Origin of the sequence: Nocardioides luti (assembly GCF_014212315.1) — a bacterium.
GTDB classification, from domain to species: domain Bacteria; phylum Actinomycetota; class Actinomycetes; order Propionibacteriales; family Nocardioidaceae; genus Nocardioides; species Nocardioides luti.
Genome location: NZ_JACKXE010000001.1, coordinates 3608964 through 3719856 on the forward strand (window position 1 = coordinate 3608964; position 110893 = coordinate 3719856).

The following is a 110893-nucleotide window of genomic DNA, read 5'->3' on the forward strand; positions in this document are numbered from 1 at the left end:
ACGCCGGCCGCGCCGCGGTCCCCTTGCGCTTGACCAGGGGCAGCGACTCGGCGTAGCGACCGACCTCGTCCGGGGTCATCCGGGCATCGTAGGCCAGCCGGGCGCGCGGGTGCGGCCTCCCGCTCAGCCGCCGTCGCGGACCGCGACCAGGCCGCCCAGCGTGCCGACGTACGCCGTGCCGTCGGGGCCGAGCGTGATCGGCGCGTAGTTGTTGTTGTAGCCCAGGCCCACGCCGGTGAAGACCGACCACACGCGGCGGCCGGTGCGGGCGTCGAGCGCGGTGAGGTACCACGGGTCCTCGGGGCCACCCTCGGGCTCGCCGGCGGAGGTGTAGCGGACCTCGTCGGCCGCCGGGTGGTCGTAGACGTAGACCAGGCCGGTGCGGGTCGAGCCCTTGCTGACGCTGGAGGGCACCCGGATCCTCTTGTTGGCCCACGCGACGTGGCAGCCGCCGTGGGCGTAGTCGACCTGGACCCGGGTCACGCCCGGCACCGTGGTGGGCGTGTTGCGGCCCGGGTCGCCGGACGGCGGGTTCTGCTCGGGGCCGGTGTAGCCGTAGTTGTTCTCCACGACGATGGCGCCCTTGAAGGCGATCAGCGAGTTGTCGGTGGCGCCGCGGTTCTTCGGGAAGACGGCCTGCTTGCAGATCGGCCGGCGTCCCGGCCCGCTGCGGTCGGCGCGGTAGACGAGCACGTGCATGCGCGGGTCGGCGTTGTCGGTGATGGCGACGTAGTGGTGCCCGCCCCGGCGTACGACGGTCGGCGTGGTGCCCGAGCCGAGCTGGCTCTGGCCGGGCTTCTGCCGGTCGCCGCCGTCGTACTTCTTGCGCCAGGAGATGCCGGGCCTGCCGTGGCGCACGCCCTGGAAGCGGTAGAGCGCCTTGTTCGTGACGACGAAGACCCCGTCGGTCTCGTCCACCGCGATCGAGTTGCCGATGCCCTCGCCGAGGTCGCGGGCGTGGACCTTCCCGGACCGCGGTTCGACCGTGCCGACCACGCCGGCCTTGGTGACGAACCAGATCCGGCCGCTCCAGTCGGGCAGCGCGGACAGGATGATCGAGCTGCCGACCTGCTCGGAGACGTCGTACTGCCGCTTCAGGGTGAGCGCCGGTGCGTCGGCGGTGCCGGTCTCGGCGATCACGTCGATCGTGCCGTTCGAGGTCGGGACGACGACGCGGTCGCGGTCGCCGAGGTAGAAGTAGCCGCCGCCGCCGAAGTTCGTGAACGGCGAGGACGACGGCTGGCGCGGGGGCAGTGCGTGCTCGGCCAGCACGTCGAGCGTGTCGGGGTCGAGCAGCCGCAGCGTGACGTTGGCGGCGCCGACGCAGACGGTGAGGAGGCGCCCGCGGCGGTCGAAGGTCACCGAGGCGCACTCCTGGCTGAACAGCGTCGAGACGACCTCGGGGGAGCGGCCGAGCGGACCTCTCGTGGGACCGGCGTCGGACTGGTAGGCGTCGTCGTGGATGTTGCTGCGCCCGTTGGCCGCCATGTGCGGGTGCCGCGGCGCGAAATGCGCCCCGGGGATCGGCCGGGCCGCCCGGGCGTGGCCCAGGGACGGGTCGACGTTGCTCGCGCCGGGGTCCTGCGGGATCGGCGCGGCGTCGGCGGCGCCGAGCGAGGTCACGAGGAGCGGGGCGGCCAGGACGAGGGCGGTGCCGGCGACCGCGGCGAGGCGGGCGCGGGCGGTCACTTGCGGCCCAGGGTCTGCAGCCGCTGCAGGACGCGGTTGGGGACCACCCGGGCGACGGTCGTGATCGCCTTGTAGCGGGCGCTCGGGATCGAGATCGCTGCGCCCCTGTCGTAGTCGCGCAGCGCGGTGGCGACGAGCTCGTCGGCGTCCAGCCACAGGAAGCCGGGGGAGGAGTCCTGGCTGACGTCCATCCGCTGGTGGAACTCGGTGCGGGTGAAGCCCGGGCACAGCGCCATCACGGTGACGCCCTGGGGGCGGTACTCGTTGGCGGCCCACTCGCTGAAGCTGTTCACCCACGCCTTCGCGGCGGCGTAGGTCCCGCGCGGCAGGAACGCCGCGACGCTGGAGACGTTGATGACGCCGCCGTGGCCGCGCTCGGTCATGGCGCCGAGGGCGGCGTGGCTCAGGCGCAGCACCGAGGTGACCAGCACGTCGAGCATCGCGTTCTCGGCGTCGACCGGGTTGGCGAGGAAGCGCTCCTTCATCCCGAAGCCGGCGTTGTTGACGAGCAGCTCGATCGGCCGCTCGCGGTCGGCGACGCGCGCCTCCACCGTCGCGAGCGAGGCACGGTCGACGAGGTCGGCCGGCAGCACCTCGACGTCCACGCCGTACGCCGTGCGCAGCTCGGCCGCGACCTCCTCGAGCCGGGTCCGGTCGCGAGCGACGAGCACGAGGTCGTGGCCCCGCTGGGCCAGCTGGACGGCGAAGGAGTGGCCGATGCCGGCGGTCGGGCCGGTGACCAGGGCGGTGCCGGGGGAGGTGCGGGCAGGTGACGCGTTTTCAGACATGCTGGTCAGCAAACAGGTGTCGCCGCGATCTGGGCAACCCGGTCCGGCATGATATGGACCAATGAGCCACCCCAACGAGCCGCTCGCTGCGCTCACGCCTCGCCAGGGACCCCGACGATGACCACGACACTCGCGATCGCCAACCAGAAGGGCGGCGTCGCCAAGACCACGACGGTGGCCTCCCTCGGGGCGGCGCTGGCGGAGCTCGGCCACAAGGTCCTGCTCGTCGACCTCGACCCGCAGGCCTGCCTGACCTTCTCCCTCGGCATCGACCCCGAGGACCTCGAGCTGAGCGTCCACCACGTCCTGACCAAGGGCCTGGACCCGCTCGAGGCCGTCATCGAGACCGACGACGGTGTCGACCTGCTGCCCGCCACGATCGAGCTGGCGCGCGCCGAGGCCGACCTGCTCACCCGCACCGGTCGCGAGCACGTCATCAAGTCCGCGATCGAGAGCCTCGCCGAGGACCTCGGCGACGAGGGCTACGACTGGGTGCTGCTCGACTGCCCGCCCTCGCTCGGTGTGCTGACGGTCGCCGCGCTCACCGCGGCCGACGGCGTGCTGATCCCGCTGCAGTGCGAGACGCTCTCGCACCGCGGGGTCGGCCAGCTCCTCGACACCGTCCACGACGTCCGCCGGTTCACCAACCGCAAGCTCGAGGTCTGGGGCGTCCTGCCGACGTTGTACGACGGCCGCACCAACCACGCGCGCACGGTGCTCGAGACGATCTCGGAGACCTACGACCTCGAGGTCGTCGAGCCCCCGATCCCGAAGACCATCAAGTTCGCCGAGGCCCCGGCCGCCGGTCGCTCGATCCTCGCCACGGCCGCCCGGTCGAACAAGGGCGCGCTGGCCTACCGCGAGGTGGCCGCGAACCTGGTCACCCGCTCGCAGCGCCCGAAGGCCAAGCGCAAGCCAACCGCCAAGGCCACCGCGAAGAAGGCCCCGGCGAAGAAGGCCGCGAAGACCGCGAAGAAGGCCGGGAGCTGATCTCGTGAGCCGACACCGCCAGCAGCAGGTGCGTCCCCGGTACGGCCGGATCGCCGCGCTGGCAGGTGCGGTGGTCGTCACCGCGGTCGCCGTGCTCGGCGGCACCGGCCTGCTGCCGACGGCCGGACAGCCGGCGGTCGCCACCACCGCGGCGTACGACCGGAGCCCGACGGGCAGCCGGGCCCCGGCGCAGCAGCAGGCCCCGGCCCCCGTGTCCGGCACCGGCAGTGCCGACGCCGCCGAGTCGCGGGTCTCGCCGGCGCGCGACGTCTCGCTCCCGGCGCACTCCGGCACCGGCAAGCGCGTGGTCTTCAGCCAGAGCCGCCAGCGCGTCTGGCTGGTCACGGGCGGCCACCGGGTCGCGCGGACCTACCTCGTCTCGGGCAGCGTCTACGACAACCTCGACCCCGGCACCTTCGAGGTGTACTCCCGCTCCGAGCAGGCCTACGGCATCGACGACTCCGGCACGATGAAGTACTTCGTCCGCTTCACGCAGGGCGACAGCGCCGCGATCGGCTTCCACGACATCCCGATCGACGACGGCCACCTGGTGCAGACCGTCGCCCAGCTCGGCACCCCGCAGTCCCACGGCTGCATCCGCCAGGAGCGCCCGGACGCCATCGCGCTGTGGAAGTTCGCCCCGCTCGGCACCACGGTCGTCGTCACCGCCTGACCCGGCAGCAGAACACCCCGCCCGAGGAGCTCGGACGGGGTGCTGTGCTGTGCGATGCGGGTGCGGTCGATCAGGCCTGGGCGGGTGCCCCGGCCGAGTCGCCGGCGCCTGAGCCGCCGGAGCGGCGACGACGGCGACGGGCGCGCGGCGCACCCTCGGTGCCGGCGTCGGAGCCGGTGCTCGCGCCCTCGGCGGGGCCGGCGGACGTGACGGCGGCGGGAGCGGCGGTGGAGCCGCCCTCGGCCACCGGCTCGCCGCTGCGCGAGCGGGTCCGGTTGCGGTTGTTGCGGCTGCGGGCCGGACGGTCGCCACCGCCGGAGCGGTCACCACCCCGGCCGCCGCGTTCCCCGCGGTCACCGCCACGGTCCTCGCGGGGCTTGCGCTCCACGGGGGCGGCGTCGACGATGCGGCCCTTGGTGCCGGGGGCGATGCCCTGGTCGTGGTACAGGTGCTCGGACGTGGAGTAGGTCTCCTGCGGCTCGTCGAACGGCAGGTCCAGCGTCTTGTTGATCATCTTCCAGCGGTGCAGGTCCGCCCAGTCCACGAAGGTGATCGCGGTGCCGGTCGCGCCGGCGCGACCGGTGCGGCCGATCCGGTGCACGTAGGTCTTGTCGTCCTCGGGGCACGTGTAGTTGATGACGTGCGAGACGCCGGCGACGTCGATGCCGCGGGCGGCGACGTCGGTGGCGACCAGGACCCGGATCTTGTCCTCGCGGAACTTCGCGAGCGCCTTCTCGCGGGCCACCTGCGCCATGTCCCCGTGCAGGGGGCTGGCGGAGAAGCCGCGCTCGGACAGGTCGTCGGCCACGCGCTGCGACTGCCGCTTGGTGCGCGTGAAGACGATGATCTTGCCGGCGTCCTCGGCCTGCAGGACCCGGCCGATGATCTCGGGCTTGTCGAGGTCGTGGGCCAGGTAGATGAACTGCGCGGTCGCCGGCACCATCGTGGTGTCGTACGACGACTCCGCGCGGATGTTCATCGGGTGGCGCATGTGGGTGCGGGCCAGCGAGACGATCGCGGACGGCATCGTCGCGGAGAACAGCATCGTCTGGCGGGTCTCGGGCGTCATCGAGAGCAGCTTCTGGACGTCGGGCAGGAAGCCGAGGTCGAGCATCTCGTCGGCCTCGTCGAGGACCAGCGCGTGCACGTGGGACAGGTCCAGCGCGCGGCGGTTGGCCAGGTCGATGAGGCGGCCCGGGGTGCCGACGACGATGTCGACGCCGGAGGCCAGGGTGTCGAGCTGGGTGTCGTAGCCGACCCCGCCGTACACCGTCAGCACGCGCAGGCCGAGGTCGGCGCTGGCGAGGTGGAGGTCGTTGGAGACCTGGAGCGCGAGCTCGCGGGTCGGGGCGACGATGAGCGCCTGCGGCTTGCCCTGCGGCAGGTCGGCGTACGCCGGGTCGGTCATCGGGACGCTGCGCTGCAGCACCGGGATGCCGAAGGCGAGGGTCTTGCCGGTGCCGGTGCGGGCCTGACCGATGAGGTCGGTGCCCATCAGGGCGACAGAGAGGGTCATCTCCTGGATGGCGAAGGGAGTGGTGATGCCGGCGCGCTCGAGCGCGTCGCAGATGCCGGGGAGGACCCCGAGCTCGCGGAACGTGGTCAGTGTCTTGGTCGCTTTCGTGAGTCAGCCGGCAATTCGACAGAGCCTGGCCGAAGGAAGTGTTCGGTTGCGGCGGACTCGACGGCAGTTCAAAGACAGCGGGCCTGCCGCGCACATGCGGCGTACATCGGGCGCTGCGCGGCTCCGGTGAGGGAGTGCGGTAGCGACATCGATCACGTCGAGTCTATCGGTAGGGTGCGCGCATGACTGAATCGACCGGCGAGGCGGCGGCCGACATCCCGGTCGCCTTCCAGGACCCGCAGTACCACGAGGCGGTGGTCGACCTGCTCGGCGCGATCGCGTACGGCGAGATCTCGGCCTTCGAGCGGCTGGCCGAGGACGCCAAACTGGCGCCGACCCTGGAGGACAAGGTCGCGATCGCGACGATGGCGACGGCCGAGTTCGGCCACGTCGGCCGGATCCTGGAGCGGCTCACCGCGATCGGCGCCGACCCGTTCGCGGCGATGGCGCCGTTCCGCGCCGCGATCGACCTGTTCCACCAGCACACCGCGCCGGCCGACTGGTTCGAGGGCCTGATCAAGGCCTACGTCGGCGACGGCATGGCCAACGACTTCTACCGCGAGATCGCGGCCTACCTCGACGTCGAGACCCGGGACCTGATCATCGACGCCCTCGAGGACGGCGGGCACTCCCGCTTCGTCGTCGACCGGGTGCGCGCCGCCATCGACGCCGACCACCGGCTCGGCGGACGCCTGGCCCTGTGGGGTCGCCGGCTGATGGGGGAGGCGCTGACCCAGGCGCAGCGGGTGGCCGCCGAGCGCGACGCGCTCTCGGCGCTGCTGGCCGGGGGCGTGGACCGGCCCGGGCTCGACCTGGCCGCGATCGGGCGGATGTTCACCCGGATCACCGAGCGGCACGCCGAGCGGATGGCCGAGCTCGGGCTGGCCTCCTAGCGAACGCCTAGCTGCGGAAGCCGACCTGGCCGGCGACGCCGCCGCCGATCTCGACGTAGGCGATCTTCGCCGCGGGGACGATGACCTTGCGGTTCTTGCTGTCGGTGAGCGTGAGCACGCCGGTCTCGGAGCCGACCGCCTCGCTGACGAGCTTCTCGACGTTCTCGGGGGTCTCGTCCGTCTCGACGACGAGCTCACGCTGGGCGTACTGGACGCCGATCTTGACCTCCATGAGGTCCTCCTTCAGTCAGGGGGGGTGGTGCAGGGACGTTCAGTGGTCGAGCGGGTAGCCCCGGATGCCGCGCCACGCGAGCCCGGCCACCAGGGCGGCGGCGTCGGACTTGCGGATGCCGCCCGCGTCCGTCAGCCAGAACCGCGCGCTGACCTGGGCCATTCCCACGAGCGAGACGGCGAGCAGGCGCGACGCCTCGTCGGGCAGGCCGGTGTCGTCGTGGATGACGTGGGCGATCATGTCGGCGCACTCGCTGGTGACCCGCTCGACCTGCTCGCGCACGGCGGGCTCGTTGGTGAGGTCGGACTCGAAGACCAGGCGGAAGGCGCCGGTGTCGCCGGCGACGTACTCGAAGAAGGCGTCCATGGTCGCGGCGACGCGCATCTTGTTGTCGGCGGTCGAGGCCAGGGCGACCCGGCAGTTGTCGATGATCTGGTCGCACGACGCGTCGAGCAGCGCGAGGTAGAGGTCGAGCTTGCCGGGGAAGTGCTGGTAGAGCACCGGCTTCGAGACGCCCGCGCGCTCGGCGATGTCGTCCATCGCGGCGGCGTGGAAGCCCTGGGCCACGAAGACCTCGAGGGCGGACTCGAGGAGCTGGGCGCGTCGCTCGCGACGCGGCATCCGCGCTCCGCGGGGGCGGTTCCCGCCCGCGGTGGAGGCACCGGTGGCCCCGAGGGCATCGTGCTGGCCAGCGCTCAACTCAGGCTCCTCGACTCCGGACGCGTCACTCCTGCGGGTCGGACCCGCAGCGGCGAGCCTACCCGTCCGTAGCCCCGGTCCGGATGACGGGACGCGCGGGCCGCCGCCGTCGGGCGCGGGGAACATGGCCGGGGTCGGCGACGTTGTCCCGTCGACGACCGACGAACTGCTGTGAGGAGCACCCGTGACCTTTCCCGCCCTGGTGGAGCCGGCCACCGAGCTGACCATCGACGAGGTACGCCGCTACAGCCGCCACCTGATCATCCCCGACGTGGGCATGACCGGGCAGAAGCGCCTGAAGAACGCCAAAGTGCTGGTCATCGGCGCCGGCGGCCTCGGCAGCCCCGCCCTGCTCTACCTGGCCGCGGCCGGCGTCGGCACGCTCGGCATCGCGGAGTTCGACGAGGTCGACGAGTCGAACCTCCAGCGCCAGATCATCCACCGGCAGTCCGACATCGGCCGGCCCAAGGCCGAGTCCGCGCGCGACGCCATCCACGAGGCCAACCCGTACGTCGAGGTCGTGCTGCACCCCGAGCGCCTCGACAACGACAACGTGATGCAGGTCTTCGAGGGCTACGACCTGATCGTCGACGGCACCGACAACTTCGCCACCCGCTACATGGTCAACGACGCGGCGTACTTCCTGAAGATCCCCTACGTCTGGGGCTCGATCTACCGCTTCGACGGCCAGGCGTCGGTCTTCTGGCCGCACGCCGAGGACACGGACGGCCAGAGCGTCGAGGCGCCCTGCTACCGCTGCCTCTACCCCGAGCCCCCGCCGCCGGGCATGGTCCCGAGCTGCGCCGAGGGCGGCGTGCTGGGCGTGCTGTGCGCGAGCATCGGCTCGATCCAGGTCAACGAGGCCATCAAGGTGCTGACCGGCATCGGCGACCCCGCCGTCGGCAAGCTCGTGATCTACGACGCCCTCGAGCTCGAGTGGCGCAAGCTCAAGGTCCGCAAGGACCCGAACTGCGCGCTGTGCGGCGAGAACCCGACCGTCACCGGGCTGATCGACTACGACACCTTCTGCGGTGCGATCTCCGAGGACGCCGCCGACGCCGCGGCCGGCTCGACGATCTCGGTCACCCAGCTCGAGCACCTGCTCAAGGAGCGCGAGGAGGGCACCCGCGACTTCGTCCTCGTCGACGTGCGCGAGCCGAACGAGTACGAGATCAACAGGATCCCGGGCTCGGTGCTGATCCCCAAGGGCGAGTTCCTCAACGGCAACGCGCTCGGGGAGCTGCCCAGCGACAAGCAGATCGTGCTGCACTGCAAGAGCGGCGTGCGCTCCGCCGAGGCCCTCGCGGTCCTCAAGGGCGCTGGCTACGCCGACGCCGTGCACGTCGGTGGCGGCGTGGTCGCCTGGGTCAACCAGATCGACCCCAGCCAGCCGTCGTACTGACGCGCGGCCCCCAGCGTCCGGCCACTCCCGGTCCACCCCAGCCGGGACCGGGAGTGGCCCGGACCCGACGTAGTTCGCATGGCCCGAAATGACTAGGAGGGCGTAACCCGGACGGGCCATGTGTCGTTCAACACCCGACATGACAGGTCGTCGCTGCCGGCGGCGACCGCTCGATCGGGAGGAACACCCATGACGAACTGGTCCACGAAGGCCCGTCGCGCCACCGGCGCACTCGCCGTGCTCAGCAGCGCCGCCCTCGCCACCGCGATGGCCACCGCCGGCCCCGCCGAGGCCAAGGTCGGCCTCAACGCCGCCGGCTACGCGCCCGCCGCGACCGCGCTGATCCACCCCGGCACGATGATGTACACCAACGGCGCCCAGTGCACCGCGAACTTCGTCTTCACCGACGCCTCGGCGAACACCTACGTCGGGTACGCCGCGCACTGCGCCGGCCTCGGCGAGGCGACCGACACCAACGGCTGCCTCAACGACTCGGTCCCGCTGGGCACCAAGGTCGACTTCAGCAACGACGGCAGCCTCGTCGACGAGGGCACCATCGTGGGCCACGGCACGCTCGTCTACTCCTCGTGGATCACCGAGCACCAGATCGGCACCACGGACCCGAACACCTGCGCCTACAACGACTTCGCGCTGGTCAAGGTCGACGCCGCCGACGTCTCCAAGGTCAACCCGTCGGTGCCCTTCTGGGGCGGCCCGACCGGGATCGACACCGACGGCACCGCCGCCGGCGACGACCTGTGGACCTACGGCAACTCCAGCCTGCGCGCCGGCCTCTCGCCGCTCTCCCCGCACCGCGGCGTGAGCCTCGGCGACGACCCGGCCGACGGCGGCTGGACGCACCCGCTCTACACCGTCACCCCGGGCATCCCCGGCGACTCGGGCTCGGGCTTCCTGAGCGAGGGCGGCAAGGCGGTCGGCACCCTGTCGACCATCGGCCTGGCCCCGCTGCCCGCGTCGAACAACATCGGCGACCTGGCCAAGGAGCTGGCCTTCGCCCAGCAGCACTCGGGCATCTCCGGCCTCACGCTGGTCAACGGCACCGAGCCGTTCGCCCCGATCCTCTGACCTCGTCCCACCGTCTGGGGAGCACCAGGTCCGGCTGACCGGACCGCACCACCCGACGACCCCGTCCGCGTAGCCGGACGGGGTCGTCGCTCGTTGGAGGGACATGCGACCCTCCACCCCGGCGGCGCTCCTCGCCGCCCTCGTCCTGGCCGTTCCCGTCGCCGCGTCGGCCGCCCCCGCCACGGCGGCCGCGGCCTCGGCGCCCGCCGCGCCGGTCGCGCACCGCGACGTCCGCTGGGCGCCCGCGGACTCCGCGACGATCCACCCCGGCGTGCAGATGTTCACCAAGGGCGCCCAGTGCACCGCCAACTTCGTCTTCACCGACGCGGCGTCGCGGGTCTACGTCGGGTACGCCGCCCACTGCGCCGGCACGGGCACCCAGAGCGACACCAACGGCTGCCGCACCGGCTCGCGCCCGCTCGGCACGCCGGTCCGCTTCGCCACCGGGGCCACGGCCGCCGGCGGCGGGACGACGGTCGGCCGCGGCACCCTGGTCTACAGCTCCTGGACCGCGATGCGCCGGGCCGGCACGACCAACGCGAACGCCTGCGACTTCAACGACCTGGCCCTGGTCCGCGTGGACGCCGACGACGTCGCGAAGGTCAACCCGTCGGTGCCCTTCTGGGGCGGGCCGGTCGCGCTCGCGAAGAGCGACCCCGAGGCCGGCGCCCAGGTCTTCTCCTGGGGCCAGTCGAGCCTGCGTCCCACCACGGTCCTCTCCCCGCGCACCGGTGTCGTCCTGGCCCGCGGGGGCGGCGGCTGGAGCCACGAGGTCTACACCGCGACGCCAGGCATCCCCGGGGACTCCGGCAGCGGCTTCCTCGACGCCGACGGCCGGGCGCTCGGCACGCTCTCGACGATCGCGATCGCCCCGGTGGCGGGCGCGAACGGCGTCGGCGACCTGGCCCGCGAGCTCGCCTTCGCCCGGGACCGGTCGGGCCTCGACGGGCTGCGCCTGGTGCCCGGCACGGAGGCGTTCTCACCGGTCCCGTGACAGTGACCGGTGGCGGGATCGGTGACGGGATCCGTGGCGGGATCTGTGACCGCAGCGTGATCCACCGGGCCGCCCGGCGGGGGTAGGTTCCTCGCTGTGACAGCCGCCGCGCGAACCTCGATCACGGCGGTCGTCGCCGTGGTCGGCGCGGCGCTGGTGGTCATCTTGCTGGTCACCTGGGCGGCCTCGATCGGTCCCGACGCGGTGCTCACCGGCGACGGCCCGGCGACGAACCGGGTCGCGATGCCGACGACCACCCCGCCCACGCTGGTGGGGTCGCCGACCAGCGACATCGACCGGATCCGCGCCACGGCCCAGCCCCGGCACGACCCGGTCCTGACGGTGCTCGCCTACGCGCTCGAGGTCGTCGTCGCGCTGATCGGCCTCGTGCTGCTCTGGCGCCTTCAGCGCTGGGCCCGCGAGACGTTCGACGCCCGGCGGCGCCGGGACCCGCGCCCGGACGAGGTCGACTTCGACGTGCTCGAGGCGCCCGGGGTGATCACCGAGGAGATCCTGCGGGACGCCGACGACCAGCGGGCGCTGCTCGAGGGCGGTCCGGCCGACGACGCCATCATCGAGTGCTGGCACCGCTTCGAGGTCCAGGCCGCCGCGGCCGGCACCTCCCGGCGTACGTGGGAGACGTCCTCGGAGTTCACGCTCCGCATCCTCGAGCTGGTCTCGGCGGACGACCGCGCCGTGACCCGGCTGGCCGGCCTCTACCGCGAGGCCCGCTTCTCCGGCCACCTGATGGGCGAGGACGACCGGGCCGAGGCGCTCGCCGCCCTGGACACCATCCACCGCGGCCTGCGGTCCCTCGCCCGGGGTGGCACGCGGTGATCGGGCGGGTGCCGGCACGCTGGCGGGTCCGCATCGTCGTGGCCGTCGCGCTGTACGCCGTGCTCGAGGTCGTCTTCACGAAGGTCGACTTCGACCCCGACGCGCTGCGCCTGGCCCTCGTCGTGGCGGTCGGCATCGCGCTGTTCGGCGTCGTGCAGGACGCGCTCGGCGACTCCGGCCCCGGCTGGGACGTCGAGCGCGTCAGCACCCCCCTCGCCGAGGGGCTCGACCGGCCGACCGCCCGCTACGTCGGGCTGCTCGAGAGCCACCTGACCTCACGGACGCCGGACGGCGTCCTCGCGGACCGGCTGCGCACGCTCGCCGACACCGTGCTGCGGCAGCGCCACGGCCTCGGCGTCGCCGACCCCGCCGCCCGGGACCTCCTCGGCCCCGAGCTGGGCCGGGTCCTCGACGAACCACCCCGGCGGCTCAGCCGCGACGAGATCGACCGATGCATGACCAGGATCGAGGGACTGTGAGCGACGAGACGACTGTCCGGCTGTCGACGGCGGAGGCGTCCGCGCTGGCCGCGCGGGTGCTGGACGAGGTGGAGCGCGCCGTGGTCGGCAAGCGCGAGGCGCTGATGCTGGTGCTCGCCGCCCTGCTGGCCAAGGGGCACGTGCTCCTCGAGGACTTCCCGGGCCTGGGCAAGACGCTGGCCGCCCGCTCGTTCGCCCAGGCGCTGGGCCTGGACTTCGCGCGGGCCCAGTTCACCCCCGACCTGCTCCCGGCCGACCTCACCGGGTCCTTCCTCTACGACCAGCGGCGCGGCGAGTTCGAGTTCCGCCGCGGCCCGCTCTTCGCCGGGCTGCTGCTCGCCGACGAGATCAACCGGACGCCCCCCAAGACCCAGTCGGCGCTGCTCGAGGCGATGCAGGAGGGGCAGGTGACGGTCGAGGGCGAGACCTTCGCGCTGCCGCGCCCCTTCCACGTGCTCGCGACCGCGAACCCGATCGAGTACGAAGGCACCTACCCCCTGCCCGAGGCGCAGCTCGACCGCTTCCTGCTCCGGGTCAGCTTCGGCTACCCCTCGCGCGACGAGGAGTACACCGTGCTCACCCGCCGGATGGAGCGCCGCCGCGAGGAGGTCACGCTCGACGCGGTCACCGACGGTGCCGGGCTGCTCGCGATCCAGGACGCGGTCGAGGACGTGCGGGTGGACGAGAGCGTCGGGAGGTACGCCGTGGACCTGGTCACCGCGACCCGGACCCACCAGGACGTGCTGACCGGCGCCTCGCCGCGCGGGTCGCTCGGGCTGGTGCTGGCCGCGCGGGCCTTCGCCCTGCTGCGGGGCCGCGACTACGTGATCCCCGAGGACGTGAAGGCGGTCGCCCGCTCCGTCCTCGCCCACCGGATCACCGTGAAGCCGGAGCTCTGGATGACCCAGGTCAGCGGCACCCGCGTGGTCGACGCCGTGCTCGCGCAGGTGGCGACGCCGGCGACCGTCGAGCCCGGTCGGCGCTGACCGTGCAGGACGGGCGGGGCTCGCGGGACGGGCGGACGCGGTGAGGGCGACGGGCTGGCGGGCGACGGCGTCGCACTCCCGGGCGCTGGTCGTCGGCGCGGTGGGGGTGGCCTTCGCCGTGCTCGGCGGCGACCCGGTGCTGATGGTGCTCGCCGGACCGTTCGTGCTGCTCGGCACGCTGGGCCTGCTGCACCGGCCCCGGGTCGAGCCGGTGGCGAGCGTCCGCCTCGACCACACCTCGCTGCACGAGGGACAGGGCACGGTGTCCCGGCTCGTCCTCGAGGACGCCGACGACGTCGAGCAGGTGACCCGGGTGGCCGCCCACGCGGCGTACGTCGCCGTCCACCCGTCCGACGGCAACGTGGCCGGTCTGCTCGCCCACGGGGTGCCGGACCTCGAGATCAGCCCGCGGCGCTGGGGGCGCCGGATGCTCGGTGCCCAGAAGGTCGGCGCGCACACGGCCTGGGCGGGCTACCGCTGGGGGCCGGTCCAGCTGGGCGGGCTCGAGATGCGGGTGCTGCCGCAGTCGTCACCCTTCGACTCGCGCGCCGAGGCGCCGCAGCCGCTCGGCCTGGTGGGCGCGAACCGGTCCTCCCGGATCGGCGGCGGCACGGAGTTCGCCGGGATCCGGCCCTTCATGGCCGGCGACCGGCTGCGCCGGATCAACTGGCGCGTCTCGCTGCGCACGGACTCCCTGCACGTGCAGACCGCCCGGGCCGAGGAGGACAGCGGCGTGCTGCTCGTCGTCGACGCCGGTGGTGACCACGGGGCGTCGGGCGGCGTCGACGGCGCGGCCAGCAGCCTCGACCTGACCCTGCGCGCGGCCGCGGCGATCGCGGAGCACCACGTCCGCCACGGGGACCGGGTGGCGCTGCGGGTGGTCGGCCGCGGGCACGAGCAGGTGGGGTACGGCGCCGGGCGCCGGCACCTGCGCCGGCTGCTCGGGACCCTCGGCGGACTGCGGGTCGGCGAGCCGCACGAGGACGACGAGGCGCTCCAGCTCGGGGTCACGGGCGGGACCGTCGTCATCGTGCTGTCGCCGATGCTCGCGCGCACGATCGGGACCGCGACCGCCGCGCTCGTCCAGCGCGGCCTGCCCGTCCTCGTCATCGACACCCTGCCCGCCGAGGCCACTCCCGTCGTCGCCGCCGGCACCGACCCGCGGCTCGTGCAGCTGGCCTGGCGGATGCGGCGCCTGGAGCGCGAGCAGGTGCTCGCCCGCCTGGCGGCGCTCGGCTGCCCGGTGGTGCCCTGGCGCGGCCCGGGCACGCTCGACGACGTGCTGCGGCGCCTGGCCCGTCGCGCCCAGCTGCCCCGGGTGCGGGTCCGGTGAGGCCGATGGCGCCCGGCCAGTGGTGGCTGCGGGCCGTGATCGCGCTCGGCCCGCCCGCCGCGCTGCTCTGCACGTCCTTCGTCGGGGCGGTCCCGGCCTGGTGGCTGGTGATCCTCGTCGTCGCCCTGTCCCTCGTCTTCGCGGCCGTCCCCGAGGGGCCGGTCGGCACGGTGGCCTTCGTGGTCGTCATCGCCTGGTGGGGGGTCTCGCTGCGCGACGGGCTGCACCCGCAGGCCATCGCGGCCGCCTGCGCGCTCGTCGCCGCGCACGTGGCGGCCGTGCTGGCGTCGTACGGCCCGGCGCTGCTGCAGCCCGACCGCCCCACCGTGCTGCTCTGGGTGCGGCGCGGCTGCCTGGTGGCGCTGGTCGCGCCGCTGGTCTGGGCGCTCGCCGCACTGGTGCGCGACCAGCCGGAGCCGCCCGGGATCTGGGTGGCCGGCCTCGTGGGTGCGCTCGGCGCGGCCGTCGCGGCGAGTGCCGCCCGCGCGGCCGGGGCGGACGACTGATGGCCCGGATCGACCCCGAGGAGTACGCCGAGCACGTGCTGTCCTGCGTCGAGCGGGTGCCCCGCGGAAGGGTCACGACGTACGGCGCGATCGCGGAGGCGGTCGGGGCCGTCCTCGGTGGGGGCGGCCCGCGGCAGGTGGGCTCGGTGATGGCGTCGTACGGCGGCCCGGTGCCCTGGTGGCGCGTCGTCCGCGCCGACGGGTCGCTGCCGCCGAGCCACAGCGACGAGGCACGCCAGGCCTACCTCGAGGAGGGCACGCCGCTGCGGCCGTCCGGCAGCGTCGACATCAAGCGAGCCCTCTGGCGGCCGTGACGTCCCGGCGGTCGCTCAGCTGCGCGCGAGCTCGGCCAACCGCGCCAGCGCCTTCGGGAAGATCTCGGCGGGCGGGGTGACCAGGCCGGCGCCGACCTGGCCGGTGCCGGCGACGCGGCCGGCCATGCCGGTGTTGATCTGGGGCAGGATGCCGGTCCGGCAGACCCGGGTCACGTCGATGCCCGACGGGACGCCCTGGAACTCCAGCACCGGCACCGTCCAGCGGGGGTTCTCGCCGAGGGTGATCTCGTGCATCCGCCGGGTGGTGGCGAGCGCGTCCGGGACGGAGCCGCCGACCAGGCGGACGATCGCGGGGGCGGTCGCCATCGCGAAGCCGCCGATGCCGGCGGTCTCGGTGATCGCCGAGTCGCCGATGTCGGGGTTGGCGTCGTCGGGGCCGTAGGAGCCGAGGTACAGCCCGTCGGCGACCTGGGCCGGCCCGGTGAACCACTCGTCGCCGGTCCCGGCGACCTGGATGCCGAAGTCGGTGCCGTTGCGGGCCATCGCGACGACCATCGTCGAGCCAGGAGTCCCGCGCGCGGCGTCGAGCGCGAGCTTGCAGGCCGGCATGGCGAGGTTGAGGAAGAAGTGGTCGTTGCCGCCGACGAAGCGCAGCACCTCCGCGACGTCGGTCGCGTCCCCGCCCGAGGTGACCAGGGCCGGCGCGAGGTCGCGGAGCAGCATCAGGGTGCCGGCGCGGTTGCGGTTGTGGGCCTCGTCGCCCATCTGCAGCATCTGCGTGAGGATCCCGGTCACGTCGACCGGTCCGGTGCTGTCGCGCACCGTGCGGACGGCGCGCTGCAGCAGCGGGCCCAGCACGTCGCGCATCCAGCCGAGCCGGGTGAGCACCTCGGGGGAGTAGGCGCCGTACCGCAGCACCTTGCCGAGCCCCTCGTTGAGCGAGCAGTGGGTGCGGGCGCCGGTGGCCGGGTCCTCCAGCACGAACATCCACATGCTCGGGGTGACGACGCCGGCCATCGGCCCGACCGTACGGCGCCCGTGGCACGGCTCGAGGGAGACCGACGAGCCGGACTCGAACAGCGCGACGGCGTCCTCGGGGTCCTCGACCAGCCCCTCCAGCGCCGCGCCCGCCATCAGCGCGCCGCGGAGCGGGCCGGACGTGCGGGCCCAGTCGATCGGCGGGCCGGCGTGCAGGAACTCGCCGCGCCCGAGGCCCAGCACCTCGCTCGCAGGGGCCACGTCCACGAGGGTCGCGGTCACGCCGAGCATCGCGGCCAGGGCGCGCTCGTTGGCGTCGCGACGACGGGGGTCGGCGGCCACGGTCGCGAGGTCGGCCTCCGTGCCGGCCATCGGGGGGCGCCAGTCGACGCGGGTGACGTCGACGGCCTGGGCGGCCACGGCGTCGGCGAACAGGTCGGCGCCGGTGGACACCACGTGGGTCGGGGTCGTCATCGCGCGGCCTCCAGGAGCTCGATCGCGCGCCGGGTGGCGTGCGCGTTGGACAGGTGGACCTCGGCGCCCGCGGCCACGAGGGCGCGCACCTGACGCTCGAGGCCCTGCGGGTCGGCGTCGGTGCCGACGACGGCCACGACGACCGGCTGCGGCACGGCCGCGATCGCGGGCGCCAGGAGCGCTGCCGGGTCCGGCTCGGAGCCGTGGCCGAGGACCACGTCGAGCAGCAGGACCCCGGTCGTGGGGTCCGCCCCGGCCCGGGTCAGGTGCTCGAGGCGGAGGGTGGGGTCGATCATCGGGTGGGCGCGACCGGCGGTGTAGGCGTCGTCCCCGAAGTCGACGAACGTGTGGCCGGCGTCCTCGCCGAGCGCCTCCCGGGCGAGGAGCGCGGCCTCGCTGGCGAGGGTGCCGCCGACGAACAGCCCGCGCAGGACCCCGCCCGGCGTCGCGGTGCGCTCCTCCGACGGGGCGCACACCGGCCAGGTCGGGACCTCGCGGCCGAGCCGGGCGAGCACCGCCTCCGCGGCGGCGGTCAGGTCGGGGCGACCCGCGCCGAGCAGCGCCAGCTCGACCGGCGTGCCCAGCGTGGCGGCGTACGACGTCAGCTCGTCGGCCACGTCGTCCGCAGGCGGCTTCGAGACGACCACGACGAGCTCGACGGCCGGATCGGCGTCGAGGCGGCGCAGCGCCTCGCGGGTCGAGGCCCCGCGCACCTCGGCGGACAGGTCGCGACCGCCCACCCCGAGCGCGGAGGAGACGCCGACCCCCGCGTGGTCGAGGAGCGCCAGCAGCTGCTGGGCGCCGGTGCCGGAGGCGGCGACGAGGCCGACCGGCCCGGGGGAGACGGTGTTGGCGAAGCCCAGCCCGAGCCCGCCGACCACGGCGGTGCCGCAGTCCGGGCCCATCACGAGCAGGCCGCGCTCGGCGGCGGTGCGCTTGAGCACCAGCTCCTGCTCGAGCGGGACGTTGTCGCTGAAGACCATCACGTCGCAGCCGGCGTCGAGGGCGTCCATGGCCTCGACGAACGCGCTGGCGCCGGGCACCGACACCAGGACCAGCCCCTCGGGCGCGCCGCGCAGGGCGGTCGCTGTGGTGCGGGGCGGCGCCAGCTCGCCCGACCCGCCGGTGCCGGTCGTGCGCCGGTTGGCGTCGACCAGTGCCCGGTCGACGCCGGCCAGCGCGGCCTCGAGCGCGTCGCCGTCGGCGAGACGGAGGGCGACGACCAGGTCGTTGGTCGTGGCGTGCGCCGGCACCTCGAAGCCCATCTCCGTGAGCACCTCGACGTTGAGGCCGGTGGCCATCGCGACCTGGGCGGCGAGCACCCCGTCGAGCCCCTGCACGGCGCGGCTGACCTGCAGCAGCGTCACCGAGTCGGCGTAGGCGCCCGGGCGCAGCTCGACGTGGGAGAGGGGAGTGGTCATGCGGCGGCTCCGGACGGGTCGGGGGAGGGTGCGGGGACGTGGGCGGCGTCGGTGCGGGCGAGGTCGGCCAGGGCGAGGTGGGCGCCGTGCAGCAGCCCGGCGCCGGACGTGTGCCCGACGGCGAGCAGGGCGGCCGCGGCCGCCGCCTCGCGCGGGGTGCCCAGTGCGACGACGTACGCCGACAGCTCGGGCAGCGCCTCGCCGAGCAGGGCGCACTCCAGCAGGGTCGCGGAGAGCAGCGTGGTGCGCGGCAGGGCCGCGGTGACGGCGGCGTCGACGGCCGGCGTGGCGACGCCCGCGGCGCGGTGCAGGGCGAGCCAGCCGCAGAGGAGGTCGTCCCCGAGCGGGGTGAGGCCCCCGCCGAGGCCGACCAGGCGTGCCGCGCTCGCGGCGTCGATGCGCAGGGCCGGCCCGCCACCGACGAGCTCGGCCACCGGGGCCGGGGGGGTGGCCTGACGGAAGACCGAGCCCGCCGTGTTGCGGAAGGCTCCCTCCGAGTCGGGTCGCGCGACGCGCACGTCGTGGACCCGGCCCACCACCAGCGGCGTCCCGTCGAGGTGGAGAACCCCTCCTCGAAGGTACGCCGATCCGCCGGGGACGTCGACGAGGTCTGGAGTGCTCGACCGGAGCGCGCAGGGGACCTGGGTCGCGCTCGCCGCGACCAGGCCGACGCAGCGGCCGTCGAGGTCGACGTACACCGCGTGCCGGCCCCGGTGCAGCACCCGCCGGGGACCGTCCGGTGCGGCCGCGAGGCGTCGACGGACCCGGTCCGGTGCGCTGACGGCGAGGACCGACGGCGAAGGCATGTGGTCGACGCTAGCGGGAGGGCACTACGGTGCCGATGTGAGGTTGTGCCAACGATGACGCGGACGGAGCGCACATGTTGATAAGCGGGAACGACGCCAGCGCGGCGCTGGCCCGGGTCGACGCGCTGCACACCGGGCTCACCCAGATCGTGCTCGAGGGCGGCAACCTCGACGGGATCGCCGCCGAGGTGGCCCGGGTGCTCGACGTCGGCGTGGTCTTCACCTCCAGCGACGGCCGGCAGCGCGCCGCCGCCGTTTCCGACGACCTGCGCGAGCTGCTCGGCACCGCCGACCTGGTCGACCCCACGGGCCGGCTGCGCGTCGAGCGGATCGGCCAGGACGCGATCCCGATCGGCCCCGGCGAGGTGCGCTGCCTGCGGGTCGCGGCCGGCGGCGTCGACCTGGCCCGGCTGGTCTGCCTGCGGCCCGCCTCGCCGATCTCCTCCGACGACGTGCACGCGCTCGAGCGGGCCGCCGCGGTCGCGGCGCTGCTGATCACCCGCGAGGAGGCCGTCACGGCCGTCGAGAACAAGTACCAGGGCGACTTCCTGCGCGACCTGTTCCTGCGCCGGGCCGGCGGCCTGGCCAACGACCCCGACTACGTCGCCGAGCACGCCGACACCTTCGGCTGGGACCTGCGCCGCCCCGTCGTCGTGGTGGCCGCCGAGATCGACCCGCCGGGCCCCGACGAGGAGCCGGCGACCCGGCTCCAGCGCCGGCACTGGCAGGAGCGCTTCTCCGCGGCCTGGCGCCAGGTCAGCCGGAGCTTCGGCGAGGACATCCCGAGCGTCGACTTCTCCTCCGAGGTGGTCACGCTGCTGCCCCTCGTCGAGGGCGACGACGAGCCGGTGGCCGGCCACGGCGCCGTACGACGGGCCGTCACCGCGGTCTCCGGCGACAAGGGCGGCGGGCGCCGCCCCTTCTCGGTGGGTGTCAGCCGGGTGGCCCACGCCACCGAGGACCTGCCCGAGGCCTACGCGCAGGCCCGCCGCGCGGTCGAGGTCGGCCGCCGGGTGCACGGCGGCGGCTCGACGACGTTCTTCGACCAGCTCGGGCTGCACCGGCTGATCGCGCTGGTGCCCGACGGGGGAGAGCTGCGCTCGTTCACCCGCGACGTGCTCGGCCCGCTCGCCGAGACCACGGCCGAGGCGGCCGACCTGCGCGAGACCCTGCAGGTGCTGCTGGACACGAACTTCAACGTCGCGGAGGCCGCGCGGCTGCAGTTCTTCCACTACAACACGATGCGCTACCGGGTCAGCAAGCTCGAGCGGCTGCTCGGTCCGCTCAGCAGCGACCCGCACCTGCGCCTCGACGTCGCGGTGGCGCTCCGGGTCCTCGAGATCACCGGCTGATCACCGTCCGGTCACCGGCGCGTGACGGCGCGGTGACAGGTCCTGCCTCGCACCGCGGGCCCTCCGCCGCGCGCACAACAGGTGCCAGCCGATCCGGCGTTCCTTCGGCATGTGTCGCCGTCGTGGGTGTGTCATGGAGGTCACTACCTTGTGGATCCTCGGGGCCGCCGCGCTGCACAGAGAAGGGGCTCGTCATGTCGATGTTCAAGTGGGACCTGGTTGATCCGGCTCCCGGTGAGGCCGTCGCGCCGCACCAACGCCTCGCCTGGGGCAAGACCGCCGGACTCGGCGCCCAGCACGTCGTCGCCATGTTCGGCGCGACCTTCGTCTTCCCGCTGGTCATGGGGCTCGACCCCAACCTGGCCATCATGTTCTCCGGGATCTGCACGATCCTGTTCCTGGTCGTCTGCAACAACAAGGTGCCGAGCTACCTCGGCACCAGCGCGTCGTTCGTGGGCGCCGTGGCCGCGATCCGCACCCAGGGCGGCGACTCGGCCGACGTCACCGGCGCGATCATGGTCGCCGGCGTCGTGCTGCTGCTGATCGGCGTGCTCGTCCACTTCTCCGGCGCCGGGCTGATCCACAAGATCCTGCCGCCCGCGGTCACCGGTGCCGTGGTCATGCTGATCGGCTTCAACCTGGCTCCCGTGGTCGCCAACATCTACTGGCCCCAGGACCAGTGGATCGCGCTGCTGACCGCCGCCTTCATGGTCTGTGCGGCGGTGCTGTTCCCCGGCTTCTGGTCGCGGATCGCCGTCTTCCTCGCGCTGATCTTCGGCTACCTGCTGTCCTGGATCGCCGACGCCGTCTTCGGCCAGATCACCGCGGTGACCGGCGCCGGCGACGTGACCACGCACGACCGCGTCTCGTGGGCCGGCGTCAAGGCCGCCGACTGGATCGGCTTCCCCAGCGGCAAGCTGGCCGACGGTGTCTCCGTGGTGCACGGTCCGAGCTTCTCCCTCACGTTCATCCTGCTGGTGCTGCCGGGCGTCATCGCCCTCATCGCCGAGAACACCGGTCACGTGAAGGCCGTCGCCGAGATGACCGGCGAGAACCTGGACCCGTACATGGGCCGCGCCATCGGGGCCGACGGTCTCGCCACGGCGCTGGCCAGCGCCTTCGGCGGCTCGCCGACCACGACGTACGCCGAGAACATCGGCGTCATGGGTGCGACCCGCGTCTACTCGACCGCGGCCTACTACGTCGCCGCCGCGGTCGCGATCCTGCTGGGCCTGTGCCCGAAGTTCGGTGCCATCGTGAGTGCGACCCCCGGCGGCGTTCTCGGTGGGATCACCGTGGTGCTCTACGGCATGATCGGGCTCATCGGCGCCAAGATCTGGGTGGAGAACCGGGTGGACTTCGGCAACCCGGTCAACCTCGTCGGGCTGGCCGCGGGCATCATCGCCGGCATCGGTGGCGTGACGCTGAAGATCACCGACGACTTCTCCCTGAGCGGGATCGCCCTGGGCACGATCCTCGTGATCGTGTTCTTCCACCTCGTCAACCGCGGCGGGCGCGGCACCACCGTGATCGCCGTCGACGACCACACCCAGCCGCGGCCGCAGCAGCGCAAGCACTGAAGGACTGACTGAGCAGTGAAGCCAGCACCGTTCGCCTACCGCCGGCCCGGGTCGCTCGAGGAGGCACTCGAGGCCCTGGCCGGCGAGGCGAACGCGAAGGTGCTGGCCGGCGGCCAGAGCCTGGTCCCGCTGCTGTCGATGCGGCTGGCCGCGCCGGCCCTGCTGGTCGACATCAACGGGCTCCCGGACCTGGCCGCCATCGCCGCCGACGCGACGGGCGTGCGCATCGGGGCGCTCGCCCGGCACGCGGACGTGCTGGCGTCGCCCGACGTACGCCGCGTGCAGCCGCTCGTCCCGCTCGCCCTGGCCCACGTCGCGCACGCCACGATCCGCAACCGCGGCACCACCGTCGGCTCGATCGTGCACGCCGACGCGGCTGCGGAGATGCCGGTCGTGCTGCGCGTGCTCGGCGGCTCGGTCGAGGCGGCCTCCGTCCGTGGGCGGCGCACGATCCCGGCCGAGGAGCTCTTCCTCGGTCCGCTCGAGTCCTCGCTCGCGCACGACGAGGTGGCCGTGTCGGCGCACGTCCCGGCGCTGCCCGTAGGGGCTGGGGTCGCCTTCGACGAGATCGCCCGCCGGCACGGCGACTACGCCCTCGTCGGGGCCGCGGCCCTGGTCGACGGCGACACGGTCCGCGTCGGCTACCTGTCGGTGAACGACGTCCCGACGGTCGTCGACCTGGGCGGGGTGCCGCTCGAGGACGTCGGTGAGGCGGCGCTCGCGCACCTCGAGCCGGTCGGCGACATCCACGCGACGGCGGCCTACCGCGCCCAGCTGGTCCGGGTGCTCACCGAGCGCGTCGTGCGGGCGGCGTACGCCATGGCCGGACAGGAAGGACCCGCATGACCGAGGAGCTGCACGAGGTCTCGCTGACCGTCAACGGCACCCACCACGAGCTCCGGGTGCCGGCGCGCCGGCTGCTGTCCGACGCGCTGCGCCACGACCTGGCGCTGACCGGCACCCACGTCGGCTGCGAGCACGGCGTCTGCGGCGCCTGCACGATCCTGGTCGACGGACGACCCACCCGGGCCTGCCTGATGTTCGCGGTCTCCGCGGTCGGCACCGAGATCACGACCGTCGAGGGGCTCACCAACCCCGACGGCTCGCTCGGCCACGTGCAGCAGGCCTTCGCGGAGTGCCACGGGCTGCAGTGCGGCTTCTGCACCCCCGGCTTCCTCACCACGATCACCGCCGGGCTGCGCGACAACCCCACCCCCACGCACGAGGAGTGCCGCGACATGATCGCCGGCAACCTGTGCCGCTGCACCGGCTACCAGAACATCGTCAAGGCCGTGGAGCGCGCGGCCGAGCTGGGTCTCGATACGGTCGCTGCGCGACCTACTCGACCGACGAACGATCCCGCTGCGCGACCTACTCGACCGACGAGCGATCCCGCTGCGCGACCTACTCGACCGACGAGCGAGCCGACGAACGGTGGGGAGGCGTCGTGACCGGGAAGCTGATGGGCACGAGGGTCCAGCGCACCGAGGACCAGCGGTTCCTGCGCGGCCTCGGCCGCTACGTCGACGACGTCGGCGTCGACGGCCACACGCAGATGCTGCACGCCGCGGTGCTGCGCTCGCCGCACGCGCACGCGCGGATCGTCGACATCGACGTCGACGAGGTGCTCGACCTCGAGGGCGTGCACGCGGTGTGGACGCACGAGGACCTCACCGGTCCGATGGCCGAGCCGCTGCCGCTGCTGATTCCGCACCCGGCGCTGACCCACGGCCGCACGCAGTACGCCCTGGCCAAGGACGAGGTGAACCACGTCGGTGAGGCGATCGCGTTCGTCGTCGCGGACGACCGCTACGTCGCCGAGGACGCCGTCGACCGGATCCGGGTGACCTACGACTTCCTGAAGCCGGTCGTCGGCATCGAGGCGGCCCGCGCGGCGACGGACCTCGTGCACGACGACGTGCCCGGCAACGTCGGGGCCCGGCTCGAGCAGAACGTCGGCGACGCCCCCGCGGCGATCGCGGCCGCCCCGCACCGCCTCGAGCTGGACCTGACCATCGAGCGCAGCGCCTGCATGCCGATGGAGGGCCGCGGCACCGTCGCCCGCTGGGACGCCGACCTCGACCGGCTGCAGGTGTGGACCTCCACGCAGACCTCGACCGGGGTCCGGGCCGCGGTCGCGGTGAAGATGGGCCTCGACCTCGGCCAGGTCGACGTGATCACCCCCGACGTCGGCGGCGGCTTCGGCGTGAAGATCAACCACCCGTGGCCCGAGGAGCTGCTCGTGCCGATGGCCGCCCGGGCCCTGGGCCGGACGGTGAAGTTCACCGAGGACCGCCGCGAGCACTTCATCTCCTCCGCGCACGAGCGTGGCCAGGTCCACCACGTCGAGGTCGGCTTCGACGACGACGGGCGCCTGCTCGGCCTGAGCGTCGACTTCTGGCACGACCACGGCGCCTACACGCCGTACGGCCTGATCGTCCCGATCATCACCTCGACCCAGCTGCTCGGCCCGTACAAGCCGCAGAACTACCGCGTCGTCTTCGAGTCGCTCTACACCAACACCGTGATGGTCACGCCCTACCGCGGCGCCGGCCGCCCCCAGGGCTGCTACACGATGGAGCGCACGATGGACGCCATCGCGCAGTACCTCGGCAAGGACCGCGCCGAGGTCCGCTCGGTCAACTTCATCCAGCCCGACGAGTTCCCCTACGACCAGGGGCTGGTCTTCCAGGACGGCCGCGAACTCGAGTACGACTCCGGCGACTACCCGGCCTCGCTCGAGAAGATCAAGGCACTCGTCGGGTGGGACGACTTCCCGACGTTCAAGAAGGCGATGGCGGCCGCCGGCCGCACCGTCGGCATCGGGCTCGCGTGCTACGTCGAGGGCACCGGCGTCGGGCCCTACGAGGGCGCGCACGTGCACATCGAGACGTCCGGCAAGGTCAAGGTCGCGACCGGCCTCACCACGCAGGGGCAGGGGCACGCCACGGTCTTCGCCCAGCTCGTCGCCGACGAGCTCGGCTGCCGCTTCGAGGACGTCGAGGTCGTCACCGGCGACACCCGCCGGATGCCGTACGCCGTCGGCACGTTCGCCTCGCGCGCCGCCGTGATGAGCGGCTCGGCGATCCACCTCGCGGCGAAGCGGGCGAAGGAGAAGGCGCTCAAGATCGCGGCCGACGCGCTCGAGGCCGACCCGTCCGACCTGCAGATCGTCGACGGCGTCGTCTCGGTGAAGGGCTCGCCCGGCACCGCGATCGACCTCGGCACCGTCTCGGTCCTGTCGAACCCGCTCCGCTACGCGTTCGACGAGGCCTCCAAGGCGGCCACCCAGTTCTCCGTCGGCGACCCCGGCAAGCCGCCGGTGCCGGAGGACGAGGAGCCCGGCCTCGAGGGCAAGGACTTCTACTCGCCCGAGCGGGCGACGTTCGCCTCGGGCATGCACGCGGTGATCGTCGAGACCGACCCGCTGACGGCCGAGATCACGATCCTGAAGTACGCCGTCGTCCACGACTGCGGCCACCTGATCAACCCGATGATCGTCGAGGGCCAGATCCACGGCGGCGTGGCGCAGGGGATCGGCGGCGCGCTCTACGAGCGGATGGCCTACGACGAGTCCGGGCAGCTGCTCAACGCGTCGTTCATGGACTTCCTGATGCCCTACGTCACCGAGATCCCCGACGGCATCGCGATCGACCACCTCGAGACGCCCTCGCCCCTGAACCCGCTCGGCATCAAGGGCGCGGGGGAGGCCGGGGTGATCCCGTCCGCGGCGGTCTTCGCCGCCGCGATCGAGGACGCCGAGGGCCTCCCGATCACCGCCATGCCGATCTCGCCGTCGGAGCTGTTCGAGCTGCGCCGGCACCACGCCGTACCGTCCGAAGGGACCCCCTGATGAAGTTCACCGGTGACGCCACCCTGCACGCGCCCGTCGAGAAGGTCTGGGACGCGCTGCTCGACCCGGCCGTCCTGGTCCGCACCATCCCCGGCTGCGAGCGGATGGAGGCGACCGGCGAGAACGCCTACGCGATGACGGTCACCGCCGGCGTCGCAGCGATCCGGGGGACGTACGCCGGGTCCTGCGCCCTCTCCGACCTGGCCCCGCACCGCTCACTCGTGATGCGGCTCCAGGGCGCCGGCGCCCCCGGCACGATCGGCGCCGACGTGGCGGTCGGCTTCGCCGACGCCGGCGACGGCACCACGCTGGTGACCTACGACGCCGACGCGGTCGTCGGCGGCATGGTCGGCGGCGTCGGCCAGCGGATGCTCACCAGCGTCACCAAGCGGATGGCCGGCGAGTTCTTCGGCAACGTCGACGCCGTCCTGACCGGCACCCCCGGTGCGCCCGAGCAGGTCTCGGTCACCGAGACCTCCGACGGCGCGGCGGTCTTCACCGCGCCGGCTCCGGTGGGTGGTGCGACTGCCGTCGGCTCCCGCGACGACTTCGTGAAGGGGATCGTCGTCGGCGCCGGGCTGGTGCTGCTCGGTGTGGTCGCCGGGTCGGTGTCCGGGCGGCGGCGGTGAGGGGCGGCGATTTCCCCGGATATCCGGGGAATTTGGCGCTTTCCATGGGTTGCAACACCCGGAAAGTGCCAGTTTCCCCCGGGAGGACGCGCGGATGACCGACCTGACGGCCGACAGCACCGCCCGCGACATGGTCGCCGCGGTGGCGGCGAAGGCCGTGTCGGCGCGCGAGCTGCTGGAGCTCCACCTGGCCCGGATCGCCGAGCGCAACCCCGAGCTCAACGCGATCGTCAGCCTCGACGAGGAGCGGGCCCGGGCGGGCGCCGCGGCCGCGGACGAGCACCTCGCCCAGGGGAACGAGCCCGGCCCCCTCCACGGGCTGCCGTTCGCCTTCAAGGACACCCACCAGGTCGCGGGCTGGCGGACGACGTACGGCTCCCCGCTGCTCGCCGACAACGTCCCCGACGCCGACGAGCTGCTCGTCGAGCGGGTACGCCGCGCGGGCGTCGTCGTGGTCGGCCGCACCAACGTCCCGGAGTTCGCCGCCGGGTCGCACACCTTCAACCGGGTCTTCGGCACCACCCTCAACCCCGTCGACCCCACCCGCTCCGCCGGCGGCTCCAGCGGGGGAGCGGCCTGCGCCCTGGCGTCCGGGATGGTGCCGCTCGCGGAGGGCTCCGACATGGGCGGCTCGCTGCGCAACCCGGCGTCGTTCTGCGGGGTCGTCGGTCTGCGTCCGAGCCTCGGCCGGGTGCCCGAGTGGCCGCTCTACAACCAGTGGGAGACGACCTCGACCGGCGGCCCGATGGCGCGCAACGTCGGCGACCTCGCGCTGCTCCTCTCCGTGCTCGCCGGGCCCGACCCGCGCACCCCCCACGCGCTCGGCGACCCCGGCGCCGCGTTCGCGCCCCCCGTCACCGGCACCCTGGCCGGCCTCCGCGTCGCGCTGTCGACCGACCTCGGCGGTGCCTTCGAGGTCGACCACGACGTCGCGGACGTCGTCCGTGCGTCCGGCGACGTCCTCGGCGACGGCGGGGCCGCGGTCACGGCGGCCCACCCCGATCTCGCCGAGGCCGAGGACACCTTCCGCACCCTGCGGGCCTGGCACCTGCAGGCCAAGCTCGGCCCGCTGCTCGCGCAGCACCCTGACGGGTTCAAGCAGTCGCTGGAGGACAACATCCGGCTGGGCGAGTCCCTGACCGGCGCCGACGTCGCCCGCGCCTACACCCAGCGCACCGCGCTGTCGGAGCGGATGCGCCTCTTCTTCGAGGAGTACGACGTCCTCGTGCTGCCCGCGGCGCAGGTCCCGCCCTTCCCGGCGGACCAGGAGTTCCCGACCGCGATCAACGGCCGGCCGATGACGACCTACCTGGACTGGATGCGGGCGGCGTACCTCATCACCGTCACCGGGTGCCCCGCGATCTCGGTCCCCGCCGGCACCACGCCGGAGGGGCTGCCGGTCGGGCTGCAGATCGTCGCGGCGCACGGGCGGGACCGGTTCCTGCTCGAGGTGGCGGCGGCGTTCGAGGCGGCGGTCGGCGGCGCCGGGTAGAAAAGGCGCCATGGGTCTGCGCTGGTACTCCACCGTCCTCGACTGCCGCGATGTCGTCGCCCAGGGGCGGTGGTGGGCCGAGACACTCGGTTGGCAGGTGGTGCACGCGAGCGACGACGAGGTGGTGCTGGTCCCGGCCCACGTCACCCCGGAGCTGGTCCGGGACACGCCGTGGGAGCAGGTCGGGCCCGGTCTCGTGCTGGTGCCGGTCGCGGAGGGCAAGCAGGTCAAGAACCGCCTCCACCTCGACCTCGCACCGCACACCTCGGACGACCGCGACGCCCTCGTCGCGGGCCTGGTCGCCCGCGGCGCCACCCTCGCGCAGGTGGGCCAGCCCGTCGACGCGCCGTGGACGGTGCTGCTCGATCCCGAGGGCAACGAGTTCTGCGTCCTGTCCTCGCGCGAGCGGTGAGCGGTCACCCGATCGGGTGATTTGCGGACGCCGTACGCCCGATTCCGAGCGGCGTCGGTCACGATCTGGGTCATTGCGTGCAGGGGGCGCCGCGCGCCCGGCTATGTTCCTCAGGTGAGCGACCTCTTCCGCCATGCGGGCACCCTGCGGGCGGACTACGACGCCGTCGACTGGTCAGCGACCACGCTCGGCCCCGTGGACGGGTGGGCCCCCGAGCTCCGCTCCGCGGTCGACCTCATGCTCAACTCGCGCTTCCCGATCACGCTGCTGTGGGGGCGTGACCTGGTCCTGGTCTACAACGAGGCCTACACCGAGCTGATCGGTGACAAGCACCCCGCCGCCCTCGGCGCCCGCACCGAGGACGTCTTCCCCGAGGCCTGGGACGTCATCGGCCCGATGCTGCACGGCGTGCTGGACGGTGAGGGCCCGACCTGGGTCGAGAGCGCGCCGCTGCCGCTGGAGCGCAAGGGCTTCCTGGAGGAGTGCTTCTTCACCTTCGCCTACTCCCCGGTCCACGACGCCTCCGGCGCGGTGACCGGCATCATCGACATCTCGACGGAGACCACCAGCCAGGTGATCGTCGCGCGCCGGCTCCAGCTGCTCACCCGCCTGGCCGCCGAGCTCGCCGCGGTCGAGCACGTCGACGACGTCCCGCGCCGGGCGGTCGAGGTGCTGCGCAGCGTCCCGGACGACCTCCCGGCCGTCGACGTCCGGCTGCGCGGCCTGCCCCTCGCGAGCACCGGGCTCCCGCTGCGGCCCCGCCACGGGCTGTCGATCTCCGACACCCTGGTCGAGGAGACGGAGGAGGGCCGGATCGCCTGGGTGCCCCTGACGCCCAGCGAGCCCGTCGTCGGCCGGTCCCTCCTCGTGGCGCGCCTGAGCGACCGGCTCGCCCCCGACCAGGGCTACCTCGACTTCCTCGTGCTCGTCGCCGCCAGCATCACCCAGGCCATGGACCGGGTGGCCGCCCGCGAGGCCGAACGCACCCTGTCCGAGGCCCTGCAGCGCAGCCTGCTCACGCAGCCGCCCGGCGCCGGGGACCTCGTCGTCGCCGTGCGCTACCAGCCGGCGGCCGAGTTGGCCCAGGTCGGCGGGGACTGGTACGACGCCTTCCTGCTGCCCGACGGCTCGCTCACCATGGTGGTCGGCGACGTGGCCGGCCACGACCAGGACGCGGCCGCCTCGATGGGGCAGCTGCGCAACCTCGTCCGCGGCGTGGCCTACAGCCTCCAGGAGACGCCCTCGCGGGTGCTCTCCGGGCTCGACCACGCCATGGACGGGCTCGCCGTCGACGTCGTCGCGACCGCCGTGCTGGCCCAGCTGGCCCCGGCCGTCGCCGGGCAGGACGGCCTCACGCTCAGCTGGTCCAACGCCGGCCACCCGCCGCCGGTGCTGCTGGCCGCCGACGGGTCCGCCCGGCTGCTCGAGACGACGCCCGACCTCCTGCTCGGGCTGCAGGCCGACACCAGCCGCTCCGACCACACGCTCGCGCTGGCCCCGGGCGACTCGCTGGTGATCTACACCGACGGACTCGTCGAGCGCCGCGGCGTACCCCTCCAGGAGAGCCTGGACTGGCTGCTCGGCGTCCTCGAGGGGCGCCAGTCGCTGCCGCCCGAGGAGCTCTGCAACCACCTGCTCGGCCAGCTCGACGGCCGCGGCGAGGACGACGTCGCCCTGCTCGTGGTCCGCTCCGCCGCCGCCTGACAGGTCCCGTCGCGTCTCCACAGGGGGACCGCTGTCCTGTTGAGAAAGCGGCGTCTCCTGTGGAGGGACGACGGTGTTCTGTGGAGAGCGGACCCACTTCCGGTGGAACCAGGGGAATGTTCCGCGAAACCCTTGCGCGGGCCCGTCGCATCGACGTAGAACTTCTCCCACGCAGTCCCTCCGGGGAGTGCGGGACAGCTCGGAGACGAGGGTCCGTACGGCGGGGCAACCCGCCGCGGCAGCAGGGTGACGAGGCTGCCGGGGCCGGAGTGGAGGAGCAGTCGATCGGGAGCGTCACCGGACCGGTCAACCTGAGGGGCCCTTGCGACTCATACTCGCGAGGGCCCCTCGCCCATTTCCCCGGGGCGCTGGACCCACGCGTCGGGCGCTGCTCCCGCTCGCCGTCGGGATCGGGGAGACTGGTCCGGTGTCCGTGATGTACGCAGTCGTCCACTCCGTCGTGGCGCCGTTGGCCCGGGCCGTCTGGCGCCCGGACGTGACGGGCCTGGAGCACGTACCCGCGACCGGCGGGGTGATCCTCGCCAGCAACCACCTCTCGTTCGCCGACTCGGTGGTGATCCCGTGCGTCGTCCCGCGGCGGGTGGCCTTCCTGGCGAAGTCGGACTACTTCACCGGCAGCGGCGTCAAGGGCGCCCTCACCCGGGCGTGGTTCGAGGGCATCGGCATGCTCCCCGTGGACCGCGACGACAGCAAGGCGGCGATCGCGTCCCTCGACACCGCGCTGCAGGTCCTCGGCCGGGGCGAGGCGTTCGGCATCTACCCCGAGGGCACCCGCTCGCGTGACGGGCGGCTCTACCGCGGCCGCACCGGCGTCGCCCACCTGGCGCTGACGGCAGGCGTCCCCGTCGTACCCGTCGGGCTGCGGGGCACCGAGAAGCTCCAGCCGGTCGGCTCGAGCCGGCCCCGGATCGTGCCGGTCTCCGTGGCGTTCGGTCCGCCGATCCAGGTCGCCGGCCGCTTCGAGGGCGTCCCGCTCGGCCGGGCCCGCCGCGAGGTCACCGACGAGATCATGACCGCCATCCAGGCCCTCTCCGGCCAGCCCGAGGCCGGCATCTACAACGAGCGCGCCCCCGACGCCTGATCGCCGAGTCGGCGCATCTGCACACGCACGGTGTCGAGTCGGCGCGTCTGCCGATGCCGACACGCGGGCAGGCGGCCGACCCGCTGGCAGAGATTGCCGACAAACCGGGGTTCCGTCGGCAGATCGTGCCGTGGCTCGCGGGTCGGCGTACCGCTTGAATCGTGGTCATGGCTCGCAGCATCCGCATCGGCATCGACACCGGCGGCACCTTCACGGACGTGGTCGCCTTCGACGAGGAGTCCGGGCGGCTGGTGACCACCAAGACGCCCTCGACGCCGGCCGATCCCGCGGACGGGTTCATGGCCGGCATCGACAAGGTGCTGGGCCTGCTCGGCCTCCCCGAGGGCGACGGCGACGCGATCGCGGCGGTCAGCCACGGCACCACCGTCGCGACCAACCAGCTCCTCGAGGGCAAGGTCGACCGGCTCGGGTTCGTGACGACGACCGGCTACGAGGCGATGCTCGAGATCGCCCGGCAGTCGGTCCCGGACGGCTACGGCAACTCCTACTTCTGGGTGAAGCCCGACCGGATCGTGCCGCGGCACCTGGTCAAGGGCGTCGAGGGTCGGCTCGACTTCTCCGGCGCTGAGGTCCGCCCGTTCGACGAGGAGGGCGCCCGCGCGGTCGCCCGCTGGTTCCGCGACCAGGGCATCTCGACGCTGGGCGTGTGCTTCCTGCATGCCTACGCCAACCCCGAGCACGAGGAGCGGATGCGCGCGGTGCTCGCCGAGGAGCACCCCGACGCCGTGGTGTCGCTGTCGAGCGAGGTGCTCCGCGAGTACCGCGAGTACGAACGCGCCATGACCACGCTCGTCGACGCCGCCGTGAAGCCGCGCCTGTCGGCGTACGTCACGAACATCAAGGACCGGCTGGCGGCGTACGCCGGGGAGCGCCGGGTGCCGTTCTACGTGATGAAGTCCAACGGCGGGGTCCTGTCGGCCGACGAGGTCGTGCACCAGCCGATCACCACCGTGCTGTCCGGCCCCGCGGCCGGCGCGCTCGGTGCCGCGCTGATCGCCCAGGTCGCCGGCTTCGACCGCGTCCTGACCAGCGACGGCGGGGGCACCTCGACCGACGTTTCCGTCGTGATCGGCGGCGAGCCCACGCTGACGACCGAGGGCTCGGTCGGCGCCTTCCCGTCGAAGATCCCGATGATCGACGTCGTGACGGTCGGTGCCGGCGGCGGCTCGATCGCCTGGCTCTCGCCCGAGGGCACGCTCAAGGTGGGGCCGCAGTCGGCGGGCGCCGACCCGGGTCCGCTCTGCTACGGCAAGGGCGGCACCGAGGTGACCATCACCGACGCGCACGTCGTGCTCGGCCGGATCCCCCCGCACCTGCTCGGCGGCGAGATCCCGCTCGACGTCGACGCCGCCCGCGCCGGCATCGAGGCGCTCGCGAAGGAGCTCGGGCTGACCCCGGAGGCGTGCGCCACGGGGGTCCTCGAGATCTCCGCGTGGAACCAGGCCAACGCGCTGCGCCAGGTCACCGTCAAGCGCGGCCTCGACGTCCGCGACTTCACGCTCACGACGTTCGGCGGGTCCGGCTCGCTGCTGCTGTGCCGGCTCATGGACGTGCTCGGCATCCCCACCGTCCTGGTCCCGCCCAACCCCGGCAACGTGTCGGCGTTCGGCCTGCTCACCGTCGACGTGAAGAACGACTACGTCCAGACGCACGTCGCGCTCGCGGACGCCCTCGACCCGGCGGACGTGGCCGGACGGTACGACGCCCTCGCGGCCCAGGCGCGCGACGCCCTCGTCAAGGAGGGGTTCGCCGCGGAGCAGCACCAGTTCGTGCGGACGGCCGACCTGCGCTACTTCGGCCAGGCCTACGAGGTCCGCGTGCCCGTCCCCGACGGCCCGATGGACCAGGGCACGCTCGAGACCGTGGCCGGGCACTTCCACGCGGCCCACACCGGGCTCTACGGCTACGACTTCGCCGGCGACCCCAGCCAGCAGGTCGAGTGGGTGAACCTGCGCGTCTCCGGGATCGGGCCGATCCAGCGGCCGGAGATCCAGCGGCACGAGATCCAGCAGCAGGAGCCAGGTGGTTTCGAGACAGGCGCCAGGGCGCCTTCCTCAACCACCGGTGGGGCCCCGACCCGGCCGGTCTGCTTCGACGCCGCCGAGGGGTACGTCGCCACGCCGCTGCACCAGCGCAGCGACCTGCGTCCGGGCGTCACCATCGAGGGGCCGGCGGTGATCGAGGAGTTCGGCTCGACGGTCCCGCTGCACCCGGGCTTCACGGCCCGCGTCGACGAGTACCTCAACATCATCGTGACCCGCGCCGCCGCGCCGAGCACCGAGCAGAGCCAGGAGCAGAGCTGATGTGCACGAGTTCCGTCGGCGCCACCGCGACGACCCCGGTCACGACCCCGACCGACACGACCAGCCGGCGGGCGCCCACGCAGTTCCCCTTCGGCCACCTGACCGGCGACGCCGGCGCGAGTGCCGACCCGGTGCTGGTCGAGATCGTCCAGGGCTCGCTGGCGAGCGTCGAGATGGAGGTCGAGACGGCCATCGGCCGGACCAGCCGCAGCCCGATGATCCGCGACGCGCACGACTTCCGCGCCGGCATCCACGACCGGCTGCTGCGGAAGCTGACGGGCCGCTCGTACTCCGCCCTCGTCCACCCGGTCGCCCGCGACTTCCCGATCGAGGAGATGCGCGAGGGCGACGTCTTCTTCCACAACGACGTCTACCGCTCCGAGGGCGGCATCGGGCACCTGCCCGACCTGTGCGTGACGGTGCCGGTCTTCGCCGGGCCCGAGGGCGAGCGCCGGGTCGTCGCCTTCGTGCAGGCCTTCGGCCACCACGACGACATCGGGGGAGCGGTGCCCGGCTCGATGCCGAGCCACGCGACCAGCGTCTTCGAGGAGGGCCTGATGGTCCCCCCGATCCGGCTCTGGGACGCCGGCGTCCCGAACCGCGCCGCCCTGTCGATCATGACCCGCAACTCCCGGATGCCCGAGTCGCTCGCGGCGGACCTGGACGCCGAGTGCTCGGCCTGCCTGATGGGCGCACGCCGCCTCGGCGAGCTCTTCGACCGGTACGGCGTCGACGTGGTCGAGTCCTGCTTCGACGCGATCATCGACCGGACGACCACGACGTACCGCCGCGAGATCCTGAGCCAGATCCCGGTCGGCGAATGGGTCTGGGAGGACTACGCCGAGCACGACGGCGTCGACGAGCCGATGCTGCACACGCAGCGCATCACGCTGACCCGCACGGCCGCCGACGACCCGGACGGCGAGCGGCTGGTGCTCGACTTCGGCGGCACGTCGCCGCAGGCGAAGGGCCCGATCAACCACTGCGGCGACTACAGCGACGGCGTCTTCCTCAAGAAGTGGCTGGCGCCGATCCTGCGCAACCTCGCCGAGAGCCCGGAGCGGATGGCCGAGCTCGACGTCAACGAGGGCATCGTGCCGCTGATCGAGATGCGCTTCCCGCCGCCCGGCACGCTGCTCACCCCGGTCTTCCCGGCGCCCACCAACGCCCGCACGTTCGTGATCCTGCGGCTCCTCGGCGTGCTGGCCGGCGTGGTCGCCAAGGCGGTCGACGGCCGGATGCCGGCCGACCAGGAGACGATCCGCTACACCGGCGTGTACGGCGACGACCTCGACGGCCGGCCGTACCTCATGCGCGAGGTGCTCGGCGGCGGCTCCGGCGGCCGCTACTACGCCGACGGCGAGGACACCATCCACGTGGTGCCCGACTCGCGGAACCTCCCGTCGGAGTTCACCGAGGCGCGCTTCCCGTTCCGCGTCGAGTCGCTCGGCCTGGCCATGGACTCCGGCGGCGCCGGGAAGTTCCGCGGCGGGCTGGGATACGAGAAGCAGATCCGGATGCTGAAGGACGCCCACTTCATGTCGATCGCGGACCGCTCGATCCTGGCCTGCTGGGGCGTCAAGGGCGGCCTGGCCGGCCAGCCGTTCGAGGTCACCATCGACCCCGGCGGCCCGGCCGAGCGGCAGGTCGACGCGCTCGCCGACGACGAGCCGCTCAAGGCCGGCGAGCTGATCCGGATCCGCACCACCGGGGGCGGCGGCTGGGGCTCGCCGCTGGAGCGCGACCCGTCGCTCGTCGTGCGTGACGTGGTCTGGCGCAAGGTGTCGCCCGAGGCCGCGCTCACGGCGTACGGCGTGGTGCTGACCGGCTCGCTCGACGACGACAGCCTCGGCTTCGACGAGGCCGCGACTAATGCCGAGCGGGCCGGGCGACCGGCCGCGAGCGAGGCGTTCTTCGACCGGGGACCGGGCTACGCCCGGCTCGCCGGGGGCGCGGCGTTCGCCGACGTCGACCTGGTCTGAGGCCCCGCTGGTGATGCGGTTTGGTCACCAACCGCACGATGAGGGGGCCGCGACCTGCGGTTGGTGACCAATCCGCAACCCCGAGGAGCCGTCAGGATGAGCGCGACCAGGACCGTCGGCATCGTCGGGGGCCACGGGAAGACCGGTCGCGCGGTGGCGGCGGCGCTCGCGGAGCGGGGTGCCGGCGTGGTCGTCACCGGCCGCGCGGAGTGGGACGACCTCGCCGAGGCGCTGGCGGGCCGCGAGGCGGCGTACGTCGTCACGCCGAACCTCCACGACGACGAGCCCGGCTACGTCCAGCACGCGCTGGACGCGGCGGGGGCGGCCGGGGTGGGGCGCGTGGTCTACCACTCGGTGGCCTCGCCGCACGTCCCAGCGATGCCGCACCACCTCGACAAGGCGGAGGCCGAGGACCTGGTCCGCACCTCGGGGCTGGCGTGGACGATCCTGCAGCCCGGCGCCTACCTGCAGAACCTCGACCTCACCCGGACCGTCCGGCTGCCCTACCGCGCGGACGCGCCGTTCGGCTTCCTCGACCTTGCCGACCTCGGGGCGGCCGCCGCCACCGTGCTGCTGGACGACGGCCACACGGGGGCGACGTACGAGCTCGCCAGCCGGCAGGCGACCGTCGCCGACCTCGCCGCGGAGGCCGGGGTCGAGGTCGTCGTCGAGCGGCCGACCGGGCTCCCGGTCGACCGCGAGGACGCGGTGCTGCGGGCGATGTTCGCCCACTACGACGACCACGGGCTGCTCGCCGGCACCCGGGTGCTGGACGCGTTGCTCGGGCGCTGACCGAGCAGCCCGCGACCGCGCAGCCTCAGCCCCAGACCTCGTCGGCCAGCTCGACGAGCAGCGCCAGCTTGGCCTTCTCCTGGTCGACCGAGAGCGAGTTGCCCTCGGAGGTCGAGGAGAAGCCACACTGCGGCGAGATGCAGACCTGGTCGAGGTCGATGTAGCGCGCGGCGTCGTCGAGGCGGGCCTTGAGGGTGTCCTTGGACTCCAGCTCGCCGTGCTTGGTCGTGACGATGCCGAGCACGACGAGCTTGCCCGGCGGCACGTGGCGCAGGGGCTCGAAGGTGCCGGAGCGCTCGTCGTCGTACTCCATGAAGAAGCCGTCGACGCCCAGCTCGTTGAAGAGCGCCTCGGCGACGAAGTCGTAGCCGCCCTCGGCCACCCACGAGTCGCGGAAGTTGCCGCGGCACATGTGGGTCGTGACGGTCAGCCCCTCCGGGCGCCCGTCGAGCGCTTCGTTGAGGTGCCGGATGTAGGCCTCGTGCAGGTGCTCGGAGTCCTCGCCCCGCTCGGCCATCGCCTTCCGCTGCTCGGGGTCGTTGAGGTAGGCCAGCGAGGTGTCGTCGAGCTGGAGGTAGGTGCAGCCGAGGTCGTGCACGCGGCGGACCTGCTCGCGGTACGCCGCGGTCAGGTCGGCCCAGAACTCCTCGGTGTCGACGTACACGTCGGGATCGATCGAGGCGGCGCCGCCGCGGTAGTGCACCATGCTCGGCGACGGGATCGTCAGCTTCGGGGTCACGCCGTCGGCGACGTGGTCGCGCAGGAAGGCGAAGTCGTCGCCGAAGACCGTCTCGCCCAGCCCGATGCGCCCGTCGACGCGCAGCGCGGCCGGCGTGAAGTCGATCTCGCCGGCGGCGTTCTTGAAGTGCACGGCCAGGTTGTCCTGCGCCTTGCTGATGCCGTCGAGCGCGTAGATGAAGTCCATGTGCCACGAGGCCCGGCGGAACTCGCCGTCGGTCGCCGACCGCAGCCCGACCGAGCGCTGGAGCTCGACGACCTCGACGACCGCCGCGTCCTCCTGCCGGCGCAGCTCGGCCGCGTCGATGCGGCCGGCGGCCAGGTCCTCGCGGGCGCGCAGGAGCGACGGGGGTCGCAGCAGGCTGCCGACGTGGTCGGCACGGAAGGGGGGAGCGTCACGGAGCACGGGTGCCTCCTCGATAGGTCGTCGTGGTCGTACCCGACTATGCCCCCCGGGTCCACGCACGCGGGTCGCGGATGCGCGAGCGCCCGGTCGCCGCCGGTTAGCGTGACGCCATGCCGACCGCGCCCGCGCCCGCCGCCGAGGTGCTGCGCGACCCGGGCTTCGCACGCTTCTGGACGGCCGAGACGGTCTCGGGCTTCGGCACCTACGTCACCACGGTCGCCCTGCAGGTGCTGGTCGTCCTGACCCTCGACGGCAGCGCGGCCGACGTCGGGTTCGTGAGCGCTGCGCGCTGGCTGCCGTACGTCGTCCTCGGGCTCGTCGTGGGCGCGCTGGTCGACCGGCGGCGCCGGCAGCCGCTCCTCGTCGTCACCGACCTGGGGCGGGGGCTGCTCCTGTGCGCGATCCCGCTGCTCGCCTGGCTCGGGGGCCTGTCCGTGCCGGTGCTGATGGCGGTGATGGTCGCCTTCGGGACGCTCGCGCTCGTCAACGACGCCGCCACCCAGTCGTTCGTGCCCCGCCTGGTCCCGCGGGCCTCGTTGCTCGCCGCGAACGCCCGCCTCGACCAGAGCGACGCCGTGGCCCAGACGTCGGGACCGGCGATCGGCGGCGCGCTCGTGGGCCTGCTGGGCGCGCCGGTCGCCGTGCTCGTCGACGCGGCGTCGTACCTCCTCTCCGCGGCGCTCACCGCCTCGATCCGGGTCACCGAGACCGTCCGGGTCCCCACCGAGCCGCCGCACCTGCTGCGCGAGGTGCGCGCGGGGCTGAGGTGGGTCTACCGGCACCGGGTGCTGACGCCCTTCGCGCTCGGCACCCACGGGTGGTTCGTGTGCCACAGCGCGCTGACCACCGTCTACGTCACCTACGTGCTGCTCGGCCTCGACCTCGGCACGTTCCAGCTCGGGCTGACCCTCGCCGCCGCCGGCGTGGGCGGCCTGGTCGGCAGTTTGGCCGCGACGCGGGTGGGCCTGCGCTGGGGCGTCGGGCGGACGGTGATCACCTCGTGGCTCCTCTCGCCGGTCGGCTGGGCCGTGATCGTGCTGGCGCCCGACCCCGGCCCGGGCAGCGCGGTGCCCACCGTGGCCGTGCTGATGGCCGGGCAGCTCGTGTGCGGTCTCGCGATGGGGCTCGAGAACGCGAACTCGATGGGCTACCGCCAGGCCGTCACCCCGGACGCGCTGCAGGGCCGGATGAACATCACGATGCGCTCGATCAACCGCGCGATGGTGGTCGTCGGCGCGCCACTGGGCGGGCTGCTGGGCGACGCCGTCGGCTACCGCCCGGTGATGCTCGGCGGGATCGTCGGGTTCGTGCTGCTGGCCGCGGGCCTCGCGCTGTCGCCGTACCGCCACGCGCGGCACGACGACGAGGCTCCGGCCTGACGCCTCCCTGCCTGATGCTGCCCGATCCGTGACGGTGGCATCATCGGTGGCCATGAGCGAGCAGGACCCCGAGACGTACGCCGCCCACGGCGATGCCGCCTGGCGCTGGGTGCTCGACCAGGTGCGCTGGGACGACGGCCCGTGGATCCCCACGTCCGTGCCCGTCGCAGGGCCCGCCGGGTCGCGGACGCCGCCCACGCCGCCGTCGGCCCCGCTCGTGCCCCCGCCCGATCGCGACGGCATGCACAGCGGGATCGGCGGCCTGGCCCACGTCCTCGCCGAGGTCCGGCTGGCGCGTCCCTGGACCGAGGAGGAGACCGCGCTCGCCGACGGCATCGCCGCGCGGCTGCGCGCGGGGATCGGCGGCACGGAGGAGTACGACTACTTCGACGGGCTGGTCAGCACGATCGGCGCGCTGACGGCCCTGGGTGCCGCGGGCGTCGGCGACGCGGTCGCGCGGCTCGAGGTGCTGGCCACCCCGGACGGCTGGCCGCAGACCGCCGTGGTGCCGCCGCGGGCGACCCCGGACGCCCGGATCAACGACGCCACGCTGGGCACCGCGGGGGTCCTCCTCGGAGCGCTGTGGGCACGACGGCACGGTGCGGGGGAGGACGCCGACGGGGCGGCGACGCGGCTGGCCGGCCACGCGGCGGAAGTGCTCCTGGCCGAGGCCGAGCCGGAGGGCACGGGCACTCGCTGGCGGTTCGTCCCGCGGCGGTTCCTCGTGGACGCCGCCCCGCCGACCGAGATGCCGAACTGGTCGCACGGGTTGGCCGGCGTCGCGGCGGCGCTCACGGTCGCGGGCCGCGAGCTCGACCGCGCCGACCTCGTCGACGCCGGGCGCCGCGGCGCCGAGCACCTGGTGACGCTGGGCGACCGGTCCGGTGGCGGGTTCGTCGTCCCGGTCCAGGTGCCGACCCCCGTGGACGCGGACCGGGACCCGGTCACCTTCAGCTGGTGCCACGGACCGACCGGCACGTCGCTGCTCTTCGCCGCGCTGGAGGCGGCAGGAGTGGACCGGGTCGCGGACGAGTCCCCGGAGCAATGGCACGGCAGGTGCTGGTCGAGCGTGCGGACCTCGGGGATCCCCGCCCGGCTGCACCCCGGGTTCTGGGACAACGACGGACGCTGCTGCGGCACCGCCGGGGTCGGCGACCTCGCGCTCGACAGCTGGCGGCGGACCGGGCGGGCCGAGGACCGCGACCTCGCCGTCCGGCTCGCCGACGCCCTGGTGGAGCGGGCCGAGTTCCACGGACCGCACGCGTGGTGGCGCTTCGTCGAGCACCGGGCCGAGCAGCCGCTGCTGCCGCCCGGGGTCGGCTGGTTGCAGGGGGCGGCCGGCATCGCGGCGTACCTCATCCGCGCGGGGCGGGTGCTCGGCGCCGTCGACGGCAGGAACGCACCCGCGGTCGCCCGGATGGACACCTGGTGGGCGGTGCCGGGCTACTCCGGCAGCGGCTCGGACGGCAGCGGGCCCAGCCCGGCGAACGCGTCGAGGTAGGGCGCGACGTCGCCGCGGACCGTCCAGTTCCGCAGCTGGGCGGCCGTACGCCGGCTGGTCAGCGCCCGGGCCAGGTCGAAGCCGCTCGCCCGCAGGAGCACGGCGGCGTCGGCGGCTGCCCCCGCCGAGCACCACGACCACGACGGCCGACCAGGCTGCGGCGACTCCTCGAGCGCCAGCGGCGGGAGGTCGGTGGCGGCGAGCGTCCGGCCCAGCCGCTCGGCCATCCGCTCACGCACGATCACCAGCCCGTCGCTGGCCCGGCCGCCGGGCACCCCGAGGGCGCCGCGCAGGTCCTGCTCGTGGATGACGACGTCGTTGAGCGGCCGCGAGCCGTGCTCCTGCATCCAGGCCGGCAGCCGCTGCGCGACGTCCGCCCACTCGGCCAGCAGCTCGCGGGCGCTCCGGTCGGCGCGGGCCTCGACCTGCGCCCGCGTCCAGGCCTCGTGGTGGTCGTCGGGCTCGTCGCCCGCCAGGACATCGCTGCCCAGCCCGACGACGTGGGAGAGCAGGTCGCGCACCGTCCAGTCGGGGCAGGCCGGCACCCGCGTCGCCAGCTGCGCGTCGCCGAGCACCGCGACGAGGTCGGTGACGCGGTCGTGGGCCGCCTGCCAGGATGCGATCGGATCCATGCTCCGCAGCGTTCCACATCGGCCCCAGCGAGCACCCCGACCGGTGCTTGACTGGGGGCATGGAGCGACCCCTCACCGTCATCACCGGCGGCACCCGCGGGATCGGGGCGGCGACCGCCCTGCGGCTCGCCGCGGACGGCCACGACCTGGTGCTCGGCCACGCGAGCAACGACGCGGCGGCCGAGGAGTGCCGGCTCGCGGTCGAGGAGGCGGGCGCGCACGCGGTCGTGGTGCGCGGCGACCTCACCGACCCCGCGGCGGTCGACCGCCTCTTCAGCGAGGCGGCACGCCACGGTCGGGTCACCGGCGTCGTCAACAACGCCGGCGCCACCCTGCACGTCGGCCCGCTCGCCGAGACCCCCGTCGACGTCGTCGCCCGCACCGTCGAGCTGAACCTCACGGCGGCGCTGTACGTCGCGCGGGCCGCCGTACGCACCCTCGCGACGACGTACGGCGGCGCCGGCGGCGTCCTGGTGAACGTCAGCTCCGGGGCCGCGACGCTCGGGTCGCCGGGGGAGTACGTCCAGTACGCCGCGGCCAAGGCCGGCGTCGACGCGCTGACCGTCGGCCTGGCCCAGGAGGTCGCCGACGCGGGGGTCCGCGTCGTCGGGGTCGCGCCCGGCATGGTCCGCACCCGGATCCACGAGGACGCCGGCGACCCCGGCCGGCTCGAGCGCGTGGCGGCCCGGATCCCGCTGGGGAGGCCCGGCGAGCCCGGTGAGATCGCGGACGCGATCGCGTGGCTGATGAGCGACGCGGCGTCGTACGTCACGGGCAGCACGCTGCGGGTCGCCGGCGGCCGCTGACCGGTTGGCAACATGTGCCAGCAGTCCGGGCCGGAGTTGGTCGCGCGTGCCGGTGCCCGGCGGGTGGGCGGTCACTAGGTTCGACGCATGAGGGTCCTGCTCGCGCTCGGCGGCAACGCCATGACGAACGCTGACGGGCGGGCCCGCGTCGAGGACCAGGTCGAGGCCGCCCGCATCGCGATGGAGGCCGTCGCAGCCCTGGTCGCCGAGGGCGTCGACGTCGTCATCACGCACGGCAACGGTCCTCAGGTCGGCAACCTCCTGGTCAAGAACGAGGTCGCCGCCGCCGTCGTGCCGCCGGTCCCGCTGGACTGGTGCGGCGCGCAGACCCAGGCGACCCTCGGGTTCGTCCTCATGAACGCGCTCGACGCCGCGCTCGGGCGGCGCGGCCTGGACCGGCGTACCGCCACCGTCGTCACCCGCACCCTCGTCGCCTGGGACGACCCCGGCTTCAGCCGCCCGACCAAGCCGATCGGGAGGTACCTCCCCGCCGACGAGGCGCGGCTCCTCGTCGAGCACGGCGAGACCTGGGAGGACCGCGGCGAGAAGGGCTGGCGCCGGGTGGTGGCCTCGCCCGAGCCGCTCGAGATCGTGGACGCGCCCGCCATCGCCGCCCTCGTCGACGCCGGCTTCCTCGTGGTCGCGAACGGCGGCGGCGGGATCCCGGTCGTCGTCGACGCGGACGGCGTGCTGCACGGCGTCGAGGCCGTGATCGACAAGGACCTCAGCGCCGCCGTGCTCGCGCGCAGCGTCGGCGCCGACGTGCTGGTGATCGCCACGGACGTGCCGCAGGCCGTGCTCCGGTACGGCGCCCCCGACGCCGAGCCGCTCGGCCGCGTCGCCGTCGGACGGATGCGCGAGCTGGCCGCCGAGGGCCACTTCGCCAGCGGCTCGATGGGTCCCAAGGTCGACGCCGTCTGCCGCTTCGTCGAGCAGGGCGGCAGCCGCTCGGTCATCACCGACCTGGACTCGATCGTCGCCGCCGTCACCGGCGACGGCACCGGAACCGTCGTCACCCCCGATCCGACCGGAACCGTCAGCCCCGATCCGACCGGTGGTTGAGGAGGTCGCGCAGCGACCGTCTCGAAACCCCGGACAGCCGAAAGGAACCCCATGCCCAGCGCCATCGAAGTCCGCAAGGTCCCGATCCACTCCGTCGCCGACGCCTCCGAGCTCGCGACGCTCATCGACGACGGGGTGATGGCGGCCGACCGCGTCATCGCGATCATCGGCAAGACCGAGGGCAACGGCGGGGTGAACGACTACACCCGGATCATCTCCGACCGCGCCTTCCGCGAGGTGCTCGTCGAGAAGGGCGCCGACCCGGCGGCCGTCAAGCAGATCCCGATCGTCTGGTCCGGCGGCACCGACGGGGTGATCAGCCCCCACGCCACGATCTTCGCGACGGTGCCGGACGGCGACGTCGAGCCCAGCGACGAGCCGCGCCTGACCGTCGGGTTCGCGATGAGCGAGCAGCTGCTCCCCGAGGACATCGGCCGGGTCGCCATGGTCGCCAAGGTCGCCGACGCGGTGAAGGTCGCGATGGAGAAGGCCGGCATCACCGACCCGGCGGACGTGCACTACGTGCAGACCAAGACCCCGCTGCTGACCGTGCACACGATCCGCGACGCCAAGTCGCGCGGCAAGACCGTGTGGACCGAGCACACCCACGAGTCGATGGACCTCTCCAACGGCACGACCGCGCTCGGCATCGCCGTCGCGCTGGGCGAGATCGAGATGCCGACCGACGCCGACGTCATGCACAACCGCGGCCTGTTCTCGGCGGTCGCGTCGTGCTCGTCCGGCGTGGAGCTCGACGTCGCGCAGGTCGTCGTGGTCGGCAACGCCGCCGGCGTCGGCGGCCGCTACCGGATCGGTCACTCGGTGATGAAGGACGCGCTCGACGCCGACGGCATCTGGGCGGCCATCAAGGACGCCGGGCTCGAGCTGCCCGACCGCCCGCACCCCTCCGACCTCGACGGCCGGCTGGTCAACGTGTTCCTCAAGTGCGAGGTCTCCCAGGACGGCGTCGTCCGCGGTCGCCGCAACGCGATGCTCGACGACTCCGACGTGCACTGGCACCGCCAGATCAAGTCCGCGGTCGGCGGCGTGACCGCCGCCGTCACCGGCGACCCGGCCGTCTTCGTCTCGGTCTCGGCCGCCCACCAGGGCCCCGACGGCGGCGGCCCGGTCGCCGCGATCGTCGACCTGGGCTGAGGGCCTGCGGCAGGCCCGTCAGCGCCTAGGCTGGCGGGCATGCAGCTGGTCGGGGGGCCGGGGCCCTCGCGCCGCACCGATGCCGCCGTCGCGTCCGTGGCGCTCGCGGTGGCCGCGCTGACGCTCGTGGTCACGACGCACGTCGCCTTCCGCAGCGGGAACGACCTGCTCCTGATCCTGCGCCACCCGCTCACGCTCCAGGCCTCGCAGGCCCTCTGGACCGGGCTCGCGTCCGCGAACCTGATGATCCTGCAGGTCGTCTGCCTGGCCCGGCTGCCCTGGCTGGAGCGAGCCTGGGGCCGTGGCCGGCTGACCCGGTGGCACCGTTGGCTCGGCTTCTGGTCGTTCTGGCTGATGGTCGTCCACGTCGGGCTGTTCGCCCTGCAGCGGGTGCTGCGCCGGCCCGGACGTGCGGGCCAGGCGCTCACCGACGTGTTCCTCCGCGAGCCCTGGATGCTGTGGGCCACGATCGGCACCGTCCTGATCGTGCTCGTGGTCCTGACGTCGCTGGCCGTGGCTCGCGCCCGGCTGCGGTACGAGACATGGCACCTGCTGCACCTCTGGGCCTACGTGGGGATGGCGGCGGCGCTGCCGCACATGCTGGTCGCCTCCGACTTCCACACGCCGTGGGTGACGGCGTACTGGTGGGGGCTCTACCTCGGCGCCCTCGGGCTCGTCGTGGCGTTCCGTGTCGTGCTGCCGACGTGGCGTTCCTGGCGCGAGCCGCTGCGGGTGCTCCAAGTGGAGGAGGAGGCCGCGGGCGCGGTGTCCGTCGTCGTGGGAGGCGGCGTCCGGCGGCTCGGTGCGCGACCCGGGCAGTTCCTGGTCTGGCGCTTCCTCGGCCCGCGCGGATGGTCGCGTGGGCACCCGTACTCCCTGTCCGACGCGCCCACCGACACCCGCACCCGCATCACGGTCGGCGGCTCCGGTGACGGTGCGCTCCGGCTGCGGTCGCTCACACCGGGCGCCCGCGTGCTCGTCGAGGGGCCGTACGGCGGGCTGCCGACGACCCGCCGCCGGCATCCGCATCTGGTGCTGATGGCGGCGGGCGTCGGCATCACCCCGCTTCGCTCGCTGCTCGGTGCGCTCGAGGCAGCGCCGGGCGAGGTCACGGTGCTGCACCGGGTCCGCGACGACGGGGACCGGCTGTTCGCCGAGGAGATCGACGAGCTCGCGACACGCCACGGGGTGCGCGTCGTCGTGCTGGCCGGTCCCCGTCGTGCGCCGTTCTCCTGGCTGCCCGCGGGGGTCGAGGACACCGAGACCGAGGCGCTGCAGCGTCTGCTGCCCGACCTGCTGGCGTCGGACCTGTTGCTGTGCGGTCCGCCCGGGTGGTCCGACGCCGTGGAGCACGCGGCCCGGCTGGCCGGCGTCCGTCGCCGTGACCTGCACCGCGAGGACTTCGCCTGGTGACCTGGCCCCGTGCGTTCCCCGCAGCCCACGCCGTCAGGCAGGGGTGACCTCACGCCCCCGCACCCGGTGCACGACGGCGCCCAGACCGAGGCCGACCAGCGCGGGCACGACCAGCAGCACGGCGAAGAACACCGCGCTGTCCGCGATCGCGGACCCGACGTTCTCGTCCGCGACCGTGACGGCCAGCGCGACGCAGATCGCCATCCCGCCGAGCGCCGCGGTGAGGACCCACGTCACGAGGGCCGGCACGAGCCCGTGCCGCAGCCCGTCGACGAACGCCCAGCCGAACGCCACCACCACGACCAGCAGGAACGCCAGCAGCCCGGCGCCGAGGGCGTCGGTCGACCCGCTCCGGTCGATCACCGCGCCGTAGGCGGCGACGACCAGGGCGAGGACCGCGGAGCGCACGAGGACGCCGGCGAGGGTGCGGGGGAGGCTCATGCCCGCAGCCTCGCGGACCGGGGGTGCCGACCGCAGCGAAACCCCCGGACCCGCGGGGGGCTCAGCGCACGGTGCGTCCGGCGAACGCCGCGAGCCGCTCGTACGCCGAGGCGCCGTCCGGGGCCGGGACCTCCGGCCCGAAGGCACCCGAGCGGTTATCGTCGGTGAGCGCCCCGGACATGAAGGCCAGCCCGCGCTCGGCGACCTCCGGGTCGAGCGGGCCGGGGTGGCCGATGGCCTGCGCCAGGTCCCAGGTGTGGACGGCGAACTCCGCCGTCTGCCAGTCGACCTGGCCCGCCTCGGCGGCGTCACCGGCCTGGTGCCACTGGTGGAGCAGGTCGTCGGCGCCCTCGCGGAACGCCTCGGCCCAGCCGCCGGTGACGGGCTCGGGCTCCTTGGCCCAGTCGACCTCCTCGCCGCGTGCCATCGCGACGAAGGTGCGGGGGTCCTGGACCAGGTGCGCGACCAGGTGGGCGACGTCCCACTGGGAGCAGGGGGTCGGCTGGGACAGGTGCTCCTCGTGGACGGCGGCCAGCACGTCGCCGGTCTGGTCGAGGGCCCGGGAGAGCAGCGCTACGGACTCGTGAGCGGTCATGGTTCCTCCTCGTCGCGGTCACCCTAACCCCGCAGGACGGGGCTGGGCAGGGGTCAGCTCAGGAGTCGAGCCACGCCCGGATCGCGTCGTCGTGCTGGCCCAGCGTCGGCGGTGCGGCGTGCGTCGAGCGGCCGCCGGAGAACGCGTTGTCGTCGAAGCGCAGCGGCGACCCGGGCAGCTGCAGCACCCCCTGCGTCGCGTGCTCGACCGACAGCAGCAGCCCCTGCGAGAGCGTCTGCTCCCAGGCGTAGACGTCGTCGAGCGAGCGGACCTTGCCCGACGGCACTCCGGCGTCCGCGAGCAGGGCCAGCCAGTGCTCGGCCGGGTCGGTCGCGAAGTGCGCCTCGAGCAGCGCGACCAGCGCGTCGCGGTGCTCCACCCGCAGCACGTTGGTCGCGAAGCGCGGGTCGGCCACGTCGAGGTCGAGCGCCCCGCACAGCGCGCGCCACAGACCCTCGGAGCCGCAGGCGATCTGGATCGGGGCGGTGCCGGTCTCGAAGAGGCCGTACGGCGCGATCGCGGGGTGGTGCGCCCCGGCGAGCCCGGGCACCTCGCCCGCGACGGTCCACCGGGTGCCCTGGAAGGCGTGCACGCCGATCATCCCCGCGAGCAGCGACGTACGGACGACGCGCCCGCGCCCGGTGGTGGTCCGCTCGTGCAGCGCGGCGAGCACGCCGAACGCGCCGTTCATCCCGGCCAGCAGGTCGGCGATCGGCACGCCCACCTTGGTCGGCTGGTCGGCACCGGTGAGCGACATCAGCCCGCCCTCGCCCTGGGCGATCTGGTCGTACCCGGCCCGCTTCGCCTCCGGCCCGTCGTGCCCGAAGCCGGTGATCGACAGCACGACCAGGCCGGGGTTCAGCTCGTGCAGCCGCTCGACGGGGAACCCGAGCCGGTCCAGCACGCCGACGCGGAAGTTCTCCATGAGCACGTCCGCGCGCTCGACCAGCCGGGCCAGCACGTCCTGGTCCGCCGGGTCCTTGAGGTCGAGGACGAGCGACTCCTTGTTGCGGTTCGTGGAGAGGAAGTACGTCGACTCGCGCTCGTCCTCGTCGCCGATGAACGGCGGGCCCCAGCCGCGGGTGTCGTCGCCGGTGGGGGACTCGACCTTGATGACGCGGGCCCCCATGTCGCCCAGCATCTGGGCGGCGTGCGGCCCGGCCAGGGCCCGGGTCAGGTCGATGACGAGCAGGTCGGAGAGCGGGCCGTCGGTCATGCGCCGAGCCAACCACGGGGGACCGGTCGACGCACTGGCAGGTGTCGACAGGACCGTCGGTGCCGGATGGTTAGGTGGTCGTCATGAGCTCGCCGACGACGTACCACCTGGTGCGCCCCGCCGCCGACCTCCGCGTCCCCACCCTCGACGAGCACCAGCAGGCGGTCGTCGACCACGAGGGCGGGCCGCTCCTCGTGCTCGCCGGTCCCGGCACCGGCAAGACGACGACTCTGGTCGAGGCGATCGTCGACCGCATCGAGCAGCGCGGCGCCGCGCCCGACAGCGTGCTGGCGCTGACCTTCTCCCGCAAGGCCGCCGAGCAGCTGCGCGACCGGGTCACGGCCCGCCTCGGCCGCACCACCTCGACGCAGCTCAGCTCGACGTTCCACTCCTTCGCCTACGCGCTGGTGCGTCAGTACTCTCCCCCCGAGCTGTACGCCGCCCCCCTCCGCCTGCTCAGCGCCCCCGACCAGGACGTCGTGCTCCAGGGGCTGCTCACCGACGCGCCGGAGTCCGTCGACTGGCCCGACTCGCTGCGCCGCGCGGTCGGCACCCGCGGCTTCGCCGCCGAGGTGCAGTCGGTGCTGGCCCGGGCCCGCGAGAAGGGGCTCGACGGCCCCGCCCTGCAGAAGCTCGGCCACGAGGCCGACCTGCCGGAGTACGTCGCCGCCGGGCTCTTCCTCGACCAGTACCTCGACGTCCTCGACGCCCAGAGCGCCGTCGACTACGCCGACCTGATCCGGCGTGCGGTGCTGGAGGCCGAGGCCCACCGCGACGAGCTCCGGGCGCGCTTCACGCACGTCTTCGTCGACGAGTACCAAGACACCGACCCCGGCCAGGTCGCCCTCCTTCGCGCGCTGGTCGGCGACGGCGGCAACCTCACCGTGGTCGGCGACCCCCACCAGTCGATCTACGGCTTCCGCGGCGCCGAGGTGCGGGGGATCCTGGAGTTCCCCAGCGCCTTCCCGCGGCGCGACGGCCGGCCGGCCGACGTGGTCGCGCTGCGGACGACCCGACGCTTCGGTCCCCGGGTGCTGCTCGCGTCGCAGCGGGTCGCCCGCCGGCTGAGCCTGACCGGGTCGATCCCCGAGGAGGCGCGCCGCTCGTTCCTCGAGCCCGTCGCCGCACCGAACGACCTCGGCGACGGCCGGGTGGAGGTGCTGACCTTCGACACCGAGCGCGCCGAGGCCGAGCACCTCGCCGACCTGCTGCGCCGCGCCCACCTCGAGGACGGCGTCGCGTGGTCCGACATGGCGGTCCTGGTCCGCTCGGGGCGGGCCAGCATCCCGGCCCTGCGCCGCTCGCTGGTCGGGGCCGGCGTGCCGGTCGAGGTGGCCTCCGACGACACCCCCCTGGTCGCCGAACCCGCGCTGGCCCCGCTGGTCGAGGCGCTGCGGGCGGTGGTCAACCTCGACAACGAGGACCCGGACCACCTCGACTTCCTCGACCCGCACCGCGCCCACGGGCTGCTGGTCTCGCCGCTCGCGGGCCTCGACGCCACCGACGTCCGCGGCCTCTCCCGGCTGCTGCGGGTCCGGGAGAAGGCCCGCGCCGCCGCGGAGGGCCGGTCCCCGCGGCCCTCGCCGGAGCTGCTGCGCGAGGTCCTGGTCGACCCGACCGTGCTCGACGGTGCCGAGGGCCCCGTCGCCGCACGCGTCGGCACGCTCGCCCGGCTGCTCCGCGGCGCCCGGGCCCGGCTCGACGCCGGCGCCACCGCCGAGGAGGTCCTCTGGGAGCTGTGGGCCGGCACGTCCTGGCCGGCCCGGCTGCGCTCCTCGGTCGAGAGCGGCGGCGCGGGTGCCCGGCTCGCCCACCGCGACCTCGACGCCGTCTGCGCGCTCTTCGAGACCGCCGCCCGCACCGAGGAGCAGCGCGGCCACACCTCGGTCGCCAACTTCCTCGACACGCTGGCCGCCCAGCAGATCCCGGCCGACAACCTCGCCGACCGCGGGGTCCGGGGGGAGGCCGTCCGGCTGCTCACCGCGCACCGCTCCAAGGGGCTCGAGTGGCGCCTGGTCGTCGTCGCCCACGTCCAGGAGGAGGGCTGGCCGGACCTGCGCCGCCGCGGGTCGCTCCTGCAGGCCGACCGGATCGGCTCCGACGGGCCGCTGCCACCCCTCTCGCTGCGCGAGTCGCTCATGGAGGAGCGCCGGCTCTTCTACGTCGCCTGCACCCGCGCCCGCCAGCGCCTGGTCGTGACCGCCGTCGCCTCGCAGGACGACGACGGCGAGCAGCCCTCCCGCTTCCTGGCCGAGCTGGGGGTCAACGAGCGGCACCTCCAGGGCCGCCCCGTGCGGCCGCTGTCGATGGCCGGGCTGGTGGCCGAGCTGCGCCGTACCGTCGCCGACCCCGCCCAGCCCGACGCTCTCCGTACCGCCGCCGCCCACCGGCTGGCCCGGCTCGCCGCCGAGCGGGTGGGCGAGCGGCCGCTGGTCGCGCACGCCGACCCCGCGTCCTGGTGGGGCACCCGGGCCGCGACCCGCTCGGACGTCCCCGTCCGGCCCGCCGACCTCCCGGTCACCCTGTCGGCGAGCGCCCTCAGCTCGCTGCTCACCTGCCCGGCCCGCTGGTTCCTCGAGCGCGAGGCCGGCGGCACGACCGCGTCCACCGCCTCCCAGGGCTTCGGGCTGCTCGTGCACGCGATTGCCGAGCGCGTCGCGAAGGGCGAGCTCACCGACGACCCGGCCCAGGTCGACCAGCTGATGGAGCACGTCGACGCCGTGTGGGGCCGGCTGTCGTTCCGCACGCCCTGGTCGGCGAGCCGCGAGCGGAGCGAGGTGCGCGACGCCCTGGCCCGCTTCGTCGCCTGGCACGGCCGCCCCGGCGCCCGGACCCTGCTCGCCACCGAGGAGGAGCTGCGCGCCGAGGTGACCCTCCCCGACGGCCAGCGGGTCGGCCTCTACGGCTTCGCCGACCGGCTCGAGGTCGACGCCGACGGCCGCGTGGTCGTCGTCGACCTCAAGACCGGGAAGTACCCCCCCACCAACGAGGAGGTGACCCAGCACCCGCAGCTCGGCCTCTACCAGTACGCCGTCGCGCACGGCGCCGTCGACCACCTCCTCGACGCCCCCGGCGAGCCGGGCGGGGCCGAGCTCTGGCACCTGCGCAAGGAGTCCCGCGGTGCGGTCCGGACCCAGGCGCAGCCCCCGCAGGAGCCCGGCCCCGACGGCACGGTGCTCGTCGAGGTCCAGCTGATGGCGGCGGCCGAGGCGATCCGCGACGAGACCTTCCCGGCCCGCTCCGGCAACCACTGCGACACCTGCTCGTTCCTCGCGATCTGCCCGGTCAAGGGCGCCGGGACGGTGCTCTCGTGACGACCACTGACGAGCGGGACCCGACGTCGGCCCTGTCCGCCGCGCCCCGGGTCCGCATCGACGACCCCGCCGACCTGCAGCGCGTGATGGGCACCGACTTCCAGGTCAGCCCCCAGCAGTGGGCGGCGATCTCGGCGCCGCTCGAGCCGGCCGTCGTGATCGCCGGCGCCGGCTCCGGCAAGACCGCGCTGATGGCCGCGCGCGTCGTCTACCTCGTGGTCACCGGCCAGGTCGCCGCCGACCAGGTGCTCGGCCTGACCTTCACGACCAAGGCCGCGAGTGAGCTCGGCCGCCGGATCCGCGACAGCCTCGCGGCGGCCGGCCACGGTCGCGGCGCCGCGGCGCTCGAGGGTGACGAGGAGGTGCTCGAGCCGACGGTCGCGACGTACAACGCGTACGCGGCCGCGCTGCTCAGCGAGCACGGCCTGCGGATCGGGCACGAGCCCGACACCCGGGTGATGGCCGACGCCTCGCGCTACCAGCTCGCCGTCCGGGCGATCAGCCGGCACACCGGCCGCGTCGAGCTGCTGAGCGACCACCCGGAGACGGTCGTGACCAACCTGCTCGGGCTCGAGGGGGCGATGAGCGAGCACCTGGTCGACGAGGCCGCCGTCCGGGAGTTCCAGCGCCGCGAGACCACGGCGTTCGAGGCCGCCCTCGAGACGGCCCGGGCCCGAACGGACATCCTCAAGGCCCTCAACACCCTGGGCCGCCGCGGTGAGCTGCTCGACCTCGTGCGCACCTACCGGCGGCTCAAGGCCGACCTCGGCCTGATGGACTTCTCCGACCAGATCGCCCTCGCCGCCCAGCTCGCCGAGGAGCACCCCGACGTCGGGCGCCTGGAGCGGGAGAAGTTCCGCATCGTGCTGCTGGACGAGTACCAGGACACCTCCGTCGCCCAGGCCCGGATGTTGCGCCGGCTCTTCTCCGGCGACGACCCCGCACACGGCCGCGGCCACGCGGTCACCGCGGTCGGCGACCCCAACCAGGCGATCTACGGCTGGCGCGGCGCCTCGGTCTCGAACATCCTCGGCTTCGGCCGCGACTTCCCGGCCGCCGACGGCTCGCCGGACGTCCCGACCCACCCGCTCACGGTCAACCGCCGCTCCGACCGCCGGATCCTCGAGGTCGCCAACCGCCTGGCCGCGCCGCTGTACGCCCAGTTCCCGCAGGTGCGCGAGCTCGAGGCGGCCGAGAGCGCCGGTCCCGGAGCCGTGCGCACCCTCGTCCACGAGACGTACGCCGGCGAGCTGGCCTGGCTGGCGGGCGAGGTCGCCGCGACGCACGCCGCGATGCCCGAGCCGGCCTGGCGCGAGATCGGGGTGCTGACCCGCGACAACGCCACCGCCGCCGACGTCTTCGACGCGTTGACGGCCGTGGACATCCCGGTCGAGATCGTCGGCCTCCAGGGGCTGCTGCGGCTGCCCGAGGTGGCCGAGGTGGTCGCGACGCTGACCCTGCTGCACGACCTGACGGCCAACGCCGCCCTGCTGACCCTCCTCACCGGCCCGCGCTGGGCGATCGGGCCGCGGGACCTGGCCCTGCTGGGGCGCCGGGCCCGGGTGCTGGCGGTCGAGGCGGACGACAGCGGCCTGCGGGAGATCGCGGCGCAGCTCGAGGCCGCGGTCGCCGGTGCCGACCCGACCGAGGTCAGCTCGCTGGCCGACGCGCTCGACGACCCGGGCGACGCGGCGTACTCCCCGGCCGCCCGCGAGCGCTTCGCGCTGCTGTCCGCCGAGCTGCGGATGCTGCGCACGCACGTGGGGGAGCCGCTGCTCGACCTGGTCCGCAAGATCGTCGACACGACCGGCATCGACGTCGAGCTGGCCTCGTCGGTCAGCGCGGCGGCGCGGGCCCGGCGCGACAACCTCGACCTGTTCGTCAAGGCGGTCGCGGAGTTCCAGGCCATCGACGGCGCGGTCAGCCTGGCGGCGCTGCTGGCCTACCTCACCGCCGAGGACGAGATGGGCACCGGCCTCGACATCGCGACGCCGACCGAGGCCGACTCGGTCAAGCTCCTGACCGTGCACCGCGCCAAGGGCCTGGAGTGGGACGCCGTCTTCCTCGTCGGCGTGTGCGAGGAGAAGTTCCCCACCACCCGCACCCGCACGCTGTGGCCGAACGGCCCCGCGGTGCTGCCGTCCCCGCTGCGCGGCGACGCGGCCGACCTGCCCCAGCTGCGGGGCCACGAGAAGGCCGACCTCGACGCCTTCAAGGCGGCGTCCCGGGCGCACGAGGCGCAGGAGGAGCTCCGGCTCGGGTACGTCGCCTTCACCCGGGCCCGCCACCTGCTGGTCGTCTCGTCGTACGTCTGGAACGAGTCCCGCAAGACCCCGCTCGGCCCCTCGCCGTACCAGGTCGCGGTCGCCGAGGCGCTGGCCGACTGGGGCCTCGAGCCCGACCGCTGGGAGACCAGGCCCGAGAAGGGCACCCTGAACCCGCTCCAGGTCGGCGCCGTCCAGGCCGCCTGGCCGGTCACCGAGCACACGGCCGAGGCGCTGCGCCGCATCGACGCCGCCGAGGTCGTGCGGGGCGCGATGGCCGAGCACGCCGCCGGCGGGCTCGTCGAGCCCGAGCTCGACATGGTGGAGGCCGCGATCGCCGCCGAGTGGGACGCCGAGCTCGACCGGCTGCTCGTCGAGGCCCGACGTGACCGCTCCGGGCACGTGTCGGTGCCGCTGCCGAGCAGCCTGTCCGCCACGGCGGTGGCCCGGCTGCGCGACGACCCGGTCGACTTCGCGCGCGACCTGGCGCGCCCGATGCCGCGCCAGCCGTCGCCGTCCGCCCGGTTCGGCACCCGCTTCCACGCCTGGGTCGAGGCCCGCTTCGGCCAGCAGGACCTCTTCGACCCCGAGGAGCTGCCCGGCCAGGGCGACCGCGGCATCGACTCCGAGAGCGACCTCGCCGAGCTCGTCGCCACCTTCGAGGCCGGCCCGTTCGCCGACCGGGTGCCGGTCGCGGTCGAGGCGCCGTTCTCGCTGGTGCTCGCCGGCCAGGTCGTCCGGGGCCGGATCGACGCGGTCTACGCCGAGCAGGTCGACGGCGCCGACGGCTACCTCGTCGTCGACTGGAAGACCAACCAGCGCGCCTCCGCCGACCCGCTCCAGCTCGGGCTGTACCGCCAGGCGTGGGCCGACCTCCGCGGCGTGCCCGTCGAGCGCGTCCGCGCCGCGTTCTACTACGTCCGCACCGGCGAGCTGGTCGAGCCCACGGGCCTGCCCGCGCGCGCCGACCTCGAGGCGCTGGTCGGCGACGCCGGGTGACCGGCGGGTCTAGGGTCGGCCCATGAGCACACCAGCCATCGTGGTCGTGGGGGCCGGTCCCGGCGTGAGCGGCTCGGTCGCGCGCCTCTTCGCCGCCGAGGGGTACGCCGTCGGCCTGGTCGGCATCGACGCGGCGCCGCTGTCCGAGCTGGAGGCGACCATCGCCGACGTGGACGTGCGGACCGCGATCGCCGACCTGACCGACGTGGAGTCGGCCACCCACGCGATCACCGGGCTCGGCGACCACTTCGGCCGGATCGACGTGCTGCACTTCAACCCCAGCGCGTTCCGCGAGAAGGACCCGCTCGAGCTGACCGTCGCCGAACTGCTCCAGGACGTCGCGCTCGGCGTCGGTGCGCTGCTCACCGCCGTGCAGGCGGCGAGGCCCTACCTCTCGTCCGGTGCCCGGGTCACCGTGACCGGGTCGATGGCGGCCGACGAGCCATGGCACCGGGCGGCCTCGCTCGGCGTGCAGAAGGCCGGCGTCCGCAACCTCGTGCACAGCCTCGAGGCCACGCTCGCGCCCGACGGCATCCGCGCGGTCTCGGTCACCGTGCAGGGCACGCTCGCCCGGGAGGGCGCCTTCACCCCGGACCGGGTGGCCGCGGCGATCCTGGCCGCGTCCCGCCAGGACGAGGACGGCTGGCGCACCGACGTGCCGTACGCCGGCTGAGGTCAGCCGACCCGGTCGAGCCCGGCCTCCGCCTGTTCGTCGAGCCACCGGCGTACGCCCCGGGCCGCGACGCGGCCCGCACGGTTCGCCCCGATGGTGCTGGCCGACGGGCCGTAGCCCACGAGCTGCACGCGCGGGTCGGCCACGGACTGCGTCCCGTCCAGCTGGATGCCGCCGTGCGGCGAGCGCAGGTGCAGCGGCGCGAGGTGCCGCACCGCCGGCCGGAAGCCGGTCGCCCACAGGATCACGTCGACCGGCTCGAAGGACCCGTCCGCCCACCGCACGCCGGTCGGCTCGATCGCGGCGAACATCGGGCGGCGGCGGTAGGCGCCGAGCCGCTCGGCCTCGCGCTCCTGCTCGCGCAGCGCCAGCCCGGTGACGCTCACGACGCTGGCCGGCGGCAGCCCGCGCCGCACCCGGTCCTCGACCAGGGCCACGGCGGCCCGCCCGACCTCGGGGGTGAAGTCGTCGGTGCGCCACACCGGCGCGCGCCGCGTCACCCAGAGCGTGTCGGTCACCGGCGCCAGCTCGCCGAGGAACTGCACGGCCGACGCGCCACCGCCGACGACCAGCACCCGACGGCCGCGGAGCCGCTCGGGTCCGGGGTAGGTCGCCGTGTGCAGCTGCTCGCCGCGGAAGGTCTCGATGCCGGGGTAGTGGGGCAGGTGCGGCTGCGACCACGTCCCCGTCGCGTTCACCAGGGTCCGGGTCGTCCAGGTCCGCGCGCCGGCGTGCACGACCAGCAGCCCGTCGTCGTCGGTCACCGTGTCGACGCGGACCGGCCGGACGACGGGGAGGTCGTGCTCGCGCTCGTAGGCCGCGAAGTACGCCGGCACGACGGTGTTGGCGCGACCCTCGGGAGCCCCGGGGGAATGCGAGTCGGGCAGCGCCGCGACCCCGTGCACGTCGTGCATGGTCAGCGAGTCCCACCGGTGCTGCCAGGCCCCGCCGGGGGCGTCGTCGGCGTCGAGCACGGCGTGCGCGACGCCGAGCCGCGCCAGGTGGTACGACGCCGACAGCCCGGCCTGGCCGGCGCCGACGACGACGGAGTCGAGGATCTGCACACCCGGACAACGCCGACGACGCGCCTTCTATGCCGGCCCGGGCGCGGCTCAGCCCAGCGCGAGCCAGGCGCGCAGCAGGTCCACGAGGCCCACCAGCGCCACCACCCCGAGCACGAGGACGGTCGCGAGCAGCGCGAGCGGCATCGCCACCCACAGCAGCAGGAACACCCACCGCGCCACCAGGCCGACCGGGCCGGCCCGGCCACGGGCGCGGATCGCGGAGTACCGGCCGGACCAGAGCCGGTGCCACTGGCCGTAGGAGTCGGGCAGGAACGGCACCCACGGGTCGCGGGTGCGCACCGCCAGCGCCACCAGGCCGTACGACGTGCGCGGCAGCGGTCGGGGCGCCGACCCCGGCTGCCCGGTGGGAGCGGAGGTCGCCGCGACCTCGGGGTCGGGCAGGAGCAGCGCCCGGGCCTCCGGGGTGTCGACCAGCTCGGGGCGTTGCCGCGCCCAACCGCGCAGCACGTCGACGACCCGCGGCCAGTCCGCCCCGTCGCCGAACGCCACCTCGCCGGCCGGGCCGACCACGACGAGGCGGGCGTGCAGCCGGCCGCGGCCGAGGCCGCGCGGACGGGGGTCGTCGGCCGTCGTCGCGGACCACGTCGTGCCCGAGGCGGGCAGGTAGCGCAGCCGCACCGCCTGGTCGCGGTGCACCTGCACCTCGACGTGCCCGCCGCGCTCGCGCCGGCACTCGTCGCCGGTCAGCACCGTGCGGCCGGGGCGGCGCACGAGCTGTCCCGCGAGAGCGACCAGGCCGAGCCCGAGCAACAGGGCCAGGGGCACGAGCACCACGAACCCGATCGCGGTGCCGCCGGCGGAGGTCGGCCGGTCGGACACGGTGAAGCCGTCACCCAGCACGGCGCGCACGAGCGCGACCACGAGCCCGGCCTCGACGAAGCCGCCGGCGACCAGCATCGCGAGGAGGGTCGCCCGTGGTTCGCGGACCACCACCTCGTCCGGGGTGGGACCGCCGACGGGACGGGTCACGCCGCTCAGGACGCGAGCGCGGCGGTGAGGGCGATCTCGACCATCGCGCCGAAGGTCTGCTCCCGCTCCTGCGACGTGGTCTCCTCGCCGGTCACGATGTGGTCGGAGACGGTGCAGATCGCCAGGGCGCGGCGGCCGTGCTTCGCGGCCAGCGTGTAGAGCGCCGAGGCCTCCATCTCGACCGCGAGGACGCCGTACTCGACCATCCGGGCGGTGAGCTCGGGGCGCGGGCTGTAGAACGAGTCGCTGCTGAAGATCAGGCCGACGTGCACGCCCGCGCCGTCCGCCAGCGACCCGGCCGCGTCGTGCGCCGCCCGCAGCAGGGCGAAGTCCGCCACGGGGGCGTAGTCGAGGCCCTCGAAGCGGATCGTGTTCATCGACGAGTCGGTGCAGGCGCCGGAGGCGATCACGAGGTCGCGGACGGCGAGCTTCTCGGTCAGCGCGCCGCACGAGCCGACGCGGACGATCGCCTGGACGTCGTACTCGCTGAACAGCTCGTTCGCGTAGATCGCCAGCGACGGCTGGCCCATGCCGGACCCCTGCACGGAGACGCGGTGGCCGCGCCAGGTGCCGGTGTAGCCGTACATCCCGCGGACCTCGCTGTAGCAGCGGGCGTCGTCGAGGAACGTCTCCGCGATCCACCGCGCACGCAGCGGGTCGCCGGGCATGAGGACGAGGGGGGCGATGTCGCCGGGGGCGGCGCCGATGTGGGTGCTCACCGGCCGAAGACTAGCCTCGGTCCGTGACGTTCCCGCACGTGCAGCTGTCCGCGAATCCCCACGACCGCTCCGGGGTCCGGCGCGACGACGAGGCCTGGCTCGAGGAGCGGTGGGCCGACCCGGAGACCCGCGTCCTGGTGGTCAACGGCACCCGGGTCCGCCCGGTCGGAGGCGCCCTGGAGTGGGTCGCGCCGACGGACGCGCCCGACGGGCTGCGGGTGCTCCTCGGCGAGCGCGACGACCGGGCGTGGTTCGCGCTGGTGGTCGACCCCGACGCGGCGCCGGGGGAGCGGTCCGACTGGGTGCCGCTGCGCAACCTGCTCCCGCACCTGGCCGGCGCGGGCGTGCCCGAGGCCCCGCTGGTGCTGCACGCGATCGGCCTCGCGGAGTGGCTCTTCGCCACGTCGTACTGCCCCCGCTGCGGCGGCACCCTCGAGCCCCGCAAGGCCGGCCACGAGCTCGTCTGCACGTCGTGCGGGAAGTCGCAGTTCCCGCGCACCGACCCCGCCGTGATCATGCTGGTGACGACCGGCGAGCCCGGCGCCGAGGACGAGCGCTGTCTGCTCGGCCGTCAGGCCGTCTGGCCCGAGGGCCGCTTCTCCACGCTCGCGGGCTTCTGCGAGCCGGGCGAGACGCTCGAGGACGCCGTACGCCGCGAGGTCGCCGAGGAGGTCGGGGTGCGCGTCGGCGCGGTCGACTACTTCGGCAACCAGCCGTGGCCGCTGCCGGCCAGCCTGATGCTGGGCTTCTTCGGCCGCGCCGAGTCCACCGAGATCCGCGTCGACGAGGACGAGATCGAGGACGCCCGCTGGTTCACCCGCGCGGAGATGAAGGCCCAGGCCGAGGCCGGCACCCTGATCCTGCCCGGGGGCGTCTCGATCTCGCACTCACTGGTGGAGCACTGGTACGGCGGGCGGCTGCCGGGCCACTGGTGACGGCGCTTGCAACGCCCGGTTACGGGATCTGGGGACCCGTTCGAACGGGTCCCCAGATGCGATAACCGGGCGTTACAAGCGCGATCCGGCGCGCTCAGCCGGCCAGCGACGCGAGCTTGTCCTTGACCTGGATGAGCGAGGGGTTGGTCTGCGAGGTGCCGTCGGAGTAGACCAGCGTGGGGACGGTCTGGTTGCCGTTGTTCGCGGTCTCGACGATCTTGGCGGCCTCGGGGTGCTGCTCGATGTCGACGACGTCGAAGGTGATGCCCTCACGGTCGAGCTGACCCTTCAGGCGGTGGCAGTAGCCGCACCACGGGGTGGAGTACATCGTGAAAGAGCCACTCATCTGGACTGTCGCCTCCGGCGTCTAGGGTTTCGCACTGGTACTCGATCCAACCAGCCCCACCCAGGAGTTGTTCCCGCATGACCGCCGCTGACGCCCTGCTCGACGCGCTCGACCCCGAGCAGCGCCGCGTCGCGGAGGCCCTGCGCGGGCCGGTCCGGGTGCTGGCCGGGGCCGGCACCGGCAAGACCCGCGCGATCACCCACCGGATCGCGTACGGCGTCCACACCGGCGTCTACGCCCCGACCGAGGTCCTGGCGGTCACGTTCACCACCCGCGCCGCGGGGGAGATGCGCGGCCGGCTGCGACAGCTGGGCGCCGGCGCGGTCCAGGCCCGCACCTTCCACTCGGCCGCGCTGCGCCAGCTGCGGTTCTTCTGGCCGCACGTCCACGGCACCGAGCTCCCGCAGCTGATCGAGTCCAAGATCGGCCTGCTCGCCACCGCCGCGCGCCGCCAGCGGCTCAGCGCCGACCAGGCGCTGCTGCGCGACCTCGCCTCCGAGATCGAGTGGGCCAAGGTCAGCAACGTCCGCCCCGACGACTACCTCCAGGTCGCGACCGCCCGCGGCCGCTCGGTCACCGGCCAGGACGCCGACACCGTCGCGCGCGTCTTCGGCAGCTACGAGGAGGTCAAGCGCGGCCAGGGCCGGATGGACATGGAGGACGTCCTGCTGCTGTGCGCCGGCATGCTCGCCGAGGACGAGCGGGTCGCCGCCCAGGTCCGCCGGCAGTACAAATGGTTCGTCGTCGACGAGTACCAAGACGTCTCGCCCCTCCAGACGGCGCTGCTCGACCTCTGGCTCGGCGGCCGCGACGAGCTCTGCGTCGTCGGCGACCCCGCCCAGACGATCTACTCCTTCGCCGGCGCCAACGCGTCCTACCTGCGCGACTTCGCGAAGAAGTTCCCCGGGACCGCCTCGATCGAGCTGGTCCGCAACTACCGCTCGACCCCCGAGGTCGTCACCGCCGCCAACACCCTGCTGGCCCGCTCCGAGAGCAAGGGCGTCGAGCTGCGGGCCCAGCGCCCGGCCGGCCCCGCCGTCACGTTCACCCCGCTGCCCGACGAGGTGGCCGAGGCCGAGCACGTCGCGGCCAAGATCACCAAGCTCCGCGAGCAGGGTCGCTCGATGGGCGAGGTCGCGGTGCTGTTCCGGATCAACGCCCAGTCCGAGGCCTACGAGGACGCCCTCTCCCACCGCGGCATCCCCTACGTCATCCGTGGTGCGGCGCGCTTCTTCGACCGCCCCGAGGTCCGCGAGGCCGTGACCCGGCTCCGCGGCGCGGCACGCGGCGGCGAGGGCGACGAGTTCCTCGAGACCGTCCACGGCACCCTGTCCGGCATGGGCTGGACGAGCCAGGCGCCCACCGCCCGCGGCCAGACGCGGGACCGCTGGGAGTCGTGGCAGGCCCTGGTCGACCAGGCCACGGCGTTCGCCGAGACGCCGGGCGCGACGCTCGGTGACTTCGTCGACGACCTCGACCGCCGCGCCTCCGAGCAGCACGCGCCCGTCGCCGACGGCGTCACCCTGGCGACCTTCCACGCCGCGAAGGGCCTCGAGTGGGACTCGGTCTTTCTCTGCGGGCTCCAGGACGGCACGCTGCCCATCACGTACGCCGACACCCCGGCGGCCGTCGAGGAGGAGCGCCGCCTGCTGTACGTCGGCGTGACCCGCGCCCGCATCGACCTGGCCCTGTCCTGGTCGCTGGCCCGCAACCCCGGCGGCCGGGGCTCGCGCAAGCCGTCCCGCTTCCTCGACGACCTGCTCCCGGCCGACCACCGGGTCGAGCAGGCGGCGGCCCGCAACCGCAAGGTCGCCAGCTGCCGCGAGTGCGGGCGCCCCCTCTCGACGGGCGCCGAGAAGAAGCGCGGGCGCTGCGTGGACTGCCCGGCGTCGTACGACGAGGAGCTGTTCGAGCGGCTGCGCGACTGGCGCAGGGAGCGGGCCGCGGGGGAGAGCGTCCCGGCCTTCGTGGTGTTCACCGACGCCACGCTGCAGCTGATCGCCGAGCACCGGCCGACCACCGAGCAGGGGCTGCTGAAGATCAACGGGATCGGCCGGTCCAAGCTCGAGAAGTACGGCGAGGACGTCCTCGCGCTCCTGGTCTGAACCGTTCGGAACTTTTTCGAGAAATACTCATAAAATCGTTTGCCCATTACACGGGGCGCACGATACTTTCCTCGGACCAACCCCGCGCACCACGACCTTGACACGGTCGGCGCACGAAGAAACGAAGGAGGTGGACGTAGTGATGATCACCAAGAACCCGATGACGGCCCCGGCTATCAGCACTGCCGCGTCCACCTTCGTCATGCCCATTTCCGGCATCGACCTCGGTTACTCGCGCGCCTGCACCACCGCTGTCGCCACGTCCGTCGTGCGCGACCGCAAGGCCGTCACGACCGTCATGGGAGCCGACCAGGGCGTTGTCCCGGCCTCCTTCCCGGGCTCCACTGCCTGGAGACCACCGAACTGTTGACCACCAGCAGATCGGCACCTCCAGGCCGCGGAACCCTCACCGGGATCCGCGGCCTTTTCGTTTCTCCGGATCCCTCACATCCCGCACCACCCATCCCGATCAGGTCCACGAAGGAGGTGACACACATGACCATCAGTGAACTCATCCGCAACCGCGTCGACGAACCGCTCCAGGACCAGCCGTCCCTGAGCGGGCTCCACGACGAGGCCGGCCGGGTCGACGAGGAGCTGCTGCCGTGCCGGGTGAACAACCCGGAGCTGTGGTTCGCCGAGTCGCCCGCCGACGTCGAGTTCGCCAAGGCGCTCTGCCTGGACTGTCCCGTCCGGGCGCTGTGCCTCGACGGAGCCCTCGACCGACGCGAGCCCTGGGGCGTCTGGGGCGGCGAGCTCTTCCTCCAAGGCGTGGTGATTCCCCGCAAGCGGCCCCGCGGCCGTCCCCGCAAGAACGACGTCGCCGCCTGAGACCGGGCAGCGGCACCAGCAGCACCGGCACCACCTGCAGCACCCGACCAGCACCACCCACCCGCACCACCGACCGAAACCGGAGCACCGAGATGAACCTCATGCACGAGAACCTGGCCCGCGCGCAGATGACCGCGCGCCTGGGAGAGGCGCAGCAGATGCGACAGGGGCGCCAGCTGACCCTTGCTCGCCGCCAGCACCGCAAGGCCGAGCAGGCCGTGCAGCAGGCACGTCTCGCCATCGCCCGCTCGCTCTGAGCGCCCGACCAGAAAGCCGACCACACCCATGAACACCACCACGAAGCGGAGCAGCACCATGAATCTCATGCACGAAAATCTGGCGCGCGCACAAATGTCCGCGCGCCTGGGAGAGGCGCAGGACATGAGACTCGGGCACCACCTGGCCCGAGCCCGCCGACTCAGCCGCAAGGCCGAGGAGGCAGCGCAGCAGGCGCGTCTCGCCCTCGCCCGCGCACTCTGATGACGCCCGGAGCCGGGCACGACACCCGTCGTGCCCGGCTCCGGCACGTCCGCGGGCTCCCCGCCGGGGCCGGGGGACAGGCGTAGCCTCGGGCCCGTGACCACCTGCGACTTCTGCGGACGGCAGGAGAGCGACGACGCCGCGACGCTCACCTGGACCACGTCGGTCGAGCACGGCCGGCGCAAGACCTACTGCGACACCTGCTCGCGCACCCACCTGCGCGCCATGGAGGGCAAGCTCGACACCGAGTTCTGGTGAGGGCCGCGCCGCCCGCCCCGACGCCGCCGACGACGCCCTAGCCGACCAGCGCCTCGTCCCACGCGCACCCGCAGTGCGGGTGCCGGGTCCAGGCGTGGGCGACCGGCTGCAGGTCCGTGCCGACGGTGACCGTGCGCGACCACGTGGAGGGCTGCTCCCCGTCGGACCAGGCCGTGACGTCGCGGACCGCCCAAGCCAGGGCGAGCATGGCGAGGGCCGGGTCGCGGGGCCGGAGGTCGCCCGAGCGGGCGGCCTGGTCGACGACGGTCGCGCGGCGCGGGTCCCGCTCGCCCCGGTGGGCGTCGACGCACCGGACGCACGCGGTCAGGCCCGGCACCACGAACGGCCCGATCGTGACGGAGGTGCCGCCCAGCGACACGAGCAGGTGCGGCAGGCCCGCGCGCACCAGCGGGTCCAGCCGGTCGCGCCCGACCTCGCCGTCGGCGACGACCACCGCCACGGCGCCCTCGCCCGACGGCTCGGTGGGCCCGGCGCCGCAGTCGCCCAGGAGCCGGGTGAGCAGCCGCACCGCGCCCTCGGGTCCGGTGACCTCCGCCCGCACCCGGGCCCGGTCGGCCAGCCGCTCGGGCGCGGCGTCGCCGTGGAGCGCGAAGGCCGCGGCCGTCGCCGCCCGGTCCGGGGCGTCGCCGAGCGCCGCCTCGAGGACGTCGGCGTCGACCAGGTGGCCCGCCGCGGTCAGCCGCAGCAGCGCCTGGTGGCCCGCCGCGGTGGTGGGAGCGGGCCGGCCGGAGGACTGCAGGTCGGCGAGCAGGCGGCGTACGTCCGGAGTGTCCTCCAGCACCGTGCGGTGCGGCGCGTCGACGCCGACCTGCAGGTGCCGGTCGTCACGGCGTACGACGGGGAGCCCGGGGCGCAGGGCCAGCCGACGACCGGGGACGGGAGGCGGGGCGGGCACGTCGGCACCCTGGCACATCCCGCGCCGCGGCGAGCGGCTCCTCCACAGGCCCGCGGACCGGGCTGCAAATGCCGACGACGGCGCCGTCCGGTCCGGGGACCGGGCGACGCCGCCGTCTCAACGCTCGTGGGCGACTGACGCGTGTGTCAGGCCTTGCCGAGGATGCGGTTGAGGTTGGTGCTGCAGACGGGGCACACGGCCTTGGCCATGCGGGTGCCCTTGTCGTTCACCCTCACCTCGCCCTCCGCCTCGCGCTTCTCCTTGCACTTCACGCAGTAGAACTCGCCGCTCCAGGTCTCCGCCATGACGGCCTCCTTGTAATCAGTTGTTCGTGGTCGTCGCGACGGGGAACAGGGGGGAAGCCCGCCGGAAGCACGGCAGCGGGTGCCGCCGAGCCGCCTCGACCCTACGACACGCGCGCCGGGAGGCGCAGGCGGCACACCGAGCGGGGTGAATCGGGTCACGGCGCGCGGGGACCCCGCTCAGTACGTTGGGGGCATGCCTGACACCACCTCGACCACGTCCCCGACCACCCACCTGCGCCTCGAGCGCCCCTCCGAGGGCGTCGCGCTGCTGGTCCTGGACAACCCCGACCAGCGCAACGCGATGTCCGACGAGATGACGGCCGCCTGGGTGGCGGCGGTCGACGAGCTGGCCGCCGACCGCTCGGTGCGGGCCGTCGTCGTCACGGGGGAGGGCTCGGCGTTCTGCTCGGGCGGCAACACCTCGTGGATCGCCAGCGAGCCGGACGCGTCGGTGGACCACCTGCGCACCCGGATGCTGGCGTTCTACCGCGCGTGGCTCTCGATCCGGAAGCTCGAGGTCCCGACGATCGCCGCCGTCAACGGGCCGGCGATCGGTGCCGGGCTGTGCATGGCGCTCGCGTGCGACGTCCGCTACGCCGCCACCGGCGCGAAGATGGGCGTCCCCTTCGTGAAGCTCGGGATGCACCCCGGCATGGCCGGGACCTACCTGCTGCCGAACGTCGTCGGCGAGGCCCACGCCCGCGACCTGATGCTGACCGGCCGCGTCGTCGACGCCGACGAGGCGCTGCGGCTCGGGCTGGTGTCCCGGGTGATCGAGCCGGCGTCGTTCCTCGACGAGGTGCTGGCCACGGCGGCCGGGATCGCCGCCACCGCGCCGATCGCCAGCAAGCTCACCAAGCTCGCCCTCCAGGGCGGCGGCCACGAGGACATCGAGGCCGCCCTGCAGTGGGAGGCGATGGCGCAGCCGATCACGCTGGCGACCGCGGACCTGCAGGAGGGCATCCGGGCGGCGCAGGAGAAGCGCCCGGCCGTCTTCACCGGGAGCTGACCCACCGGGCCGGGCCACGGGGCCGGGCCGCAGGCCCGTCCGGGCAGAAGAAGAGGCCCCTGGTCCGCGTCACGACCCATGCCTTCCCCTTGCGCAGGTCGCTCGACGGGCCGGGGGCCTCATCTGCGCCCCACGCTAGGAGGCGGTGGGGCGCCGGTCAATGCCGCGGCGTCCAGCCCTGTGGACAAGCCTGTGGACAACGCTGTGGAGGAAGCCCCCCACCGGTGGAGGAACGCGGGTCCGCGCGGGAGAGGCCTGTGGAGGACACGCCCGGGCGGGCGCCGTACGCTGCCCTGACCAGCGACAATGGTCCTCCACGGGCTGTGGACGAAAGAAAAGCGGAGGTGACGGGGGTGGCGCGGGTGTCCGGGTCTGCCGAGGACCGTGCGGCGTACGACGCCGGGCCGGTCGCCGCGCTGCGGCGGATCGCCTTCCTGCTCGAGCGGGCCCGCGAGGACACCTACAAGGTCAAGGCCTTCCGCAACGCGGCCGCGACCCTGCTGCCGATGTCCGACGACGACGTCGCCGCCGCGGTCGACAGCGGCAGCATCACCGACCTGCCCGGCATCGGCGCCAGCACCGCCCGGGTGATCGCGGACGCGGTGGCGGGGGTGGTGCCGGACCGGCTCGCCACGCTCGAGCGCGAGCACGGCGGCCCCCTGACCCCGGGCGGTCACGACCTGCGGGCGGCGCTGCGCGGCGACCTGCACTCCCACTCCGACTGGTCCGACGGCGGCTCGCCGATCGAGGAGATGGCCTTCACCGCCATCGAGCTCGGCCACGACTACCTCGTGCTGACCGACCACTCGCCGCGCCTGACCGTCGCCCACGGGCTGAGCGCCGAGCGGCTGTCGCGCCAGCTCGACGTCGTCGACGCCGTCAACCAGCACCTCGCCGGCGCCGGCTTCACGCTGCTCAAGGGCATCGAGGTCGACATCCTCGACGACGGCGGCCTCGACCAGACCGACGAGCTCCTCGCCCGGCTCGACGTCCGCGTCGCGAGCGTCCACTCAAAGCTCAAGATGGACGCCGCGGCCATGACCCGCCGGATGGTCGGTGCGATCGCGAACCCGCGGATGAACGTCCTCGGCCACTGCACCGGCCGGCTCGTGACCGGCAACCGCGGCACCCGCCCCGGCTCGCAGTTCGACGCGAAGGCGGTCTTCGAGGCGTGCGTCGAGCACGACGTGGCCGTCGAGATCAACGCCCGGCCCGAGCGTCGCGACCCGCCCACGAAGCTGCTCGAGCTGGCCCGCGACACCGGCTGCCTCTTCTCGATCGACAGCGACGCGCACGCGCCGGGCCAGCTCGACTTCCTCGTCTACGGCTGCGAGCGCGCGGAGGCGGCCGGCATCGACGCGGACCGGATCGTCAACACCTGGCCGAAGGAACGCCTCCTGACCTGGGCGAACGGTTAGGTTCAGGCCATGGCCGCCGAGTCAGCCCGCCCCGAGGTGGAGGTACGCCGCTCCAAGCGGCGCCGCCGCACGGTCTCGGCGTACCGCGACGGCGAGCGGGTGATCGTGATGATCCCGGCCTCCCTCAGCCGCAAGGAGGAGGCCGAGTGGGTCGAGACGATGCTGGCCCGGCTCGCCCGCTCCGAGCAACGGCGTACGCCGTCGGACGACGCCCTGCTGCAGCGGGCCCTCGGCCTCAACGACCGCTACCTGGGCGGGCTGGCGACCCCGGGCTCGGTCCGCTGGGTCGAGAACCAGCAGTCCCGCTGGGGGTCCTGCACGCCCGGGGACCGGACCATCCGGCTCTCGGCGCGGCTGCAGGGCATGCCGTCGTGGGTCATCGACTACGTGCTGGTCCACGAGCTGGCGCACCTGCTCGAGTCCGGCCACGACGCGGCGTTCTGGAAGTGGGTCGCGCGCTACCCGCAGGCCGAGCGCGCCAAGGGCTACCTGCTCGGCTGGTCCGCGGCCGCCCGGCTCGAGCTGCCCGACGGCTACGACGGCTGAGCCGCCTCGGCGCAACGGCGCGGCTCAGGCGAAGCGGGCTCGCGCGATCGCGAGCAGGTCGAGCATCTCCGGCTCGAGGTCGGGGAGCGCGTCGACCGGCCACCAGCGCACGTCCAGCGACTCGTCGCTGACCTCGTGCCGTGAGCCGGCGGGCGCCTGGGCGACGTAGCGGACGTCGAGGTGGTGCACCTCGCCCCGCGGGTCGCAGAAGCCGACGGCGTGCTCGTCGAGGTGGGCCGGGACCGGGTCGAAGCGCAGGGCGGTCAGCCCGGACTCCTCGCGGGCCTCGCGGCGGGCGGCGTCGGCGAGCGTGGCGTCGCCCGGCTCGCAGTGCCCGCCGAAGGCGAACCAGCGCTGGGCCTTGCGGTGCAGGTTGAGCAGCACGTGGTCGAGCGACTCGTCGACGACCAGTGTCCCCGCGGTGAGGTGGTCCGGGAAGCACGAGCGCCAGACGCCGTCCTCGTGCGCCTCGAGGTGCGCGACGTAGCGGGCGCGCAACCGCTCCTGCGCCCGCGTCGGTGCCGTCCAGGACGACAGGGACGCCAGCGCGTCGGCGTGCAGGCTCACCCGGCGGGCGGTGCGGGCGGCGCCGGCGGTGCGCCGGGGGAGTCGGGCTCGTCGCCGCCGAGCAGCTTCTGCAGCTCGGCGTCGAAGTCCTCGTCGCTCAGCGTCTCGGGCGCCGAGGCGTCCTCGCGGAAGCCCAGCGGGTCGTCGAGGTCGGCGGCCGTCGGCAGCAGGTCGGGGTGCATCCACACCCCGTCGCGGGCCTCGGTGCCCTGGCGGGTCCGCAGCGAGCCCCACAAGGTCGAGGCGTCGCGCAGCCGGCGCGGCCGCAGCTCGAGGCCGACCAGCGTGGCGAAGGTCTGCTCGGCGGGTCCGCCGGCGGCGCGGCGACGGCGTACCGCCTCCTGCATCTTCGCGGCAGCGGGCATCCGCTCGGCGGTGGCCTGGCCGACGACCTCGTCGACCCAGCCCTCGACGAGGGCGAGGGTGACCTCGAGCCGCTGGAGCGCGGCCTCCTGCGCGGGGGACTTCGGCAGGTCGAAGAGCCCGCCGTCGAGCAGCGCCTGCATCGACTCGGGGTTGGTCGGGTCGATGCCGCGCATCTGCTCCTCGACGCGGCCCTGGATCGCCTCGGCGTTGATCTCCATGCCGCGGGAGTACGCCGTCACGGCGCCGATCAGGTGCTCGCGCAGCCACGGCACGTGGCTGAAGAGGCGCTGGTGGGCGGCCTCGCGGAGCGCGAGGTAGAGCAGCACGTCGTCCTCGGAGACGTCGAGCCCCTCGGCGAAGGTGGCGATGTTGGCGGGCACGAGCGCCGCCCGACCGGCGGGGGCCAGCGGCAGGCCGATGTCGGAGACGCTCAGCACCTCAGAGGCGAGCGTGCCGAGGCCGGAGCCGACCTGCTGGGCGAGCATCGCGCCCACGGCCTTGCCGAGGATGCCGAGCATCGGGGCGGACATCGCCCGCGCCTCCTCGGGGATCGCGCTGCCGAGCGCCTGGACGGAGCCCTCGGCGATCGGCTCGACCAGGCCCTTCCACACGTCGGCGGTGCCGACGACCCACTCCGCGCGGCTCCACGCCGCGGTGGAGGTGACGCCGGAGGGGAAGGAAGTGGTCGCGTCGAGCCAGTGGTCGGCGAGGCGGAGGGCGTCCGCGACCGCGTCCTTCTGGCGCTGCGTCACCGACGGGTCCTCGGCCTGCGCGAGGGTCTTGCGGGCGAGGTCGAGCACGAAGTCCCAGTTCAGCGGGCCGTCGTACGGCTGCATGAGCGACTGGATCTGGCTGAACAGCTGGCTGAGGTCGGGCATCCCGCCGGGACCGCCCGCGCCGCCGGGACCGCCGAGACCCATCCCCGCGAGGCTGCCGAAGTTGAAGCCGCCGGCACCGCCCGCGCCGCCGAAGAACTGCTCGAAGGGCGTGCCCTTGAACGGGTTCTGGTCGCCTGGCTGGTCGTCGGGCTCGCCGTCGCCGGGGGTGCTGCCGGGGGTGTCGTCCATGCCTCAACGGTACGCGCCAACGGCAAGGTCGTCCGCTCCGGTTAGGGTCGGCGCGTGACCCACGCCGCGCTCCGCCTCGTCGCCCTGCGGGAGACCCCGCTGGACGTGACCGAGGTCGTCGACGCGCTCGACGACGACGCCTCCGGCGGCCTGACCCTCTTCATCGGCCGGGTCCGCGACCACGACGGCGGCAAGGGCGTGGACGGCCTCGACTACACCGCCCACCCCTCGGCCCTCGAGCGCCTCACCGAGGTGTGCGAGCGCGTCGCGACCGAGTACGACGTCCACGCGCTCGCCGCGGTGCACCGCGTCGGCACGCTGGCGATCGGCGACATCGCCGTGATCGTCGCGACCACGGCCAGCCACCGCGGGGAGGCCTTCACCGCCTCACGGGCGCTGATCGACACCCTCAAGTCCGAGGTGCCGATCTGGAAGCACCAGCGCTTCGGCGACGGCTCCGACGAGTGGGTCGGCTCTCCCTGACGCCCGCCCAGCGCGTCGAGCCCGCCGCGGGCCCCGGGTTGCCTACCCTGCACGGGTGGACATCCTCTTCTGGCTGGTGCCGCCCGTCGTCGTCACGGCCGTGGCGATGGCCTGGGTCGCGTGGCTGGGCCGCGAGGGCCGTGGCGAGGTCGACCGCGACGTCGCCGTGCAGAGGCTGGCCGACGCCCTGCAGCGCGAGGGCCGCACGCTCAACCCGGGCCGCCAGGCGCTGCGGGTCCCCGAGCGCGACCGCAGCACCGGCATCGCCGTACGACCCTCGCGCGCGCCCCGCCGCAGCGCCTGATTTCCCGCGTCTGAGAGGCTTGGCGCCATGACGCAGCGCACCCTCGCCGGTCTCCTGGCCGTGCCGCTGCTCGCCGCGCTCTGGATCCTGGCCGCGACCAGGCCGCTGCCGTTCGTCACCTACGAGCCCGGGCTCACCGTCGACGTGCTCGCGTCGACCGACGGTGACGAGATCATCCAGGTCGGCGACGGGCAGAAGACCTACCGCGACGACGGCCAGCTGCGGATGACCACGGTCTACGTCTCCCAGCCGACCGCGCACGTCAACATCTTCGAGCTGATGCACGACTGGATCAGCGACGAGGACGCCGTCTACCCCTACTCCGCGGTCTACCAGAAGGGCGAGACCACGGAGCAGAACCAGCAGCAGGGCGCCGTCGAGATGGTCTCCTCGCAGGACGCCGCGATCGCGGTCGCGCTCGACGAGCTCGGGTACGACGTGAAGCCGGCGCTGGAGGTGCTCAGCGTCGTCGACGGTGCCCCGGCGGACGGGAAGCTGAAGGTCCGCGACATCCTGCAGGAGGTGGACGGCGCCAAGATCGCCTCCACCGACGACCTCACCAAGGCCATCGACGGTGCCACGGGCGAGATCACGCTCGGCGTGCTCCGCAACGGCAAGCCCACGACCGTGCGGGTGACGCCCGGGGCCGACGGCAAGATCGGCATCCAGTTCGGGCTCGGCTACGTCTTCCCGTTCCCGGTGTCGGTCAACATCGACCCGAGCATCGGCGGGCCGAGCGCCGGCCTGATGTTCTCCCTCGGCATCTACGACACCCTCACCCCCGGCTCGCTGACCGGCGGCGCCACCGTCGCCGGCACGGGCACCATCGACGGCGACGGCAAGGTCGGGCCGATCGGCGGCATCCAGCAGAAGATCGCCGGCGCCCGCAACGCCGGCGCCCAGCTCTTCATGGTCCCGCCGGACAACTGCGCCGACGCCGTCGGCGCTGCCAACGGCGACATGCGCCTGGTCAAGGCCACGACGATGCACGACGCCGTCGAGGCGATCAAGGCCTGGGTCAAGGACCACGACGCCACGCTCCCCAGCTGCGAAGGAACCTCGTGAACCCCGAGCACGACCCCGCCCAGGACCCCGGCCCCGACGCCCCGGACCGGGCCGAGTTCGACGTCGAGCCCGTGCTCGACCCGGTGCTCCAGATGGACCTCGACGCCGACCCGGCCCTGGCGGCCGCGGTCCTCGAGATCGAGTCGCACATCGCCGCCGGTGGCTGGGACCAGCCCGCCCGCCTCTACGCCCTCGTGCACACCGCCCAGCTGGTCGAGCGCGAGCCCGCCCTCGCCGCGGCCATGGGCCTGGACGCCGCGTCCGCCGAGGGCTCGCTGACCCCGATCGAGCAGGACCAGCTGGCGCCGGACGCCGTGCTCGAGCGCGTGCTCGAGTCGATCGTCTGGCCCGCCGACGTCGCCGGCTGCGCCGCGGTGGTCGAGCGCCTGGTGCTGCCGCCGGACGCGGACGCCGACATCCCCGACGACCCGGCCGGTGCCGAGGAGTTCGCCCGCGAGCACCCCGACCGGCAGGAGGTGCGGATCGTGGCCGGAGTGACCCGCACCGGCTCGACGTACTGCGCCCTGCGCCTGCGTGCCCACGACGACGACCAGTCGGTCGTCGGTGGCACGGAGCTGGTGCCGGGACTGCTGGCGCTGCTCGGTGCCACGCTGGAGGAGGAAACCGCCCATGAGTGAGCTCTTCGACGACGACCCGCGCGACACGCCGCCCCCGGCGGAGCCGCCGCGGCGCTCGCGGGCCCTGCTCGTGACCGCGGTGGTGCTGATCATCGCGTTCTTCGGGCTGACCAGCTTCGCCGGCCTCTACACCGACCGGCTCTGGTACAAGTCCGGCGGCTACTCCGAGGTCTTCAGCGTCCTGTTCTGGACCAAGACCGGGCTGTTCCTCGTCTTCGGTGCCGTGATGGCCCTGGTCGTCGGCGCCAACATGTACCTCGCCTACCGGCTGCGCCCCCTCTTCCGGCCGAACTCCCCGGAGCAGACCGGCCTGGACCGCTACCGCGAGGCGGTCACCCCGATCCGCACCTGGCTGCTGGTGGGCGCCTCGCTCGTCATCGGCGTCTTCGCCGGCACCTCGGCGATCGGGGAGTGGCGCAACTACCTGCTGTGGCGCAACGGCGTCCCGTTCGGCCAGAAGGACGCGTTCTTCGACAAGGACATCGGTTTCTACGTCTTCGACCTGCCGTGGTTCCACTACCTCGTCGACTACGTGCTGGCCGTGACCGTGGTGGCGCTGCTCGCGGCCGCGCTCGTGCACTACCTGTACGGCGGCATCCGGCTGCAGACCTCGCGCGACCGGCTCTCCGGCGCCGCGCAGGCGCAGCTGTCGGTGCTGCTCGGCGTCTTCGTGCTGGCCAAGGCGGGTGACTACTGGCTGGACCGCTTCGACCTGGTCAACCAGGGCGGCTCGCTGATCTCCGGCATGACCTACACCGACGACCACGCGGTGCTCCCGGCCAAGAACATCCTGATGGGCATTGCGGTCATCTGTGCCGTGCTGTTCTTCCTCAACGTCTGGCGCCGCACCTGGATGCTGCCGTCGATCGGGCTCGCGCTGCTGGCGCTCTCCGCCGTGCTCCTCGGCCTGATCTGGCCGGGCATCGTGCAGCAGTTCCAGGTCAAGCCGTCCGAGGCCGACAAGGAGGAGTACTACATCGGGAAGAACATCGAGGCGACCCGCGCGGCGTACGACTTCAAGGACGTCACCCCGGAGCAGTACCAGTCCGACACGACCTCGTCGCCGTCCGAGCTGGACTCGCTCGCGGCCAGCACGTCGTCGACCCCGCTGGTCGACCCGCAGCAGGTGCGCCAGACCTTCGAGCAGCTCCAGCAGGCGCGGGCGTACTACTCCGTCGCGCAGGTCCTCGACGTCGACCGCTACCAGATCAGCGGCGTCGACCGGGCCCTCGTGCTCGGGGTCCGAGAGCTCGACCAGAGCGGCATCGACGCCGGTGACCGCAACTGGTCCAACCTGCACACGGTCTACACGCACGGCAACGGCGTGATCGCGGCGTACGCCAACCAGCGCCCCGAGAACAACGTCCAGGAGGCCACCAGCATTCGCTGGGCCGAGGGCCAGCCGACGCAGGACGAGCCCGCGCAGAACGCGCTCGGCGACTACGAGTCGCGGGTCTACTTCGGTGAGCAGAGCCCGGACTACTCCGTGGTCGGCAAGGCGAGCAGCAAGGACACCGACGTCGAGCTCGACCTCAGCACCGCCGAGACGGCGGGGGAGGACGCGGCCGACGGCTACACGACGTACGACGGCAACGGCGGCGTCCCGATCGGCGGCATCTTCAACCAGCTGATGTACGCCGTGAAGTTCGGCGAGCCCAACTTCCTGCTCTCCGGCCGCGTCAACGAGAACAGCCAGGTGCTCTACAACCGCAACCCGCGCGACCGCGTCGAGAAGGTCGCGCCGTGGCTCTCGATCGACAGCGACCCCTACCCGGCGGTCGTCGACGGCAGGATCCAGTGGATCCTCGACGGCTACACGACGACGGACCGCTACCCGTCGGCCGAGCGCGAGTCGTTCAAGACGATGACCAACGACTCGCTGCAGACCGACACCAACGGCCTGCGCACGCTGCCGACCGACGAGATCAACTACATGCGCAACGCGGTCAAGGCGACGGTCGACGCCTACACCGGCGACGTCGTGCTCTACGCGTGGGACGAGTCCGACCCGATCCTGCAGGCGTGGCGCAGCGCGTTCCCCGGCACCGTCAAGGACCGCTCGGAGATCCCGCCGGACCTGCTGGACCACCTGCGCTACCCCGAGGACCTGTTCAAGGTCCAGCGCTACCAGTACGCCCGCTACCACGTCACCGACGCCAGCGACTTCTACCAGGGCAACAACCGCTGGCAGGTGCCGTTCGACCCGAACAGCAAGATCGCGAACCGGCTCCAGCCGCCGTACCGCCTCTTCGTGAACCAGCCGACCGCCTCGGGTGCCGCCAAGAGCACGTTCTCGCTGACGTCGGTGTTCACGCCGTACAAGAAGGGCAACCTGTCGGCGTTCGTCTCGGTCGACTCCGACGCCTCGGACCCCGAGACCTACGGCCGCATCCGGGTGCTCGAGCTGCCCGACCAGCGGACCCCCGGGCCCGGCCTGATCGCCAACGAGTTCTCCTCCAACAGCGACGTGCGGGCCAAGCTGCAGCCGTTCAACCTCGGTGACGCGCCGCCGATCTTCGGCAACCTGCTGACGCTGCCGGTCGAGAACGGGCTGGTGTACGTCGAGCCGGTGTACGCCGTGCGGGCCGGCTCGACCTCGAGCTTCCCGACGCTGCAGTACGTCCTGGTCTCCTACGGCGGCGAGGTCGGCATCGGCAAGACCCTGGGCGAGGCGCTCCGCGACGTCCTCGGCGTCACCGGCGAGGTCACCACCCCGCCCGACACCGGTGGTGACGGCACCGGCAACGGGAACGGCAACGGCAACGGCAACGGGGACGGGAACGGTCAGCCGACCGGCACCGTGCAGGAGCAGATCAGGGACGCGCTGGCCAAGGCCGACGCCGCCTTCGCCCGCGCCAACACCGCCCTGGACGACGGCGACCTCGGCACCTACCAGGACGAGATCGCCAAGGCCCAGAAGCTCGTCAACAAGGCGTTCGCCCTGGCCGACCAGGCCAAGGGGGACTGACCGGGACCCCGATTTGGCCCCGCCAGATCCCATCCCGTAAGGTTGGTTTCACCGACGCGGGGTGGAGCAGCTCGGTAGCTCGCTGGGCTCATAACCCAGAGGTCGCAGGTTCAAATCCTGCCCCCGCTACAAGATCGAAGGCCCGGACCACTGGTCCGGGCCTTCGTGCGTGTCGGGTTCTCGTGGCGCGGCGAGACCGGACGTGTGCCGCCGATCCGCCGATTCGCGCCCGCCGTCCGCGTCGACGTGCCTAGGTTGTCGGCATGCGCCGGATCGCCGTCACCCTCGTCCTGGGTGTGCTCACCGCGCTGCTGTCGCTGCCGGTCCTGGCGGCGTCGGCCTCGGGGAGCACCCTGTCCTTCGCGCCTGCCGCGCCCGTGCTGGGCCAGTCGGTGACCCTGAAGGGCTCGGTGCCGGCCCGCGCCCGACGCACGGTCCGTCTGCAGCGGCTGGGCGGCGGGTCGTGGACGACGGTCGCCACCAGGAAGACCAGCCGGAAGGGCACCTTCCGGTTCTCCGTGGACACGCCGGCCGCTGCGACGAAGTACCGCGTCGTCGCACCCAAGGTCGCCGGGGCCAAGCGGCAGGCGGCGGTCACGACCCGCACCGTCGCGGTGCCGGCCGGCCAGGCGCCGCAGCTGGTCGGCACCACCGAGCCGGCGGCGTACGCCGTCTCGAAGAGCGCCGTGGAGGTCTCGGACGACATGGAGTGGTGGGTGGTCGACAGCGACGACGACCTGGCGCCCGGGCTCGACCCGGAGTACTTCAACAACCTGTTCCTCTTCCACCGCGGCTCGAGCCAGCCGACCCTGATCACCGCGCCCGACGGGGTCGACACCCCGGCCGGCCCGTCGCTCAGCGACCTGTCGGACGACGGGCGCCTCGTGACCTACACGTTCTGGGGGCGCACCGACACCGGCAACTCCTTCACCGAGCTGCGGCTGTGGGACCGCGTGACCCAGGCGACCACCGTGATCCGGCGGGTCGAGGACACCGACGACACCAACGTCGCGTCCGGCGCCTTCGGCGACACCGAGATCTCGGCCGACGACGCGACCGTCTACTACGCCTACGACGCCGACGGCGACCCCTTCGACGCCCACCAGCAGCTGCTCGCGTGGGACCGGGCGACCGGCGAGACCACCGACGTGCTGGGAGGCACGCCCTTCGACGTCTCGGCCTTCGACCTCTCGCCCGACGGCCGCTACCTGGCCTACGGCGCCTTGGCCGTGGAGGGCGGGGATGTCAGCGGGGCGGGCGTGCACCTCCGCGACCGGTCGACGGGCGCCGACACGCTGGTCTCGGTGACCCGGGACGGCAGCGTGCCGAACGGGCCCACCTCCATCCCGAGCGTCAGCGCCGACGGCCATCACGTGGCCTACCTGTCCTTGGCCACCGACATCGATCCGGGAGACCACAACACCCACGCGGACACCTACCTCGTCGACACCCGGACGCTGGACACGACGCTTCTGACGACGGACGGCACCGGCAGGTCCCCGAACGACCCCTACATCGTCAGGCCGGTGATCTCCACGGGCGGTCGCTACGTGTCCACCGGCTACCGGCTCGGCATCTACGACATCAGGACCGGCTGGCGCCACGACGCGCTCTACGTGAAGCGCGCCGGCGGGGAACCTCGCCGCCTGTCCCGCGACCTCTTCGGTCTCAGCGCCGACGGCAGCAAGGCGTTCGTCGACACCGCGGACGGCAAGGCCGTGATCTGGACCAGGAGCGGCTGAGCCGGCGTACCAGCCGTCTGTGACGATGGCGGCATGAGCGAGACCGACCTCCGAACGCACCAGCAGTCCGTGAGCGTCGCAGCATCTGCGGCGTCGCTCTACGAGCTGGTCTCCGACGTCACACGGACCGGGGAGTGGAGCCCCGTCTGCGCTGCCTGCTGGTGGGACGACGAGGCTGCTGCCGGTCAGGTGGGTGCGTGGTTCACCGGACGCAACGAGCTCCCGGACCGCACCTGGGAGACCCGCTCACAGGTCGTGGCGGCCGAGCCGGGTCGCGAGTTCGCGTGGATGGTGGGCGGCCGCTTTGTGCGCTGGGGGTTCACGCTCGCCGAGGGGGAGGCCGGCACGACGCTCACCGAGTCCTGGGAGTTCCTCCCGGACGGCATCGCGATGTTCGGCGACAAGTTCGGCGACGAGGCGCCCGCCCAGATCGCCGACCGCACCCGGCAGGCGCTCGACGGGATCCCCAGGAGCCTGGCCGCGATCAAGCGCATCGCCGAGTCCGGCGACGGGGCCTGAGGATCGACCCCGGCCCGCTCAGCCCAGCTGGCGCGCCAGGTCGAGCACGGACGTGGCCTCGACGTCGGGCCGGCTGAAGTAGCGGGGGTAGCCCGCGCCGGACCGGTTGATCCACGCCGTCGTCAGGCCGGCCCGGCGGGCTCCTTCGATGTCCCACGGATGGACCGCCACCAAGAGCGCCGCGGCGCGGTCGTCGAGGCCGCAGGCGTCGAGGGCGAAGGTGTACGCCGCGCGACCAGGCTTCCAGGCGGGAGCGTCCTGCACCGTGAGCAGCCGCTCGAACCGGTCCCGGAGCCCGGCACCCTCCAGCAGCGCCTCGGCGACGGAGGTGGCGCCGTTGCTGAGCGTCACGAGACGTCGGCCCTGCTCGGCGAGCGCGGTGATCCCCTCCGCGACGTCGTCGTGCAGCCCGAGGGAGGTCAGGCCGTCCAGCACGTGCGCGACGGCGTCCTCGTGCCCGCCCGGTGAGCGGGACTCGGCCAGCAGGACCTCGAGCGAGCCGCGGGCCAGCTCCGCGAAGTCGGGGTTGGCGCCCGTGACGGTCAGGGCGAAGCCATCACGCAGGAGGCCGGCGAACCACGTCGCCGCCTCGTGGCGGTCCCGCCCCACCTGCTCGAAGCGCTCCTGCAGCGGCGACATGTCGGAGAGGGTCTCGTTGACGTCGAAGACGATGAGACGGGGCTGGGGGACGGGCATCTGGTCAGTCTGTCACCGCGCCGGAGATAGCGGCTCGTGCCACCGGGCGCCCCCACCCGTCAGCCGGTTCAGCCACCCCCGCGTCAGAGTGGGGGGCGCACACGTGACAGACGAGGAGTACGACGCATGAGCATCACCACACGCGAGCTGGGCCGCAGCGGCCTGGAGGTCTCGGCCCTGGGGCTGGGCTGCATGGGCATGAGCCACGGCCTCGGGCCGGCGGCCGACCACGACGAGATGGTCGCGCTGATCCGCGGGGCCGTGGAGCAGGGCGTGACGCTCTTCGACACCGCCGAGGTCTACGGGCCGTGGGTCAACGAGGAGCTCGTGGGCGAGGCCCTCGAGCCGGTCCGCGACCAGGTCGTCATCGCCACCAAGTTCGGCTTCGACATCGCCGAGGACGGCACCCAGCGCCCCGGCCTGTCCAGCCGTCCGGAGCACATCCGGGCGGTCGCGGACGCGTCGCTGCGGCGGCTGCGGACCGACACGATCGACCTCTTCTACCAGCACCGGGTCGACCCGGGCGTCCCGATCGAGGAGGTCGCGGGCACGGTCAAGGAGCTGGTCGAGGCCGGCAAGGTGCGGCACTTCGGGCTCTCCGAGGCCGGCGCGCAGACGATCCGCCGCGCCCACGCCGTGCAGCCCGTCACCGCGCTGCAGAGCGAGTACTCCCTCTTCTGGCGCGAGCCCGAGGAGTCGGTGCTCCCGACACTGGAGGAGCTCGGCATCGGCTTCGTGACGTTCAGCCCGTTGGGCCGCGGCTTCCTCACCGGGGCCATCGACCAGGACACGACGTTCGCGAGCAACGACATCCGCGCCAACCTGCCGCGCTTCACGGCCGAGGCCCGGGCGGCCAACCAGGCCGTCGTCGACCTGTTGGGCGGCATCGCCGAGGCCAAGGGCGCCACCCGCGGCCAGGTCGCGCTCGCCTGGCTGCTGGCGCAGCGCCCGTTCATCGTCCCGATCCCGGGCACCACCAAGGCGCACCGGCTGACCGAGAACCTCGGTGCCGTGGACGTCGAGCTGACCGCCGACGACCTGCGCGAGATGGACGCCGCCGCGCGGCAGATCCAGGTCGTGGGGGAGCGCTACCCCGAGGCCATGGCGCAGATGATCGACCGCTGACCCGCCGCGGGACGTCATGCGGACGGGGCACCCGCCTGCTCCGGTCGTCTGACGTCCCGCGCCCTCGCGTGAGCCAGGTCGCACCCGGCGACCACCGGGTGCGCCCTGTCCCCGACCGGGGGTGATCATGGAGAGGTGCACGACATGCCCTCGACGCTGCCGCCGTTCTCGTGGCACGCCCTGCTCCACACCTGGCACGCACAACCGGCGTGGACGGCCTTCGCGGCCGTCGCGCTGGCGGCGTACGTCGCCGGGCTGGTGACCTGCCGCCGGCACGGGGTCCGCAGCGTCAACGCGGGGCGCGTCGCGTGCTTCGTCGCCGGCCTGGTGGTCCTGGTGCTGACGGTGAGCTCGGCGATCGACGTCTACGCGATGGCGCTGTTCTGGGACCACATGGTCGAGCACCTGCTGCTGATCATGGTCGTGCCGGCGCTGCTCGTCCTCGGCCACCCGCTCACCGTGCTGCGCGCGGCCGCGGAGACCCGTGGCCGCGCGGACCGGGTCGACCGGGTGCTGCGCTCGGCGCCGGTGGCGTTCGTGACGCACCCGGCCGTCGGCGTGGCGGTCTACGCCGGCACGATCGTCGGCACCCACCTGACCGGGTTCATGGACGCGATGGCGCAGTCGTCGTGGCTGATGGGGGCCGAGCAGGTGCTCTACGTCGGGTCCGGCTACCTCTTCCTGCTGACCCTGATCGGCTACGAGCCGATCCGCTGGCGGGTCTCGAACCTCGCCAGGGTCGCGCTGGTGCTGCTGGCGATGACGCCCGACACCGTGGTCGGGATCGTGCTGCTGCAGACCGACACCGACCTCTTCCCGGTGATGGAGGGGGCGCACCCGGCCTGGGCGCCCACGCCCGTGCACGACCTGAACATCGGCGGCGGCCTGATGTGGGCGGCCGGCGACGGCCTGATGATGGTGCTCGGCATCGTCGTGATCATCGCGCTGATCTCCGACCAGGCCCAGCAGTCCGTGCTCGGCTCCCGGCTCGAGAGCATCCGGCGCCGGACGCTCGCCGGCCAGGTCGCCCGCGGCGACGACAGCCAGGCGCCGCTGGCCGACGACATCGACGTGGACGACGACGACGCGATGCTCGACGCCTACAACCAGATGCTGGCCCGGCTCAACCGTCCCTCCTGACACCCCGCCCCGAGACACGGCCCCGGGCGACGGGTGGCAGGATGCGGGCCGTGACGATCACGGCAGCAGCGGACGGTTCAGCGCTCGGCAACCCCGGCCCGGCGGGCTGGGGCTGGTACGTCGACGAGGACTGCTGGGCGGTCGGCGGCTGGGCCCGCGGCACCAACAACATGGCCGAGCTGACCGCCGTCCTGGACCTGCTGCAGCAGACCGCGCACCTCGACGAGGACCTGCTCGTCTACTGCGACAGCACCTACGTCATCAACTCGATCACCAAGTGGATGGCCGGCTGGAAGCGCAAGGGCTGGAAGAAGGGCGACGGCAAGCCCGTCCTCAACATCGAGATCATGCAGGCGCTCGACGCCGCGATGAACGGGCGGCGCGTGAAGTTCGCCTGGGTCAAGGGCCACTCCGGCCACCCGCTCAACGAGGCGGCCGACCGGCTCGCCAACGGCGCCGCGCAGGCGTGGAGGAGCGGCGCGGCCCCCGACGGCGGCCCGGGTTTCCCCGGTGCCGTGACGCACCACCCCGAGCCGGCCCCCAAGCCGCCGGCGTACGACGACGCGGACCTGTTCAGCGGCCTCTGAGGCTCAGCGCTGGACTCAGCGCGCGTCGACCGGGATCGGCCGCTGGACGTCGTGGCCGGACCGGTGCGCCCAGGTGACCAGGGCCGCGATCACCACGACGAGGATGCCGACCAGCTTCAGGTCGCCGAAGCCCAGGCCGCCGCCGATGCTGTGGTCCTTGCCGATCCAGTCGGCGAACGACGCACCCAGCGGCCGGGTCAGCACGTAGGCCGCCCAGAAGCACAGCGTGGCGTTCACGCCCAGGCGCCAGGCGACGAGCGGCACCAGGATCGCCGCGAGGAACAGCCAGCCCGACGCCAGGAAGCCCAGGTGCATCGTGAGCCCGGTCAGGTCGCCGACCGCCGTGCCCAGCGCGAAGGTCGCGATCACCGTGGCCCAGTAGAGCCGCTCGCGCCGGACGGTGTCGATGTGGTGGATCGACAGGGTGCCCTCGGTGCGGTGCCAGAACGTGAAGAGCCCCGCGACGACGAGCGCGTAGAACGCCGAGGTCACGTAGTACGACAACCCGGTCGCCACGTGCAGGATGTCGGCCATGATCGTGCCGAAGACGGCGACCATCGAGACGCAGAACCAGTACGTCGGGGCGTGGTAGCGATCGCTGCGCAGCTGCAGCCCGAGGGCGAGCGCGAAGCCGCCCACGCCGACGATCCCGCCGAGCACCAGGCTGGTCTCGCCGAGGCCGTCGGAGGCGGCCTCGCCCATCCCGGTCGTCAGGATCTTGATCACCCAGAAGAGCGCGGTGATCTCGGGGACCTTCGCGGCGAGGGGTTGGCGGGTGAGGCGGGAGCCCCCGCGCTGCGTAGGCAGGTCGGTCGTCGTGGAAGTCGTCACCCGGGCGACGGTAGGAACGTCTCTCTGCCACGAACCTGACCGCGGAGCCGCTCAGCGACCCCCGGCCGCGTGGGCCTGGTCACACGGGCGGTGCCGGCACCACCCCGTCGGCCTCGAGGCGGTCGAAGAGGTCGAGGAAGCAGGCGAGCGTCGAGCGGTAGCCGGTGAAGCCCGCGGCCCGGCTGCGAGCCAGGTCGGTCAGGCACTCCATCTCGCGACCGAGGTCGCCGTCGGTGTGCCACCAGGAGGCGACCCGGTCCAGGTCGCGCTCGCGCAGGCTCTCCCGCTCGGCGAGCGCCGCCCACACCGGCCCGGCGTCCACCATCTGCTCCGCGAGCGGCCGCGGCTCGGCGTCGTACCCCTCGGCCTCGACACCGAGCCGCGCGGCCAGCCGGGGCCACAGCCAGCGCCAGCGGAAGACGTCGCCGTTGGCGACGTTGAACGCCGTGTCGGCCGCCGCCGGTGTGGTGGCCGCCCACAGGAGCTGCTCGGCCAGCAGGCCGGCGTCGGTCATGTCGGTCACGCCGTCCCACTGGGTCCGCGACCCGGGGAAGACCATCGGCACGCCGCGCTCGCGGCAGATCGCGGCCTGTGCGGCGAGCGTCTGGCCCATGTTCATCGCGTTGCCGAGCGCGTAGCCGATGATCGTGTGCGCCCGGTGGACGCTCCAGGTGAAGCCGTCGCGCTGCGCGCCGGCGAAGAGCTCGTCCTCTTGGGCGTAATAGAAGTTGGGGTGGTCGAGCCGTGCCTCGTCCTCGTGGAACGGCGTGTCCGGGACCTCGCCCTGGCCGTAGGCCTCGAAGGGGCCGAGGTAGTGCTTGAGCCCGGTCAGCAGAGCCACGTGACGCACGCTGCCGGCCGGACGGACCGCCTCGAGGACGTCGCGGACCATGCCGGCGTTGACGCGGATGTTCTCGGCCTCGGTGGCCTGCCGCGCCCAGGCGGTGACGAAGACGTGCGTCGGACGGTGCGCGGCGAGGGCCTCGTGCAGCGAGGCGGCGTCGGTGAGGTCGGCGAGCACGGGGACGACGCCGTCGACGTCGCTGGTGCCGCGCCGGGAGAGCCCGAGCACCTGCCAGCCCTCGTCCACCAGCAGCCGGCTCAGGGCGCGCCCGGCGATCCCGGTGGCGCCGACGACGAGGGCGGTGCCGGACGGGCTGGCACCGGGGGACGGGGTGGGGGAGGTCATGGGTCGAGGCTAGGGGCGGCCGGCAAGCCGGGCCGGCGGCCGCTCGACTAGCGTCGTGGCCGTGCAGGGGGTGCTGGAGGGGTTCGCGACGATCGGGGTCCTCATCGCCCTCGGGATGCTGCTCGCCCACGTCGGCATCATCGACCTCGCGGGCCAGCGGACCCTGTCCCGCCTGGCGTTCTACGTCGCCAGCCCGGCGCTGCTCATCACCGTCCTCGAGGACACCGACGTCACCGAGGTGTTCTCGCGCAACCTGGTCGCGACCGCCTCGGCGGTCGTCGTCACGGCCGGCCTCTACGTCCTGCTCGCGCGGCTCGTGCTGCACCGGGACCTGGCCGACACGGTCCTCGGCGCGCTGTGCGCGGCGTACGTCAACGCCGGCAACCTCGGGCTGCCCATCGCGGCCTACGTCCTCGGCGACGCGGCGTACGTCGCGCCCACGCTGCTCATGCAGCTGCTCGTCCTGCAGCCGCTGGCGCTGATGGTGATGGACTCGGCCGTCGCCGAGCGGCGGCTGTCCCTCGTGACGGTGCTGTCGCGGCCGCTGCGGACGCCGCTCATCGTGGGCTCGCTCTTCGGGCTCGCGGTGTCCGTGACGGGCATCGACCTGCCGCAGCCGGTGCACGACCCGCTCGCGCTCGTCGGCGGGATGGCGGTGCCGGCGATGCTGATCGCCTACGGCGTCTTCCTCCGGCTCGGGCCCCGCCCCGGCCAGGGCGCGGCGGTCGGTGAGATCGCGCTGATCACCGTGCTCAAGCTCGTGGTCCAGCCCCTCACGGCGTACGCCGTGGCGCGGTTCGCCCTGGGGCTCGAGGGTCACGCCCTGCTGTCGGTCGCGGTGCTCTCGGCACTGCCGACGGCGCAGAACGTCTTCGTGCACGCGTCGCGCTACGAGCGGGGCCTGGTGCTCTCGCGCGACGTCATCTTCCTGACCACGCTGCTCTCGGTGCCGACCGTCATCGCGATCACGGCGATGCTGGCCTGAGGGTCGGCGGCGGCGTCTACGCTCCCGGCATGCCCGTCGACCAGCCCGTCCATCGGCTGTCCCGTCGGGACGCCCGCCGGATCGCGGTGCGGGCGCAGCAGCTGGCCCGGCCGCGGCCGGGCGACCTGCTCGAGACCGTGCGCCGGCTGCCCGTGGTGCAGCTCGACCCGACCAACGCGGTCGCCCCCAGCGCCGACCTGGTCCTGTGGAGCAGGCTCGGCGCGTCGTACGACCCCCAGCAGCTGCGCGACGCCTGCGACGAGCTCTCGCTGGTCGAGCTGGACGGCATGGTGCGCCCGGCCGAGGACGTGCGTCTGCACCGCGGCGAGATGCAGCGCCGCCGCGACGGCGTGGACCTCGAGGAGTGGCAGGAGCAGCGCCGCGGCTGGGTGCTGGACAACAACGGCTGCCGGCGCGACATCCTCGAGCGGCTGCGTGCCGACGGACCACTGCCGCAGAAGGAGCTGCCCGACACCTGCGTGCGCCCGTGGCGCTCCAGCGGGTGGAACGACCACCGCAACGTCACGATGATGCTGGAGAGCCTGGTCCAGCGGGGCGAGGTGGCGGTCGCCGGCCGCCGGGGCCGGGACAAGCTCTTCGACCTCGCCGAGCGGGTCTACCCCGACGAGGAGGCGGTGCCGGTGGAGGAGGCCGCCCGCCTGCTCAACGAGCGCCGGCTCGCGGCGCTCGGCATCGCGCGAGCCAAGGGCCCGTCGATGCCGGGGGAGCCCAGCGACGTCGGTGCGGCCGGCGAGCCCGCCGTCATCGAGGGTGTGAAGGGGGAGTGGCGCGTCGACCCGGAGCAGCTGGGCCAGCCGTTCGCGGGCCGGGCCGCCCTCCTCTCGCCGCTCGACCGGCTGCTCCACGACCGCCGGCGGATGGCCGAGGTCTTCGAGTTCGAGTACGTCCTCGAGATGTACAAGCCCGCCGCCCAGCGCCGCTGGGGCTACTACGCGCTCCCGATCCTGTACGCCGACCGCCTGGTCGGGAAGCTCGACGCCCGGGCGGAGCGGGACCGCGGCGTCCTGCGCGTCGACGCCGTCCACCAGGACGTGCCCTTCACCGCGACCGTGGCCGCGGCGGTCGACCGCGAGATCGACGACCTGGCCCGGTGGCTCGGCCTGGAGCTCGAGCGGGCCTGAGCGCCGGTTGAACCGTTCGCGCCCCGCCGACGTGTCCTCCCCAGGAGGTGGGACATGACCACGACACCCGCGCCGGTACGCCGGCACCGCACCACCCTCGCCCTCGCGGCCGCCACGGGAGCGGCCGCGCTGGCGCTGACGGCACTCGCCCCGGCCGGGCCGGCCGACGCCGGCGACGACGCCAGGCCCTCGGGGGCCACCCACCGGGCGGCCCAGCGGCTGGAGGCGGTGCTGCGCCCCAGCGGCGACCCGGACGGCTCCGGCGAGGCGCACCTGACCCTGAACCAGGCCCGCGGGCGGGTCTGCGCGACGATCACCTGGCAGGACGTGGCGACCCCCGACTCCGCGCACGTCCACCGCCGCTCGGACGGCCAGGTCGTCGTCGACCTGAGCGACGCCGTCACCGGTGGGCCGCGGTGCACCACCGGGGTGGGCCACCGCACGATCGGCCGGATCCTGGCGCACCCGCGGAGGTACTACGTGAACGTCCACAACGCGACGTACCCCGCCGGTGCGATCCAGGGCACCCTGCACCGCTGACGGGAGGACACTGGGGGACGTGGCGGGAGGAGGGCCGGTGACCGGCGACCAGGTCACGCTGATGCAGCAGCTGCACGACGAGCACGCGGCTGCGCTCTGGGGCTACTGCGTCCGGCTGACCGGGCACGACCGCGCCCGCGCCGAGGACGTCGCGCAGGAGACGCTCCTGCGCGCCTGGCGCCACGCCGAGGTGCTGGACGAGTCGCACGGCTCGGTGCGGGCCTGGCTCTTCACGGTCGCGCGCAACCTGGTGATCGACGACTGGCGCAGCCGCCGCCACCAGCACGAGCTCGCGGTCGCGGAGGTCCCGGAGCCCGGCGACCCGGTCGACCGCACCGACCAGCTGCTGCTGTCGTGGACTGTGGCGGAGGCCCTCTCCCAGCTGTCCGCCGAGCACCGTGCGGTCCTGCGCGAGTGCTACTACGGTGGCCGCTCGGTGGCCGAGGCCGCACGACGGCTCGGGATCCCGGAGGGCACCGTGAAGTCACGGACGCACTACGCGCTGCGGGCCCTGCGGCTCGCGCTCGAGGAGATGGGGGTCGGCAGGTGACGTGTCCCCACCAGCACCTCGACGGCGCCTACGTGCTCGGCGCGCTCGCCCCGGCCGAGCGCCAGGAGTTCGAGCAGCACCTCACCACGTGCGCCGACTGCTCCCGCGCCGTGCGCGAGCTCGCGGGCCTGCCCGGACTCCTCGGGCACGTCGACCCGGCCGCCCTCGACGACACCCCGGCGGGCGGCGCCGACGCCGACGTCCCCGCGACGCTCCTGCCCGCCCTCGTCCGGGAGGTACGCCGCACGGGTCGCCGTCGGCGCTGGGCGGCTGCCGGGCTGGCCGCGGCCGCCACCGTGCTGGTGGTCCTCGGATCGCTGGCTGCAGCAGGGGTCCTGGGCGGCGGCGACGAGCCGGGCCCCACGGCGCCGCCGGTCGCCACCGCGGCCCGGTCGATGGCCCAGGTCGAGCCCGGCCCGGTCACCGCCACCGTGTCGTTCACCGACGTGGCGTGGGGGACGCGGCTGGATCTCGTGTGCTCCTACTCCCGGCTGCTCTACGCCAGCGGGGCAGCCCGCCCCACGGCGTACGCCCTGGTCGTGACGACGCGCGACGGCCGCACCGAGCAGGTCGCGACGTGGCGGGCGCTGCCCGGGCGGACGATGACGCTCGAGGCCGCGACCGCGGCCCGCCGCTCCGACATCACGGCCGTGGAGGTCCGCACCGCCGCCGGTGAGCCCGTGCTGCGCCTGGCCACCTGACCCGGCCGGTGAACCGCGCGTCGGCCCTCGTCGTATGCACGGGCACACCCCACGAGAGGCAGGCGCCATGGAGCACGACGCACAGGGATTCTCACGCCGCGGACTCATGGTCGCGGGGGCCGGCACCGCGCTCGCGGTGACCGTCGTGGCCGGCTGCAGCAGCAGTGACGGCACGACGGCCGCGGACCCGGGCGGCTCGCCGAACGCCTCGCCGACCACCTCAACCCCCAAGGACGGCTCGCTCGCGCAGCTGGCCGACATCCCGGTCGGGGGCGCGGTCTCCGCGACCGGCCCCGACGGCAAGCCCGTGATCGTCGCGCAGCCCACCGCCGGCAAGGTGGTCGCCTTCTCGGCGATCTGCACCCACCAGGGCTGCACGGTCGCTCCGCAGGGCTCGGTCATCAAGTGCCCCTGCCACGGCTCGACCTACGACCTCGCGACCGGCGACAACACCGGCGGACCGGCGCCTTCGCCACTCGCCGCGATCCCGGTCACGGTCCGGGACGGTGCGGTCGTCGAGGCCTGAGCCCCGGCCGGCGCCGGCTGGTCAGCGCACGGTGACCCGGCCGTCGACGACGTCCCAGCGCTGGTCGAGCGCGACGGACTCGAGCAGCCGCCGGTCGTGCGAGACGAGCAGGAGCGCGCCGTCGTAGCCCGCCAGCGCCTCCTCGAGCTGCTCGATCGCCGGCAGGTCGAGGTGGTTGGTCGGCTCGTCGAGGACGAGCAGGTTGACGCCGCGGGCCTGCAGCAGGGCGAGCCCGGCCCGGGTCCGCTCGCCTGGGGAGAGGCGGTCGACGCGGCTGCCCACCTGGTCGGCCTTGAGGCCGAACTTCGCGAGCAGGGTGCGCACGTCCGCGGGGCTGAGGTCGGGTACGGCGGCCTCGACCGCGTCCCCCAGCAGCGCGTCCTCCGCGAGCCCGGTGCGGGCCTGGTCGATCTCGCCCACGGCGACCGAGGCACCCAGCGCGGCCGACCCGGTGTCGGGCGCCAGGCGGCCGAGCAGCAGCCGCAGCAGCGTGGTCTTGCCGGCGCCGTTCGGGCCGGTGATGCCGATGCGGTCCCGCGCGTTGACCTGCAGGCTGGCCGGCCCGAAGCGGAAGTCGCCGAGCGCGACGGCCGCCTCGTTGAGCGTCGCCACCACCGAGCTCGAGCGCGGCGCGGAGCCGATGCTGAACTGCAGCACCCACTCCTTGCGCGGCTCCTCGACCTCGTCGAGCCGGGCGATCCGCGACTCCATCTGGCGGACCTTCTGGGCCTGCTTCTCCGACGACTCCATGCTGGCCTTGCGGCGGATCTTGTCGTTGTCCGGGCTCTTCTTCATCGCGTTGCGCACGCCCTGCGAGCTCCACTCCCGCTGGGTGCGCGCCCGGCCGACCAGGTCGGCCTTCGTGGCGGCGTACTCCTCGTAGGCCTCGCGGGCGTGCCGACGGGCGATCGCGCGCTCCTCGAGGAACGCGTCGTAGCCACCGTCGTAGACCGCCACCTGGTGCTGGGCGAGGTCCAGCTCGACGATCCGGGTCACGCACCGGGAGAGGAACTCGCGGTCGTGCGAGACCAGGACGACGCCGGCGCGCAGGCCGCGGACGAAGGCCTCGAGCCGCTCGAGGCCGGCGAGGTCGAGGTCGTTGGTGGGCTCGTCGAGCAGCACCACGTCGAAGCGGCTGAGCAGCAGCGCCGCCAGCGCGGCCCGGGCCGCCTGGCCGCCGGACAGCGACGTCATCAGGGCGTCGGTGCCGGTGTCGAGGCCGAGGTCCGCGAGCACCGGCCCGATCCGGTCGTCGAGGTCCGAGGCACCGCTGGCCAGCCAGTGGTCGAGCGCCACGGCGTACTCGTCGGCGGCCGTGGGGGAGTCGGAGCCCAGCGCCTCGGCGGTCGCCTCCATCGCCTCCGTCGCCGCGGCGGTGCCGGTGCGTCGGGCCAGGTAGCCCGCCACGGTCTCGCCGGGCACCCGCTCGTGCTCCTGCGGGAGCCAGCCGACGAAGGCGTCGGACGGCGCGGCCGAGACGGTGCCGTCGAGCGGCTCGGTCGCACCGGCGAGGATCCGCAGCAGCGTCGACTTGCCGGCCCCGTTGGCCCCCACGACGCCGACGACGTCGCCGGGAGCGACGGTCAGGTCGAGCGCCTCGAAGAGGGTGCGGTGGGCGTGGCCCCCGGACAGGTTCTTCGCGACGAGGGTGGCACTCACCCGCCGATCGTAGGGCCGGGCGCCTCACCCCGGGGGGCGGGGTCGCGCCGGTCGTGGCGCGGGTACGGACGACGCGGAGCGCCCTCGCGCCCCGACCCCCGATCGAGGAGACCCATGTCCACCGACGCCATCGTCCTGCTCAAGGACGAGCACAAGCTGATCCGCAAGGCCTTCACCGACTTCGAGAAGGCCGGCGAGAACGCGCACGCCGCCCAGGGTGCCGCCGTCGACCGGATCATCGAGCTGCTGACGGTCCACACGTTCATCGAGAACGAGGTGATGTACCCCCGCGTCCGCGAGCTGCTCCCCGACCTGGAGGACGACGTCCTCGAGTCCTACGAGGAGCACCACGTCGCCGACGTCCTGGTCGTCGAGCTGGCCGCCCTGAAGCCCGGTGCCGAGCGCTTCGTCGCCAAGACCACCGTGCTCATCGAGAACGTCCGGCACCACATGGACGAGGAGGAGCAGGAGTGGTTCCCGAAGGTCCGCGAGGGCCTCGGCCGCAAGGCACTCCAGGAGCTCGGCGCCGCCATGGTCGAGGCCCGCAAGACCGCCCCGCGGAGCCCGTCGCAGCCCAGCGCCCTCAAGAAGACGATCGACGCGGTCATCTCCTGACCGGCCCTCGCACCCCCACCCCGCCCCCGCACCAGCAAGCCACGCCGGCCCCGCCGGCAGGCAGGAGCGCACGATGAAGGCAGTCACCTGGCACGGCAAGCGCGACGTCCGCGTCGAGGAGGTCCCGGACCCCACGATCCAGGAGTCCACGGACGCGATCATCCGGATCACGTCCAGCGGGCTCTGCGGCTCGGACCTGCACCTCTACGAGACCCTCGGCCCGTTCATGGGGCAGGGCGACGTGCTCGGCCACGAGCCGATGGGCATCGTCGAGGAGGTCGGTGCCGACACCGGTGACCTCGCGGTCGGCGACCGCGTCGTCGTTCCCTTCCAGATCTGCTGCGGGCACTGCTGGATGTGCCGGCAGGGCCTGCACACCCAGTGCGAGACCACGCAGGTCCGGGAGCAGGGCACGGGCGCGGCCCTCTTCGGCTTCAGCAAGCTGTACGGCGAGGTGCCGGGTGCGCAGGCGGAGCTGCTGCGGGTGCCGCAGGCGCAGTTCATGCCGATCAAGGTCCCCGTGGGCCCGCCGGACGAGCGCTTCCTGTTCCTCTCCGACGTGCTCCCGACGGCCTGGCAGTCCGTGGCGTACGCCGACACCCCGCAGGGCGGCACCCTGCTGGTGCTCGGCCTCGGCCCGATCGGCGACATGGCCTGCCGGATCGCCCTGCACCAGGGGCTGCGCGTGATCGGCGTCGACCTGGTGCCCGAGCGACTCGCCCGGGTGAAGGGTCGCGGCGCCGAGGTCATCGACCTCTCGGCGGTCGACGACGTGGGCGAGGAGGTGCGCTCCCTCACGCAGGGGCGCGGCGCGGACGCCGTCATCGACGCGGTCGGCATGGAGGCGCACGGCTCCCCGGTCGCCGAGCTGGGCCAGAAGCTCTTCAACGTGCTGCCGAAGCGGCTCTCCGCGGCGATCATGGACAAGGCCGGCCTCGACCGGATGAACGCGATCTACACCGCCATCGACGCGGTGCGACGCGGTGGCACGGTCTCGCTGATCGGTGTCTACGGCGGCCAGAGCGACCCGATGCCGATGCTCACGATGTTCGACAAGCAGCTGCAGCTCCGGATGGGCCAGGCCAACGTCAAGCGCTGGGTCGACGACATCATGCCGCTGCTCACCGACGACGCCGACCCGCTCGGCACGGAGGACTTCGCGACGCACCAGGTGCCGCTGAGCGACGCGCCGGCGGCGTACGAGAGCTTCCAGAAGAAGCAGGACGGGACGATCAAGGTCGTCTTCAAGCCCTGATCGGCGCTCAGCCCGGCCCCGTCGTCCCGCCCGGGACGGCGGGGCCGTGGTCGTTGCGCCCACCCGGACGGGTGAAAACCGGGACGGATGCCCCTCCCCACGTGAACGGACGATCCTCGTCGGGTACGCCTGAGGGAGACCACCTGACCTCGATCCAGGGAGAACCATGAGCGACGAGAACCAGAAGAACGGCCACAACCTGCACGTCGTGGACAGCCAGGGCGACGGCCGGCCGGTCGTGCTGATCCACGGCTGGCCGCTGTCCGGCGCGTCCTGGTCCGAGCAGGTCCCCGCCCTCAAGGACGCGGGCTACCGCGTCGTGACCTACGACCGCCGCGGCTTCGGCCAGTCCGACCCCGGCGACGGCTACGGGTACGACGCCCTCGCGGACGACCTCGACAACATCCTCACCGACCTCGACCTGAGCGACGTCACGCTCGTCGGGTTCTCGATGGGCGGCGGCGAGATCGCCCGCTACGTCTCGCGGCACGGCGAGGACCGGCTGCACAGCGTGGTCTTCGCGGCCGCGGTGCCGCCGTACCTCCTCCAGTCCGACGACAACCCGGACGGCCCGCTCACCGTGGAGGCCGCCGGCGAGATGAGGGCCGGGCTCGAGCAGGACCGCGACGCGTTCTTCGACGAGTTCACGACCGCCTTCTTCTCCGCGGGCGACGACCTCAAGGTCACCGAGGAGCAGCGCCAGGACGCCATCACGCTGGCGCAGCAGTCGGACCAGGAGGCGGCGCTCGGCTGCATGGAGGCCTTCGGCACGACCGACTTCCGTGAGGACCTGCCGAAGATCACCGTCCCCACGCTGGTGATCCACGGCGACAGCGACGGCACCGTGCCGTTCGAGGGCTCCGGCAAGCGCACCCACGAGGCGATCGAGGGCAGCGAGCTGGTCGTCGTCGAGGGCGGGCCGCACGGGCTCAACGTCAGCCACGCCGACGAGTTCAACCGCGCGCTGCTGGCCTTCCTGGAGAAGTAGCCACCCGCACGTCACGAGGGCCCCACCGCGATCGCGGTGGGGCCCTCGTCGTACGTCGGAGGGGTCAGCCCAGGGGAGCGGTGAGCTCGATGTTGATGTCGTCGGGGTCCTGGAAGGACAGGATCGCCAGCCCGGCGTCCGGCAGGTCGATGATCTCGCCGTGGGCGATGCCGGCCTCGGCGAGCCCGGCCTCGGCCCGGACGAGCTCGTCGCGCGAGTCGACGGCGAAGCTCACGTGGTCGAGCCCCGTGGTCGCCGAGTCGAAGGTCTGCGAGCCGACCGGGCGCAGGCCGAAGAGGGTGCCCTGCGGGGTCTGGTAGATCACGCCGCCGTAGAACTGCTCCGGCGACTCCTTGACGCCGGGCTCGTCGGTCTTGTCGGAGGCGTCGATGGCGGCGGGCCAGCCGAAGACCTGGTCGTAGAAGGCCCGGGACCGGGCGATGTCGGTGACGGTGAGGCGGACATGGGCGTAGCCGGTGCTGTTCACGATGCTCATGCGTCCTGCGTACCCGATGCCCGGTTGCCGACACCGGCCGTCCCCTTTCACCCGCTCGCTACGCTGGCGGCCTGATGAACGAGTGGGTGATGGTGGCGATCGGCCTCGTGCTGACCGTGGGCACCGGCCTGTTCGTCGCCTCCGAGTTCGCCCTGGTCAACCTCGACCGCCACGACCTGGAGAGCCGCGCCGAGCGCGGCGAGAAGGGCCTCGGTCCCACGATCCGGGCGCTGCGCATCACCTCGACGCACCTGTCCAGCGCCCAGCTCGGGATCACGCTCACCACCCTGCTCACCGGCTACACCTTCGAGCCGGCGGTCAGCTCGCTGCTGGAGTCGCCGCTGACGGGGGCCGGCGTGCCGGAGGGGGTCGTCCCGGTGGTCGGTGGTGTCGTCGGGGTGGTGCTCGCCACGCTCTTCTCGATGGTCATCGGCGAGCTGGTGCCGAAGAACTTCGCGCTCGCGGTCCCGCTCGCGACCGCGAAGGTGGTCGTGCCCTTCCAGGCTGCCTTCACCGCGCTCTTCCGCCCCGTGGTGCTGCTGCTCAACAACACCGCGAACGCGATCCTGCGCTCGTTCGGCGTCGAGCCGCAGGAGGAGCTGAGCGGTGCCCGCAGCGCCGACGAGCTGACCTACCTGATCCGGCACTCCGCGTCCGCCGGCATGCTCGAGCAGGACGACGCGACCCTGCTCGACCGGACCCTGCGCTTCTCGACCCGGGACGCCGCCGACCTGATGACGCCGCGGGTCCGGATGGCCGCCGTGGCTCTCGACGACACGGCGGCCGAGATCGTCGCGCTGTCGTCGCGCACGGGCTTCTCCCGGCTCCCGGTCCTGGACGCGGGCCCCGACGACATCGTCGGCCTCGTCCACGTGAAGCGGGCCTTCGCGGTGCCGCTCGCGGACCGGCACACCACCACGGCGGCCGACCTCATGGTGCCCGCCCTCCGGGTCCCCGAGACCCTCGGCGCCGACGGCCTGCTGACCGTGCTCCGGGCGCGAGGACCGCAGCTCGCGGTCGTCACCGACGAGCACGGCGGGACCGCCGGCGTCGTCACCCTCGAGGACCTGGTCGAGGAGATCGTGGGGGAGCTCGAGGACGAGCACGACCGGGCCGCTCCCGCCGTCACCCGTCGCGGCGGCTCGGTGTCCTTCGACGCGTCCTGGCGACCCGACGAGCTGCTCGACCGCACCGGGGTCGTGGTGCCCGCGTCGGACGACTGGGACACCGTCGCGGGGTACGTCGTCCACGTCCTCGGCCGGCTGCCCGAGGTCGGCGACGAGGTCGTGACCGACGCGGGCACGCTGCGGGTCGAGCGGGTCGACGGCGCCCGGATCGTCCGGCTGGAGGCCTCCCGTGGGTGACTACCTGCCCGGCCTGCTCTGGCTCGTCGTGCTGCTGGCCGGCAACGCGTTCTTCGTCGGCGCGGAGTTCGCCGTGATCTCCGCGCGCCGCAGCCAGGTCGAGCCGCTCGCCGCCGACGGCAGCCGCGCGGCCCGCACCACGCTCTGGGCGATGGAGCACGCGACGCTGATGCTCGCGACCTCCCAGCTCGGCATCACGATCTGCTCGCTGCTGATCCTCACCGTCTCCGAGCCGGCCATCCACCACCTGCTGGAGCACCCGCTGGGCCTCACCGGGCTCTCCGCCGAGGCGACCAGCGTGACGGCGTTCGTCGTGGCGCTGCTGCTGGTGACCTTCCTGCACGTGGTGCTCGGCGAGATGGTGCCGAAGAACCTCTCCTTCTCGGTCCCGGACCGCGCCGCACTGGTCCTGGCGCCCCCGCTGGTCGCCGTATCCCGGGTGTTCCGCCCGCTCATCGCCGCCCTCAACTGGCTGGCCAACGTGGCCCTGCGGGCCGCGGGCGTGGAGCCGAAGGACGAGGCGACGAGCACCTTCACGCTCGAGGAGGTCGAGGGGATCGTGGCCCAGTCGCGTCGCGAGGGCACCCTGGACGACGCGGCCGGCACGCTGGCCGGTGCCTTCGAGTTCACCGACCTCACCGTCGCCGAGGTCGCGGTGCCGCTGGCCGACGTCGTGCTGCTGGGTCCGGGCGCCACACCGGCCGACGTGCAGGCCGCGGTGGTGGCGCACGGGCACTCGCGCTACGTCGTCGCGGACGCGGACGGCGCCCCCGTGGGCTACCTCCACATGAAGGACGTCATGGACCTGGGCGCCGACGACTTCGCGGACCCGGTCCCGGCCAAGCGGGTGCGCCGGCTCGTGGCGGTCGCCCTCGACGCCGGGCTCGAGGAGGGGCTCGCCCGCCTGCGGCGCCACGGGTCGCACCTCGCGATCGGGGTCGACGCGGCCGGCGTGCCGCAGGGCGTGCTGTTCCTCGAGGACGTGCTCGAGGTGCTCGTCGGCGAGGTCGACGACGTGGCCTGAGCGCCGTCCCGCACGCCCCGGCCGCGCTAGCGTCGGGGCATGACCGACTACGGACACGACCTGCAGTTCGGGACGTTCCTCACGCCCGACGCCGCCCAGCCGGAGCGGGTGGTCGAGCTCGCCGCGCTGACCGAGGTCGCCGGCCTCGAGCTCGCCACGGTGCAGGACCACCCGTACCAGGCGCGGTTCCTCGACGTCTTCAGCCTGCTCGGCGCGATGCTCGGCCGGACCACCACGCTGCGGGTCGCGCCCAACGTCGCCAACCTGCCGCTGCGCCCGCCGTACGTCCTCGCCCGCACGGTCGCCAGCCTCGACCTGCTCAGCCGCGGCCGGGTCGAGCTCGGTCTCGGCGCCGGCGCGTTCTGGGACGCGATCGTCGCCGCCGGCGGCCCACGGCGTACGCCCGGCGAGGCGCTCGCCGCGCTCGCCGAGGCCGTCGACGTGGTCCGGGCGACCTGGGACACCGGGCAGCGCTCGCTGCGCCACGAAGGTGCGCACTACCGCGTGGTGGGGGCGCACCCCGGCCCGGCACCCGCCCACGACGTCGAGATCTGGCTGGGCGCGATCGGGCCGCGGATGCTCGCGCTGACCGGGCGGGTCGCCGACGGCTGGCTGCCGAGCATGTCCTACGTGCCGCCGGCCACCCTCTCCGAGCGGAACGCACGCATCGACGACGCGGCGCTCGCGGCCGGCCGCGACCCGGTCGCGGTCCGGCGGCTCTACAACGTGAATGCGTCCCCGGGCGGCGGCGAGCCGGGGCTCGTCGGCTCGGCGACCGACTGGGCCGAGCAGCTGGCCGGGCTGGTGCTCGAGCACGGGATGAGCACCTTCCTGCTCGCGACCGACGACCCCGCAGCGATCCGCCGCTTCGGTGACGAGGTCGCCCCCGCGGTGCGGGAGCACGTCGACGCCGCCCGGCGCGGGGCGGCCCCGGCCGACGCGGCGGCGGTCCTCGCACCCGCCGCGCCCCCGACCGCCACGGCGTCCACCGGCGTCCCGAGCGGGCTCGGCGTCCGCCCGACCGTCGACGACGGCACCCGCCGCTCGACCGAGCAGCCCTGGGACGAGACCACGCGCCCGACGTACGTCCCTGCCGACCCGGACCGCGTCTACACCGCCCACGAGGAGGCCACCGCCCAGCACCTCGTCGACGTGCACGACCACCTCCGCGGCGAGCTGGCCCAGCTCTTCGACGTCATCGGCCAGGTCGAGGCCGGCAGCCTGGACGCGGGCCGGGCGCGCTCGCTGATCAACACGATGACCATGCGGCAGAACAACTGGACCCTCGGCGCGTACTGCGAGTCCTACTGCCGCGTGGTGACCACGCACCACACGATCGAGGACACCTCGATGTTCCCGCACCTGCGCGCCCGCGACGCCGCGCTGGTCCCGGTCATCGACCGGCTCGAGGCGGAGCACCACGTCATCGCGGACGTGCTCGACCAGGTCGACCGGGCGCTGGTCGCGGTCGTGTCGGGGCCGGGCGGCCTCCCGCAATTGCGGGCCGCGGTCGACCTGCTGGCCGACACGATGGCCTCGCACCTGGCCTACGAGGAGCGGATGCTGCTCGAGCCGCTCGCGAGGTTCGGCTTCGCCTGAGCGGGCTCCCGCTCGCTGTCCCACAGCCGGAGGAGGAGGTACGCCGCCAGCGCGCCGAGCAGGTGCCAGACGGCGTGCCCCTGGAGCCACGAGTGCGGGTCGCACCAGCCGTGCTGCGACAGCGTCCAGATGACGAGGGCGACCACCATGGCGGCGAGCGCCCCGGTGCCCCACCGCAGGTCGATCCGGGTCCGGCCCCGCCGCCACAGCAGCACCTCCAGCACGACCGCCGCCAGCAGCAGTGCGCCGAAGGCGACGTTCCCGGCGAACATCACCACGGGGACCCGTCCCGGGACCGACCCGACCAGCTCGCAGCCGGCGACGCCCAGCGAGAAGACCTGGGCCAGGAAGACGCGGTCCCGCCCGCACCAGCGGGTCAGGGCGTAGGCCGCGGCGAACGACGCGACGACGTACATGCTGAGCGTGTCGAGGTGGCCGCCCAGCGACGACTGGGTCGCGTGCATCGCGGCGCTGCCGGGGCCGAGCAGCACCACGCCGCAGGCGTACGCCGTGGCGACACCGGGCCGGGAGGCCAGCACCGAGCCGGGGCGGGCGGGGGCGCCGGCCCGCCACGCGACGAGGAGTCCGGCGAGCACGAACCCGGCGTTGGAGAGCGTGTTCGCGGGCTGGCGCACCAGGCCGTCGCGCGCCGCCTCGCAGAAGGTGGCCCCGCGCCCGACGTCCGGCCCGAGCCAGCCCCCGCCGATCGCCAGGGCCAGCAGGGCGACGGAGCCGAGCGCCACCGCCGCGGTGACCGCCAGCGGTCGGAGGGAGCGGTGCGGCACCCGCCCACCGTAGAGGAGCCGGGGTCCGTGGGGGTGAGCCGGAGGGGCTGGGGTGGCGGGCTAGGTTCGAGGCATGAGCGAAGACCAGCTGCAGCCCGAAGACACCCTCGACGACCGCGGGGTCGCTGACGTGCTCGACGAGGGCATCTCACCGCCCGAGCGCCCGCGCGGCGTGTTCGCGAAGGGCGTCACCGACCGCGAGCAGCTCGAGGGCGAGACCATCGACGAGCGGGTCGCCCAGGAGGAGCCGGAGGTCTGGGAGCAGGCCGAGGCCGAGGCGGACGCCGAGGTGGTCGACGGCGACGTGACCGGCGAGGTCGGCACCGAGCGCACCGGCCGCCTGCTCGCGGACGGGGCGGACGACGACCGCTTCGCCGCGGACGAGGGCATCGACGGCGCCGGTGCGAGCGCCGAGGAAGCCGCGATGCACACGATCGAGGAGTGACCGGCGAGGAGTGACCGGCAAGGACTCACCCGCCGATCACCCGGAGCGCCCAGCACGACGGCGCCCGACCGTCTCCGCGAGGAGTCGGTCGGGCGCCGTCGTCGTACGAGCGCGGTGCGGGTCAGCCCTTGACGGCCTTCACGTGCAGCGCGAACGTCTTGTGCTGGTCCTTCGGCTTGCCGCTGCAGGCGAAGGGCTTGGGGTTGTCCGGGAAGCACTTGTAGCGCGTGGACACGTTGGCGATCGTGACCGTCACGCCCCGCACCTTGCGGTGGCTGAAGGGCACCTTGACCTTGCCGTTGCCGGCGCGGCTGAGCTTGACCGTCTTCATGATCGCGGAGCCGTGCTTGCGCGTGACCAGGACGAAGACCTGCGGGGAGGTCTTGCGCGACGGGCCGGCGACCTTGATCCGCAGCTTCCACTTCTTGCTGTGCAGCGTCTTGCCGGGCTTGGCGACGAAGTTGCGCGACGCCAGGTGGTCGATCTTCACGGTGGAGGCGCCGCGACGCAGGCTCTTCTGGAGCTTGAACGACTGCGCGACCTCGGCGCTCGGCCAGGCCCCGCCCTCGGCGTAGTGGCGACCCGGGTGCACGTTGTAGGCGGCGTACCGGGCGAAGACGCGCGGCAGGCCGCCACGCTTGCCGAGCACCGCGGCGATGGCCTTGATGGAGTACTTGTCCGGCGCGCCCTTGTAGGCCGCGGCCTTCTGCCAGGCGGCGCGCACGACGCCGTTGCCGTAGCGGCTGGAGAGGTACTCGAAGAACGTCCAGTTGGCGTACTGGTTGCAGCACGGGCTCCGGAAGCGGTCCAGCGACGACGTCGGGACGGCCATCTGGCCGTAGGGGAGGTACTGGCGGTTGTCGTTGATCTTGTCCGCGAAGCGCTCCTCCATCCAGGTGGCGGTGGCCTCGAGGAACCAGCGGTCGTCGGCGTAGTCGTAGCCGAACTGGATCGCGTGGAAGAACTCGTGGGCCGCGGTGACGCGGAGGCTGGCCTTGGCGGCCTGGCCGCCGAACTGCGCCGGGTTGAAGTCGTTGTCGAGGACGCAGAAGCCGGAGGCGGTGTACTTGCGGTACTTCGGCTTGGCCTCGGGGGCGCAGTAGCCGTAGAGGTTCTTCGCGCCGACGTCCTTGAGGTAGACGTCGAACTTGCGGCTGCCGCCCTTGCCGGCGTCGGTCAGCGGCTTGCGGTAGTTCAGCTTGCCGACCTCGTGCTTCCAGACCTTGTTCATGGTCCGCAGCGAGGTGTTGACCCACTCCATGCTGGGCGGGGCGTCGGTGGTGCTGGTGACGTAGTGCAGGCAGAAGTGCTTCTTGCACTTCTTGGTCGCCGGCACGGTGTAGCCGTCGCCGTACGGGTCGCTGGCGCCCTGGGTCGGGCGGCCGAGGACGCCCTCGGCCTGGCGGCGCTCGTCGGCGTCGAGGTTCGGCAGCGCCTGGTAGAGGTCGACCAGCGCGAGCGTGGCGTCGGGGCGGGCCTGGCCGCCGCGTCCGCCCGCGAGGATCTGCTGGGCCCGCGCGAGCGACCGGTCGGCCTGGCGGGCCGCGACGCTGTCGCCGGCGGCGACGCCCGGCGTCGGCTTGGAGCCCTCGGCCGACGAGATGTCGGCCGGGAGCACGGCGAGGGCCGTGCTCAGTGCCACCAGCGCGGTGGCGATCGTACGACGCATGTGTGTCCCCTTGTGTGTCTGTGGGTGGCCCGCGAGGGGGCCGTCGCGGCGCCCGAGCTGGGCCGCGGAGATGTCCCGAGCCTGCCCCGGACGCTCGTCACCCTAAACCGCCGGGGGGACACCCCTTTCCCACCGGCCCCACGCGTGCGGGCGGTCGGGGACCTGCTGCCGTCAGGAGGTGGCGGAGATCTTCTCGATCAGGGCGGTGGTCGAGATGGCCGGCGTCCGGGCGAGGTAGACGACCTCGCAGACGTCCTCGAACTCGTCGAAGCGGCCCTTCCAGTCGTCGCCCATGACGAGCACGTCGGCGGCGTACTGCTGGATGTAGTCGCGCTTGAGCTCGAGGCTCTCCTCGACGAAGACCTCGTCGACCGGCTTGAGCGCGGCGACGATGGCCAGCCGCTCGGCCTGGCTGAAGACCGGCTCGCGGCCCTTCTTGCGGAGGTTGAGCGCGTCGGCCGAGACCCCGACGACCAAGCGGTCGCCGAGCGCGGCGGCCCGCTCGATCACCCGGAGGTGTCCGACGTGGAAGACGTCGAAGGTGCCGAAGGTGATCACGGTGCGCGACATGCCCGGCATTCTGGCACGGGCGCGGCGCGGGTCCCGAACCCCGGTAGGGGAGAATCGGACGCGATGGCCACCGCGATGATCACCTCCGACCCTGCCGCCGACGAGGTACGCCGTCAGGGGCTGCGCCGGATGCGCACCCTGGCCGTCTCGCTGCTCGGCCTCGCCGCCGTCGTCTACCTGCTCACGCTGGGCCGGGACGGCTTCCTCGGCTTCGTGAACGCGGGTGCCGAGGCCTCGATGGTCGGCGCGATCGCGGACTGGTTCGCGGTGACCGCGCTGTTCAAGCACCCGCTGGGCCTGCCGATCCCGCACACGGCGCTGATCCCGCGGCGCAAGGACGAGCTCGGGCGCGGGCTGCAGGAGTTCGTGGGGGAGAACTTCCTCCAGGAGGACATCATCCGCGAGCGGATGGCGGTGGCGACGATCTCGGCGCGGGTCGGGCGCTGGCTCTCCGACCCGGTCAACGCCCGCCGGGTCGTCGACGAGGCCTCGGAGGTCGCGGCGATCGGCCTCGGCAAGGTCCGCGACGAGCACGTGGTGGACCTGGTCAGCGAGGCGCTCGTGCCGCGCTTCCGCGAGGAGCCGATCTCCCCGCTGCTCGGGGGGCTGCTCGGCGAGATGGTGCACGACGACCTGCACCACGGCCTGGTCGACCTGGCCCTCACCGAGCTGCACGAGTGGCTGCAGGAGAACCCGGACACGGTCGCCCAGATCCTGGGGGAGCGGGCGCCGTGGTGGACGCCCCCGCGGCTCAACGACGCGGTCACGTCCCGGATCAACGTCGAGCTGGTCCGCTGGGTCGGCGACATCCGCGACGACCCGCACCACCACGCCCGCCAGGCCCTCGACTCGATGCTGGCGCAGCTGGCCCGCGACCTCCTCGAGGACCCGGAGACCCAGGAGCGCACCGAGCGGCTCAAGGAGCGGATGCTGGACCACCCGCAGGTCCTCGAGTCCGCGATCTCGCTGTGGAACGCCCTGCGCCGGACCCTCCAGACCTCGCTCACCGACCCGGACGGCGCCGTACGCCGGCGGCTGCTCACCGAGGTCTGCCGCTTCGCGGACCGGCTGCTCGCCGAGGAGGCCCTGCGGGCCCGCCTCGACGGCATCGCCGCGGACGTCGCGGTCTTCGCCGTCGGCCGGTACGGCGACGAGGTCACCGCCGTCATCACGCACACCATCGAGCGCTGGGACGGCAAGGAGGCCGCCCGCCGCATCGAGCTGCACGTCGGCCGCGACCTGCAGTTCATCCGGATCAACGGCACCATCGTCGGCGGGCTCGTGGGCGTCCTGATCCACACGGTGAGCGTGCTGGTCGGTGGTTGAGGAGCTCGCGCAGCAAGCGGAGCCCGGTGGTTGAGGAGCTCGCGCAGCGAGCGTCTCGAAACCACCCGACCGCGACACCCGGTGGTTGAGGAGCTCGCGCAGCGAGCGGAGCCCGGTGGTTGAGGAGCTCGCGCAGCGAGCGTCTCGAAACCACCCCACCGGCACGCCTGCGAGACTGGCCCGGTGACCGAACCCGTGGACGTGCCCATCCGTGACCAGTCGATCCGGCTGGGTCAGTTCCTCAAGCTCGCGAACCTGATCGAGTCGGGCTCCGAGGCCAAGGAGGTCGTCGCGAGCGGCACGGTCCTGGTCAACGGCGAGCCCGAGACGCGGCGCGGCCGCCAGCTGGTGCTCGGGGACGTCGTCACGCTCGGCCCGCAGTCGGCCAAGGTCTCGGACGAGTCGGCCGGGGACGACCTGCCCTGGTGATCGCGACCCCCGGTCGCTTCATCACGGGATGCAGGCGAAGCGCTGCTTCCCACGGCGAATCCACCGTGGGAAGCAGCGCTTCACCGACATCCCGTGATGAAGCAGGTGCCCGTGGGACTCAGGACACCGCGAGCAGGTCGACGACGAAGATCAGCGTCTCGCCGGGCTTGATGACGCCACCGGCGCCACGGTCGCCGTAGCCCAGGTGCGGGGGGATGACGAGCTGGCGGCGGCCGCCGACCTTCATGCCCTGGACGCCCTGGTCCCAGCCGGAGATGACCTGGCCGATGCCGAGGCGGAACTGCAGCGGCTCGCCGCGGTTGTACGACGCGTCGAACTCCTCACCGGTCGAGTGCGCGACCCCGACGTAGTGCACCGAGACGGTGTTGCCGGCGGCGGCCTCGGGGCCGTCGCCCTCGGTCACGTCGGTGACGACCAGGTCGGTCGGCGGCTCGGGGTCGAAGAAGTCGATCTCGGGCTTGTCCATGGGGGTCCTCTCGGTGGGGGTGCCGGGTCCTGCGGATCCCGTGCGGTCGGTCGAGACTAACGAACGCTCAGTCGGCGCTCACCTGGTGGCGGAACCGGTCCCGCTTGGTGTGCAGGTCCCACAGGTGGCCGGCCAGCACGGCCGGGTCCTTCTCGTCGTCGCCCTCGATGATCGCGCCGCCGATGATCAGCTGCGAGACCTGGATGCCCTCCTCACCGAGCACCTCGTGGAGCAGCTCGGCGTAGGCCGCCTGCCCGGCGAAGGCGACCGACGTGCCGGTCACGTTGCGCCCGGGCTTGACCGCCGAGCCACCGTTGACGAAGAGGATCGTGCCGCGGTTCTCGCCGAGGAAGCGCATGCCGGGCAGCACCTGGTGGACGGCCGCGACGGGGCCGTAGATCGAGAACTCGACCGGGCCGACCAGGTCGTCCGGCGTGGTCTCGAGGACGGGCCGCATGAAGTCTTTCTGCGGCAGCGGGCTGTACTGCAGGACCTCGATCGGGCCGAGGGTCTCGGTCACCTGCTCGAGCGCCGCGGCGACCGACTTCGGGTCGCGCACGTCGGCGGTGAAGCCCTTGGCCTGCACGCCCTCCTTGCCGAGGTCGTCGGCCAGCGCGTCGACGCGCGCCTGGTTGCGTGAGATGAGGCCGACGGCGTACCCCTCCGCGCCGAACTTCCGCGCGACGGCTGCGCCGAGACCTGCTCCTGCTCCGATGATCGCAATCGATGTCATACCGGGTCCAAGGACCCGCGGCGCGCGATCATTCCGTCCCGGGCCGGTTCTCACCCGTCCGGGGGAGCCGGGACGCCGAGGGGTGTGGCGACGTGGGGGAGACTCCGGGGCTCAGGTCTGGTGGACGTAGCTGTCGAGCTGGTCGCGCTCGAACTCCAGCTGGTCGATGCGGTGCTTGACGACGTCGCCGATGCTGATGATCCCGGAGATCCGGCCGTCCACGACGACGGGGACGTGGCGGATCCGGCGCTCGGTCATCGTCTTCATCAGGTCGTCGACCAGGCTGGTCTCGTCGCAGGTCTCGACGACGGCGGTCATGATCGACTCGACGGTCGCGTCGAGCACGCCGGCGTCGTCGTGGAGGCGGCGTACGACGTCGCGCTCGCTGACGATGCCGGCGAGGGTCGCACCGTCGGTGCTGACGATCAGGGCGCCGACGTTGTGCTGGGCGAGCAGCGCGATCAGGTCCCGGACCGTGGCGCCGGGCTCGATCGTGATGACGTCGTGGCTGGACTTGGCATGGAGCACGTCGCCGATGCGCATCGCAGGACCTTTCGTAGAGCGGGTCCTCACGAAACTACTCGTGGGTCACCGGGGACGTACAGGCTTCCGCGCCACCGGTTGAGACGCTGCCGCGCCCGAGGCGTGCGTCAGTCCTCGGTGCGGCCGCGCCGCGCGCTGAGGTCGTGCACCGAGCCCGGCCCGGACGGGCGCGAGTCGGGGTCGTCCTCGTCGTCGGGCAGCGAGCCGAGGAACGACAGCGCCGCCTCGTGCAGGTGCCCGTTCGAGGCGAGCGCGTTGCCGCCGAAGGGTCCGTCGGTCCCGTCGAGCGAGGTGAAGCGGCCGCCGGCCTCGCGGACGATGACGTCGAGCGCGGCCATGTCGTAGACCTCGAGCTCGGGCTCCGCGGCCAGGTCGATCGCGCCCTCGGCGAGCAGCATGTAGGACCAGAAGTCGCCGTACGCCCGGGTCCGCCAGCAGCGGCGCGCCAGCGAGAGGAAGTCGTCGAGCCGACCGCGCTCGTCCCAGCCGTGCAGGGAGGCGTAGCTGAAGGACGCGTCCTCCAGGCGGCGTACGTCGGACACCTGGCAGCGGGTCGCCTTGAGCAGCGAGCGGCCGGTCCACGCGCCGTTGCCGACCGACGCCCACCAGCGGCGCTGCAGCTGCGGCGCGGACACGACGCCGAGCACGACCTCCTCGTCGACGACCAGCGAGATCAGCGTGGCCCACACCGGCACCCCGCGGACGAAGTTCTTGGTGCCGTCGATCGGGTCCACGATCCAGCGTCGCTGGCTGTGCCCGCTCGACCCTTGCTCCTCGCCGGTCACGGCGTCGCGCGACCGCACCCGCGACAGCGTCCGCCGGATGCCGTCCTCGACCGCCTGGTCGGCGTCCGTGACCGGCGTCAGGTCGGGCTTGCTCATCACGTGCAGGTCGATCGCCTTGAAGCGGTCGGTCGTGATCGAGTCGGCGTCGTCGGCCAGGACGTGCGCGAGCCGCAGGTCGTCGGTGTAGTCGATCGAGCCGTTCAGGGTGGTTGCCACACGCTCACACTATTCGCACCCGCGCCCGAGCGGCTTCGGGCGACGACACGCGAGCCATCTCGCGGCCGGGGTCGACCTACGTCCGCCGGGTGAAGGCGACCTTCCCGCCGGGGAGCTTGGCCATGTCGTAGGTGGGGTCGTGGGCTCGGGCGTGGTGCTTCGGGCAGAGGAGTCTGCCGTCTTTGAGGTCGGTGTTGCCGCCGTGTGCCCAGGGGTGGTCGTGGTGGGCGTGGCACATGCTGGGTGGCCAGTCGCACCCGTCGGCGGTGCAACCGCCTTGCTGGATGCCGAGGGCCAGGAGCTGGGCTTTCGAGAAGAAGCGGCGGGTGCGGCCGAGGTCGAGGACCTCGGACTTCCCGCCGAGCACGGCCGGGACGATCCCCGCCTCGCAGGCGAGCCGTCGGGCCTGGCTCGCGGTGATCTTGTCGCCGGTGTCCAAGGTGGCGGCCTTCTCGGCACCGAGGAGCGTCTCGAGCGGCATCGTGATCACCACCGTCGCGTTGACGCCGCCGGCGTTGGGGAGGCGGTCGGTGGGGTAGCGCTCGATGAGCTCGCAGAGCGCGGCGCCCAGCCGTTCGGGGTTGGGCTTGCGCTCGATGGTGGCGCCGGCGCCGTGGACGGCGGTCTGGTGCTTGGGGGCGGCGATGCCTTGGAGGATCTTCTTGAGCATCGCTCCTTGGGCGGCCGGGATGGTGAATCTGCCGTGGCAGGCGCCGTGCCCGTCTTCGTTCATGGTGAGGCGCATCCGCTGGCGTGCCTTGCGCTCCTCCTCGTCGAGACGTCGCTGTTCTTCGGCCTCGCCGGCGGCGGGATCGATCACGTCCAGGAGGCCCCGGCCGAGGCGGCGCAGGTCGATCGCGTCGTGATCGGCGGCGAGGTCGACCAGGTGCTTCTCCGCCAGGACCCGGGTCTCGGGGTCGACATCATTCGGGAGGTCGTCGAGTGCGCGGACGATGACCTGGGCCTGCTCTGTCAGGATCGCCCCGGAGGACAAGGCCTGACAGACGACGTGCCAGCGGCCGAGGGCCTCCGCCAGGTGCAGCTTCGCCGCGGTGCTCCGATGCGTCTGGAGCGTCTGGGTCGCCCACCACGCCTGGGTAGAGGTCGCCCCGACGGACGAGCCGACGTCGACCGCGGAGGCATGAACGGCGACCCTGGCTTCGAGCTCGCTGATGCGCGAGGCGAGCCGGGTGAGCTGGATCAGCGTGGCGGCGGCATCGTCGTCCGACATCGACCACACGGGTGCGTCGAGGACGGTGTCGACCTGCTCGTCCATGGCGGCGACGGCACGCGAGATCGCGTGCTGGGGAGCCGTGGTCTGGGAGCTGGTCATGGGGAAAGTCAATCAGGGACCACCGACAATCCAAGGGCCAGAATGAGCCTGATCCACACTCTGAAAGTAAAATATCAGGACAAATGTTCGAACGGTGACCGAAGCGGGCCAGTGGCACCAACGGCAACTCTGAAAGCAACCGCAAGGAGGAGTAGCCCCGGCACCCACGGCAACCACAAAATCCAAAAATCCCCTACAACGGAGCTACGTCCAGGCGCGCACAGGCCGAACCACAGACGGCCTCGAGTCGCGGCAGGGTGGGGTGGTTTCGAGACGGTTGCTAGCGCAACCTCCTCAACCACCGGAGGCGCGCCCTCCTCAACCACCGGAAGGCCCGGACCCGCGTCGCGACCTAGTGGACCGACTCGGTCCGCGCGGTGAGCAGCCGCCGGAACGACGTGACGCGCTCGGGGTCGGCGCGGCCGGCGGCGACGGCCTCGTCGAGGCCGCACTCGGGCTCGTCGGTGCCGTGGGTGCAGCCGCGGGGGCACTCCTCGGTCATCTCGTCGAGGTCGGGGAACGCACCGATCAGGTCCTCGGGCTGCACGTGGGCCAGCCCGAAGGAGCGGATGCCGGGGGTGTCGATGATCCAGCCGCCGCGGCCGTCGCCGAGGTCCGGCAGGGCGAGCATGTACGCCGAGGTGGAGGTGTGCCGACCGCGGCCGGTGACGGCGTTGACGACACCCACGTCGCGCATCGCGGTGGGGACCAGCGCGTTGACCAGGGTGGACTTGCCGACGCCGCTGGAGCCGACCAGCACGCTGGTCCTGTCGCTGATCCGGTCGCGCAGCTCGTCGAGGTTGCCGCCGCGGTGGGTGACGACCCACGGCACGCCGAGGGAGCGGTAGGTCGACAGCAGTGTCTCGGGGTCGGCCAGGTCGGACTTGGTGAGGCAGAGCAGCGGCTGCATCCCGGCGTCGTACGCCGCCACGAGGGCGCGGTCGATGAGCCGGGGCTGGGGGTCGGGGTCGGCCAGGGCGGTCACGACGACCAGCTGCTCGGCGTTGGACACGATCACCCGCTCCACGGGGTCGTCGTCGTCCGCGGTGCGCCGCAGCGTGGTGAGCCGCTCGTTGACCTCGACGATCCGGGCCAGGGTGCCGTCGTCGCCGGAGGTGTCGCCGACGACGCGGACCCGGTCGCCCACGACGACGCCCTTGCGGCCGAGGGGCCGGGCCTTCATCGCCGTGACGACGACGCCGTCCATGAGCAGCGTGTAGCGACCGCGGTCGACGGTGACGACGAACCCCTCCTCGGCGTCGTCGTACGACGGCCGGTCCTTCGTGCGGGGGCGCGTGTGGCGCCGCGGCCGCTCGTAGTGCTCGTGGTCGTGCTCGCCGTAGCGGCCGGTGGTCATCGGCGCGTCCTCACAGCAGCCCCGACCAGAAGCCGGCGAAGTCGGGGAAGGTCTTGCCGGTCGTGGCGACGTTCTCCACGAGCACCCCGTCGACGGCGGCGCCGACGATCACGCCGGCGTGGGCCATCCGGTGGTCGGCGTACGTGTGGAAGACCCCGCCGTGCAGGGGAGCGGGCCGCAGCGACAGGCCGTCCGGGTGCTCGGTGACGTCGGCGCCGAGGGCGCCGAGCTCGGTGGCGAGCGCGGCCAGCCGGTCGGTCTCGTGACCGCGGATGTGGGCGATCCCGCGCAGGTGCGACGGGGAGGTCGCCAGCGCGCAGAGCGCCGCGACGGCCGGGGCGAGCTCGCCGACGTCGTGCAGGTCCTCGTCGACGCCGTGCAGCTCACCGGTGCCGCGGACGGTCAGGCCGGTGTCGTCGAGCGAGACCACGCACCCCATCCGCTCGAGGATGCCGCGCAGCGCGTCCCCGGCCTGGGTGGTGAGCCGCGGCCAGTCGCGCACGGTGACGGAGCCGCCGGAGAGGGCGGCCAGGGCCAAGAAGGGCGCGGCGTTCGAGAGGTCGGGCTCGATGAGGTGGTCGACGGGCTTGACCGGTCCCGGCGCGACCGACCAGCGGTTCGCGTCGGAGTCGTCGACCTCGACGCCGTGCTCGCGGAGCATCGCGACGGTCATGTCGATGTGGGGCAGGGAGGGGACGGGCTTCCCGTCGTGGCGTACGTCGACCCCGCGGTCGTAGCGCGCCCCGGCGAGCAGCAGCGCCGAGATGAACTGCGAGGAGGCCGACGCGTCGACCACCACGAGACCGCCCGGCACGGAGCCGGTGCCCCGCACCGTGAACGGCAGCGTGCCGCGACCGTCGTCGTCGACCGTGACCCCGAGGGCGCGCAGGGCGCCGAGCACCTCGCCGATCGGCCGGGTCCGCATGTGCGGGTCGCCGTCGAAGGCGAACGCCCCGGTCGAGAGCCCGGCCACGGGCGGCACGAAGCGCATGACGGTGCCCGCCAGCCCGCAGTCGACCGCGGCGTCGGCGGACGCCACCCCCGGCGTGACGACCCAGTCCTCGCCGGACGTGTCGACGTGGGAGCCGAGCGAGGTCAGGGCCGCCGCCATCAGGGAGGTGTCCCGCGAGCGCAGGGCGCGGCGTACGACCGACGGCCCGTCGGCCAGCGAGGCCAGCACCAGGGCGCGGTTGGTCAGCGACTTGCTCCCGGGCAGCGTGACCACCGCGTCGACCGGGTGGTCGGCGCGCGGGGCGGGCCAGGGGTCAGCGGGAGGCGTCGTCACCCGCCGAAGACTACCGACGGATCAGCCGACCTTCGCCTTGACCAGCTTGGCCTCCTGGCGCGCGGACGCGGCCAGGTGCTTCGCCTCGCGGCGCGCGTCCTTCGCGAGCCGCCGGCTGCGCCAGGTCACGCCGGGCTTCCCGTCGGTGTCGCCGGAGGCGATCAGCAGGCCACCGAGCATCGAGACGTTCTTGAAGAAGTGGATCCGCTGCTGCGTGCGGGCACCCGCGTCGGGCGCCTCCCAGAAGCGGTGGCCGGCGGCGGTCGTGGGCACCAGCGAGCCGGCGAGGACCAGCGCGGAGAGCCGCGGCGCGCGGCCGGTGGCCAGCGCGAGGCCGGCGACGAGCTGGGCGGCGCCGTTGACGCGGACCAGCGTGGTCGGGTCCGTGGGGATCGGCAGCTGGGGCGCGGCCTTCTTGACCAACGGGACGATCTTGTCGGTCACCGGGGCGGCCGCGGGGGCCATGGCCGGAGCGTTGCGGAGCGCGTTCACCCCGCCGACGACGAACATCGAGGCGAGCATGGGACGGGCGAGGAGTCGGCTGACGGTCATGCCACCTTCTTACCCCATCGACCCCCAGAGGATTCCCCTACGGGGTGAGCACGACGCTGACCCGGTTGTCGGCGGGTGCCGCGTCGGTCGTGCCGTCCGGGGTGACGGTGAAGGTGACCGTGACCCGCTCGTTCTCCGGCACCGCCACGAGGAAGGAGTACGACGCCGGGGTGGACGACACCGAGCAGCTGCCGTGACCGCCGGTGATCGGGCTGCAGCCGCCGTCGGTGGTCACGACCGCGGACTGGTGGTCCGAGTCGACGTCGAGCGTCGCGGTGCTGCCACCGGGCAGCCCGGTGACCTGCACGAGCACCCGCTGCGCGTTGCCGCTGCTGCGGTTCGGGCTGGCCGTCACGGCGAGGTCGGGCTTCCCCGCGGGGGTGTCGGACTGGGGGCTGCCCGTGGTGACCCCCTCCGGGTTGCCCGAGTTGGTCGGGCTGCCGGAGCGGTCGTCGCTCGCCGAGGCGCTCGGGTCGACGCTCGAGACCGCCGGCGCCGGCCCGTCGCTGCCGACGACGCTCGACTGCGGGTCGGCGGGGGCGGGGGAGGCGGAGCGGTCGGCCGGTCCCGACGAGCGGTCGGCGTCCCGGCCGACGCCGGTGTCGGCGCTGGGGGTCGCGCTGACCGGGTCCGTCCCGGCGTCCGAGGGGCGGTCCACCGCGACGAAGACGCTGCCGGCCACGACGGCGCCCGCGGCCACGCCCGCCGCGGCGGTCGCCGGCAGGTTGGCCAGGGCCAGGTCGCGGGCGCGGCCGAGGAGGAAGGCGAGCCCGCCGGTGACGGCCGCGCCGCCCCCGTGCGCGGCGTACGCAGCGCCGGCCGTGCCGAGCAGCAGCGGGGCGAGGACGCCCGACAGCCGCGAGTTGACCTCGGTCAGCTCGAGGTGGATCGCCAGGCAGGAGTGGCACTCGTCGAGGTGCTCCTCGATGCGCCGGGCGTCGCGGCGCGAGAGGCCGGTGCGGACGTAGGCGCCGAGGTGCTCGTGGGTCCAGGCGCACTCGGTGTCCTCGAGCGCGGCCTGGGCGTGCATCGACAGGAAGGCCTGGCGCAGCCCCTCGCGGGCGCGGTAGGCGAGCGCGGAGACGGAGTTCGCGCTCATCCCGAGCAGCGGGGCGACATCGGCGGGCTTCTGGCCCTCGACCTCGGTGTGCCAGAGCACCAGCTGCCAGCGCTCGGGGAGCGAGGCGAAGGCACGGGCGGCGGCGGCGTTCTCGAAGCCCTCGACGGCGGTGTCGCGGAAGGGCACGCCCGGGTCGAACGGCGTGAGGTCGTCGGTGGGGTGCACCCGCGAGGTCGCGCGGATCCGGTCGACGTGCAGCCGGCGCACCGCGGTCAGCAGGTAGGCGCGGAAGGCCAGGTCGGGGCCGCCGCCCCGCTGGAGCACGACGAGCACCTTCGCGAAGGCCTCGGACACCAGGTCGTCGACGTCGGGACCCGGCACCAGCTGGCGTCCGAGGCGGCGCGCGGCCTCGACGTGCCGGGCGTAGAGCTCGCCGTAGGCGTCGACGTCGCCGCCCCGGACGGCCGAGATCAGCTCGGCGTCGCCGGGGCCGTCGATGCGGGACAGCAAGGTGCTCATGTGAGGGTCCAACGGTCGAGGGACGAAAACATGACGGTACCCGCGAAACTCGTCGGCGATGCAGGGCGGCAACCGCGTCACGAAGTCCGGGGTGGTGCGTCACTCAGGCAGGACGACCGTTGGACCGAGGGAGCAAGCCGTGGGGATCTTCGCGACGAGGGCGCGCGCCACGGCCGGCACCGAGGCAGGGGTGGGGCTGTCCGAGGAGCAGCGCCGGGCACTCCCGGCGCGCTTCGAGGCGGTCGGGGAGGCCCTTGCCTCGGGATCGGCGTCCGCGGCGGCCTGTGCCGTCGCCGGCCACGACCTCGCGCACGACGGGGTGTCCCTGGAGGAGGCGCTCGACGGGCTGCGTACGACGGCCCGCACCGTGCTCCGTGCCGAGCCCGCCTTCGGCGACGTGCGCAGCCTCGCCACGGCGTGGAGCGAGGCGGCGCTGACCTACCTCAACCGGCTCTCCTGCGAGGACCCGCTCACCGGTCTCGCCACGCTGGCCCACGTGCGCACCCGGCTCGCCTCGCTCTACCGCGCGGCGGACGACCGGCCGCCCCGGACCACGCACGCGCTGGTCGTCGTCGACCTGCTGGCCGGCGGGCGGGGCGGTCCCGCCGACGTCCTGACCCTCGCGCTGCGCGCGGCGCGGCTCGGCGAGCGGGCCCGGACGGTCTTCCCCGGCCACGAGACGATCGGCCGGATCGGCCCCGTGCGGGTCGTCGTCGTGGCGGACCGCGACGAGCGGCTCGCGCGCCGCGCCGACCTGCTGCGCCGGCTGCTCGAGGGCGTCGAGCGCGACGGGGGCCTGCGGGTCTGGGTCGAGGGCCTGCCGGGCACCGACGCCTCCGCCGGGCTCCTCCTCGACGAGCTCGCCCGCCTGTAGCCCCGCGGTGGCCCGCCGGGGACCGCCGTCTCCCTCTACGCTGGACCTATGTGCGGTCGCTACGCCTCGAGCCGACGCCCCGAGGACCTCGTCGAGGAGTTCGAGGTCGTCGAGAGCCGGGTCGGCGCGCCGCTGGAGGCCGACTACAACGTCGCGCCCACCAAGGAGGTGTACGCCGTCGTCGAGCGGCCGCCCTCCTCCGAGAGCGACGAGCCGCCGCAGCGCCAGCTCCGCGTCCTGACCTGGGGCCTCGTGCCGTCCTGGGCCAAGGACCCCTCGATCGGCAACCGG

Annotated in this window: 109 protein-coding genes and 1 tRNA gene (2 of these 110 only partly in view); 71 read left to right on the plus strand and 39 right to left on the minus strand. The window is 73.5% G+C overall.

Annotated features, from left to right (window positions below):
- The 3 genes in view from H5V45_RS17120 to H5V45_RS17130 are tightly spaced (at most 44 nt apart) and all read right to left on the minus strand, a layout consistent with a single transcriptional unit that may run on beyond the window.
- On the minus strand, positions 1-79 hold the 5' portion of the coding sequence (locus H5V45_RS17120) for an MmcQ/YjbR family DNA-binding protein (protein ID WP_185254047.1). The gene continues 224 nt to the left of window position 1, outside the view; the window shows 79 of its 303 coding nt (coding positions 1-79); its start codon is at positions 77-79; its stop codon lies beyond the left edge, outside the window.
- A gap of 44 nt (positions 80-123) precedes the next feature.
- Positions 124-1689, minus strand: coding sequence for a hypothetical protein (locus H5V45_RS17125; protein ID WP_221634041.1), 1566 nt, complete (start codon positions 1687-1689; stop codon positions 124-126).
- The gene (locus H5V45_RS17130; protein WP_185254048.1) at positions 1686-2477 is read right to left on the minus strand and encodes an SDR family NAD(P)-dependent oxidoreductase; all 792 of its coding nucleotides are present in this window, start codon (positions 2475-2477) and stop codon (positions 1686-1688) included. The genes H5V45_RS17125 and H5V45_RS17130 overlap by 4 nt, the downstream gene beginning before the upstream one ends.
- Before the next feature lie 117 nt (positions 2478-2594).
- Between H5V45_RS17130 and H5V45_RS17135 the strand changes: the two genes are divergently transcribed.
- Both H5V45_RS17135 and H5V45_RS22455 read left to right on the plus strand, forming a co-directional pair.
- The gene (locus H5V45_RS17135; RefSeq protein ID WP_185254049.1) at positions 2595-3467 is read left to right on the plus strand and encodes a ParA family protein; all 873 of its coding nucleotides are present in this window, start codon (positions 2595-2597) and stop codon (positions 3465-3467) included.
- 4 nt (positions 3468-3471) lie between these two features.
- Complete coding sequence (locus H5V45_RS22455; RefSeq protein WP_185254050.1) at positions 3472-4140, plus strand: L,D-transpeptidase family protein; 669 nt, start codon at positions 3472-3474, stop codon at positions 4138-4140.
- A 70-nt stretch (positions 4141-4210) separates the two neighbouring features.
- Here the strand turns inward: H5V45_RS22455 and H5V45_RS17145 are convergent, their stop codons facing one another.
- The gene (locus H5V45_RS17145) at positions 4211-5656 is read right to left on the minus strand and encodes a DEAD/DEAH box helicase (protein ID WP_246415916.1); all 1446 of its coding nucleotides are present in this window, start codon (positions 5654-5656) and stop codon (positions 4211-4213) included.
- Positions 5657-5946: 290 nt separating this feature from the next.
- Here H5V45_RS17145 and H5V45_RS17150 point away from each other — a divergent pair, with 290 nt between their 5' ends.
- Entirely contained in the window at positions 5947-6657 is a 711-nt protein-coding gene (locus H5V45_RS17150) for a ferritin-like fold-containing protein (protein ID WP_185254051.1), read from the plus strand.
- Positions 6658-6664: 7 nt separating this feature from the next.
- On the opposite strand, the gene H5V45_RS17155 is transcribed toward H5V45_RS17150, so the two are convergent.
- Positions 6665-6889 (minus strand): DUF3107 domain-containing protein, encoded by a 225-nt coding sequence (locus tag H5V45_RS17155; RefSeq protein WP_185254052.1) that lies wholly within the window; start codon positions 6887-6889, stop codon positions 6665-6667.
- 39 nt (positions 6890-6928) lie between these two features.
- On the minus strand, positions 6929-7510 hold the full coding sequence (locus tag H5V45_RS17160; RefSeq protein WP_185254715.1) for a TetR/AcrR family transcriptional regulator: 582 nt from the start codon (positions 7508-7510) through the stop codon (positions 6929-6931).
- Positions 7511-7772: 262 nt separating this feature from the next.
- On the opposite strand from H5V45_RS17160, the gene moeZ reads away from it, so the two are divergent.
- The 9 genes from moeZ (at position 7773) to H5V45_RS17205 (ending at position 15525) form a co-directional block, all read left to right on the plus strand.
- Positions 7773-8990, plus strand: a complete 1218-nt coding sequence (gene moeZ, locus H5V45_RS17165; RefSeq protein ID WP_185254053.1) for an adenylyltransferase/sulfurtransferase MoeZ — start codon at positions 7773-7775, stop codon at positions 8988-8990.
- Positions 8991-9179: 189 nt separating this feature from the next.
- Positions 9180-10076: a hypothetical protein gene (locus H5V45_RS17170; RefSeq protein WP_185254054.1), complete on the plus strand. Its 897-nt coding sequence runs from the start codon at positions 9180-9182 to the stop codon at positions 10074-10076.
- A 103-nt stretch (positions 10077-10179) separates the two neighbouring features.
- Positions 10180-11070: a trypsin-like peptidase domain-containing protein gene (locus H5V45_RS17175; protein ID WP_185254055.1), complete on the plus strand. Its 891-nt coding sequence runs from the start codon at positions 10180-10182 to the stop codon at positions 11068-11070.
- Between the two features lie 96 nt (positions 11071-11166).
- Positions 11167-11907, plus strand: coding sequence for a DUF4129 domain-containing protein (locus tag H5V45_RS17180; protein WP_185254056.1), 741 nt, complete (start codon positions 11167-11169; stop codon positions 11905-11907).
- An 8-nt stretch (positions 11908-11915) separates the two neighbouring features.
- Entirely contained in the window at positions 11916-12386 is a 471-nt protein-coding gene (locus H5V45_RS17185) for a hypothetical protein (RefSeq protein WP_185254057.1), read from the plus strand.
- Complete coding sequence (locus H5V45_RS17190) at positions 12359-13372, plus strand: AAA family ATPase (protein ID WP_185254058.1); 1014 nt, start codon at positions 12359-12361, stop codon at positions 13370-13372. Before H5V45_RS17185 ends, H5V45_RS17190 begins: the two co-directional genes overlap by 28 nt.
- Before the next feature lie 40 nt (positions 13373-13412).
- Positions 13413-14705, plus strand: a complete 1293-nt coding sequence (locus H5V45_RS22750) for a DUF58 domain-containing protein (RefSeq protein ID WP_185254059.1) — start codon at positions 13413-13415, stop codon at positions 14703-14705.
- A 5-nt stretch (positions 14706-14710) separates the two neighbouring features.
- A complete protein-coding gene (locus H5V45_RS17200) occupies positions 14711-15211 on the plus strand; it encodes a hypothetical protein (protein WP_185254060.1) in 501 nt (166 codons plus the stop codon).
- Positions 15211-15525 (plus strand): MGMT family protein, encoded by a 315-nt coding sequence (locus tag H5V45_RS17205; protein ID WP_185254061.1) that lies wholly within the window; start codon positions 15211-15213, stop codon positions 15523-15525. The genes H5V45_RS17200 and H5V45_RS17205 overlap by 1 nt, the downstream gene beginning before the upstream one ends.
- 15 nt (positions 15526-15540) lie before the next feature.
- On the opposite strand, the gene H5V45_RS17210 is transcribed toward H5V45_RS17205, so the two are convergent.
- Genes H5V45_RS17210 through H5V45_RS17220 form a run of 3 tightly spaced genes read right to left on the minus strand, consistent with a single transcriptional unit; the run spans position 15541 to position 19165 of the window.
- Positions 15541-16938 (minus strand): YlbE family protein, encoded by a 1398-nt coding sequence (locus tag H5V45_RS17210; protein WP_185254062.1) that lies wholly within the window; start codon positions 16936-16938, stop codon positions 15541-15543.
- Positions 16935-18359 (minus strand): AllF/FdrA family protein, encoded by a 1425-nt coding sequence (locus tag H5V45_RS17215; RefSeq protein ID WP_185254063.1) that lies wholly within the window; start codon positions 18357-18359, stop codon positions 16935-16937. The genes H5V45_RS17210 and H5V45_RS17215 overlap by 4 nt, the downstream gene beginning before the upstream one ends.
- Positions 18356-19165 (minus strand): oxamate carbamoyltransferase subunit AllH family protein, encoded by an 810-nt coding sequence (locus tag H5V45_RS17220; protein WP_185254064.1) that lies wholly within the window; start codon positions 19163-19165, stop codon positions 18356-18358. The genes H5V45_RS17215 and H5V45_RS17220 overlap by 4 nt, the downstream gene beginning before the upstream one ends.
- Before the next feature lie 74 nt (positions 19166-19239).
- On the opposite strand from H5V45_RS17220, the gene H5V45_RS17225 reads away from it, so the two are divergent.
- From H5V45_RS17225 to H5V45_RS17285, 13 genes are all read left to right on the plus strand, one after another.
- Positions 19240-20517 carry a PucR family transcriptional regulator gene (locus tag H5V45_RS17225; protein ID WP_185254065.1) on the plus strand — a complete coding sequence of 426 codons (1278 nt, stop codon included), beginning with the start codon at positions 19240-19242 and terminating at the stop codon, positions 20515-20517.
- A 194-nt stretch (positions 20518-20711) separates the two neighbouring features.
- A complete protein-coding gene (locus tag H5V45_RS17230; protein ID WP_221634042.1) occupies positions 20712-22097 on the plus strand; it encodes a uracil-xanthine permease family protein in 1386 nt (461 codons plus the stop codon).
- 15 nt (positions 22098-22112) lie between these two features.
- A complete protein-coding gene (locus H5V45_RS17235) occupies positions 22113-22943 on the plus strand; it encodes an FAD binding domain-containing protein (protein WP_185254066.1) in 831 nt (276 codons plus the stop codon).
- The gene (locus H5V45_RS17240; protein WP_185254067.1) at positions 22940-23548 is read left to right on the plus strand and encodes a (2Fe-2S)-binding protein; all 609 of its coding nucleotides are present in this window, start codon (positions 22940-22942) and stop codon (positions 23546-23548) included. Before H5V45_RS17235 ends, H5V45_RS17240 begins: the two co-directional genes overlap by 4 nt.
- The gene (cutA, locus tag H5V45_RS17245; protein WP_185254068.1) at positions 23545-25950 is read left to right on the plus strand and encodes an aerobic carbon-monoxide dehydrogenase large subunit; all 2406 of its coding nucleotides are present in this window, start codon (positions 23545-23547) and stop codon (positions 25948-25950) included. The genes H5V45_RS17240 and cutA overlap by 4 nt, the downstream gene beginning before the upstream one ends.
- Positions 25950-26579 (plus strand): SRPBCC family protein, encoded by a 630-nt coding sequence (locus H5V45_RS17250; RefSeq protein ID WP_185254069.1) that lies wholly within the window; start codon positions 25950-25952, stop codon positions 26577-26579. The genes cutA and H5V45_RS17250 overlap by 1 nt, the downstream gene beginning before the upstream one ends.
- A 94-nt stretch (positions 26580-26673) precedes the next feature.
- Positions 26674-28071 carry an amidase gene (locus tag H5V45_RS17255; protein WP_185254070.1) on the plus strand — a complete coding sequence of 466 codons (1398 nt, stop codon included), beginning with the start codon at positions 26674-26676 and terminating at the stop codon, positions 28069-28071.
- 10 nt (positions 28072-28081) lie between these two features.
- Positions 28082-28483, plus strand: coding sequence for a VOC family protein (locus H5V45_RS17260; RefSeq protein WP_185254071.1), 402 nt, complete (start codon positions 28082-28084; stop codon positions 28481-28483).
- 114 nt (positions 28484-28597) lie between these two features.
- Positions 28598-30187 (plus strand): SpoIIE family protein phosphatase, encoded by a 1590-nt coding sequence (locus H5V45_RS17265; RefSeq protein ID WP_185254072.1) that lies wholly within the window; start codon positions 28598-28600, stop codon positions 30185-30187.
- A 436-nt stretch (positions 30188-30623) separates the two neighbouring features.
- Entirely contained in the window at positions 30624-31289 is a 666-nt protein-coding gene (locus tag H5V45_RS17270; protein WP_185254717.1) for a lysophospholipid acyltransferase family protein, read from the plus strand.
- A 167-nt stretch (positions 31290-31456) separates the two neighbouring features.
- The gene (locus tag H5V45_RS17275) at positions 31457-33613 is read left to right on the plus strand and encodes a hydantoinase/oxoprolinase family protein (RefSeq protein ID WP_185254073.1); all 2157 of its coding nucleotides are present in this window, start codon (positions 31457-31459) and stop codon (positions 33611-33613) included.
- Complete coding sequence (locus H5V45_RS17280; RefSeq protein ID WP_246415917.1) at positions 33613-35595, plus strand: hydantoinase B/oxoprolinase family protein; 1983 nt, start codon at positions 33613-33615, stop codon at positions 35593-35595. The genes H5V45_RS17275 and H5V45_RS17280 overlap by 1 nt, the downstream gene beginning before the upstream one ends.
- 96 nt (positions 35596-35691) lie before the next feature.
- On the plus strand, positions 35692-36387 hold the full coding sequence (locus tag H5V45_RS17285; RefSeq protein WP_185254074.1) for an SDR family oxidoreductase: 696 nt from the start codon (positions 35692-35694) through the stop codon (positions 36385-36387).
- 25 nt (positions 36388-36412) lie between these two features.
- On the opposite strand, the gene H5V45_RS17290 is transcribed toward H5V45_RS17285, so the two are convergent.
- Positions 36413-37531, minus strand: a complete 1119-nt coding sequence (locus H5V45_RS17290) for a 5-methyltetrahydropteroyltriglutamate--homocysteine S-methyltransferase (protein WP_185254075.1) — start codon at positions 37529-37531, stop codon at positions 36413-36415.
- A gap of 110 nt (positions 37532-37641) precedes the next feature.
- Here H5V45_RS17290 and H5V45_RS17295 point away from each other — a divergent pair, with 110 nt between their 5' ends.
- Positions 37642-38910 (plus strand): MFS transporter, encoded by a 1269-nt coding sequence (locus H5V45_RS17295; RefSeq protein ID WP_185254076.1) that lies wholly within the window; start codon positions 37642-37644, stop codon positions 38908-38910.
- Positions 38911-38962: 52 nt separating this feature from the next.
- Complete coding sequence (locus H5V45_RS17300; RefSeq protein ID WP_185254077.1) at positions 38963-40411, plus strand: lanthionine synthetase LanC family protein; 1449 nt, start codon at positions 38963-38965, stop codon at positions 40409-40411.
- Here H5V45_RS17300 and H5V45_RS17305 read toward each other — a convergent pair.
- Positions 40354-41043 carry a maleylpyruvate isomerase family mycothiol-dependent enzyme gene (locus H5V45_RS17305; protein WP_185254078.1) on the minus strand — a complete coding sequence of 230 codons (690 nt, stop codon included), beginning with the start codon at positions 41041-41043 and terminating at the stop codon, positions 40354-40356. The genes H5V45_RS17300 and H5V45_RS17305 overlap by 58 nt on opposite strands.
- A gap of 59 nt (positions 41044-41102) precedes the next feature.
- On the opposite strand from H5V45_RS17305, the gene H5V45_RS17310 reads away from it, so the two are divergent.
- The 4 genes from H5V45_RS17310 to H5V45_RS17325 all read left to right on the plus strand — a co-directional run bounded on the left by H5V45_RS17310 (position 41103) and on the right by H5V45_RS17325 (position 45479).
- Positions 41103-41849 carry an SDR family oxidoreductase gene (locus H5V45_RS17310; protein WP_185254079.1) on the plus strand — a complete coding sequence of 249 codons (747 nt, stop codon included), beginning with the start codon at positions 41103-41105 and terminating at the stop codon, positions 41847-41849.
- An 87-nt stretch (positions 41850-41936) separates the two neighbouring features.
- Complete coding sequence (locus H5V45_RS17315; RefSeq protein WP_185254080.1) at positions 41937-42911, plus strand: carbamate kinase; 975 nt, start codon at positions 41937-41939, stop codon at positions 42909-42911.
- A gap of 51 nt (positions 42912-42962) precedes the next feature.
- On the plus strand, positions 42963-44066 hold the full coding sequence (bar, locus tag H5V45_RS17320; protein ID WP_185254081.1) for a barbiturase: 1104 nt from the start codon (positions 42963-42965) through the stop codon (positions 44064-44066).
- 39 nt (positions 44067-44105) lie between these two features.
- Positions 44106-45479, plus strand: coding sequence for a ferredoxin reductase family protein (locus H5V45_RS17325; RefSeq protein ID WP_185254082.1), 1374 nt, complete (start codon positions 44106-44108; stop codon positions 45477-45479).
- A 33-nt stretch (positions 45480-45512) separates the two neighbouring features.
- On the opposite strand, the gene H5V45_RS17330 is transcribed toward H5V45_RS17325, so the two are convergent.
- The 3 genes from H5V45_RS17330 to H5V45_RS17340 all read right to left on the minus strand — a co-directional run bounded on the left by H5V45_RS17330 (position 45513) and on the right by H5V45_RS17340 (position 47731).
- On the minus strand, positions 45513-45920 hold the full coding sequence (locus H5V45_RS17330) for a hypothetical protein (protein ID WP_185254083.1): 408 nt from the start codon (positions 45918-45920) through the stop codon (positions 45513-45515).
- Between the two features lie 61 nt (positions 45921-45981).
- On the minus strand, positions 45982-46515 hold the full coding sequence (locus tag H5V45_RS17335) for a TIGR03086 family metal-binding protein (protein ID WP_185254084.1): 534 nt from the start codon (positions 46513-46515) through the stop codon (positions 45982-45984).
- A 58-nt stretch (positions 46516-46573) separates the two neighbouring features.
- Positions 46574-47731: a CaiB/BaiF CoA transferase family protein gene (locus H5V45_RS17340; RefSeq protein WP_185254085.1), complete on the minus strand. Its 1158-nt coding sequence runs from the start codon at positions 47729-47731 to the stop codon at positions 46574-46576.
- Positions 47732-47814: 83 nt separating this feature from the next.
- Between H5V45_RS17340 and H5V45_RS17345 the strand changes: the two genes are divergently transcribed.
- From H5V45_RS17345 to H5V45_RS17355, 3 genes are read left to right on the plus strand one after another with little or no spacing between them, the layout of a single operon-like run.
- A complete protein-coding gene (locus tag H5V45_RS17345; RefSeq protein ID WP_185254086.1) occupies positions 47815-51045 on the plus strand; it encodes an ATP-dependent helicase in 3231 nt (1076 codons plus the stop codon).
- Complete coding sequence (locus H5V45_RS17350; RefSeq protein WP_343061608.1) at positions 51042-54308, plus strand: ATP-dependent helicase; 3267 nt, start codon at positions 51042-51044, stop codon at positions 54306-54308. The genes H5V45_RS17345 and H5V45_RS17350 overlap by 4 nt, the downstream gene beginning before the upstream one ends.
- A 22-nt stretch (positions 54309-54330) precedes the next feature.
- Entirely contained in the window at positions 54331-54981 is a 651-nt protein-coding gene (locus H5V45_RS17355; RefSeq protein ID WP_185254087.1) for an SDR family oxidoreductase, read from the plus strand.
- Between the two features lie 2 nt (positions 54982-54983).
- Here H5V45_RS17355 and H5V45_RS17360 read toward each other — a convergent pair whose 3' ends face one another.
- From H5V45_RS17360 to deoD, 3 genes are read right to left on the minus strand one after another with little or no spacing between them, the layout of a single operon-like run.
- Entirely contained in the window at positions 54984-56045 is a 1062-nt protein-coding gene (locus H5V45_RS17360; RefSeq protein WP_185254088.1) for an NAD(P)-binding domain-containing protein, read from the minus strand.
- 48 nt (positions 56046-56093) lie between these two features.
- On the minus strand, positions 56094-57035 hold the full coding sequence (locus tag H5V45_RS17365) for a hypothetical protein (RefSeq protein ID WP_185254089.1): 942 nt from the start codon (positions 57033-57035) through the stop codon (positions 56094-56096).
- 5 nt (positions 57036-57040) lie between these two features.
- Positions 57041-57754, minus strand: a complete 714-nt coding sequence (gene deoD / locus H5V45_RS17370) for a purine-nucleoside phosphorylase (protein WP_185254090.1) — start codon at positions 57752-57754, stop codon at positions 57041-57043.
- Positions 57755-57777: 23 nt separating this feature from the next.
- On the opposite strand from deoD, the gene nudC reads away from it, so the two are divergent.
- On the plus strand, positions 57778-58689 hold the full coding sequence (nudC, locus tag H5V45_RS17375) for an NAD(+) diphosphatase (protein WP_185254091.1): 912 nt from the start codon (positions 57778-57780) through the stop codon (positions 58687-58689).
- 94 nt (positions 58690-58783) lie between these two features.
- On the opposite strand, the gene H5V45_RS17380 is transcribed toward nudC, so the two are convergent.
- The gene (locus H5V45_RS17380; protein WP_185254092.1) at positions 58784-59035 is read right to left on the minus strand and encodes a mycoredoxin; all 252 of its coding nucleotides are present in this window, start codon (positions 59033-59035) and stop codon (positions 58784-58786) included.
- A gap of 77 nt (positions 59036-59112) precedes the next feature.
- Here H5V45_RS17380 and H5V45_RS17385 point away from each other — a divergent pair, with 77 nt between their 5' ends.
- The 5 genes from H5V45_RS17385 (at position 59113) to H5V45_RS17410 (ending at position 62709) form a co-directional block, all read left to right on the plus strand.
- Positions 59113-61140 (plus strand): ATP-dependent DNA helicase UvrD2, encoded by a 2028-nt coding sequence (locus H5V45_RS17385; RefSeq protein ID WP_185254093.1) that lies wholly within the window; start codon positions 59113-59115, stop codon positions 61138-61140.
- 139 nt (positions 61141-61279) lie between these two features.
- Positions 61280-61510: a hypothetical protein gene (locus tag H5V45_RS17390; RefSeq protein WP_185254094.1), complete on the plus strand. Its 231-nt coding sequence runs from the start codon at positions 61280-61282 to the stop codon at positions 61508-61510.
- A gap of 125 nt (positions 61511-61635) precedes the next feature.
- Positions 61636-61971, plus strand: coding sequence for a WhiB family transcriptional regulator (locus H5V45_RS17395; protein ID WP_185254095.1), 336 nt, complete (start codon positions 61636-61638; stop codon positions 61969-61971).
- Between the two features lie 92 nt (positions 61972-62063).
- Positions 62064-62228 (plus strand): hypothetical protein, encoded by a 165-nt coding sequence (locus H5V45_RS17400; protein ID WP_185254096.1) that lies wholly within the window; start codon positions 62064-62066, stop codon positions 62226-62228.
- Between the two features lie 319 nt (positions 62229-62547).
- Positions 62548-62709: a hypothetical protein gene (locus H5V45_RS17410; protein WP_185254098.1), complete on the plus strand. Its 162-nt coding sequence runs from the start codon at positions 62548-62550 to the stop codon at positions 62707-62709.
- A gap of 37 nt (positions 62710-62746) precedes the next feature.
- Here the strand turns inward: H5V45_RS17410 and H5V45_RS17415 are convergent, their stop codons facing one another.
- Positions 62747-63625: a TOMM precursor leader peptide-binding protein gene (locus H5V45_RS17415; protein ID WP_185254099.1), complete on the minus strand. Its 879-nt coding sequence runs from the start codon at positions 63623-63625 to the stop codon at positions 62747-62749.
- Between the two features lie 146 nt (positions 63626-63771).
- Positions 63772-63930 (minus strand): DUF5679 domain-containing protein, encoded by a 159-nt coding sequence (locus H5V45_RS17420; RefSeq protein ID WP_091026547.1) that lies wholly within the window; start codon positions 63928-63930, stop codon positions 63772-63774.
- A gap of 193 nt (positions 63931-64123) precedes the next feature.
- On the opposite strand from H5V45_RS17420, the gene H5V45_RS17425 reads away from it, so the two are divergent.
- The 3 genes from H5V45_RS17425 (at position 64124) to H5V45_RS17435 (ending at position 66903) form a co-directional block, all read left to right on the plus strand.
- Positions 64124-64939, plus strand: coding sequence for an enoyl-CoA hydratase/isomerase family protein (locus H5V45_RS17425; protein WP_185254100.1), 816 nt, complete (start codon positions 64124-64126; stop codon positions 64937-64939).
- Between the two features lie 362 nt (positions 64940-65301).
- The gene (locus tag H5V45_RS17430; protein WP_185254101.1) at positions 65302-66357 is read left to right on the plus strand and encodes a PHP domain-containing protein; all 1056 of its coding nucleotides are present in this window, start codon (positions 65302-65304) and stop codon (positions 66355-66357) included.
- 9 nt (positions 66358-66366) lie between these two features.
- On the plus strand, positions 66367-66903 hold the full coding sequence (locus tag H5V45_RS17435; RefSeq protein ID WP_185254102.1) for a M48 metallopeptidase family protein: 537 nt from the start codon (positions 66367-66369) through the stop codon (positions 66901-66903).
- A 24-nt stretch (positions 66904-66927) separates the two neighbouring features.
- On the opposite strand, the gene H5V45_RS17440 is transcribed toward H5V45_RS17435, so the two are convergent.
- Positions 66928-67470, minus strand: a complete 543-nt coding sequence (locus H5V45_RS17440; protein WP_185254103.1) for an NUDIX domain-containing protein — start codon at positions 67468-67470, stop codon at positions 66928-66930.
- Positions 67467-68903: a zinc-dependent metalloprotease gene (locus tag H5V45_RS17445; protein ID WP_185254104.1), complete on the minus strand. Its 1437-nt coding sequence runs from the start codon at positions 68901-68903 to the stop codon at positions 67467-67469. The genes H5V45_RS17440 and H5V45_RS17445 overlap by 4 nt, the downstream gene beginning before the upstream one ends.
- Before the next feature lie 54 nt (positions 68904-68957).
- On the opposite strand from H5V45_RS17445, the gene H5V45_RS17450 reads away from it, so the two are divergent.
- From H5V45_RS17450 to H5V45_RS17485, 8 genes are all read left to right on the plus strand, one after another.
- Positions 68958-69386 (plus strand): molybdenum cofactor biosynthesis protein MoaE, encoded by a 429-nt coding sequence (locus H5V45_RS17450; protein ID WP_185254105.1) that lies wholly within the window; start codon positions 68958-68960, stop codon positions 69384-69386.
- A 55-nt stretch (positions 69387-69441) separates the two neighbouring features.
- A complete protein-coding gene (locus H5V45_RS17455) occupies positions 69442-69690 on the plus strand; it encodes a hypothetical protein (RefSeq protein ID WP_185254106.1) in 249 nt (82 codons plus the stop codon).
- A 27-nt stretch (positions 69691-69717) separates the two neighbouring features.
- Complete coding sequence (locus H5V45_RS17460; RefSeq protein WP_185254107.1) at positions 69718-70755, plus strand: YlbL family protein; 1038 nt, start codon at positions 69718-69720, stop codon at positions 70753-70755.
- Positions 70752-71393 (plus strand): PPA1309 family protein, encoded by a 642-nt coding sequence (locus H5V45_RS17465; protein ID WP_343061609.1) that lies wholly within the window; start codon positions 70752-70754, stop codon positions 71391-71393. Before H5V45_RS17460 ends, H5V45_RS17465 begins: the two co-directional genes overlap by 4 nt.
- Complete coding sequence (locus H5V45_RS17470) at positions 71386-74361, plus strand: UPF0182 family membrane protein (RefSeq protein ID WP_185254108.1); 2976 nt, start codon at positions 71386-71388, stop codon at positions 74359-74361. Before H5V45_RS17465 ends, H5V45_RS17470 begins: the two co-directional genes overlap by 8 nt.
- A gap of 55 nt (positions 74362-74416) precedes the next feature.
- A tRNA-Met gene (locus H5V45_RS17475) sits at positions 74417-74490 on the plus strand.
- A 134-nt stretch (positions 74491-74624) separates the two neighbouring features.
- A complete protein-coding gene (locus H5V45_RS17480) occupies positions 74625-76103 on the plus strand; it encodes a hypothetical protein (protein ID WP_185254109.1) in 1479 nt (492 codons plus the stop codon).
- A gap of 33 nt (positions 76104-76136) precedes the next feature.
- Entirely contained in the window at positions 76137-76622 is a 486-nt protein-coding gene (locus H5V45_RS17485) for an SRPBCC family protein (protein ID WP_185254110.1), read from the plus strand.
- 18 nt (positions 76623-76640) lie between these two features.
- Here H5V45_RS17485 and H5V45_RS17490 read toward each other — a convergent pair whose 3' ends face one another.
- Positions 76641-77318, minus strand: coding sequence for a haloacid dehalogenase type II (locus H5V45_RS17490; RefSeq protein ID WP_185254111.1), 678 nt, complete (start codon positions 77316-77318; stop codon positions 76641-76643).
- A 126-nt stretch (positions 77319-77444) separates the two neighbouring features.
- Between H5V45_RS17490 and H5V45_RS17495 the strand changes: the two genes are divergently transcribed.
- From H5V45_RS17495 to H5V45_RS17505, 3 genes are all read left to right on the plus strand, one after another.
- Entirely contained in the window at positions 77445-78443 is a 999-nt protein-coding gene (locus tag H5V45_RS17495) for an aldo/keto reductase (protein WP_221634043.1), read from the plus strand.
- Between the two features lie 144 nt (positions 78444-78587).
- Complete coding sequence (locus H5V45_RS17500) at positions 78588-79583, plus strand: cytochrome c oxidase assembly protein (protein ID WP_185254112.1); 996 nt, start codon at positions 78588-78590, stop codon at positions 79581-79583.
- A gap of 50 nt (positions 79584-79633) precedes the next feature.
- On the plus strand, positions 79634-80170 hold the full coding sequence (locus H5V45_RS17505) for a ribonuclease H family protein (protein WP_185254113.1): 537 nt from the start codon (positions 79634-79636) through the stop codon (positions 80168-80170).
- Positions 80171-80185: 15 nt separating this feature from the next.
- On the opposite strand, the gene H5V45_RS22040 is transcribed toward H5V45_RS17505, so the two are convergent.
- Complete coding sequence (locus H5V45_RS22040) at positions 80186-81001, minus strand: COG4705 family protein (RefSeq protein ID WP_221634045.1); 816 nt, start codon at positions 80999-81001, stop codon at positions 80186-80188.
- 79 nt (positions 81002-81080) lie between these two features.
- Positions 81081-82190, minus strand: coding sequence for an SDR family oxidoreductase (locus H5V45_RS17515; protein WP_185254114.1), 1110 nt, complete (start codon positions 82188-82190; stop codon positions 81081-81083).
- Positions 82191-82245: 55 nt separating this feature from the next.
- On the opposite strand from H5V45_RS17515, the gene H5V45_RS17520 reads away from it, so the two are divergent.
- The 6 genes from H5V45_RS17520 (at position 82246) to H5V45_RS17545 (ending at position 86634) form a co-directional block, all read left to right on the plus strand.
- Positions 82246-83175, plus strand: a complete 930-nt coding sequence (locus H5V45_RS17520) for an AEC family transporter (protein ID WP_343061610.1) — start codon at positions 82246-82248, stop codon at positions 83173-83175.
- A 29-nt stretch (positions 83176-83204) separates the two neighbouring features.
- Positions 83205-84317, plus strand: a complete 1113-nt coding sequence (locus H5V45_RS17525) for a DNA glycosylase AlkZ-like family protein (protein ID WP_185254115.1) — start codon at positions 83205-83207, stop codon at positions 84315-84317.
- 54 nt (positions 84318-84371) lie between these two features.
- Complete coding sequence (locus H5V45_RS17530) at positions 84372-84857, plus strand: CHRD domain-containing protein (RefSeq protein ID WP_185254116.1); 486 nt, start codon at positions 84372-84374, stop codon at positions 84855-84857.
- 37 nt (positions 84858-84894) lie between these two features.
- Positions 84895-85407, plus strand: coding sequence for a sigma-70 family RNA polymerase sigma factor (locus H5V45_RS17535; protein ID WP_343061611.1), 513 nt, complete (start codon positions 84895-84897; stop codon positions 85405-85407).
- Positions 85404-86108, plus strand: coding sequence for a zf-HC2 domain-containing protein (locus H5V45_RS17540; protein WP_185254117.1), 705 nt, complete (start codon positions 85404-85406; stop codon positions 86106-86108). Before H5V45_RS17535 ends, H5V45_RS17540 begins: the two co-directional genes overlap by 4 nt.
- A gap of 67 nt (positions 86109-86175) precedes the next feature.
- Complete coding sequence (locus tag H5V45_RS17545; RefSeq protein ID WP_185254118.1) at positions 86176-86634, plus strand: Rieske (2Fe-2S) protein; 459 nt, start codon at positions 86176-86178, stop codon at positions 86632-86634.
- 21 nt (positions 86635-86655) lie between these two features.
- Here the strand turns inward: H5V45_RS17545 and H5V45_RS17550 are convergent, their stop codons facing one another.
- Positions 86656-88293 carry an ATP-binding cassette domain-containing protein gene (locus H5V45_RS17550; RefSeq protein ID WP_185254119.1) on the minus strand — a complete coding sequence of 546 codons (1638 nt, stop codon included), beginning with the start codon at positions 88291-88293 and terminating at the stop codon, positions 86656-86658.
- Positions 88294-88407: 114 nt separating this feature from the next.
- On the opposite strand from H5V45_RS17550, the gene H5V45_RS17555 reads away from it, so the two are divergent.
- From H5V45_RS17555 to H5V45_RS17565, 3 genes are all read left to right on the plus strand, one after another.
- Complete coding sequence (locus H5V45_RS17555) at positions 88408-88908, plus strand: hemerythrin domain-containing protein (RefSeq protein ID WP_185254120.1); 501 nt, start codon at positions 88408-88410, stop codon at positions 88906-88908.
- 73 nt (positions 88909-88981) lie between these two features.
- Positions 88982-90163, plus strand: a complete 1182-nt coding sequence (locus H5V45_RS17560) for an alcohol dehydrogenase catalytic domain-containing protein (RefSeq protein ID WP_185254121.1) — start codon at positions 88982-88984, stop codon at positions 90161-90163.
- Positions 90164-90329: 166 nt separating this feature from the next.
- Entirely contained in the window at positions 90330-91151 is an 822-nt protein-coding gene (locus H5V45_RS17565; RefSeq protein ID WP_185254122.1) for an alpha/beta fold hydrolase, read from the plus strand.
- A 64-nt stretch (positions 91152-91215) separates the two neighbouring features.
- Here H5V45_RS17565 and H5V45_RS17570 read toward each other — a convergent pair whose 3' ends face one another.
- On the minus strand, positions 91216-91647 hold the full coding sequence (locus H5V45_RS17570) for a VOC family protein (protein ID WP_185254123.1): 432 nt from the start codon (positions 91645-91647) through the stop codon (positions 91216-91218).
- A 74-nt stretch (positions 91648-91721) separates the two neighbouring features.
- On the opposite strand from H5V45_RS17570, the gene H5V45_RS17575 reads away from it, so the two are divergent.
- The 3 genes from H5V45_RS17575 to H5V45_RS17585 are packed head-to-tail and all read left to right on the plus strand — an operon-like array spanning position 91722 to position 95634.
- Positions 91722-93011, plus strand: a complete 1290-nt coding sequence (locus H5V45_RS17575; protein WP_185254124.1) for a hemolysin family protein — start codon at positions 91722-91724, stop codon at positions 93009-93011.
- Complete coding sequence (locus tag H5V45_RS17580) at positions 93004-94035, plus strand: CNNM domain-containing protein (RefSeq protein ID WP_185254125.1); 1032 nt, start codon at positions 93004-93006, stop codon at positions 94033-94035. Before H5V45_RS17575 ends, H5V45_RS17580 begins: the two co-directional genes overlap by 8 nt.
- A gap of 39 nt (positions 94036-94074) precedes the next feature.
- Entirely contained in the window at positions 94075-95634 is a 1560-nt protein-coding gene (locus H5V45_RS17585) for an LLM class flavin-dependent oxidoreductase (RefSeq protein WP_185254126.1), read from the plus strand.
- On the opposite strand, the gene H5V45_RS17590 is transcribed toward H5V45_RS17585, so the two are convergent.
- Positions 95583-96419, minus strand: a complete 837-nt coding sequence (locus H5V45_RS17590; protein ID WP_185254127.1) for a ceramidase domain-containing protein — start codon at positions 96417-96419, stop codon at positions 95583-95585. The genes H5V45_RS17585 and H5V45_RS17590 overlap by 52 nt on opposite strands.
- 73 nt (positions 96420-96492) lie before the next feature.
- Between H5V45_RS17590 and H5V45_RS17595 the strand changes: the two genes are divergently transcribed.
- Entirely contained in the window at positions 96493-96864 is a 372-nt protein-coding gene (locus H5V45_RS17595) for a DUF5709 domain-containing protein (protein ID WP_185254128.1), read from the plus strand.
- A gap of 121 nt (positions 96865-96985) precedes the next feature.
- Here the strand turns inward: H5V45_RS17595 and H5V45_RS17600 are convergent, their stop codons facing one another.
- The gene (locus H5V45_RS17600) at positions 96986-98533 is read right to left on the minus strand and encodes an MXAN_6640 family putative metalloprotease (RefSeq protein WP_185254129.1); all 1548 of its coding nucleotides are present in this window, start codon (positions 98531-98533) and stop codon (positions 96986-96988) included.
- A gap of 171 nt (positions 98534-98704) precedes the next feature.
- A complete protein-coding gene (locus H5V45_RS17605; RefSeq protein WP_185254130.1) occupies positions 98705-99103 on the minus strand; it encodes an FAD synthase family protein in 399 nt (132 codons plus the stop codon).
- Between the two features lie 63 nt (positions 99104-99166).
- On the opposite strand from H5V45_RS17605, the gene H5V45_RS17610 reads away from it, so the two are divergent.
- Both H5V45_RS17610 and H5V45_RS17615 read left to right on the plus strand, forming a co-directional pair.
- A complete protein-coding gene (locus H5V45_RS17610) occupies positions 99167-100429 on the plus strand; it encodes a DUF445 domain-containing protein (protein WP_185254131.1) in 1263 nt (420 codons plus the stop codon).
- Between the two features lie 183 nt (positions 100430-100612).
- Positions 100613-100858, plus strand: a complete 246-nt coding sequence (locus H5V45_RS17615; protein ID WP_185254132.1) for an RNA-binding S4 domain-containing protein — start codon at positions 100613-100615, stop codon at positions 100856-100858.
- A gap of 118 nt (positions 100859-100976) precedes the next feature.
- On the opposite strand, the gene H5V45_RS17620 is transcribed toward H5V45_RS17615, so the two are convergent.
- From H5V45_RS17620 to H5V45_RS17660, 9 genes are all read right to left on the minus strand, one after another.
- A complete protein-coding gene (locus H5V45_RS17620) occupies positions 100977-101345 on the minus strand; it encodes an FKBP-type peptidyl-prolyl cis-trans isomerase (protein WP_185254133.1) in 369 nt (122 codons plus the stop codon).
- A gap of 67 nt (positions 101346-101412) precedes the next feature.
- Positions 101413-102078 carry an SDR family NAD(P)-dependent oxidoreductase gene (locus H5V45_RS17625; RefSeq protein WP_185254134.1) on the minus strand — a complete coding sequence of 222 codons (666 nt, stop codon included), beginning with the start codon at positions 102076-102078 and terminating at the stop codon, positions 101413-101415.
- A gap of 111 nt (positions 102079-102189) precedes the next feature.
- Positions 102190-102621, minus strand: a complete 432-nt coding sequence (locus H5V45_RS17630; protein ID WP_185254135.1) for a CBS domain-containing protein — start codon at positions 102619-102621, stop codon at positions 102190-102192.
- A gap of 107 nt (positions 102622-102728) precedes the next feature.
- Positions 102729-103622: an inositol monophosphatase family protein gene (locus tag H5V45_RS17635; RefSeq protein WP_425491452.1), complete on the minus strand. Its 894-nt coding sequence runs from the start codon at positions 103620-103622 to the stop codon at positions 102729-102731.
- Positions 103623-103698: 76 nt separating this feature from the next.
- Positions 103699-104955 carry an HNH endonuclease signature motif containing protein gene (locus H5V45_RS17640; RefSeq protein WP_185254136.1) on the minus strand — a complete coding sequence of 419 codons (1257 nt, stop codon included), beginning with the start codon at positions 104953-104955 and terminating at the stop codon, positions 103699-103701.
- Between the two features lie 352 nt (positions 104956-105307).
- On the minus strand, positions 105308-106312 hold the full coding sequence (rsgA, locus tag H5V45_RS17645) for a ribosome small subunit-dependent GTPase A (RefSeq protein WP_185254137.1): 1005 nt from the start codon (positions 106310-106312) through the stop codon (positions 105308-105310).
- Positions 106313-106322: 10 nt separating this feature from the next.
- A complete protein-coding gene (gene aroA / locus H5V45_RS17650) occupies positions 106323-107597 on the minus strand; it encodes a 3-phosphoshikimate 1-carboxyvinyltransferase (protein ID WP_185254138.1) in 1275 nt (424 codons plus the stop codon).
- Positions 107598-107618: 21 nt separating this feature from the next.
- On the minus strand, positions 107619-108149 hold the full coding sequence (locus tag H5V45_RS17655; RefSeq protein ID WP_185254139.1) for a DoxX family protein: 531 nt from the start codon (positions 108147-108149) through the stop codon (positions 107619-107621).
- Between the two features lie 37 nt (positions 108150-108186).
- A complete protein-coding gene (locus tag H5V45_RS17660) occupies positions 108187-109728 on the minus strand; it encodes a sigma-70 family RNA polymerase sigma factor (RefSeq protein ID WP_185254140.1) in 1542 nt (513 codons plus the stop codon).
- Between the two features lie 139 nt (positions 109729-109867).
- Between H5V45_RS17660 and H5V45_RS17665 the strand changes: the two genes are divergently transcribed.
- Positions 109868-110602, plus strand: coding sequence for a hypothetical protein (locus H5V45_RS17665; RefSeq protein WP_185254141.1), 735 nt, complete (start codon positions 109868-109870; stop codon positions 110600-110602).
- A 48-nt stretch (positions 110603-110650) separates the two neighbouring features.
- Positions 110651-110893, plus strand: the 5' portion of a protein-coding gene (locus tag H5V45_RS17670) for an SOS response-associated peptidase (protein WP_185254142.1). The gene runs 513 nt beyond the window's last position; 243 of the gene's 756 nt are visible here — the first part of the coding sequence; its start codon is at positions 110651-110653; its stop codon lies beyond the right edge, outside the window.

What these genes read in the sequence shown, in the direction of transcription:
- H5V45_RS17130 (WP_185254048.1), bottom strand. Translation starts at nt 2,477, where the DNA reads ATGTCTGAAAACGCGTCACCTGCCCGCACCTCCCCCGGCACCGCCCTG.
- H5V45_RS17135 (WP_185254049.1), top strand. Translation starts at nt 2,595, where the DNA reads ATGACCACGACACTCGCGATCGCCAACCAGAAGGGCGGCGTCGCCAAG.
- H5V45_RS17145 (WP_246415916.1), bottom strand. Translation starts at nt 5,656, where the DNA reads ATGACCCTCTCTGTCGCCCTGATGGGCACCGACCTCATCGGTCAGGCC.
- H5V45_RS17150 (WP_185254051.1), top strand. Translation starts at nt 5,947, where the DNA reads ATGACTGAATCGACCGGCGAGGCGGCGGCCGACATCCCGGTCGCCTTC.
- H5V45_RS17155 (WP_185254052.1), bottom strand. Translation starts at nt 6,889, where the DNA reads ATGGAGGTCAAGATCGGCGTCCAGTACGCCCAGCGTGAGCTCGTCGTC.
- H5V45_RS17160 (WP_185254715.1), bottom strand. Translation starts at nt 7,510, where the DNA reads ATGCCGCGTCGCGAGCGACGCGCCCAGCTCCTCGAGTCCGCCCTCGAG.
- H5V45_RS17170 (WP_185254054.1), top strand. Translation starts at nt 9,180, where the DNA reads ATGACGAACTGGTCCACGAAGGCCCGTCGCGCCACCGGCGCACTCGCC.
- H5V45_RS17175 (WP_185254055.1), top strand. Translation starts at nt 10,180, where the DNA reads ATGCGACCCTCCACCCCGGCGGCGCTCCTCGCCGCCCTCGTCCTGGCC.
- H5V45_RS17190 (WP_185254058.1), top strand. Translation starts at nt 12,359, where the DNA reads ATGCATGACCAGGATCGAGGGACTGTGAGCGACGAGACGACTGTCCGG.
- H5V45_RS17200 (WP_185254060.1), top strand. Translation starts at nt 14,711, where the DNA reads ATGGCGCCCGGCCAGTGGTGGCTGCGGGCCGTGATCGCGCTCGGCCCG.
- H5V45_RS17205 (WP_185254061.1), top strand. Translation starts at nt 15,211, where the DNA reads ATGGCCCGGATCGACCCCGAGGAGTACGCCGAGCACGTGCTGTCCTGC.
- H5V45_RS17210 (WP_185254062.1), bottom strand. Translation starts at nt 16,938, where the DNA reads ATGACGACCCCGACCCACGTGGTGTCCACCGGCGCCGACCTGTTCGCC.
- H5V45_RS17215 (WP_185254063.1), bottom strand. Translation starts at nt 18,359, where the DNA reads ATGACCACTCCCCTCTCCCACGTCGAGCTGCGCCCGGGCGCCTACGCC.
- H5V45_RS17220 (WP_185254064.1), bottom strand. Translation starts at nt 19,165, where the DNA reads ATGCCTTCGCCGTCGGTCCTCGCCGTCAGCGCACCGGACCGGGTCCGT.
- H5V45_RS17225 (WP_185254065.1), top strand. Translation starts at nt 19,240, where the DNA reads ATGTTGATAAGCGGGAACGACGCCAGCGCGGCGCTGGCCCGGGTCGAC.
- H5V45_RS17230 (WP_221634042.1), top strand. Translation starts at nt 20,712, where the DNA reads ATGTCGATGTTCAAGTGGGACCTGGTTGATCCGGCTCCCGGTGAGGCC.
- H5V45_RS17240 (WP_185254067.1), top strand. Translation starts at nt 22,940, where the DNA reads ATGACCGAGGAGCTGCACGAGGTCTCGCTGACCGTCAACGGCACCCAC.
- H5V45_RS17250 (WP_185254069.1), top strand. Translation starts at nt 25,950, where the DNA reads ATGAAGTTCACCGGTGACGCCACCCTGCACGCGCCCGTCGAGAAGGTC.
- H5V45_RS17255 (WP_185254070.1), top strand. Translation starts at nt 26,674, where the DNA reads ATGACCGACCTGACGGCCGACAGCACCGCCCGCGACATGGTCGCCGCG.
- H5V45_RS17260 (WP_185254071.1), top strand. Translation starts at nt 28,082, where the DNA reads ATGGGTCTGCGCTGGTACTCCACCGTCCTCGACTGCCGCGATGTCGTC.
- H5V45_RS17270 (WP_185254717.1), top strand. Translation starts at nt 30,624, where the DNA reads ATGTACGCAGTCGTCCACTCCGTCGTGGCGCCGTTGGCCCGGGCCGTC.
- H5V45_RS17275 (WP_185254073.1), top strand. Translation starts at nt 31,457, where the DNA reads ATGGCTCGCAGCATCCGCATCGGCATCGACACCGGCGGCACCTTCACG.
- H5V45_RS17280 (WP_246415917.1), top strand. Translation starts at nt 33,613, where the DNA reads ATGTGCACGAGTTCCGTCGGCGCCACCGCGACGACCCCGGTCACGACC.
- H5V45_RS17285 (WP_185254074.1), top strand. Translation starts at nt 35,692, where the DNA reads ATGAGCGCGACCAGGACCGTCGGCATCGTCGGGGGCCACGGGAAGACC.
- H5V45_RS17295 (WP_185254076.1), top strand. Translation starts at nt 37,642, where the DNA reads ATGCCGACCGCGCCCGCGCCCGCCGCCGAGGTGCTGCGCGACCCGGGC.
- H5V45_RS17300 (WP_185254077.1), top strand. Translation starts at nt 38,963, where the DNA reads ATGAGCGAGCAGGACCCCGAGACGTACGCCGCCCACGGCGATGCCGCC.
- H5V45_RS17305 (WP_185254078.1), bottom strand. Translation starts at nt 41,043, where the DNA reads ATGGATCCGATCGCATCCTGGCAGGCGGCCCACGACCGCGTCACCGAC.
- H5V45_RS17310 (WP_185254079.1), top strand. Translation starts at nt 41,103, where the DNA reads ATGGAGCGACCCCTCACCGTCATCACCGGCGGCACCCGCGGGATCGGG.
- H5V45_RS17315 (WP_185254080.1), top strand. Translation starts at nt 41,937, where the DNA reads ATGAGGGTCCTGCTCGCGCTCGGCGGCAACGCCATGACGAACGCTGAC.
- bar (WP_185254081.1), top strand. Translation starts at nt 42,963, where the DNA reads ATGCCCAGCGCCATCGAAGTCCGCAAGGTCCCGATCCACTCCGTCGCC.
- H5V45_RS17325 (WP_185254082.1), top strand. Translation starts at nt 44,106, where the DNA reads ATGCAGCTGGTCGGGGGGCCGGGGCCCTCGCGCCGCACCGATGCCGCC.
- H5V45_RS17330 (WP_185254083.1), bottom strand. Translation starts at nt 45,920, where the DNA reads ATGAGCCTCCCCCGCACCCTCGCCGGCGTCCTCGTGCGCTCCGCGGTC.
- H5V45_RS17335 (WP_185254084.1), bottom strand. Translation starts at nt 46,515, where the DNA reads ATGACCGCTCACGAGTCCGTAGCGCTGCTCTCCCGGGCCCTCGACCAG.
- H5V45_RS17340 (WP_185254085.1), bottom strand. Translation starts at nt 47,731, where the DNA reads ATGACCGACGGCCCGCTCTCCGACCTGCTCGTCATCGACCTGACCCGG.
- H5V45_RS17345 (WP_185254086.1), top strand. Translation starts at nt 47,815, where the DNA reads ATGAGCTCGCCGACGACGTACCACCTGGTGCGCCCCGCCGCCGACCTC.
- H5V45_RS17355 (WP_185254087.1), top strand. Translation starts at nt 54,331, where the DNA reads ATGAGCACACCAGCCATCGTGGTCGTGGGGGCCGGTCCCGGCGTGAGC.
- H5V45_RS17380 (WP_185254092.1), bottom strand. Translation starts at nt 59,035, where the DNA reads ATGAGTGGCTCTTTCACGATGTACTCCACCCCGTGGTGCGGCTACTGC.
- H5V45_RS17385 (WP_185254093.1), top strand. Translation starts at nt 59,113, where the DNA reads ATGACCGCCGCTGACGCCCTGCTCGACGCGCTCGACCCCGAGCAGCGC.
- H5V45_RS17395 (WP_185254095.1), top strand. Translation starts at nt 61,636, where the DNA reads ATGACCATCAGTGAACTCATCCGCAACCGCGTCGACGAACCGCTCCAG.
- H5V45_RS17400 (WP_185254096.1), top strand. Translation starts at nt 62,064, where the DNA reads ATGAACCTCATGCACGAGAACCTGGCCCGCGCGCAGATGACCGCGCGC.
- H5V45_RS17420 (WP_091026547.1), bottom strand. Translation starts at nt 63,930, where the DNA reads ATGGCGGAGACCTGGAGCGGCGAGTTCTACTGCGTGAAGTGCAAGGAG.
- H5V45_RS17425 (WP_185254100.1), top strand. Translation starts at nt 64,124, where the DNA reads ATGCCTGACACCACCTCGACCACGTCCCCGACCACCCACCTGCGCCTC.
- H5V45_RS17435 (WP_185254102.1), top strand. Translation starts at nt 66,367, where the DNA reads ATGGCCGCCGAGTCAGCCCGCCCCGAGGTGGAGGTACGCCGCTCCAAG.
- H5V45_RS17445 (WP_185254104.1), bottom strand. Translation starts at nt 68,903, where the DNA reads ATGGACGACACCCCCGGCAGCACCCCCGGCGACGGCGAGCCCGACGAC.
- H5V45_RS17460 (WP_185254107.1), top strand. Translation starts at nt 69,718, where the DNA reads ATGACGCAGCGCACCCTCGCCGGTCTCCTGGCCGTGCCGCTGCTCGCC.
- H5V45_RS17470 (WP_185254108.1), top strand. Translation starts at nt 71,386, where the DNA reads ATGAGTGAGCTCTTCGACGACGACCCGCGCGACACGCCGCCCCCGGCG.
- H5V45_RS17480 (WP_185254109.1), top strand. Translation starts at nt 74,625, where the DNA reads ATGCGCCGGATCGCCGTCACCCTCGTCCTGGGTGTGCTCACCGCGCTG.
- H5V45_RS17485 (WP_185254110.1), top strand. Translation starts at nt 76,137, where the DNA reads ATGAGCGAGACCGACCTCCGAACGCACCAGCAGTCCGTGAGCGTCGCA.
- H5V45_RS17490 (WP_185254111.1), bottom strand. Translation starts at nt 77,318, where the DNA reads ATGCCCGTCCCCCAGCCCCGTCTCATCGTCTTCGACGTCAACGAGACC.
- H5V45_RS17495 (WP_221634043.1), top strand. Translation starts at nt 77,445, where the DNA reads ATGAGCATCACCACACGCGAGCTGGGCCGCAGCGGCCTGGAGGTCTCG.
- H5V45_RS17500 (WP_185254112.1), top strand. Translation starts at nt 78,588, where the DNA reads ATGCCCTCGACGCTGCCGCCGTTCTCGTGGCACGCCCTGCTCCACACC.
- H5V45_RS17515 (WP_185254114.1), bottom strand. Translation starts at nt 82,190, where the DNA reads ATGACCTCCCCCACCCCGTCCCCCGGTGCCAGCCCGTCCGGCACCGCC.
- H5V45_RS17525 (WP_185254115.1), top strand. Translation starts at nt 83,205, where the DNA reads ATGCCCGTCGACCAGCCCGTCCATCGGCTGTCCCGTCGGGACGCCCGC.
- H5V45_RS17530 (WP_185254116.1), top strand. Translation starts at nt 84,372, where the DNA reads ATGACCACGACACCCGCGCCGGTACGCCGGCACCGCACCACCCTCGCC.
- H5V45_RS17545 (WP_185254118.1), top strand. Translation starts at nt 86,176, where the DNA reads ATGGAGCACGACGCACAGGGATTCTCACGCCGCGGACTCATGGTCGCG.
- H5V45_RS17555 (WP_185254120.1), top strand. Translation starts at nt 88,408, where the DNA reads ATGTCCACCGACGCCATCGTCCTGCTCAAGGACGAGCACAAGCTGATC.
- H5V45_RS17560 (WP_185254121.1), top strand. Translation starts at nt 88,982, where the DNA reads ATGAAGGCAGTCACCTGGCACGGCAAGCGCGACGTCCGCGTCGAGGAG.
- H5V45_RS17565 (WP_185254122.1), top strand. Translation starts at nt 90,330, where the DNA reads ATGAGCGACGAGAACCAGAAGAACGGCCACAACCTGCACGTCGTGGAC.
- H5V45_RS17570 (WP_185254123.1), bottom strand. Translation starts at nt 91,647, where the DNA reads ATGAGCATCGTGAACAGCACCGGCTACGCCCATGTCCGCCTCACCGTC.
- H5V45_RS17575 (WP_185254124.1), top strand. Translation starts at nt 91,722, where the DNA reads ATGAACGAGTGGGTGATGGTGGCGATCGGCCTCGTGCTGACCGTGGGC.
- H5V45_RS17585 (WP_185254126.1), top strand. Translation starts at nt 94,075, where the DNA reads ATGACCGACTACGGACACGACCTGCAGTTCGGGACGTTCCTCACGCCC.
- H5V45_RS17595 (WP_185254128.1), top strand. Translation starts at nt 96,493, where the DNA reads ATGAGCGAAGACCAGCTGCAGCCCGAAGACACCCTCGACGACCGCGGG.
- H5V45_RS17600 (WP_185254129.1), bottom strand. Translation starts at nt 98,533, where the DNA reads ATGCGTCGTACGATCGCCACCGCGCTGGTGGCACTGAGCACGGCCCTC.
- H5V45_RS17605 (WP_185254130.1), bottom strand. Translation starts at nt 99,103, where the DNA reads ATGTCGCGCACCGTGATCACCTTCGGCACCTTCGACGTCTTCCACGTC.
- H5V45_RS17610 (WP_185254131.1), top strand. Translation starts at nt 99,167, where the DNA reads ATGGCCACCGCGATGATCACCTCCGACCCTGCCGCCGACGAGGTACGC.
- H5V45_RS17620 (WP_185254133.1), bottom strand. Translation starts at nt 101,345, where the DNA reads ATGGACAAGCCCGAGATCGACTTCTTCGACCCCGAGCCGCCGACCGAC.
- H5V45_RS17625 (WP_185254134.1), bottom strand. Translation starts at nt 102,078, where the DNA reads ATGACATCGATTGCGATCATCGGAGCAGGAGCAGGTCTCGGCGCAGCC.
- H5V45_RS17630 (WP_185254135.1), bottom strand. Translation starts at nt 102,621, where the DNA reads ATGCGCATCGGCGACGTGCTCCATGCCAAGTCCAGCCACGACGTCATC.
- H5V45_RS17640 (WP_185254136.1), bottom strand. Translation starts at nt 104,955, where the DNA reads ATGACCAGCTCCCAGACCACGGCTCCCCAGCACGCGATCTCGCGTGCC.
- rsgA (WP_185254137.1), bottom strand. Translation starts at nt 106,312, where the DNA reads ATGACCACCGGCCGCTACGGCGAGCACGACCACGAGCACTACGAGCGG.
- H5V45_RS17655 (WP_185254139.1), bottom strand. Translation starts at nt 108,149, where the DNA reads ATGACCGTCAGCCGACTCCTCGCCCGTCCCATGCTCGCCTCGATGTTC.
- H5V45_RS17660 (WP_185254140.1), bottom strand. Translation starts at nt 109,728, where the DNA reads ATGAGCACCTTGCTGTCCCGCATCGACGGCCCCGGCGACGCCGAGCTG.